The organism is Dyadobacter tibetensis Y620-1, from assembly GCF_000566685.1.
GTDB classification, from domain to species: Bacteria; Bacteroidota; Bacteroidia; order Cytophagales; family Spirosomataceae; genus Dyadobacter; species Dyadobacter tibetensis.
This window is the reverse complement of sequence record NZ_AZQN01000005.1, coordinates 115,343-230,685: the sequence shown is the minus strand read 5'-3', so window position 1 is coordinate 230,685 and position 115,343 is coordinate 115,343. Positions and strand designations below refer to the sequence as shown.

The 115,343-nt window shown below is 43.2% G+C and carries 77 protein-coding genes and 1 CRISPR repeat array (2 of these 78 running past the window's edge); of the genes, 41 read left to right on the top strand and 36 right to left on the bottom strand.

Translation table 11 applies throughout. From position 1 onward, the window contains the following. Positions 1-1,920 carry the 5' portion of a DUF6923 family protein gene (locus tag X939_RS0115320; protein ID WP_025764166.1) on the bottom strand. The gene continues 1,065 nt to the left of window position 1, outside the view, so only the first 1,920 of its 2,985 coding nucleotides appear in the window; its start codon is at positions 1,918-1,920; its stop codon lies beyond the left edge, outside the window. A gap of 1,106 nt (positions 1,921-3,026) precedes the next feature. Then, positions 3,027-3,725 (bottom strand): LuxR C-terminal-related transcriptional regulator, encoded by a 699-nt coding sequence (locus X939_RS0115310; protein ID WP_025764164.1) that lies wholly within the window; start codon positions 3,723-3,725, stop codon positions 3,027-3,029. A gap of 148 nt (positions 3,726-3,873) precedes the next feature. Between X939_RS0115310 and X939_RS24030 the strand changes: the two genes are divergently transcribed. Further along, positions 3,874-3,996, top strand: coding sequence for a hypothetical protein (locus tag X939_RS24030; protein ID WP_262485436.1), 123 nt, complete (start codon positions 3,874-3,876; stop codon positions 3,994-3,996). 277 nt (positions 3,997-4,273) lie between these two features. After that, positions 4,274-4,879 (top strand): hypothetical protein, encoded by a 606-nt coding sequence (locus X939_RS0115300; protein ID WP_025764163.1) that lies wholly within the window; start codon positions 4,274-4,276, stop codon positions 4,877-4,879. Positions 4,880-4,994: 115 nt separating this feature from the next. On the opposite strand, the gene X939_RS22500 is transcribed toward X939_RS0115300, so the two are convergent. From X939_RS22500 to X939_RS23650, 3 genes are read right to left on the bottom strand one after another with little or no spacing between them, the layout of a single operon-like run. After that, positions 4,995-5,723 (bottom strand): thioesterase II family protein, encoded by a 729-nt coding sequence (locus X939_RS22500; RefSeq protein WP_044199639.1) that lies wholly within the window; start codon positions 5,721-5,723, stop codon positions 4,995-4,997. Between the two features lie 21 nt (positions 5,724-5,744). Next, positions 5,745-7,979 carry an ACP S-malonyltransferase gene (gene fabD, locus X939_RS22495; protein ID WP_044199636.1) on the bottom strand — a complete coding sequence of 745 codons (2,235 nt, stop codon included), beginning with the start codon at positions 7,977-7,979 and terminating at the stop codon, positions 5,745-5,747. Between the two features lie 37 nt (positions 7,980-8,016). Continuing rightward, positions 8,017-20,529, bottom strand: a complete 12,513-nt coding sequence (locus X939_RS23650) for an SDR family NAD(P)-dependent oxidoreductase (RefSeq protein ID WP_025764162.1) — start codon at positions 20,527-20,529, stop codon at positions 8,017-8,019. Between the two features lie 247 nt (positions 20,530-20,776). Between X939_RS23650 and X939_RS0115285 the strand changes: the two genes are divergently transcribed. Further along, complete coding sequence (locus tag X939_RS0115285) at positions 20,777-21,490, top strand: 4'-phosphopantetheinyl transferase family protein (RefSeq protein WP_025764161.1); 714 nt, start codon at positions 20,777-20,779, stop codon at positions 21,488-21,490. A gap of 297 nt (positions 21,491-21,787) precedes the next feature. Here the strand turns inward: X939_RS0115285 and X939_RS24025 are convergent, their stop codons facing one another. After that, positions 21,788-21,919, bottom strand: coding sequence for a hypothetical protein (locus X939_RS24025; protein WP_262485435.1), 132 nt, complete (start codon positions 21,917-21,919; stop codon positions 21,788-21,790). A gap of 188 nt (positions 21,920-22,107) precedes the next feature. Between X939_RS24025 and X939_RS0115280 the strand changes: the two genes are divergently transcribed. Beyond that, positions 22,108-23,109, top strand: a complete 1,002-nt coding sequence (locus X939_RS0115280) for a polysaccharide deacetylase family protein (protein ID WP_025764160.1) — start codon at positions 22,108-22,110, stop codon at positions 23,107-23,109. A 58-nt stretch (positions 23,110-23,167) separates the two neighbouring features. On the opposite strand, the gene lpdA is transcribed toward X939_RS0115280, so the two are convergent. Further along, a complete protein-coding gene (gene lpdA / locus X939_RS0115275) occupies positions 23,168-24,565 on the bottom strand; it encodes a dihydrolipoyl dehydrogenase (protein WP_025764159.1) in 1,398 nt (465 codons plus the stop codon). Positions 24,566-24,856: 291 nt separating this feature from the next. On the opposite strand from lpdA, the gene prfB reads away from it, so the two are divergent. Both prfB and X939_RS0115265 read left to right on the top strand, forming a co-directional pair. After that, a protein-coding gene (gene prfB, locus X939_RS0115270; RefSeq protein ID WP_131694759.1) for a peptide chain release factor 2 occupies positions 24,857-25,931 on the top strand; the annotation gives its coding sequence in 2 pieces (ribosomal slippage) (positions 24,857-24,916 and positions 24,918-25,931; 1,074 coding nt in all). A 69-nt stretch (positions 25,932-26,000) separates the two neighbouring features. Beyond that, positions 26,001-26,813, top strand: coding sequence for an alpha/beta fold hydrolase (locus X939_RS0115265; RefSeq protein ID WP_025764157.1), 813 nt, complete (start codon positions 26,001-26,003; stop codon positions 26,811-26,813). Between the two features lie 121 nt (positions 26,814-26,934). On the opposite strand, the gene X939_RS0115260 is transcribed toward X939_RS0115265, so the two are convergent. Beyond that, on the bottom strand, positions 26,935-28,869 hold the full coding sequence (locus tag X939_RS0115260; protein WP_025764156.1) for a hypothetical protein: 1,935 nt from the start codon (positions 28,867-28,869) through the stop codon (positions 26,935-26,937). Positions 28,870-29,148: 279 nt separating this feature from the next. Beyond that, on the bottom strand, positions 29,149-30,339 hold the full coding sequence (locus X939_RS0115255) for a hypothetical protein (protein ID WP_025764155.1): 1,191 nt from the start codon (positions 30,337-30,339) through the stop codon (positions 29,149-29,151). 360 nt (positions 30,340-30,699) lie between these two features. On the opposite strand from X939_RS0115255, the gene X939_RS0115250 reads away from it, so the two are divergent. Genes X939_RS0115250 through X939_RS0115240 form a run of 3 tightly spaced genes read left to right on the top strand, consistent with a single transcriptional unit; the run spans position 30,700 to position 34,404 of the window. Further along, a complete protein-coding gene (locus X939_RS0115250; protein WP_025764154.1) occupies positions 30,700-31,776 on the top strand; it encodes an NAD-dependent epimerase/dehydratase family protein in 1,077 nt (358 codons plus the stop codon). Positions 31,777-31,785: 9 nt separating this feature from the next. Next, on the top strand, positions 31,786-32,775 hold the full coding sequence (locus tag X939_RS0115245; protein ID WP_310588061.1) for a glycosyltransferase: 990 nt from the start codon (positions 31,786-31,788) through the stop codon (positions 32,773-32,775). A 3-nt stretch (positions 32,776-32,778) separates the two neighbouring features. After that, a complete protein-coding gene (locus X939_RS0115240; RefSeq protein WP_025764152.1) occupies positions 32,779-34,404 on the top strand; it encodes a hypothetical protein in 1,626 nt (541 codons plus the stop codon). On the opposite strand, the gene X939_RS0115235 is transcribed toward X939_RS0115240, so the two are convergent. Beyond that, positions 34,396-34,857, bottom strand: a complete 462-nt coding sequence (locus X939_RS0115235) for an RrF2 family transcriptional regulator (protein ID WP_025764151.1) — start codon at positions 34,855-34,857, stop codon at positions 34,396-34,398. The two genes, X939_RS0115240 and X939_RS0115235, sit on opposite strands and share 9 nt — an antisense overlap. Before the next feature lie 336 nt (positions 34,858-35,193). Here X939_RS0115235 and X939_RS0115230 point away from each other — a divergent pair, with 336 nt between their 5' ends. Then, positions 35,194-35,871, top strand: coding sequence for a M10 family metallopeptidase domain-containing protein (locus X939_RS0115230; protein ID WP_025764150.1), 678 nt, complete (start codon positions 35,194-35,196; stop codon positions 35,869-35,871). A 58-nt stretch (positions 35,872-35,929) separates the two neighbouring features. On the opposite strand, the gene X939_RS0115225 is transcribed toward X939_RS0115230, so the two are convergent. The 3 genes from X939_RS0115225 to X939_RS0115215 all read right to left on the bottom strand — a co-directional run bounded on the left by X939_RS0115225 (position 35,930) and on the right by X939_RS0115215 (position 40,252). Next, on the bottom strand, positions 35,930-38,335 hold the full coding sequence (locus X939_RS0115225; RefSeq protein ID WP_025764149.1) for a 3-hydroxyacyl-CoA dehydrogenase/enoyl-CoA hydratase family protein: 2,406 nt from the start codon (positions 38,333-38,335) through the stop codon (positions 35,930-35,932). A gap of 64 nt (positions 38,336-38,399) precedes the next feature. After that, positions 38,400-38,873 carry a MarR family winged helix-turn-helix transcriptional regulator gene (locus tag X939_RS0115220; RefSeq protein ID WP_025764148.1) on the bottom strand — a complete coding sequence of 158 codons (474 nt, stop codon included), beginning with the start codon at positions 38,871-38,873 and terminating at the stop codon, positions 38,400-38,402. Between the two features lie 131 nt (positions 38,874-39,004). Beyond that, a complete protein-coding gene (locus X939_RS0115215; RefSeq protein WP_025764147.1) occupies positions 39,005-40,252 on the bottom strand; it encodes a peroxiredoxin family protein in 1,248 nt (415 codons plus the stop codon). A gap of 139 nt (positions 40,253-40,391) precedes the next feature. Between X939_RS0115215 and rsmH the strand changes: the two genes are divergently transcribed. The 5 genes from rsmH to mraY all read left to right on the top strand — a co-directional run bounded on the left by rsmH (position 40,392) and on the right by mraY (position 46,848). Then, positions 40,392-41,315 carry a 16S rRNA (cytosine(1402)-N(4))-methyltransferase RsmH gene (gene rsmH, locus X939_RS0115210; RefSeq protein WP_052353475.1) on the top strand — a complete coding sequence of 308 codons (924 nt, stop codon included), beginning with the start codon at positions 40,392-40,394 and terminating at the stop codon, positions 41,313-41,315. A 110-nt stretch (positions 41,316-41,425) separates the two neighbouring features. Beyond that, on the top strand, positions 41,426-41,842 hold the full coding sequence (locus tag X939_RS0115205) for an FtsL-like putative cell division protein (protein WP_025764145.1): 417 nt from the start codon (positions 41,426-41,428) through the stop codon (positions 41,840-41,842). Positions 41,843-41,896: 54 nt separating this feature from the next. Next, positions 41,897-44,047: a PASTA domain-containing penicillin-binding protein gene (locus tag X939_RS0115200; RefSeq protein WP_044199634.1), complete on the top strand. Its 2,151-nt coding sequence runs from the start codon at positions 41,897-41,899 to the stop codon at positions 44,045-44,047. A 9-nt stretch (positions 44,048-44,056) separates the two neighbouring features. Next, entirely contained in the window at positions 44,057-45,535 is a 1,479-nt protein-coding gene (locus tag X939_RS0115195) for a UDP-N-acetylmuramoyl-L-alanyl-D-glutamate--2,6-diaminopimelate ligase (protein ID WP_025764143.1), read from the top strand. Between the two features lie 98 nt (positions 45,536-45,633). Further along, positions 45,634-46,848 carry a phospho-N-acetylmuramoyl-pentapeptide-transferase gene (mraY, locus tag X939_RS0115190; protein ID WP_025764142.1) on the top strand — a complete coding sequence of 405 codons (1,215 nt, stop codon included), beginning with the start codon at positions 45,634-45,636 and terminating at the stop codon, positions 46,846-46,848. An 85-nt stretch (positions 46,849-46,933) separates the two neighbouring features. On the opposite strand, the gene X939_RS0115185 is transcribed toward mraY, so the two are convergent. Together X939_RS0115185 and aroB are read right to left on the bottom strand one after the other, a co-directional pair. Beyond that, positions 46,934-47,500 (bottom strand): DUF4136 domain-containing protein, encoded by a 567-nt coding sequence (locus X939_RS0115185; protein WP_025764141.1) that lies wholly within the window; start codon positions 47,498-47,500, stop codon positions 46,934-46,936. A 76-nt stretch (positions 47,501-47,576) separates the two neighbouring features. Further along, entirely contained in the window at positions 47,577-48,611 is a 1,035-nt protein-coding gene (gene aroB / locus X939_RS0115180; RefSeq protein ID WP_025764140.1) for a 3-dehydroquinate synthase, read from the bottom strand. Between the two features lie 280 nt (positions 48,612-48,891). Here aroB and X939_RS0115175 point away from each other — a divergent pair, with 280 nt between their 5' ends. Further along, positions 48,892-49,950 (top strand): VOC family protein, encoded by a 1,059-nt coding sequence (locus X939_RS0115175; RefSeq protein ID WP_025764139.1) that lies wholly within the window; start codon positions 48,892-48,894, stop codon positions 49,948-49,950. Between the two features lie 111 nt (positions 49,951-50,061). On the opposite strand, the gene X939_RS0115170 is transcribed toward X939_RS0115175, so the two are convergent. From X939_RS0115170 to X939_RS0115125, 9 genes are all read right to left on the bottom strand, one after another. Further along, complete coding sequence (locus X939_RS0115170; protein ID WP_025764138.1) at positions 50,062-52,707, bottom strand: peptidase associated/transthyretin-like domain-containing protein; 2,646 nt, start codon at positions 52,705-52,707, stop codon at positions 50,062-50,064. A 107-nt stretch (positions 52,708-52,814) separates the two neighbouring features. After that, on the bottom strand, positions 52,815-53,627 hold the full coding sequence (locus X939_RS0115165; RefSeq protein WP_025764137.1) for a GLPGLI family protein: 813 nt from the start codon (positions 53,625-53,627) through the stop codon (positions 52,815-52,817). A 70-nt stretch (positions 53,628-53,697) separates the two neighbouring features. Beyond that, positions 53,698-54,513 carry a GLPGLI family protein gene (locus tag X939_RS23140; RefSeq protein WP_025764136.1) on the bottom strand — a complete coding sequence of 272 codons (816 nt, stop codon included), beginning with the start codon at positions 54,511-54,513 and terminating at the stop codon, positions 53,698-53,700. 96 nt (positions 54,514-54,609) lie between these two features. Further along, positions 54,610-55,422: a GLPGLI family protein gene (locus X939_RS23135; RefSeq protein ID WP_025764135.1), complete on the bottom strand. Its 813-nt coding sequence runs from the start codon at positions 55,420-55,422 to the stop codon at positions 54,610-54,612. 61 nt (positions 55,423-55,483) lie between these two features. Beyond that, positions 55,484-55,717 carry a hypothetical protein gene (locus X939_RS0115150; protein ID WP_025764134.1) on the bottom strand — a complete coding sequence of 78 codons (234 nt, stop codon included), beginning with the start codon at positions 55,715-55,717 and terminating at the stop codon, positions 55,484-55,486. A gap of 186 nt (positions 55,718-55,903) precedes the next feature. After that, a complete protein-coding gene (locus X939_RS23800; protein WP_025764133.1) occupies positions 55,904-56,161 on the bottom strand; it encodes a hypothetical protein in 258 nt (85 codons plus the stop codon). Positions 56,162-56,842: 681 nt separating this feature from the next. Continuing rightward, a complete protein-coding gene (locus X939_RS22480) occupies positions 56,843-57,055 on the bottom strand; it encodes a HigA family addiction module antitoxin (protein ID WP_198034426.1) in 213 nt (70 codons plus the stop codon). Between the two features lie 35 nt (positions 57,056-57,090). After that, a complete protein-coding gene (locus X939_RS0115130; protein ID WP_044199632.1) occupies positions 57,091-57,471 on the bottom strand; it encodes a helix-turn-helix domain-containing protein in 381 nt (126 codons plus the stop codon). Between the two features lie 26 nt (positions 57,472-57,497). Then, the gene (locus tag X939_RS0115125; RefSeq protein ID WP_025764131.1) at positions 57,498-57,791 is read right to left on the bottom strand and encodes a type II toxin-antitoxin system HigB family toxin; all 294 of its coding nucleotides are present in this window, start codon (positions 57,789-57,791) and stop codon (positions 57,498-57,500) included. A 597-nt stretch (positions 57,792-58,388) separates the two neighbouring features. On the opposite strand from X939_RS0115125, the gene X939_RS0115115 reads away from it, so the two are divergent. Further along, positions 58,389-60,704, top strand: a complete 2,316-nt coding sequence (locus tag X939_RS0115115; RefSeq protein WP_025764130.1) for a PA14 domain-containing protein — start codon at positions 58,389-58,391, stop codon at positions 60,702-60,704. A gap of 518 nt (positions 60,705-61,222) precedes the next feature. Here X939_RS0115115 and X939_RS0115110 read toward each other — a convergent pair. The 4 genes from X939_RS0115110 to X939_RS0115085 form a co-directional block, all read right to left on the bottom strand. Beyond that, positions 61,223-62,128 (bottom strand): hypothetical protein, encoded by a 906-nt coding sequence (locus X939_RS0115110; RefSeq protein WP_198034425.1) that lies wholly within the window; start codon positions 62,126-62,128, stop codon positions 61,223-61,225. Positions 62,129-62,205: 77 nt separating this feature from the next. Next, a complete protein-coding gene (locus X939_RS0115105; RefSeq protein ID WP_025764128.1) occupies positions 62,206-62,424 on the bottom strand; it encodes a helix-turn-helix domain-containing protein in 219 nt (72 codons plus the stop codon). Positions 62,425-62,427: 3 nt separating this feature from the next. Beyond that, on the bottom strand, positions 62,428-62,907 hold the full coding sequence (locus tag X939_RS0115100; protein WP_025764127.1) for a DUF2975 domain-containing protein: 480 nt from the start codon (positions 62,905-62,907) through the stop codon (positions 62,428-62,430). Between the two features lie 1,154 nt (positions 62,908-64,061). Then, complete coding sequence (locus X939_RS0115085; RefSeq protein WP_131694763.1) at positions 64,062-64,634, bottom strand: hypothetical protein; 573 nt, start codon at positions 64,632-64,634, stop codon at positions 64,062-64,064. A gap of 502 nt (positions 64,635-65,136) precedes the next feature. Here X939_RS0115085 and X939_RS0115080 point away from each other — a divergent pair. The 9 genes from X939_RS0115080 (at position 65,137) to cas4 (ending at position 74,628) form a co-directional block, all read left to right on the top strand. Then, positions 65,137-66,030 carry a helix-turn-helix transcriptional regulator gene (locus tag X939_RS0115080; protein WP_025764124.1) on the top strand — a complete coding sequence of 298 codons (894 nt, stop codon included), beginning with the start codon at positions 65,137-65,139 and terminating at the stop codon, positions 66,028-66,030. 74 nt (positions 66,031-66,104) lie between these two features. Next, entirely contained in the window at positions 66,105-67,967 is a 1,863-nt protein-coding gene (locus X939_RS0115075; protein WP_198034424.1) for a TM1802 family CRISPR-associated protein, read from the top strand. Positions 67,968-67,998: 31 nt separating this feature from the next. Continuing rightward, positions 67,999-68,862 carry a type I-B CRISPR-associated protein Cas7/Csh2 gene (gene cas7b, locus X939_RS0115070; RefSeq protein WP_044199628.1) on the top strand — a complete coding sequence of 288 codons (864 nt, stop codon included), beginning with the start codon at positions 67,999-68,001 and terminating at the stop codon, positions 68,860-68,862. Positions 68,863-68,873: 11 nt separating this feature from the next. Beyond that, positions 68,874-69,587 carry a type I-B CRISPR-associated protein Cas5b gene (gene cas5b / locus X939_RS0115065; RefSeq protein ID WP_025764121.1) on the top strand — a complete coding sequence of 238 codons (714 nt, stop codon included), beginning with the start codon at positions 68,874-68,876 and terminating at the stop codon, positions 69,585-69,587. Beyond that, positions 69,562-72,018 (top strand): CRISPR-associated helicase/endonuclease Cas3, encoded by a 2,457-nt coding sequence (locus X939_RS0115060; protein ID WP_025764120.1) that lies wholly within the window; start codon positions 69,562-69,564, stop codon positions 72,016-72,018. The genes cas5b and X939_RS0115060 overlap by 26 nt, the downstream gene beginning before the upstream one ends. Next, positions 72,015-72,716: a CRISPR-associated endonuclease Cas6 gene (locus X939_RS0115055; RefSeq protein ID WP_025764119.1), complete on the top strand. Its 702-nt coding sequence runs from the start codon at positions 72,015-72,017 to the stop codon at positions 72,714-72,716. Before X939_RS0115060 ends, X939_RS0115055 begins: the two co-directional genes overlap by 4 nt. A gap of 11 nt (positions 72,717-72,727) precedes the next feature. Continuing rightward, positions 72,728-73,732, top strand: a complete 1,005-nt coding sequence (gene cas1, locus X939_RS0115050; RefSeq protein WP_025764118.1) for a CRISPR-associated endonuclease Cas1 — start codon at positions 72,728-72,730, stop codon at positions 73,730-73,732. Between the two features lie 27 nt (positions 73,733-73,759). After that, positions 73,760-74,050 (top strand): CRISPR-associated endonuclease Cas2, encoded by a 291-nt coding sequence (gene cas2, locus X939_RS0115045; protein WP_025764117.1) that lies wholly within the window; start codon positions 73,760-73,762, stop codon positions 74,048-74,050. A gap of 2 nt (positions 74,051-74,052) precedes the next feature. Beyond that, positions 74,053-74,628, top strand: coding sequence for a CRISPR-associated protein Cas4 (gene cas4 / locus X939_RS0115040; protein WP_025764116.1), 576 nt, complete (start codon positions 74,053-74,055; stop codon positions 74,626-74,628). A 195-nt stretch (positions 74,629-74,823) separates the two neighbouring features. Next, positions 74,824-79,483: a CRISPR direct-repeat array (repeat unit 37 nt; unit sequence CTTCGAATACCAATTTCCAGATTAGATGGATTGAAAC). 63 nt (positions 79,484-79,546) lie between these two features. On the opposite strand, the gene X939_RS0115035 is transcribed toward cas4, so the two are convergent. Next, entirely contained in the window at positions 79,547-80,530 is a 984-nt protein-coding gene (locus X939_RS0115035) for a 1-acyl-sn-glycerol-3-phosphate acyltransferase (protein WP_025764115.1), read from the bottom strand. Between the two features lie 257 nt (positions 80,531-80,787). Between X939_RS0115035 and X939_RS0115030 the strand changes: the two genes are divergently transcribed. Beyond that, positions 80,788-81,828, top strand: coding sequence for a hypothetical protein (locus X939_RS0115030; protein ID WP_025764114.1), 1,041 nt, complete (start codon positions 80,788-80,790; stop codon positions 81,826-81,828). Between the two features lie 33 nt (positions 81,829-81,861). Continuing rightward, positions 81,862-82,716, top strand: a complete 855-nt coding sequence (locus tag X939_RS0115025) for a TIGR01459 family HAD-type hydrolase (protein ID WP_025764113.1) — start codon at positions 81,862-81,864, stop codon at positions 82,714-82,716. On the opposite strand, the gene X939_RS0115020 is transcribed toward X939_RS0115025, so the two are convergent. Then, entirely contained in the window at positions 82,713-83,396 is a 684-nt protein-coding gene (locus X939_RS0115020; RefSeq protein ID WP_025764112.1) for an N-acetylmuramoyl-L-alanine amidase, read from the bottom strand. The genes X939_RS0115025 and X939_RS0115020 overlap by 4 nt on opposite strands. 267 nt (positions 83,397-83,663) lie before the next feature. Here X939_RS0115020 and X939_RS0115010 point away from each other — a divergent pair, with 267 nt between their 5' ends. The 5 genes from X939_RS0115010 to X939_RS0114985 all read left to right on the top strand — a co-directional run bounded on the left by X939_RS0115010 (position 83,664) and on the right by X939_RS0114985 (position 92,688). Next, on the top strand, positions 83,664-84,275 hold the full coding sequence (locus X939_RS0115010) for an RNA polymerase sigma factor (RefSeq protein WP_131694764.1): 612 nt from the start codon (positions 83,664-83,666) through the stop codon (positions 84,273-84,275). Between the two features lie 95 nt (positions 84,276-84,370). Further along, on the top strand, positions 84,371-85,474 hold the full coding sequence (locus tag X939_RS0115005; protein ID WP_025764110.1) for a FecR family protein: 1,104 nt from the start codon (positions 84,371-84,373) through the stop codon (positions 85,472-85,474). A 144-nt stretch (positions 85,475-85,618) separates the two neighbouring features. Beyond that, a complete protein-coding gene (locus X939_RS0114995; protein WP_025764109.1) occupies positions 85,619-89,032 on the top strand; it encodes a TonB-dependent receptor in 3,414 nt (1,137 codons plus the stop codon). 21 nt (positions 89,033-89,053) lie between these two features. Further along, positions 89,054-90,898 (top strand): RagB/SusD family nutrient uptake outer membrane protein, encoded by a 1,845-nt coding sequence (locus X939_RS0114990; RefSeq protein ID WP_025764108.1) that lies wholly within the window; start codon positions 89,054-89,056, stop codon positions 90,896-90,898. A 248-nt stretch (positions 90,899-91,146) separates the two neighbouring features. Beyond that, positions 91,147-92,688 (top strand): YifB family Mg chelatase-like AAA ATPase, encoded by a 1,542-nt coding sequence (locus X939_RS0114985; RefSeq protein ID WP_025764107.1) that lies wholly within the window; start codon positions 91,147-91,149, stop codon positions 92,686-92,688. 68 nt (positions 92,689-92,756) lie between these two features. Here X939_RS0114985 and X939_RS0114980 read toward each other — a convergent pair whose 3' ends face one another. Together X939_RS0114980 and X939_RS0114975 are read right to left on the bottom strand one after the other, a co-directional pair. Continuing rightward, on the bottom strand, positions 92,757-95,036 hold the full coding sequence (locus tag X939_RS0114980; protein WP_025764106.1) for a multicopper oxidase domain-containing protein: 2,280 nt from the start codon (positions 95,034-95,036) through the stop codon (positions 92,757-92,759). A gap of 82 nt (positions 95,037-95,118) precedes the next feature. Then, a complete protein-coding gene (locus X939_RS0114975) occupies positions 95,119-95,973 on the bottom strand; it encodes a DUF3347 domain-containing protein (protein ID WP_229236069.1) in 855 nt (284 codons plus the stop codon). 518 nt (positions 95,974-96,491) lie between these two features. On the opposite strand from X939_RS0114975, the gene X939_RS0114970 reads away from it, so the two are divergent. Next, positions 96,492-98,054 (top strand): sulfatase family protein, encoded by a 1,563-nt coding sequence (locus X939_RS0114970; protein ID WP_025764104.1) that lies wholly within the window; start codon positions 96,492-96,494, stop codon positions 98,052-98,054. A gap of 78 nt (positions 98,055-98,132) precedes the next feature. On the opposite strand, the gene X939_RS0114965 is transcribed toward X939_RS0114970, so the two are convergent. From X939_RS0114965 to X939_RS0114955, 3 genes are all read right to left on the bottom strand, one after another. Then, entirely contained in the window at positions 98,133-98,909 is a 777-nt protein-coding gene (locus tag X939_RS0114965; RefSeq protein ID WP_025764103.1) for a hypothetical protein, read from the bottom strand. Positions 98,910-99,090: 181 nt separating this feature from the next. Then, positions 99,091-99,912, bottom strand: coding sequence for an enoyl-ACP reductase FabI (locus tag X939_RS0114960; RefSeq protein ID WP_025764102.1), 822 nt, complete (start codon positions 99,910-99,912; stop codon positions 99,091-99,093). 114 nt (positions 99,913-100,026) lie between these two features. Next, the gene (locus X939_RS0114955; RefSeq protein WP_025764101.1) at positions 100,027-101,046 is read right to left on the bottom strand and encodes an alpha/beta hydrolase; all 1,020 of its coding nucleotides are present in this window, start codon (positions 101,044-101,046) and stop codon (positions 100,027-100,029) included. A gap of 161 nt (positions 101,047-101,207) precedes the next feature. Between X939_RS0114955 and X939_RS0114950 the strand changes: the two genes are divergently transcribed. The 4 genes from X939_RS0114950 to X939_RS0114935 all read left to right on the top strand — a co-directional run bounded on the left by X939_RS0114950 (position 101,208) and on the right by X939_RS0114935 (position 105,354). Continuing rightward, positions 101,208-101,894, top strand: coding sequence for a response regulator transcription factor (locus X939_RS0114950; protein ID WP_025764100.1), 687 nt, complete (start codon positions 101,208-101,210; stop codon positions 101,892-101,894). A 129-nt stretch (positions 101,895-102,023) separates the two neighbouring features. Further along, positions 102,024-103,010: a porphobilinogen synthase gene (gene hemB / locus X939_RS0114945; protein WP_198034423.1), complete on the top strand. Its 987-nt coding sequence runs from the start codon at positions 102,024-102,026 to the stop codon at positions 103,008-103,010. Positions 103,011-103,150: 140 nt separating this feature from the next. Beyond that, the gene (locus X939_RS0114940; protein WP_025764098.1) at positions 103,151-104,689 is read left to right on the top strand and encodes a M28 family peptidase; all 1,539 of its coding nucleotides are present in this window, start codon (positions 103,151-103,153) and stop codon (positions 104,687-104,689) included. Positions 104,690-104,973: 284 nt separating this feature from the next. Then, positions 104,974-105,354, top strand: coding sequence for a hypothetical protein (locus tag X939_RS0114935; protein WP_025764097.1), 381 nt, complete (start codon positions 104,974-104,976; stop codon positions 105,352-105,354). 181 nt (positions 105,355-105,535) lie between these two features. Here X939_RS0114935 and X939_RS0114930 read toward each other — a convergent pair whose 3' ends face one another. Further along, positions 105,536-107,719, bottom strand: coding sequence for a S9 family peptidase (locus tag X939_RS0114930; protein ID WP_025764096.1), 2,184 nt, complete (start codon positions 107,717-107,719; stop codon positions 105,536-105,538). 1,383 nt (positions 107,720-109,102) lie between these two features. Between X939_RS0114930 and X939_RS23130 the strand changes: the two genes are divergently transcribed. From X939_RS23130 to X939_RS0114915, 3 genes are all read left to right on the top strand, one after another. Next, a complete protein-coding gene (locus X939_RS23130) occupies positions 109,103-110,686 on the top strand; it encodes a phage tail-like protein (RefSeq protein ID WP_025764095.1) in 1,584 nt (527 codons plus the stop codon). Positions 110,687-110,720: 34 nt separating this feature from the next. Further along, a complete protein-coding gene (locus X939_RS23125) occupies positions 110,721-112,331 on the top strand; it encodes a T9SS type A sorting domain-containing protein (RefSeq protein ID WP_025764094.1) in 1,611 nt (536 codons plus the stop codon). A gap of 436 nt (positions 112,332-112,767) precedes the next feature. Beyond that, on the top strand, positions 112,768-115,343 hold the 5' portion of the coding sequence (locus tag X939_RS0114915; protein WP_025764093.1) for a zinc-dependent metalloprotease. The gene runs 844 nt beyond the window's last position; the window shows 2,576 of its 3,420 coding nt (coding positions 1-2,576); its start codon is at positions 112,768-112,770; its stop codon lies off the right edge, out of view.

Here is a 115,343-nt window from a genome sequence, read left to right as displayed (position 1 = left end):
GACTCCATTTCTATTAAAATCTATCCACCCACTTAATGTTGCCGCAGCACCAGTATTATTAGTGACATCCACCTTAAGATTATAAGAGGTATAAGCGGTGCCCAAGGCGGGAATAACTGGCAATCCGTCTTCATCGTCGGGCACATCGGTATTGTCATCACCATCTGCATCTACTGAAGGTTTTCCTTCGTCCTCGGGATCAATATTCTGTCCCAATAAGAGATTTGCATTTATGGTGTGTGAGGGTCCACCACTATTATATAAAGTCTGATATGTATCCGGGGCATCTCCTAAATCAATACGAAATGACTCCGCAGTAGGGCAAGATGCTCCGTCATTATAACTGCTGGAAATACCTGTAGAAAGTAATGTTGCTTCATTGGTAACCAAGTCGATCCTGTAATATTTGCCTTGCTGGTTGTTAAAAATAAAGAAGTTGCCATCCTTGTCGAAAAAAGTAGCACCTGCTCCCCAGCCTTCACCCTGAATACCTCCTCCGCGCACCGAATTCGTAGCTACCGTGGACGACATATCAACAGGGCTATATTTAATCATTTTATAAGGATTAGTCCCTGTACCTGTTCTGATCGTATAAAAATAATTATCCGTAGGATTATAGGCTATATCGGAACTACCATGGTTATTAAAAGTCGTACCATATGGACTGGTATCCAGTGCATAGCCTATTGTAGGATCTACTAACTTCAAAAAATTAGGACTAGTCTCATTTAAATCAATTACATAAAATTTGGATTCACTTGACTGAAATATATAATAGTATCCATCGGTGGTCACATCCGCATTATTATAAGTTGAAGTAGGCAAATTTGGAACAGTATAAAACGTTTCATTTCCTTGGGCATCGATACGAACAAGTCTGTTTTGATGGTCGTCGGTACCCCATATTAAATTGTCTTTAACATTATACCCAATGGCATTATACCTGGAGGACAGGGTTTTAATTGCCACTCTCGATCCCGAGAATGGATTATAACGGTATAGTGTACTATTATTTGCCGCTGTTGCAGCAAGTACCTGATAGACATAAGAGTCACAGGTAAATTCTATAGGCTCTGTCAAGGGCATTGTGATGGTCCCGATATCAGAACTAGACGCGCCAGCCCTATCGATTACGGAATAATTAAACGCTACACTTGAAACCCCATCATTCGGATCCAGTTTTAATAGATTTTGATTAAAATTTCCAATTACCTGCCCCAGTGTTACCAAACTTCCATTATAATAGAGCACCCCATTGGTAGGCAGCGTTTCAATCTTTACGGTTCCTGTTCCGGTGGACCATATATTGCCATCTTCAGCGTCGAGCGCATTTGGTGAAACAACTCCCATTTGATAATTACCACCAGGATTCTGTTGGGCAGAGGCGGTAACAGACAAGGCTGTAGGCCGTTGTTCAATTCCAAAAAAAATGTTTGACAAATTACCGCTGGCAGGCATATTAATATCTAATTTCCCCGACCGATTGCTGGCATCTCCTGTTCCTGTTGCATTGGCTGTAAGATTAACCCCGGTGTTTACCCAATTGGTAGGAAGGGATGATTCTAATAATACATCACCCAGGGCAGGTTGGGAGCTGGTTAAAACCAGCCTATATGCAGCATTATTAATAGCCCCAGTGATTGTAGCAACTCCGGTGTTACCAACCGCCTTTTGAGAAATTACCTGGTTGGTGGCAAAATCTAATAAATTTACCCACACTGTCGTGGTACTCCCATCGATTACATTTTCTTGGGTCGCTTTTCTAGCGTTTCCATCTCCATCTGCCCAAAGAGTGACGGTAACATTCGCCGCATTACTATCTGCAGCATAAAATGAAATAAATAATAAGAGTATAAACTTATTGAATAGAAACCTTTTTCGTAAAAATAGTATGTTAGTATGTATAGTGTTAATGTCCATGTCGTATGTATAGTTTATTTGAAGAGTGTGTTGAATTAGGTGCTGTGTTATGCTCTATTTTACATGTTACTTCTGCTAAATTTAATTTTCCAAAATATTTATAAGTAATAAGGCCTATAATTTTAGGCACCTGTTCATTTATTTTTCAATGACCAGGTTATTAAATCTCCTGTTTAAATTTGATTCCGGCATCAGAATATATCAGGCCTTGTAAGGTTCGGCAACGTTATATCACACATAATGAAAAGTTATTTGACTACTTCGATTTTTATGGATAAAAGTTCTATCTAAACCATTAACTAAACTTTTATTTGTACTTACGTCTATTATGAGATCGCTTTAGAAAATATTGTCTCGAATAATTTCTTGTGAAAAACTTAGTCTAATTTCTGATCTGATGCTTATTGAAAATCTTTTGAAAGGTTTTTTATTGAAAAGGAGGGGACCGAAAACGTTATTAAATGAGTAAATCTGTACAATTATTCTCTTAAAATATACTTCAGTTTAATATGGGACTACATCAATAGAAACCCTGCAAATATTAGTAGAATTCGATAAAACTTTATCCCTTGAGGATCAAATACATAAATTTATGCTATGTCTCAATTATAAATTAGCAAATTTATGCTATATAATTTTCTAGAATATTCTATGGATAATTCGTGTTTTACCGATTTACTCAATGGAAAGCTTGCCATTTTATATATTGCCGTTTCAGCTTCTCTCCATTGCATATAAAAGGAGTGCCTCCTAGGGAGAATGCCCCTCCTATATCGAGCCATGAAAAAGTTAGCTTCCATTAATTTAAACGCGAATAAAAGGGAGCAGATTAGCACATAAACTTCAAACGCCGCGAAGTTTGAGCATCGGAACGAAAAAATTGAGAGGAAGCTAAAAAAGAAGTCTTCTCCAATCGACCCTTCGTTATTGTTTCTATGCGTAATAGCCTCTCTTACTAATTCGCAGTCTAAGAGGTATTTCACAATTTCTATTATGGCCAGTAAAATAAAAGATGGGAGTACGATACCAAGCCGCAGAAAAGAAAAGCAACGAAACATTGCTTTTATGGAAACAAAAAAATGGGAGGGGGTAAGGAGATATAAATCCTATCCTTTTGATGACAACCCTGATACGGTGGAAACAGATGATGTGCCCCGCTTCGTTTCCAATAGGTTTTTTTCTTGTAAGACCCTATTCAGTTCTATTATACTCTGCACATTCAATTTGGAAAAAATCGTGTACTTCACTGTGCTGATGGTTGAGGCTTTTAGTCCCAACCTTTCTGCAATCTTTGAGGTTCCCATGCCCTGTGCCAATAAAAAGGCAATTTCTCTCTGCCGCATGGTCAAAGACAGCTTCCTCATGCTCGAATTGGGTTTCGTAGATACCGAACCATGATCAATAAGTTCCGTAAGCATGCTGTTAAAATCCGATGGGTCTATATAATATTTCCCTTCAAGGACCATACCTACGCAACGCTCCAGCATGGACGCATCGCTTTCCTGAGAGAGGTATCCATGAGCTCCAAACTTGAGATATTGAATGGCCGATTCGGAAGAGCCACTTGGATCAAAAATAATGATTTTGCTCTCTCTAAAATGACTCTTTACTTCTGCTATTCGATTCCCTCCTTGCCGGTCTATTGCCATAATGACCAGTTCCGGGCTGAAACCTTGAGATTTGTTTTTAATGTTTTGAATGTTGTCAACTTCAATTAAACGGATATTATCAAATTTTTCATTTAACAAACATTTAATTCCTTCGCGAATGACTGGTCTACTTTCGATGATGAGTGTGTGTAACATAGTAAAAATTATAATTTCATTCCGATCAAATAATCAATAAAATTTGACCATACTTTTCTATTCCAAACTTATGCAAATATGATTTTTTTTGACCTATTATTTACCTCCATCTCCCGGTTATTGACTATTTCATGCTATAGAACAAACTATGATTAGCAATAAATTGCTAATCACCATGCGTGGAAATGAAGTCGACTGGCCCTCCTCTACCTCCGAAAAACAGGCTTTTCTGGCTAGTAATGACGGCGATTTTAAGATAGGAACGAAGTAATTTGAAGGAAAGTAATTCCGTAAATGAATTACTGATTCTTGCCTATCTGATATCTAGAACTTTCTTTGCATTTTTCCTCAATGCATAGACATACATATCAAATATTAGATTTAAATTAGTGGATATTATTAGATTATCTGAATGGTTACATAATACTAATTATAACCGTTGGACACCCTAATTTTATTGAGGCTCTCAAGCTTTTAACTAGCCATTTGAAGAGGTGGTTTTACCTCCTTAAACTACCGGATAAATACTTACTTTTAAATACTTCATTATGACCTTAATAGTAGACACGCTACCTTCATTATATTCACAACTTTCAGCCTTTAGAGCCCATGATCAATATCTACCTGATATTGATCGGGATCAACTCATTGCAGAACTTTTCCCAAGCTCTGCTTCTGAATTGGTACAGCGCCTTTCTGATATATCAGCGGCTATGTTTGGAGTTGTTCTAAAACATGCCGGCGCATACTGTGGTTTCGAACATATCGACCCCATTGCTAATGATACAATGTATAATTTAGGGAAAATTAATGCTGCTCGCAGTTTAGATAAAGAAGGCATTAATAGGGATATAGAAGGATTTTTTAAGATTATTTTGATCACCATTTTCACCGCCAATCCCGAGTATAGTTTTACGATTAACCGACTAGATGAGCAAGAACTTAAAATGACTATTAGAGGCGTAGACCGGTACCATAAAATTGCCTTTACTACTGGGATTGTCGATCATTTAACTTGGCCCGTGATCTCCCCTTACCTTCATGGAATTAATGAGGAGCTTGGAATAAATGCTAAAATCGGAATTCAACTGTTGATATTAAATGAACAAAGTCAATGTCATTATGAATTAAAGATTACAGGGGGCTTCAAATAATAGTCCATTAGATTAGTACAAAACCAGTTTTCCACATCTAATACCTAAGGGAGCGGAAAACTGGCTTTATATTATTTAAATAGAATATTTCCCATATCAAGTAAAGATAGAAACTCTATGTGGCGAGAAGATCAACTTGTTTCTTCGAGCTATCTATATCTTGAATAATATTTGCGATTTTTTCGGGGTGCTGATAAATAAAAAAATGTCCCCCTTCCATGCATTTATATTCGAAATCAGCAATGGTGAAGCTCTGCCACTGTTCAATTCGATGTGCACTTTTTTCCTGGTGTCCCATCATTGCAAATATAGACGTTCTGATCAGCCCAGGCATAAGACCGCCTACAGAATCTACAAGTTTTAAGTCTGCTCGTAATATAGGTTCGTAAAATTTGTATAAGTCTTTATTTTGGAAAAGCTCTTCCGGAATTCCACCCATTTTCCTAAGGGCACTGGCAAACTCTGCCTCAGGGAGCTGATGTAAGGATTGCAAAAAATCTGACTTGCCCACTGCTGGGCTGGCATTGCCACTAACAATTAGGCACCCAGGCTTTTTATTGATTTTCTCCAAACGTTCTGTAACCCAGAAACCTAATATTGCACCTAGGCTATGTCCAAAAATAAGATCTACATCGGGCTCAATTTCCTTTTCTATCTGACTTGTTATGTCGTCAAGTGCATCCGTAAACCTTTCCAATAACTTTTCCTGATGTCGTTTTCCCCGACCTGGGAGTTCCAGAGGTCTTAAATCAAAAGTCTCTAAATACGGACTAAGGAATTGGTAAGAATATCTACTTCCACCTGCAAAATGCAGCAAGAATATTTTTCTCTTTGAATTGCTCATTTGATATATTATTTTTAGGCCTCATTTTTTAGATAAGATGTCCGCGGCATGTTCCATGAGCATCACGCCAATTTTATCCACATAACGATTGCGCCAACTTTCTAAAGAGGTACTACATACGAATTGATTGAAAGCACCCAATGCTGGGCTTGATCTTAATTGAAAATTCATTTTATTGCTGTCCTCTTCTTGGAAGGGCAATAAACGCGACCGCTCCAAGTATAATCGAAAAAGCTGTCCCAGCATCAACTTTGGCTGTTGCTTAACTCTATCTAGTTCATCATATTTATTCTGTTTAAGAAGTTCGTTTTGAACATGTTGAAGCATTTGTGCTATGGGTGCCTTGAAAAAATCTCTTTCTAGTTGAAACTTAATTTTCTCCGGAATTTCCTCCAACGAATTATACTGACAATATAGGGTGTAAAGCTTTCTAGCCCTTAAAGGAAAGAGCGTCCCTTTTTTCACAACTTGCTCTTGAACTCCCATTTCAAAGAAATCGCTCGAGGGAGCAAGGATAGTATCATGAATATCAATTTCTTGGAGAAGATCTTTACTAATCGCATTAATTCCTGCTTCCACAGTACATTGATTTATGGAGCCCGTAAGTACGAAGTCGGCACCCAAAACATAGGCACAAGCTATCGCTTGGGGAGTCCCAATTCCCCCCGACAATCCGATCCGAACCTTAATGGCCTCCGGAAATTTTTTTATAATCTGCTTCTGTAATAAGATTATACTTGGCAATAGCACCAGCGCCCCAACAGTCTCGGACTCTACACAGATATCATCGGCAATTGAAACCTTAGAGACATCCTGTGCCTGTTGGTCAGTAATTAATCCATGTTCTACAAGTTTTACTAAATCGCCTTGCGAAGGAGGCTGAAAAAAAGTCTCGGCCACTTCAGGCCTTGATACCTTGGCCATTATGCGATGCTCATTCATAGGATTGCCTTTCACATCTCGACGCATACCTTTTGCCTTAAAACGAATGAGGGCTGGAGTAAGCTGCAAGTATGCTGAAACTTCAATATTTTTGACTCCCAGCTGAAGACATAAGTCTATTAACTGCATATCATAATTTGTATCATTAGGGTTATACCTTACAGCGACACCAAATGGATGCTTTCCTTTCAATGCCTCCTGAATTTGATTGACATTTTGCTGAACCACATCTAAGGGTAATTCGTTGCTTCCGAAGAAGCTAAGAATCCCGGAACGAGCCAATTTAATGACCATTTCCGCCGATGAAATGCCTCTGTACATAGATCCCACAACATACGAATATTTCACCCTATAGGAAGCTTTGAAATCCTTGCTACCTAAGCTGGTTGCATCTACTTGGTTTTCAACATCTTTCCCAGTCCTCCCGGAAGCAGTAATGATATGATTTATTTTGTCATCCACTTTATCATCCAAGATCGGACTACATTCTCGACGTATCTCATTGGTCATTTTAGTCAGTAAAGTCCCATTAACTTCATCGAAAGTATCCACTCCATACCCCACAAGTAAGCGGATAGAATCAACCCATTGCACTGGGCCAGCGATTTGGGCACTCAATACCGATGCAATCTGTTCATTACTATATGGCAGAGCCATGACGTTGGCAATTACCGGAATTTTCAGAGGATGGAAAATAATACCCTTTAGAAATATTTTAAACTCGTCTGCTGCCGCTTTCATATAGCGAGAATGAAAAGGGGCACTTACATTTAAGGGAATAATATTTATTTTCCGTTCAAGAAACTGTTTTATTACTTGCGACATCGTCGTTTTAGGCCCTGACAACACAGTCTGTGTGGGGGTGTTCAGATTAGCAATATCAACATCCATAAACCCCTCCGCCGCGAGCAGTTGAATAAGATGTTCCCTTGATACTCCTAAAACTGCCGCCATCCCTCCACCAGAAGCGGCGGCCATAAGTTCTCCTCTTTTTTTTACCAACTTTAAGCCCGTCATAAAATCGAATACACCACTCGCCAGTAGGGCATTATACTCCCCTAAACTATGACCTATCAAATAAGATGGCACCTGGGTAGGACGGTCGAAATAAGCGAAGGAATTGACGGTATAGATAGCCGGCTGGGTATACTGAGTTTGACTTAATAATTTCTGAGGATCCCGCAAACAAAGTTCTTCCAGATCATATCCTAGTAGTTCAGAAGCACCAATAGTTTCTGTTTTGTATCCCTTAAATAGGTCCTTGCCCATTCCTTTAAATTGTGACCCCTGGCCGGGGAACATAACTGCTTTCATATCAATATTTTTAAAGTTCGACAATGGCTAATAGCCATTATTTATGAATGGAATTCGTAAGGACTTGGGGCCCATAAGAAATCCCTGTCGATAGCTGGGCATATATATAGTCCGAAAGTGTGGAAATAGTTGGATTGCTAAATAGGTCGGCAAAGTCTAGTGTAATTGGAAGTACAGCATTTATATTGCGGATAAGCTCCACACCCGACAAGGAATCGAAACCATTTTCAAAAAAATCCTTCTCGATATCAATATCACTTTTCATTTTTTTAACAGTCTCAGCCGCTATAATAGCCAACCGATCTTTTAACAGATCTAAGAAGTCAGGTTCACCTATACGACTTAAGGGTAGACCCATTCCATAAGTTTCAGAGTTTTCTTCTCGAATTGCAACCGGGATTGCGACTATCTGGCTATGGCTTTTTTTCTCCGGAGAAGGGAGGATCCAATGGCGCTCCCGAGCAAAGGGATAGGTGGGTAGACTTATTTTCCCCGGACTGCCCAAGGGGTATAGTCTTTTCCAATCTACTACTCCCCCCAAACACCATAATTCTAAGAGCTGCTCGTACTGGCCCAGGTCTAGAAGTCGATTCCCTTTATCGCTATCTAATAATTTAACCGGCCCATTTCCCTCATCTGTATGGCCCTCACAAAAAACAGCATCATCCTTTAGAAAATTTTTCAGTTTTTCCTGTAATTCGATGACAGAAACGGTTACAAAGCCCATTCTCTGTGATAAATGATCTCGACCTACTTGGAGCGTATAGGCTACCTGATGGATAGAAACTTCTGGATTGAGTACTAAATAGGCATGTAAATCTTCCACACGTTTCCTTAGCCTATCTTTGTTTTTGGCTGAAAGCAGAATTATTACCTGTTCTTGCTGAGATAAATCAGCTGGAACGGATGGAATGTATTCTTCCAAAACGATATGCGCATTAGTTCCCCCAAATCCGAAACTACTGACCCCTGCCCTCCGAGGAGTATTTTCAGGAGAAATCCAGGGTGTAGTTTTCTTTTGAAGGGTAAAGGAGCTTCCGTTCAGTCGAAGAAACTCATTTGCATTTTCTAATTGAGGGTTTCCCGGAAGGATGCGATGTTTCATAGATAATAACACCTTAATTACACCCGCTACCCCTGCCGCAGACTCTAGGTGACCAATATTGGTTTTGACACTCCCTATACTGCATACAGGATGAGAAGGAGTACTTAACCCCCATTCATTAAAGAGGGTTTCAAATGCCATTTTCAATCCTTCCGCCTCAATGGGATCTCCTAGAGCTGTCCCGGTGCCATGAGCCTCAATATAGCTTATCGTACGAGGATCTACACCCGCGCGACGATAAGCATTCAATATTACTTCCTTCTGGGCAATCGGGTTGGGAGAAGTTAGAGTATTAGCTCTTCCACCATGATTTTCGGCGGTTCCCCGAATAAGGGCATAAATGTGATCACCATCTTTTTGGGCCTGGCTGAGTGATTTTAAAACCAATATTCCTACACCCTCCGCTCGAACATATCCATTGGCACGCTGATCGAACGTCCGGCATCTGCCATCTTCACTCAGCATACCAGCATTACTTACAGCCAAGGTAGTATCTACAGAGAGCAAAGAGTTCACTCCTCCAGCAATAGCCATTGCGCAACGGCCAGACTGAATACTATCCACTGCACGGTTTAAGGCTATCAATGAACTGGAGCAAGCCGTATCGATTGGTTCACTCGGGCCATGAATATCCAATAGATACGAGATACGATTAGCCAGCATTGAATGGGTATTACCTGTAGCATAATGAGCATGCACACGAAGCTCCCGCTGCTCGCTTAACAAATCGGCATAGTCGTTATTTAGCACTCCAATAAATACACTCACACTAGTTCCCTTCAACTTACTGGTTGGAATACCCGCATCCTCTAAAGCAGAAAACACAGCCTCTAAGGTTATCCTATGCTGGGGATCCATCAATTCCGCTTCTCGGGCTGAAATTTCAAAAAAAGAGGCGTCAAATTTATCTATATCAGAAATAAAACCTCCCCATTTTGCTTTCGTTTTTAGCGCATCACGACGGGAATCTCCATAGTATGATTTCCAGTCCCATCGGTCAGGTGGAATTTCACGGATAAGGTCCTTGTTACCTGTTAGCTGCTCCCAAAATTCCACCAAATTTTCAGACCCAGGAAAACGACCTGACATCCCCACAATGGCTACCGGATCCTTTTCATCATCATCTTTTGTTGAAGGATTAGATTTTGAATTAGGATACCTCCCAGTAGGTCCGTTTGGCAAAATTCTAGACTCTTCCGCTACTTCAGAAGTGAGATTACTAATCAGATGACTATATTTAGGTCCTATCTCGTCTAGATAATGATCGATCATAAAACCAGCCAGCTCCCGTATAGTTGAATAAGTAAAAAATTCAGCTGGAGACAAGTCAAGCTCGTAATAGTCGTTGAATTGATTGGTAAACTTGGTTAAAATTATCGAATCGAAACCATAACTACTTAGTTCGACATCAGGCATCAGATCCTCTACATCATAAGTTAGAACCTGAGCGATGAGCTTTAAAATATCTTTTTCCAAAATCGTCTGAAACAAGGTTCTGTCAGCTGCTTGAAGCTGAATCTTGGATCCACGATTAATTTTGTTCAGAGGCTCATCAATTAACTTTTCTTTTTGACCATACATGACGACTCCTTGACTCAGAGACGAACCCAATAGTTTTTCAAAGGCTTTTATTCCTTCTTGACTTGGCATTGGCATCATCCCCCATTTCTTCTCCAGATAATGTGCGCTGCCCTCATTGACGGACATTCCTCCTTCGGCCCATAGAGGCCAGTTAATACTTAAAGTCCTACCTTTGCTCACTCCATTTGCTACGCGCTTATTGCGCTCATGGGCAAATTGATCCAGATAAGCATTGGCCGCCGCATAGTCAGCCTGTCCAATATTGCCTTTGACGGCTGCCAAAGAGGAGAATAAAATGAAGAAATCCAAAGGGGTATCTCCTATTGCTTGATCCAGATTTTGTACCCCTTTTACCTTTGGAGCGAAAACTTCCCTAACTTCTTTGGAGGTTTTATTCATAATAAAACTATCTCGCGTTACCCCAGCACTATGCAGGATACCATTGAGCTTCCCAAATCGTACGGTTATTTCCTGTATTAATGCCCTAACCGCATCTGCATCACTTACGTCACATTGCAGATAATTAATATTTTCGAAGTTCTTTACCTCCGAGGCAGGTCTTCTACCAGTTATAACTACCTGAACGTCCTTCGTCTTAGTCAAGTAATGTGCAAACAAATATCCCAACGCCCCCACACCTCCTGTAATCAGATAAACCCCCTGTTCCTGAGCCATAGCAGCTACCGAGGATTGTTCAGTCGAAAAAATTTGTAGTCTCTTGCTTTGTCTTCTTCCCTCTACATACCGAATTTCCATTTCAGTTTTAGTAAAAGGAATTTCCAGTTCGCTTTTAATCAGCGCCGCCATAGCGAGCGGACTTTCCATTCTTAACATTTCTACGCCTATCATCCGAGGAGTGAGACGTTCATTTTCAAGCTGTAAAGTTCTTAAAAGTCCCGACAAAAAACCATAACGAAGTACCTGGGCTGAATTATAGAATAGTAAGATCGGTCCAGAACGTTGCTTCGTTATATTCTCCTTTAATATGTCCAGCAATCCATTAAATAAGTCTGCGACTTCTGAATCAGAAAGGCTCTTTACAGGTAAATTCAGAATATCACCTAAAGCTGATGCAAGTTCAGAATTTTTCTCTTCCAGAAGAATAATCTGAGCAGGTATCAACCCTGATTGATATCCCAAAGTTACATCTAAGGTCTCCTGCCAGGAATAATCAAACAGATGCAAGCTTTCCGCATGGGCCAAACCCGATTTTTTTGGTTGTAAAACAGGTTCTCCACTCAGGCTTAGCACCGATAAATCCTTAAATTGCAAATGCACTTGGCCCGAATCATCTGTGATCTCAATATCAAAACTGATGATCTCATTTTGTCCCACCACCTTGGATTTTTTGATAGCATAAGCCCATATCCTGTCGGTTGGTGCCTGGTATAAATTGACTTGCCTCACGGCAAAAGGAACCAATGCGCTTGGTAAACCAGTAGACGTCATTATTGTTCCCAAACAAGTTTGTAAAGCGCTATCTATAAGTCCAGGATTTAGTGAATATCTTGCGTCGACAGGCAATTCTATAAAGGCTAGAGATTCGCTGTCCCCCATAAATAACGTGCTTATTCCTTGAAAGCTACTTCCATACTCAAGGCCAGCTTCCCGAAATATTGTATAGCAATCATCCCCTGCTGTCACGTCACTCAACCGACTTTTTATGGCCTCCAAATCGATGGCTGCTACTTCTACAAGAGGAAAGGTGCTGAATGATCCAGAACATAACGATAGGTTCGATTCCTGACCAAAAGTCGAAACATTAAAACCAAAATCTTGTCTCGATTGCTCTATTTTTATCTCTATTTCTTGGGTATCTCCCGTTAGATGAAAGGCATTATGCCAACTTACATTGTTTAACTGCGTAACCCTTTTCTGAGTACTCATGGATCCCGCTTGGCTGATCATCTCTATGTAAGCTACTCCAGGCATTAAGCACTTTCCACCCACTTTATGATCCTTTATAAAGGATTCTTTTCCGCTAAATAAACTGGAATATTTATGTGATTTAAGAGTTGAACTATTTCGATGTACTAACGGATGTATGGTCAGGTTTCCAGAAGGATTTATAACCTGTTTGGACTGCGGGATCCAATATCTTTTCCTTGCAAAAGGGTAAGTCGGTAAAGCTATTTTTACTGGTTTTATATCACCATAAAGCTTAGACCAGGCTATATCGGCACCTTTCACCCATAATGAGGCCAAAGAATGGTAGTCCTTGCCAGAAAGGGCCTTTTGCGCCTGTGATCTCAACTGCTCCTCTTCCAGATCTGAAAGAAGCTCATTTGATACTATACTCCCTCGATACATACCATCTGATTTTCCCCCTAAGAAGTCGCTTAGATACCCCTGCAGTTCGGGAATGTTTTTGGCAATAATACTCAGTCGTTCTCGCATCGGATCTCTACCGACCTGCAAGGTATAGGCCATATCATTGAGATCGGTCAAAGGGTTTACCTGAATATGGGTCAATAAGTCTTTTACCTTAGCTTTTAATCTCTCCGTATTTTTTGCTGATAACAGAAGAACCGACGGTTCAGTACTTTCAAATCGTTTTTTACTTCCCCCAAGGTACTCTTCGATAATAATGTGTGCATTAGCGCCGCCAAATCCGAAACCACTTACCCCGGCAATTCTTGGCATACCCATTGGACTAAACCATGGAGTAGTATCCTTCTGCAAATAGAAAGGACTACCTGAAAGTCTCAAAAATTCATTTGGAGTATTCAATTGCGGGTTACCGGGAATCATTTGATACTTCAGAGATAATAAAACCTTGATGATACCTGCCATTCCGGCGGCAGACTCCAAATGACCGATATTTGTTTTTACACTGCCTATCCCACAAATAGGCTCTGAGGGTATGGACAAACCCTTCTCTTTGTATAGAGTGGCGAAAGCCATCTTTAAACCCTCAGTTTCAATAGGGTCACCCATAGAGGTTCCCGTACCATGAGCTTCTATATAGCTTACTCTACTGGGATCTACATTGGCAGAGCGATAAGCGCTTAGGAGAAGCTCCTTTTGCGCCTGGGGATTAGGAGAGGTAAGCGTATTGGCCTTTCCCCCATGATTCTCTGCCGTACCTCTGATTATACCATAAATCCGGTCTCCATCGCGTTCAGCCTCTGATAAAGACTTCAGAATTACAATGCCTACTCCTTCGGCACGGACATATCCATTGGCACTTTGGTCGAAAGTCTTACACCTACCATCTTCGCTAAGCATCCCTGCGTTACTGATGGATATGGTAGTCTCTGGAGAGAGTATAGCATTTACCCCCCCTGCTATAGCTACCTTACAACGCCCTGAGCGAATATTTTCCACTGCTCGATGCACAGCCACTAAAGAACTAGAGCAAGCAGTATCAATCGGTTCACTAGGACCATGTAAGTCCAATAGATAAGAAACCCGGTTCGCCAAGATGGTTCGCAGATTACCACTAGAAATTTGGGCTTGAATGATCAGGTCCTTTTGCTGGCCTAGTAACATGGTGTAATCATTATTGAGAACGCCAATGAAAACCCCTGTATTAGAGCCTCTGAGCTTAGCTGCAGGAATGGAAGCATCCTCTAAGGCGCTGTAAACGGCCTCCAAGGTAATGCGCTGCTGAGGATCCATGAGCTCGGCCTCGACAGGCGAAATTTCGAAAAACAAGGGATCAAACTTATCCATATCTGATATAAAACCTCCCCATTTGGCTTTGGTCTTATAGAGGTCTTTTCGAGGATCACCATAATACTCCCGCCAGTCCCAGCGTTCCTCAGGGATCTCCGTAACCAAATCCTTTTTATCTCTTATTTGCTCCCAAAAAGTGGCTAAATCTTCACTTCCTGGAAATCGGCCGGAAATACCTACTATCGCTACAGGTTCGTTACTAGCTTGGTAAGGAGTGAAATCTTCGTAAGAATGATGAGACTTCATCGAGGGAAAATTGGGCAGCTCCTCCCCCTTATTACCAATAACGGAGGATTCTGATACTGAAGTCAACCCCTCTTGCTGGGATTCCTCCCGATATTTCTGATGCAACTCTTGACTATAGTTCTCAGTGAGATGACTGACCAGTTCGTTAATAGTGGAATAATTATAAAAAGCCGTAGGCGCCAAATCTATCCCATAATAATCGTTAAGATCATTGGCAAAACGTGCCAACATATTTGAGTCGAATCCATAACCCATAAGATCCTTGTCAACCCGTATGGTCTTCTGGTCAAATTTTAAAATCTCCGATGCTATTTGTTGAATTTGTATTCTTACAAGCTCTGGTATTAGATCTGAATTTACTGCCCCGGATTCAGATGCACCTCCGTTATGTATGGCCTGCTTCACTTTTGTTTTGGCCAAAAGCATAATCACTTGCCTTTCTGAAAAGGATTTAAAAATTTTATCACCCTCTCCATAGCCAACTACCACCTGACCATTGGCGGATCGCAGAATCTGCTCAAACGCAGCTAAGCCAACCGCTTCGGACATGGGCTTAAGCCCAAAAACATTCTTTAAATACCGCTGATGCTCCAGATCCATCTGCATCCCCCCGGCCTTCCAATACGGCCAATTTATACTCAGGGTCTTACCTTTTCTCCTGCCATCCTCTACAAGCTCATTTCGGAACTGAGCATAATGATCTAGGTAAGCATTGGCAGCTGCATATGCTGCTTGGCCCGAGTTCCCTATGACTCCCGCTACGGATGAGAAGTACACCATGAAGTCCAAATCAAACTCCTGGCTCGCTAGATCAAGATTTTTCACACCTTGAATCTTTGGTTCAAGTACTTCTTGAATATCTGACCAGGGAGTGTCCTTATGCAATAAATTATCCCGAAGTACTCCAGCACTGTGAATAATTCCATCTATGCGGCCATACTTAGCAATAATTTCGTTTAAAAGTCGATCTACATCAGCTCTAGACGATAAATCACAGGATCTATATTCCCTTTCCGATCCATTATTCATCAAATTCAATGGTAGTACAGCCCCGTCCCGTCGCCCAGTAAGAATGACACGGGTTCCGGTCACCTTATGAATGTGTCTTTCAAAAATTTGTCCCAGTCCTCCCATACCTCCGGCAATCAAATAAACCCCTCCTTCCTTAATCGCAACCGAAAGCGGGACTGATGAAATGCTAATCATCGGGTCGAGTGATTTTACCTGCCTCTTCCCATTAATGTACCTTACCTCTGATTCTATCTTATCCTTTTCAAAAGTTAGTATTGACGCCAACCATTTTTGCTCGTTCGAAATGAGTCTTTCGACCCCTACTACTCTCCCACTAATTGAGGCGTTTTCTTGATTAGCCGTTTTTAACAACCCAGTGATATATCCATATTCAGCAAATTCATGATTTTGGACCAATACTATAAAATGAAGTGGAACCCTTTGTTCCATTCCAGATTTTATTTTTTGCAGTACCGTAAAAAATAAATCCTCGGCGGTCTGGCATGAAATTGATTCTACGGGCATCTTCGTTTCTTGGCTAAGTGCATCAGCCAACCGAGCTGAGCCGCCAGCTAGTAAAATTGTAGGAGTTGTTAAGTCGCTATTTACAATCCCTCTCCCCGGTTCCCTTTCATTCCAATGGTTACCAAACAAATGCAAAGCAGGATGTGAGAATTCGATGGCTTCTGGACGTTTGGCTTCCGGATTCATTGGAGAGAAAGAGAAAGCTTTTAATTGAACCAATACCCTCCCCTGCATATCGAACAGATCGATATCATAAGTCAGCAGGCTATTTTTGACTCCATCCATATTAGTTCCGGATTTTCGGGCATAACTCCATATACGATTTGGCAAATCAGCATAAATATTAACCTCTTTGACCCGGAAGGGAACCACCGTACGATTTTTATCTTCACGGAGCATCACTGATAAGCACGTTTGGACAGCACTATCCATGATTGAAGGATCAAGCATAAAGCCCGGATTTGGAACCAGCTCAATTGAAGCCAATGCTACATTCAACCCATTATATAGCGTATGTATCCCTTGAAAACCAGGACCATAGGTAAGACCCATCGCCTTAAATTGCTCATAACTCTCCAGTCGATTAGAGCCATAAGAAAAGCTCCTTTGAAGCGCATTGATATCGATAGAATCAATTTGTGGTAGTGTTTCATAATTTGCCTCTCCCCTACAGTACAAATTTGAGTCTCCATTCCAGTTTGTTACCTCAAAAATGATACCCTTTCTACCCAACTCCGTCTTGATTGCCAGTTCTTTTATGCCTTGATCGAAATGGAGAGGATTAACCCAACTAACGTTTCGGAGCTGTTTTATCTCCTGTCCTGAAGATATACTGGTCGCATGCCGTGCCATTTCTAAATAAGCTACGCCAGGAAAAACAGTCTGACCAAATAACTTATGATCTTTTACGAAAACTTCCTCGCCAGTAAGGACTGTCCTATAGCTTTGTTTTGCGAATGTGGAGATATTCTCTTGTACCAAGGGGTGCAACATCTTCTGTTCTGATCTTCCCATCTGATTATCTTGGGCAATCCAGTACCTGTCTCGCAAAAAAGGGTAAGTGGGCAGACTAATCTTCTCCGGTCTTTTCTCAGAATACAAGTCTACCCAATCTATGGTCATACCCTTTGCCCAAAGTTGAGCAAGTGTTTCGGAATCCTTGGCTTGAATAGCAGCCTCAACAGTTGACGTGCCTGGAGCTCCTTGTAGAAAAAATTGTTCTTTCTGTACTAAACCATCACCTTCATAATACCGACCGGACTCTGCATTGCAATACGCCTGTAAATTCTCCTGCAAATCGACCATATGTTTAGCCGTGAAGGACAGGCGTTGTTCCATGGGTTCCCTTCCTACCTGCAGCGTATAAGCCATTGCATAGAGATCTATTCCTTCATACTGTTTTGTATAAAAAAGTAGATTCTTAACTTGTGTTTTAAGACAATCCTTGTCCCTGGCTGACAATACAAAAATTGCCGGTTCCGTACTGGTGTACTTCTCTCTATTTTTTGAAATATATTCTTCCAGAACAACATGGGCATTCGTTCCGCTAAACCCAAAACTGCTCACGGTAGCACGTCGAGGGAAATTTCCAGAAGGGAGCCAGGTTTCCGATTTTTGCTGAATCTTAAATGGACTATCCGGAACACTGATCAATGGATTTTGTTGCACATAATTCAGACTAGGTACCAGTAACCTGTGTTTGAAACAAAGCAAAACTTTGATAATTCCCGCTACCCCAGAAGCCATCACCGTGTGACCAATATTTGTTTTTACACTCCCTAGGCTACAAAAACCTTTATCACCGGTAAACTTTTGAAAACTAGCCGAAAGGGCTTCAAATTCGATGGGGTCTCCAAGACTTGTACCCGTACCATGCGCTTCTACGCAACCAATGGTATGAGGGTCGATATTAAATTTGGTATAAACTTCGGTTTCTAATGCCTGTTGAGCCAGCGAGCTTGGTGCCGTAATCCCGTTTGTGGCTCCATCTTGATTAGTAAGGCTCCCCTTAATAATACCATAAATACGATCCCCGTCGCGCTCAGCGTCCGATAATCGCTTAAGTATTACCACCCCTACTCCTTCCCCAGGTACAAATCCATTGGCACGACTATCGAATGTATAACATTGCCCATCAGGAGAGAGCATCCCAGCTTTACTTGTTTGCTTGTAAAAATCAGGACGAGTGGCTAACCATACCCCTCCGGTAAGAATTAGATCAGTCTCATTGGTAAGAAGACTCTTGCACCCTAAATCTAGGGCAACTAACGAACTGGAACAAGCAGTATCTAAGGAAACAGCAGGACCTTTAAGGTCTAAGAAATATGATATCCGTGAAGCAAGGATAGAACTAGCGTTCCCCCAAAAAGAAGCCGCCTCCTTGCTATCTTCCCCATCAAGATAGTCGCTAGGTCCGGCACCAACAAACACTCCAGTCTTGCTTGATTTGAGTTTTTGAGGATTTATCCCCGCATCTTCCAAGGCTTTCCAGCACTCCTCCATAAATAAACGTTGCTGGGGATCCATTACTTCGGCTTCCCTCCCTGAGATTTTGAAAAATAATGGATCAAATTTATCTGTATCCCTTAAAAATGAACCCCACTTACTATTCGTTTTTCCAGGTTCGTTTTTACTCGCACTATAATGCACGTTCTTATCCCAACGATTGGCCGGTACTTCCTCAATTAAGCTCCTTCCCTCTCTGATTGTCTCCCAAAAAACTTCAAGGCTTTCAGCAGCTCCAAATTTTCCACTCATTCCAATAATCGCCACTTGCTCACCTCTATGGTCAATACTTTCTCCCAATACTTTAGCTGGCTCAATTTTAGAATTTTCCGGACTTGAGATTGTTCTATTACTATTTCCACCTAGATTCTCGGTTACTTCACCCGTAAGGATGGTTGAGCCTCTTGACTCTGATTTTGGGGATGCAACGGGAATTTGTATAGTTTCTGCAAACTGAACCTTGATATATTCCGCCATGGAGGTAATATCAGGATAGTTAAAAATATCGATGGTTTTAAGATTGATTCCCAGATCATCATTCATATTTTTGATCAGAGTTGTGCCCAAAATAGAATCAAAACCATAATCAGAGAATCTTTCGTCTATGTTGAATTCTTCTTTTGGAAGTTTGATGGTCTCCGCAGCGATAGTTAATAGTTTGTCTTTTAACCAATCCAAATCAATGCTTTTTATAGATAAATCGACTTCAGTCGAACTATGCTCAAGGTGCGGAAGTATCGAGGGAGGTAATTGAACTTTGCCTCCTTTACCATCACTCACAGCCGCAATTATCTGTTGTGGTAACTGAAGCCCCCTCGGGTAAAAACTTGCCGAAGTAAACCCTGTTTGATCCAATACAATCTTCCAGCTTTCACTACTCAACCCAGGGCAGCCTTTGAGACGAAGGTGCTCGTCCTCATAAAGCCACCAGCCATCGAGTAAACCGAAGGTAACTGTATAAAAAAATTCTGTCTGAGCAATCTCATTTAAAATCATCAGACCTCCCTTCTTCATTACCGACTTTAAATTCTGGAGCGTTTTGTTAATATTACGCGTCGCATGAACCACATTGGCCCCTACTATAATGTCAAAGAAACCAGCAGGTATTTTCTGGTTGGAAGCCGGTTCTTCAATATTGAATAATGCGGTTTTAATGTAGGGGGCTACCTCCATATATCGATCCGCATAGAATAGAAAACTCCTTGAAACATCTGAGAAGGTATACTCCAGATTTGCACTAAATGGAGCTAGTCTTTTGAAAAGCCCTTCACTTGTACCTCCAGTGCCGCCACCGATTTCCAATATGCGTATTTTATCTCCAGGGTTTAACGACCCTACGGAATTGGCCACACTTCCAGCTACTAGTTCCCCGAGAATATCGTTAAAATAATTTGCCCGATAATTATTTTTATAAATCCCGCTAACATTTTCAAGGTCTCCATTTGGAAAAATCACGTCCGTGGCCGGAATTATACCTTTTAACAAATCAACATAACAACTTAGGCATAATCTCAACTGCTTCACATATGGTATGTAGCTAGCATTGGACCGAATCAACAATTCACTATCTCTTTCAAAATCGAAGTTTCGAAGTAACTCCATAACATGAAAAGGTATGTGCAACCTGTCAGCATTAACCTCTAATATTCCATCTGCCAACAGCTCCGAAAATAATTCCGCCCAAAACCTATCCAGTTTTTCAGCAATACCTAAAGATGATCTTATTCCTTCTAAGGGCTTATTTTCTATGCCCATCTTGACTAAGACATTTAATAAACCATATTGACACAGCTGTTTTAGATCTCGCTCGGCTCGCGTATCTTCTAAGAATGGCCTGGTCTCAACTGTAGCTAGGCGTAGTAGGGTCTCCTGGATTGAATCGGTACTTTGCATCTTCATATACGTTGAAATGTTTAGATTTATTTTTCCTGAAAAAGAATGGGAGAAACGCAGTAAATTCTGCGGTGCTAAATGATCGATCGATCCAAAACTACGAAAACATTCTAGTCTTGCAAATCAAAGTATTTCGACTAAAAAATCGTATTTATTAAAGGTTATACCCTTTAGAAGTTCCGTATATTCAGGGTTTCATTATCCTTTGCTCTCCACAAATATTTAGGAACATTACTTAAAACAAGGAATCCAGATGAACTGCATTATAAACCCACTAGGGCTAAGAGGAAAAGATGTCACCAGAGATGCAACCATGGTTTCATGCAAGGCACATTTTTCTGAATTACAATTAGTTAAGGAGGAGTTTTTAGGTACAAACGAATTAGAATATTATAATTCTATCCCATCAATAAACCGCCAATATAGCTATCTTCATGGGCGATATGTAGCCAAAACAGCTTTAAAGACTTATTTGAAAGTTCCCATTCCAGCAGCAGTCCAGATATCCTCAGGAATTTTCAATCAACCAATTATTGAGCATCCTGATGTCAACCATAGCCAGATCAGCATCTCTCATAGCGGAGAATGGGCAACTTGTATTGTTTTCCCCGAGGCCATTCCTTTAGGATTGGACATTGAGCGAGTTGATTTCACCAAAGATTGGACACGACTTGTGCCCCTATCCGAAACCGAGAGAGCCAATCTGCTATCCGGATCTCTATTAACGAGTCCACAGCCCTATACACTTATTTGGACCATTAAAGAAGCACTTTCAAAGGCTATAAAAACAGGTCTTACCGTAAATCCAAAGATCTTTGAAATAGCATCTATTGATAGACAAAATGACCATTGGGAGGCATCCTTCCAATATTTTACCTCATTTAAAGCTTATTGCTGGCAATACGAAGAATATATCTGGACTATTGTTCATCCAGCAAAAATAGCCCTAGTTGGTGGAGTAATATAAAACATGAAACCCTAATGCCTTGAATAATTAAAGGTCAACGAAGCTCGGTTGCCTTAAAACCCTATACGCATCAATTAAATTTACACCTAACTCTCCATTAACCTGCCTTTATCCCAGTCGATCGCACCATCCTAAAAATGTTGTATGGACACGGTCGAGGCTAGCCCGCTCCGCGGCTGTCCATATCGCTTTCGACTTACCCCTACTAATTTCTAAGGGAAGACCACTTCTGCTCAAAAAATATTTTACACTTACTGGATACTTTTGAGATATGACCGGTTCCATCTGAGCGATTTCTTACTGGAGCCATATTCCATCGGCTTTCTTGGCAGGATCGTTGGCATGTCGGCATAACCAGCTATGGACTTCAGGATAAAAATTTGCCGATATGGACGACATGCCTGTAGCTCCCCATTGTAAGGATTTCAAACCAGAGGTAGTATGCGCATTATACTATTCTAACTGAGTGCCCTTAGTTTACAATCAGGCCGTATCCCGTCAAGGGGCAGATAATTTCAAAACCCATGTGTGGAGGGATAAGTAATATAGTACGATTGGCGTGGAGTAGCGTATAATAATATACCTTTATAAATTCGTATCAATCAACACCTCAGTTCATGAAACGCTTTACTCTAGCCGCCCTACTAATGAGCATGACCAGCCTAACGCAGGCCCAAACGACCGATAAGACCTTTGCCGAGAAATTAGGATATCCTAAAGGAAAAAAGATCATTATTATGCATATCGACGATGTAGGCATGTCCTATGAGTCCAACCAGGGTGCCATCAGGGCTATGGAAGAGGGAGTAGCCAACTCATTGAGTGTGATGATGCCCTGTCCTTGGGTACCCGGATTTGTTCATTATATGAAGGAAAATCCAAATGTAGACGCTGGACTGCATCTTACACTGACCTCAGAATTTAAGGATTATCGATGGGGACCATTGGCAGGAAAACCAGCCGTAAAAGGCCTGGTCGACTCGGAAGGTGCGCTGTGGAAAGGTGTGGGTGATGTCGTGAAAAATGCCAGTCCCGACGAAGTAGAAATGGAGATACGCGCTCAGCTGGCCAGGGCACGGGAGATGGGCTTTGAGCCTACTCACCTGGACTCACATATGGGAACGCTCTTCGCTACCCCCGAATTTATGCAGCGCTATCTGAAGGTAGGAATGGAGGAGAAAATTCCAGTGATGTTTCCCGGCGGACATAATACCGTGGCTCAGTCCCAGGAGAAACTGGTAGCCGATCAGCTCCAAATGACCCGAAAGGTAGGGCAGCAGCTCTGGGCGGCCGGACTACCCGTGCTCGACGACCTGGAAAACAGCAGTTATGGATGGAAGGGCCCCGAATCGGGAGACAAGAGTCCCGAGGCCCTGCAGGCCTATAAAACCGAAAGATACATTAAGGCTCTTGACAACATTAAGCCGGGACTTACGATGGTCATCATGCACTGCACCACACATTCGGAAATCTTTCCGCATATCTCCGACTCCTGGCCTACCCGTCAGGGCGACTTCCTGGCAATGATCGACCCTAAACTCCGGGCCTATATCGAAAAAGAAGGTATTGTCCTCACCACCTGGCGTGAGGCCATGGAAAGAAGGAAAAAGGCAAAGTAAAAGAGAGAGGGGCCATTCTTGCGAACAGCCCCTCTCTCTTTAACGTATAACAACTTAATTACAGGTCGATGGCTTCGCCATAAGCTGCTTCTGTAGCACCTTTCACCGCTTCCGACATGGTAGGGTGAGGATGTACCGAACGAAGGATTTCGTGGGCGGTGGTCTCCAACTTACGGGCCACAACAACCTCAGCAATCATTTCGGTTACGTTCATACCAATCATGTGTGCTCCTAGGAACTCACCATATTTGGCATCAAAAATAACCTTTACGAAACCTTCCTTCGCTCCGGCGGCTGATGCCTTTCCAGAAGCCATGAAGGGGAATTTTCCCACTTTGATATCGTATCCAGCCTCCCGTGCCTTTTTCTCGGTAAGGCCGACAGAAGCGATCTCGGGCTGGCAATAGGTACATCCGGGGATGTTGCCATAGTCTAAAGCCTCCGTCTTATGACCAGCCAGTTTCTCGGCACAGATAATTCCTTCGGCAGTAGCCACGTGTGCCAGAGCAGGCCCAGGGGTACAGTCTCCAATGGCATAGAATCCAGGAACGCTGGTTTCGTACCATTCGTTAACAGAAATCTTACCTTTATCTGTTTTGATACCCGTTTCTTCCAGACCGATGTTCTCGATATTAGAAACGATTCCAGCCGCAGAAAGTACAACGTCCACTTCGAAAGTTTGTTCCCCTTTCGGAGTTTTTACCGTTACTACACATCCTGCTCCGCTGGTGTCAACTTTCTCAACAGAAGAATTTACGTAGGTATCGACACCCAATTTCTTGTATTGCTTGGCAATCTCCTTAGAGATATCTTCGTCCTCAACTGGTACCAGATTAGGAAGAAATTCTACCACGGTCACCTTAGTACCCATGGCTGCATATACGTAGGCAAACTCCATACCGATAGCACCCGAACCTACTACTAGTAGTGACTTAGGCTGCTTTTCCAAGCTCATCGCCTTCCGGTATTCGATTACTTTCTGACCATCAATTTTGATATTTGGCAACTCACGGGCGCGAGCTCCAGTGGCGATAATCACCCCTTTGTTGGCCGTATAGTCCGTCTTTTTGCCATCTTTGTCGGTCACCTCAACGGTTTTGTTTCCTTTTACCTTACCGGCACCCATGATGACATCGATCTTATTCTTTTTCATCAAGAAGGAAACTCCTTTACTCATACCATCAGCTACCCCGCGGCTTCTTTTGATAACTGCACCAAAATCTGCAGAAGGATCGCTAACATTGATACCGTAATCTTTGGCATGCTTGATATATTCGAAAACCTGAGCACTTTTCAGAAGGGCTTTAGTAGGGATACATCCCCAGTTCAGGCAGATACCACCTAAGCTTTCCTTTTCAATAATTGCTACTTTCAATCCCAATTGGGAGGCGCGTATTGCAGCGGGATACCCACCAGGACCGCTTCCAATTACGATCACGTCATAAGTTTGAGCCATTTTCTATTGTTTTTATGGTAAAGAAATGGGTTGTCATAAATTTGTTACAAATGTAAGACGATTTACGAGAATCCCCGCACCGACAAAGCCCCCTATTTATTAGGTTCCTACCTTATTCGGAAAAGTTGTAGCTTTGCCATTCAATGGATTGAAACATTCACCCTAATAGAATAATGCAATCCATGGTACTTAAGGCCATCAGCTTTTGTCGCGGGCCTGGGGTTCAGGCCAGGCAAGTAATAAACTGCCGAGCCACTTAAAACGATTTTTTCACTAAAATTCAAACTTCAAATGACCTTAGAGCAATTGAAAGACTTGAAAGCCCGTGTAGAGGCTTTGGGGAGGTATCTTTGACTACGATAACCGAAAAAGACAACTAGAAGATTTAGAACAACAGACTGTTCAACCCGAATTTTGGAACGACTCCACCCGGGCAGAAAAGACGATGCGGGAAATCCGTGGACTCAAATTCTGGACCAATGGCTACGAAGAACTGTCCAGCCTACGCGACGACCTGGACACCATCTGGGAGTTCTACGAAGCCGATGAGGCCACCGAAGAAGAAGTGGACGAAGAAGGGAAAAAACTTTCGGACAAGCTCGATGAAGTCGAGTTCCGCAAGATGATGGGGGAAGAAGGCGACGACCTACCCGCCGTTATCGAGATCAACTCAGGAGCTGGAGGTACTGAGTCCCAGGACTGGGCCTCAATGCTCATGCGGATGTACATTATGTGGGCAGAGAAAAATGGCTATAAAGTGCGTGAGGTGGATATTCAGGATGGCGATGTGGCCGGTATTAAATCGGTGACCTTGGAAATCGATGGAGAATATGCCTACGGGAATCTGAAATCCGAAAATGGGGTACACCGTTTGGTGCGCATCTCCCCTTTCGACTCCAATGCACGACGACATACCTCTTTCACCTCGGTATATGTGTATCCTTTGGCCAACGACGACATCGAAATCGACGTCAACCCGGCCGATATTACCTGGGATACTTATCGATCGGGTGGAGCCGGTGGGCAGAACGTCAATAAAGTAGAGACGGCTGTTCGTTTGCATCACAAACCCTCGGGAATTATTATCGCCTGTCAGCAGGAACGTTCTCAGTTGATGAACAAAGAGGTCGCTATTCGCCTATTAAAATCGCGTTTATATCAGATTGAACTCGAAAAGCGGAATGCTGCTCGCGCCGAAGTCGAGGCCTCCAAGCGTAAGATCGAATGGGGATCCCAGATCAGAAGTTATGTCCTGGACGACCGTAGGGTAAAAGACCACCGTACCGACCACCAGACCTCTAATACAGATGCCGTTCTAAACGGAGAGATCAACGATTTCATTAAGGCCTACCTCATGGAGTCCTAAGATTTGCGGAGACAAAATCACGTACCCTCCGGCTAACTTTGCCGGAGGGTATATCCTCATCAACAGACCATGCCACAGCCACAACTTCACCTGACGGTCTTACCTGCCCAGCCTCAACCGGGCACCAGAGTCCTATTGGCCTTTCATGGCATCGGTCAGACAGGCCCTGAATGCTATTCAGCGCTGGCACAAAAATGGAAAGACCGCTATACGGTCTACGCTTTCGATTTGTATTTCCATGGAGAGCAGTCTTCTGACCTACCCATAGAAGCCGTCAATTTCATCCGTAAAACGGAGTTGATTTTTCAGATCGAACAGGTACTCCAACAGCAGGGCATTGAACGATTCGACGTCATCGGCTTCAGTATGGGTGGCCGCTTCGCCATGGCTATCCTGGAAGCCTTTGCCTACCGCATCGACAAGGCATTTCTAATTGCCCCTGATGGTATTTCGGAGCACCCGGTATATCACCTGGCCACCCGCAATGCAGGTGGACGGTACATACTTAGAAGGCAAATGGAAAGACCCCGCTTATTTTTTGCTACTGTCAAGGGTCTACAAAAGATAGGAATCGTTAACAAGAGCCTTGTACGCTTTGCTGAGCAAATCATGAATACCCGCCAAAAACGCCTGACGCTTTATAATGCGTGGGTGGGGTTTCGGCATATGCGTTTTAATATCCCCAAATGGTATGAGCAAGTTGCCCAACATGCTACCAAGGTATACCTGATCGTAGGAGAATATGATAAATTGCTTAAACCTTCTGCTGTCAAAACTTTAGCCAATCTCCTCCCCCCAGATCAATTCATTATAGTTTCAGGCGGACATACCACCGTAGTCGACAAAGCAGCGGCCTATCTGGGCAAAAATGGGATAGTCTGATCTCAGTTGGGCAGGAATTATGCGTAAGCTATTATCCTCCAAAGCATAAAACACAACGACTAATGGTTAAAATAAGCCAACAAAAATATTTATTATAGTTAACCTTTCTTGAACGACATTACTAATAAGTTCTAATGCTGTTTTCAAAATCATGAAAGAGGGTCTCTCCATTGAACCTGAAACTGAACGTTTTTGCTTTCCTTTCCGCCTTAATATAGGGTGAGTCAAATCTCTTATAATGGGTGTTCATCTGCTCTCCTTCAACCTTAAAGTGGCCATTGTATTCCAGATCATACAAATGTCCGTTGCTATAATAAGCTAAACGGAGTGCCCGCTCGTTGTATTCAATTTTATTCTTTCGAATACGATTGACAAATTCTTCAAACGAACCATCCTCCAACTTTGAACCTGCCTCCGTTATCCAGAAGACTTTTTTGCCAGGCTGGATCATATCCTCAAAGCTATCGGCTCTGAATTTAAATTCGTTGGCGCCGATCATGGCGCAATATGTATCTCCCTTCTTCCCGAAAGCATAACGTTCAACCACAATCGTCGTATCAAATTTTTCTTTTGGAAAATAGGCATGCGTATAATTTAAAAGATCTTTTTCAAGCTTTCCCTTTTTCGATGGAATCCTGTAGATGGATAGGTTAACGTTCTTATATTGTACCGAATGAGGGAAATGCCCATACCCCACCCAATAATTAGGGGATTGGAATTTTATATCCTTTTCTAAATAAGGGTGGCAATGAAAAACGGCAAACTCATCCTTAATATTCATACCAAAAATATGGTGTTGATCGGCATAACTGCCGATATCATAATTCTGTACCGTATATAAGGAATAGTCGTTCGTCCTATACGTATAGGTATCACCTCTTTGGATTGCGGTGCCTATTTGTTGGGGCTTAAGCAACTTCACCGCTAAGGGCTCGAGGCGCATGAGGCGTAAGAGAGGGTGATCTAACTTGGCAAAATCTGAAGTAAAGGCATTAGAGAACATCCTATACGAACGTATATAAGCCAATGAATTCCGTACTACTTTCGGATTCACGAAGGCTTCCATTCCCCACTGCATCATGAGACTTCGGGTATCCCTACCACCGAAACCTTCCGATTTTAACTCAGAAATATTCAGTCCATTACTTTGTTTTATGACCTGATTGGAACTGTCTCTGGCGATTTCTTTAAATAAGGGAGGTAATTCATATTTTTTCGAAACCATCAATCCATACATCATTCCCGCGTCAAGTTTTCTGCCATCTCCCCAGAAATACTGAGTAACATTACTCAAATTAGCATCTTTACCTCCCTTTCTATTTCTTTCATAGGCTCGTCCACTTGCAGAGATAAACATTGTTTTCTGACTTTGTGCTGCAATATCATAGAAGAGAAGATCTAATATGATCTGACTTTTCTTTACGATCTCCTCATCTTCTGCATAGTCTATCAAATTGATCAACGCTCCTATATCTTCCTTGTAATAGACATTCGAATAGAATTCTGTAAACCCATAATTCCAGCGCAGCGACAACCAGTTCAAAATGCGCTCTTTGGCCATCAGCATATGATCGCGCCCCGCTAACCCACTATTAGGGAAAAGGCTGGTGGGATATTTCTGACCTATTAGATACTCCGCCGAAGCAAACAGTATCTGGTGATTTTCGCTCCAATAGCACATCGAATTTTCTCCAGGCTGATCTAACCAATATCGAAAATTAAAGAGTACCTCTTTAATATTTCCTTGATATTCCATCGGAATTTTATCTTCGAATTCATAAAGAATTCTAATGAGATTGACCATTCTGAAATCAGAGCAATCATATTCCATTTTAATATATTCCAGTGTACCATTTAACCGCCTCCAGTCTGCATTATTTTTCCCATTTACCAAGTCCCAGTATAGCTGGTCTTCTTCCAATTTTAGCTCGGCTTTAGGCCGGATGGGATATATTGTAATCCGCTTCGTTTGGGTTTTAAAACATCCTGATAGGAGGAGTGAAGCACAGATCAAGATTGACAAGGCCCTGTAATTATTTTTGGCAAGAATATGCATAAATCGAATTTTCTATTCAATATGTTTAAAAACTTAACGAAGTTATTTTGAAAAGGAATAGTCTATTGGCAAAAAGTCCTTTTCTTCCAGACTCTCTTAGGAGTTCCAAACCCTTAAAGAAGAATAGAAAACCACACCAATGACTTAAGCCGCAAAATCCTTAAGGGGTTATCTGTTGATAAAACAAATTTCAGCTAGGCAAACCAAACCGAGTGGGGGGTGAAGAATGAGCAGGATTATACATCAATGACAGAAAGCATGCCCTAAGATATGGCATTATTAATAACCATTTACAGATAAAAGGATAACCTTTGCAATCTGTTTCAACTCAGGAATAGATTGTATGGTCAGGGGAATATCCCTGACGAAAAATATCAAAAATTTGGTGGGAACAAAAAGGGTACATGCAGCCATTATCCACAGGGCTATCTTTACCTCTTTCCCCCCATATCGTACGACTAATGCATACATGATTATAAAAAGCGGAAAGGCATAGCTCAGACTTCGGGTGATGTCGTAAACGCTATAACTGACCAGGATTTGCAATATCAAAGTTGATATGATAGAGACCAAGATTAGCATGCTCGCTTTTTCCAGTGCTATCCGTTTCGCATAATAAAACGTCAGGGGCCAGAGCAGCCACAGGCCTTCGAAAGCCAGCAGAATACCGACAGACCTATGTTGAAGTTGATATGGAATCATGCCCCAGTCGACACCCGCCTCGGGCCCGGTGGGAGTCGACAAATTGAAATAGGCGCCTATAGCCAAACGGACAAGAGCATAGCCCCCACCTGCCAGCAGCACTCCTGAGGAGCCAGCTTGCCATTGTTTTGAGTTTATCCCCCAAGATACTTTCCCCAGATCGAAATCATGCTCCTGCAGCAAATGAAACAGAAATATTCCTGGAAGAGCGATTACTGCTCGCTCGTCGGTCCAGCAAGCTAGACTTAGAAAAATACCAACTCCCATCCTAGAGCGGGTCCATAACCCCATTATCATAAAGAAAAAAGCATAGCCATCGAACCAAAAATCATAATCCCAGAAGAAGGCTTTGACAAAATATACTCCAGCACAGGCAAATGTAAAGATACTAGCCAACAGGGCATTCGAATGTCTTTTGGCAATGGACCAAAGCGCCCAGATAAAGGGCAATAACAGCAGAGATTGAAAGATATAAAGCAAGACAATTCCTCTGCCCTGATTCATAGAAACGACCCCAGTTACCTTGGCAAGCAAAGGCACCAACATTCTGAAAGTAATTTTGGAACCATGCGTTTCTTTACCAACTGCCACTGTAGGTTCTAGTGGGGTATTAATTTTATCGAAAAAATACTTATGGGTAATGTCCGGATGCGGATCTAACAAAATCTCCAGGTATTTGGGGTAAGTTGATAGGGCAACGAAGATAAATACCAGCACTAAAACCAGGCAATGATTAGATCTCTTCGTAAGGGAAACACTAAAATTCATAACTATCTTTGCCGTGCACCCCTAAATAATGGAAAGCATTTGTACTATATTAGCATATTTTTTTTACAAATATATAATCAAAACCATAGACATATTACTATAATCCTTACAGAATTAAAAAAATCAGGTTTTTAGAAGCCATAATTGCATAGAAATAAGGTCATATCAATCAACTTGTCATTATCAAATACGTCTTAACCCCCCACTTTTAAGAATTCTCTTAATATTTCATAACTTTACCAGGATTTTCAGGTCCATTCACGAAGATGAAATGGTGAAACTCGTCATTTTTAAGTTACTTTACGGCATTGTAGTATTCGTTATGCGACCAATGTTATTGACCAACACAAATTACACTATATGAACATCGCCATAGTTACTGGCTCGGCCGGACTGATCGGAAGTGAATCTGTTGCATTTCTATCTGAAAAATTCGACCTCGTAGTCGGAATTGACAATAATCTAAGAGAATACTTTTTTGGTGCCGACGGCAATACCGACTGGAACAAAAGCCGTATCCAGGACGCCTATTCCAACTACAAGCATTATGCCGCTGACATCCGCGAGGTAAGCCAGCTGGAGCCTATCTTTAAAGAGTATGGCACCGACATTAAGCTTATCATCCACGCAGCAGCTCAACCCAGCCATGACTGGGCCGCAAAGGAACCTTTCACCGATTTTGGCGTGAACGCAGTTGGGACGCTTAATATGCTGGAAATGACTCGACTAAATGCTCCGGAGGCTGTATTTATCTTTACTTCGACGAACAAGGTATATGGCGACAATCCCAACTACTTACCTCTTGTAGAGCTTGAGACACGCTGGGAGATCGACGAGAACCATGCTTATTTCAAAAACGGGATCGACGAACAGCATAGCATCGACCATACTAAACATTCTGTCTTCGGCGCTTCCAAAGTAGCTGCCGATATCATGGTCCAGGAGTATGGAAAATATTTCGGTATGAAAACCGGGGTATTCCGTGGGGGATGCCTTACTGGCCCCAACCACTCCGGAGCCCAGCTACATGGCTTCCTGGCCTACCTGATGAAATGTGCCATTACAGGAAATCATTACACCATTTTCGGTTACAAAGGGAAGCAGGTTCGCGACAATATACATAGCCATGACTTGGTAAATATGTTCTGGCATTTTTATCAAAACCCACGTGCAGGAGAAGTATATAATGCCGGCGGCGGACGCTTTGCAAACTGCTCCATGTTGGAGGCTATTGCTCTTTGTGAAGAGATTACCGGAAACAAGCTTTCTTACTCCTATTCAGAGACTAACCGAATAGGCGATCATATCTGGTATGTAAGCGACTTATCTAAGTTTAAGGAACATTACCCAGGCTGGAACTGGGAATACGGTCTTACCGAGACCCTGTCCCAGATCCATGACGGAATTACTTCCCGCCTGCGTCTTCAAAATAGTTAAAACACACTCATGGCCATTCCGCTGGGCGGAATGGCCTCCTTTACCTCCCCTATGTCCGAAAATTTCGTAATTGTTATTCCCCAATTCAACGACTGGGAGGCGCTGAATCTGTTGATCCAAAAGATCAATCAAGATCTGGCTCCACCGATCCTGAGCAATACCACTTTGCTAATCGTAGACGATTGTTCTTCTAAGGATCAGCAGAGCCCTTTTCCAAAATTTCAGGGAAAAGAAATTAAACTTCTACGTTTATTTCGTAATCTGGGACATCAAAAATCTATTGCAATAGGACTTTCCTATGTAGCAGAAAATATTCCTTGCGACAAAGTTGTAGTAATGGATGCCGATGGAGAAGACAACCCCGCCGACATCAATCTGCTTGCGGCCAAATCGATGGAAGAGCCCGGGAAAATAATTTTTGCCGAAAGAAAAAAGCGGAACGAAAATTTCGTATTCAGGTTCTTTTATATCATTTATAAATATGCCTTTAAATTACTGACCGGTAAGGCCATTACTTTTGGAAATTTCAGCTTGGTTCCGCAACGCAGATTAAAAAATCTGGTCCGCGTATCTGAGATATGGAATAACTACCCAGGTGGTATTATTCGCTCCCGAATTCCCTACGACTCCGTCCCGACTGATAGGGCTAAGAGACTGGCCGGTAATAGCCAGATGAATTTCGTCTCGTTAATTCTTCATGGCCTGAGTGCCATATCGGTCATGGTAGACACCACTGCGGTTCGCATCTTGATTTTTTCGATTATGATGTCAGGCTTGGCCGTAGCTTTCATTTTTATTATTCTGTTCCTGAAAGTAATCGGCAATGCTACCCCAGGCTGGGCCTCTACTCTAGGCAGTACCCTGGTAATATTGATGCTACAGTCATTTATGATCTCTTTGTTTCTGGTATTTATGGTGTTACAGTACCGTTCCCAGCAGCATTTTATCCCCGCTATCCACTACCGCGACTTTGTTGACACGGTTGATACCATACATTAAGCCATGATCACCTTCGACTCCGCTCCTACCATATACTGGCTGCTTGGCTATATCCTGGCGGGGATGGTCGTTATGTCTGCTTATACCAAAAAGATTCCCACTAGTCTTTTTATCCTCTTAGGTCTGACCTTATTTGTAGCCATGCGCTTGCCCGTAGTGGTTTTTAATAGGGAACTCAATCCGGATGAAAGCCAGATGATTAGTCATGCCATCACCTTATTACAGGACCCAGTATACTGGCGCTCGGTAGATGGAACCACAATAGGGCCTTTAGATAATTATTTCCTCACGTTACCCGGACTGTTGGGGTTTTCTATAGACTTTACTGCCGCCCGTCTTATGGGCATGCTGGCCAATATTTTTAGCTTGTTCTTCTTATTTTTGGCACTCAAAAAATGGTTTTCTATCAGGCTTGCTAAAATTGTATGGACCTTGCCCCTGTTCTTTCTGGCATTCACCCAAGAGCTCGACTGGGTACATTATTCCAGTGAGCAGGTTCCTGTCATGCTGCTGTCCGTATGCCTTTGGCTTTTCGCCAAACAACATACCCAACAGAAGTCAGGCAGTGCCAGCTTTTATGCGCTTGGTTTCGTAGCAGGAATGATTCCCTTTGCCAAGTTACAAGCCGTACCGCCAGCGCTGGTTTTAGGCGCTGGTGCCATATGGCTCTGTGTAGGAATCTTCCGACATCAACACAACCTTAAGCCACTCATTGCACTCATAGGGGGCGCCCTTACCTTCCCAATAATGGTAGCAGCATGGGCCTTTCATTTCCAGGTCATGCCCGACCTGATTGACTTTTACCTTTTGGGAAACGTAATTTATGCCGGAGGGAACGAGCGCAATATATTCGCTCAGATCACCAATATAGTAAGTCTAAGTCCTGATTTCCAAGCCTATCTGCTATTATTAGCCATTCCTGTAGCGCTATTTTTTTTCGGTGTTACACGACCAAATAGCTATCGCCGCAATGCCCATACTGCTGTGCGAGACAGTACTTTACTCATCACATTGATCCTTTTACTTCTGGTGAGTATTTATGCGATCACCAAGTCGGGTAACGACTTTGTGCATTACCTTAATTTCCTACTTTTTCCTCTTTTGCTGCTGGCAGCCTGGGGACTATCCCCTTTCGAAAAATATGCATACATATTCCCTCTGGGACTATTGGCATGGTTTCTATTGATGGATGCTCAGGACTACAGAAGTATGCATCGCCTCAACCATTATGATTCCGTCGGTCGCAGGACTCTAGGTCAGAGCCCTGTGGTGCAAGCCCTTAAGAAATATACGAAGAAAGACGACTATATGGCCGTTTGGGGTTGGCAGTGTCTTTACTATGTAGAGGCCCAATTGGCCCAGGGCACAGCAGAAAACCATAGCGAACGCTCCATCTTCCTGCACGATATGCGGGATGCTTATAGAGCCCGCTATATGAAGGATCTTGCCCGCACCCAGCCAGCAATTATCTTAGATGCTGTAGGCAAAAACAGCGCCTGGGTACAGGATGTTGACACTCAGGGGATTCATAGCTTTCGGCAACTGGGTGAGTATGTGAATGCCCATTATACCGATCTAGGGCTCTTCGATGGCACAAGACTCTATGTACGCAACGACCGGTTAAAGTAAGGAAAGGGGATCTCCGGCATTCTTCCCCTTACTTTCTGCGTCCACTTTCAATAAATCACTCAAGTTTGTTTTGTCTAAGACAGCCAGATTGGCATCCCGCCATTTTTCCAGTACCACCCTTAGGCTGCAGGTCTCTTCATCTTTGCAATCGTCGCATTTCCCATAAAATAATAAGGACACACAGAGCGCTGGGGCAATGGGGCCATCGATGATGCGCAGCACCTTGGAAAAACTTACTTCTTCGGGTGGTATTCGTAACAAATAACCCCCTCCTTTCCCTTTCTGACTCTGCAGAACCCCGTTATTGCGCAGATCCAGTAAAATGGCCTCCAGAAACTTCTTGGGAATGCGTTCTCTCTCTGCGATATATGAAATCAAAACAGGACCCTGGCCATATTGTTCGGCAAGGACTTTCAGTGCTTTCAAGGCGTATTTGGCTTTTTTAGAAATCATTAGGCTTGGTATTCATGTCGATGAAATGTTAATTATCCACCCCTCAGTTACTTCTATAATGAACTTGGTTACAAAGGAAAGGAATATATATAATTTCCTATCCAATCCCATAATAAAGATACAATTTAAAAGGAATTGTTTTAAAACAGAGAATGCTTTACTTCGTTTATATGAGCTAGCTACTAGCCTATAGCAGCTCTGGTATTGTCCGTCTTTCCAACACCTAGCCCTGTTAGCTTCCCCACAGGTAATTTATAATTACTAAAATTCGACCAAAACCTCACCTAACCATTTTTATTCTATAAATTATGATGTAAACCAAACCTATCAGCAGCTATGGCAGCAAGTATACATTATGAAGAACATAAAAGCCTGATAGAAATCCGGGCTCATCTGGTTCTCTATGGCCATGAAGCTACACCTGAGTTGGCTGGAGCGATTGAATCCGAAATTAATCATATTTACAACGAACCTCATGTTCAATTGATGCTCAGGAACCAACCAACGAGCGTACGCTTCCGGGTAGGTGTGGAACTGGTGTCTCTGGCTCAAGCCCAACTTATGGCCCGATATAATACCGATTTCCAATATAACTTTATCCGCATAGAAGCCGAAAATTTCCTCACCCGTTCATTTATGGGTTTCGGTCTCGGCGATAATTCCGGCCATTGGATCACTTCCGACCAGCTAGGAATCTCCACCACGGCGGCGCATGAGTTTGGTCACGGTCTAGGACTTGACCATCCCCAGCATCCCGATTTCCGGGGTAGCGGAGGGCCGCCTCCCCTGATGGCTGCCAGAGGGAGCCTGGTAGACAGCCAATACCAATGGGATCCATCCGCTGCGGCGGGAGCTTATGGGGGCACCATGAAGCCTCATTATCGACGGCTACAGCGGCAAGAAATAATTCAAATATTAGAAGGATTGACCTTTGAGGATACGGACACCTATCTTATTGGCTACATTTCCAACAAAATATTCGACCGATTGGGAAGGGTACTAGAACTGACCTAAAGCAGTAAAGAGCCTGATCACTTTACAAGGCGACCAGGCTCTCTATCATTTTTTTAGGTTAGTTACGTGGGGGTTTGCCTCCATTAAGCAGGCCTTGCATACGCTCCAAGGTCTTCTTTTCGCCACATAGGGACAAAAATGCTTCACGTTCCAGGTCCAGAAGATACTGTTCCGACACCGGTTGCGCATAGCTCAGGTCGCCTCCGTTGATTACATAAGCCAGCTTATTGGCGATTTTGGCATCGTGATCGCTAATGTAATTGGCCAGGCGCATTTGTGCGATCCCTGCCATAAACAAGGCCATTCCTGCTCTGCCTTGCACCTTGATGTCGGTGCGTTGTTTGGGCTGGGTATAGCCATTATCGGCCAGGTCCATAGCCGCCTGTTTGGCTTCAGCAATGAGCCTGCTCCTATTAAGCACGATCTGATCCTTTTCCTGCAGATAATTCATTTCCCGAGCTTCCTGGGCCGAAGTAGAAACCTTGGCCTGAGCGATATTCATAAAAGCAGTCTGAAGAATATTCAACTCCGTGTCACCTGGTTGGTACAGATCCGAACATCTCAGAGCCATTTCCTTGGTTCCTCCCCCGGCGGGAATGATACCTACCCCAAACTCTACAAGCCCCATATAAGTTTCGGCATGTGCCACTACTTTGTCGGCGTGCAGATTTAGCTCGCAACCCCCACCCAAAGCTAAAGTATGAGGGGCTGTCACCACGGGAATGGAGGAATATCGCGCCCGCATCATCGTTTGTTGAAACTGAGCAATGACCATGTTAATCTCGTCAAATTCCTGCTCGATGGCAAACATAAACAACATAGCCAGGTTGGCCCCGGCCGAAAAGGCTTCTGCCGATTCATTCCCTATTACCAAGCCACGAAAATCTTTTTCGGCCATACTAATAGACTTCTGGATGCCTTCGATCACCTCCGACCCCATGGTATTCATCTTGGACTTGAACTCCAGGTTCAAAATTCCATCGCCCAGGTCGTAGACATTAGCCCCGGCATTCTTCCAGACTATTTTTTCGGTCAGATTGCTCAGAATAATAAAGCTATCCTGCCCCGGGATTTTCAAATACGACTTGGAAGCCAGGTCGTAATACATTTTCTTTCCATTTTCTATTTTGTAAAAGGAGTTATGACCCGCCTCCAGCATGTCATACACCCAGGTAGCGGGCTTCATCCCCTCAGCTTCCATGATTCCCATCATGGTTTTAACACCTATGGCGTCCCAGGTTTCAAAGGGACCCAATTGCCAGCCAAAGCCAGCAGTAATAGCCTGATCGATCCGATAGGTTTCGTCTGAGATCTCAGGAATCCGAAAGCTGGCGTAGCGCAGGATATCAGAAAAAGTCCTGCGATAGAAGCCTCCCGCCTTATCTTTCCCGGCCAAAAGCACGGCAAAGCGTTTAGACACTTCAGAAATCGACTTCGTACCCTCCAATGTGGCAAATTTCGCCTTCTCAGAAGGTTTGTATTCCATGCTGGCAAAGTCTAAAGCGAGTATTACAGACTTCCCCTTCTCATCTTTTATCTTTTTGTAAAAACCTTGACCCGACTTATCGCCTAACCATTTATTATCGTAGAGCTGCTGCATTACCTCAGGAAGTACAAATCCTTCCCTGGATTCGTCTTTTCCTTCTCCTGAAGCATACAAATTATTGGCTACGTGCACCGTAGTGTCCAGCCCCACAACATCTGACAGTCGAAATGTTCCCGACTTAGGCCGCCCCACCACCGGGCCTGTAAGCTTATCTACCTCTTCTACCGAAAGGCCCATTTCGGCCGCTACACGTATGGTTTGAATAAGCGCATAAATCCCTAATCTATTGGCAATGAAGCCGGGAGTATCTTTACAAAGCACTGAAGTTTTCCCTAAGAACAAGTCTCCATAATGCATTAGAAAATCCAATACTGCCGGATCGGTATCTGCCGTAGGAATTATTTCCAGTAACCTTAGGTATCGGGGGGGATTAAAAAAGTGTGTTCCACAAAAATGCTTGCGAAAATCCTCGCTTCGGCCTTCGGCCATCAGGTGAATGGGTATCCCGGAGGTGTTAGAAGTCACCAGAGTACCAGGCTTTCGGAGGTTGTCAACTTTTTCGTAAAGCCCCTTCTTGATGTCGAGTCGCTCTACAATCACTTCGACAATCCAGTCGTAATGCTTGATATCGGTCAGGTTATCATCGAAATTACCTAGCTTGATACGGCTAGCAAAGGCAGGACTATACAGCGCCGCCGGGTTTGCTTTCAAAGTCTGTTGAAAAGACTGATTGACCAGACGATTGCGCACAGCCGGATGCTCTAGGGTAAGCCCCTTAGCTTTTTCGACCTCTGTCAATTCACGAGGCACCATGTCCAGGAGCAACACCTCTACCCCTATATTGGCAAAATGGCAAGCAATGCGCGAGCCCATGATCCCTGACCCAAGTACGGCTACTTTACGAATGGAACGATTCATTTTACAAGATTTTGGTTATAGGAACTATTATTTAAAATTTTCTGAAGGCCATAAGCCTGATCAGCTAAACGTCATTTAAGTCATCTGCCTGATCACCAGCCTTGATACGGCCATTTTCCTCATCTACGATACGGTTAATATCGTTGATGACTTCAAAAAATGTGGCTAACTTTTCCAAGGGAATTTGTTCCCTGATCATATTATTAAAATCGATGACTCCCTGTTTTGAAAGCTCCCGCTTGGCCCGACCCTGTTCGGTAAGCACAATTCGGACAAAACGACGATCCGACTCATCTATTTCTCGGGTAATAAGTCCTTTCTCCTCAAGATTTCGGAGCATCCGTACCAGGCTGCGGGGCTCCATGCCCAGCATGGGCGCAATCTTGGTGGCGGGGGTACCGTGCTCCACGTCAATATTGAGCAACACATAGCCTACTGCCATCGTAATGTCGAAGCGCGAAGCATAGGTGTTATACATCCTGGAAATGGAATGCCATGCCCATTTTATCTGAAAATCAACTGTTTTTTCCTTTCGCATCTTACATCTTTTTATGGAGTAACAGTCCCACTGCCCTTTTACAAATGTAACAAATCAAAAGAATATTATGCAAGCATACCAATTTTAGTTCATAAAAAAAGCGCAGAAGAGAAGGCCTCCTGCGCTTTTTTCTATTTTTCCTCGATCAGCTTTTCTGTCAAATCGGTAAATTCCTTTTTAAACTCTTCGTAAAACTGCCCTGTTCCGGGGCCAGAGAAGCCTGAGTGTATTTCCCTTACCTTTCCTTGCCGATCAATAAAGATGGTCGTAGGAAAATAAAGAACTTTATTAAGCATGGGAAGTGCCGACTCTTTATCCTTATCGGAGGTGGTTCCGGCCAACAGAACGGGATAGTCGATGTTCAATCTGTTTTTCATCCGGGTAATCTTTGCGAAAGCCTGTTCGGGCTTTGATGAAGTTTCAAAGGACAAACCAATAATTTCCACACCCCGACCCTTATTCTTATTATACCAGGGCACTAAGAAGTTAGTTTCGTCCATGCAGGTAGGACACCAGCTCCCCATAATCTGAAGGATAACCATCTTACCTTTAAAGCGTTCATCTTTTAAGGAAATCGTATTGCCATTGGCATCGGGAAATGAAAAATCCACCCGATCGTAGCCCGGTTTAAGATAGGTAATTTTAGAATCGTCGGCGAGTTTGGCCTGCTCATCGCGATGAGCTTCCCAAGTTCTGTACCCCTTAACGCCCGTCCATAACGCTCCGACTAGCCTTCCATCGGCCTGAAGGGCCGCTTTGAAGAGCATAGCATTGGATCCATCGAAGTTGGATAGAAATAAACTATCCCCATGCAGGGAGCCAGTGAGAAAGCGGTAATCCCCCGAGGGGGTCAGAAACGACCCCCGCACTTCAGTTCCGGACTGAGTAAAATTGCCCACCGCCGCGATTTCCTTATCCGAGTCAGGATATCGGATGGTGGTAGCCCACTTTCCTTGCACCGATTTACTCGTATTTGCCGTATTTTTTTCGAAAAATTTATAGTCCAGACCATGTTGAGCAGAAAAAGGTAAGTATGCGATAATTTCACCATTTTCAAGGCGGTTGTAACGCCCTTTCAGCTCGCCATTCTCAAGGCTAGCCACAATTTCTGAATCGAATAGCCGCATGGGTATATGGATGGAATCGTTGGCATAGTAGGCAGTGTCGAGCGCCAGGCGCTCTTCCCCATTAATCACTTCCACGGCATAGGTAGAGCCATCGGTATGAGGTTTTACTTCGAAAAGAAAAGGTAACTCCTGTCCATCACGCATCAGAGCCGCTCTCCATACCCCTTCCTGGAGCTCCTCCTTAGGCTTATCTTGAGAGCAAGATATAAATGCCATGAAAATCAGCAACGAAGCAAAACTTAAAAATCTCATAAACAATATTTTAATGACTAAATGATACAAATAGGAAAAAATTAAATCGGCTCCGATAGCCAAATCCTACCATTGAAAATTGCTAAGTTTGTAACTGCCATAAGGCGGATAATAGTTCCTATAATGCTGCGAATACTGAATGGATTTACAATATAGTTATCACGAACCGGTTATGCTTTCAGAGTGTCTGGAAGGCCTAAATATACGTCCAGATGGAATTTATGTTGATGTCACCTTTGGTGGCGGTGGACATTCCCGAGCTATCCTGGAGAAGTTAACAACGGGGAAATTAATAGCCTTTGATCAGGACCCCGATGCAGCCAAGAATGCCGAAGCGCTCAACGCCGATGGCAAGTTGGTGTTTGTCGCAGCTAATTTCCGACATTTAAAGAGGTATCTAAAACTGCATAAATTTGAGCAGGTGGACGGAATTCTTGCCGATTTAGGTGTTTCTTCACACCAGATCAATACGCCTGAACGTGGTTTTTCTACGCGTTTCGATGCCGATTTGGACATGCGTATGAACCCAAATATCGAAAAAACCGCTGCAGAAATTCTAAACACTTATTCCGCTGCCAAATTACAGAAGATATTGGGGCTATACGGAGAGGTAAAGAATGCCCGTACCTTAGCAGAAGCCTTATTTTCGTCCCGGCATAACGCGCCTATTGAGACCATTAACGACCTGAAGCAAATACTTCAAAAGTATGCTCCCCGGCACCGGGAGAACAAGTATTATGCTCAAGTTTTCCAGGCCTTGCGCATCGAAGTCAATGATGAACTTAGCGTATTAGAAGAATTCCTTACCCAAGTCCCTGAGGTGCTTGCCCCACAAGGCAAACTGGTGGTGATGTCTTACCATTCTCTAGAGGACCGTCTCGTGAAAAACTTCATCCAAAAAGGAAAATTCAGTGGAGAAGTCGAAAAGGATTTCTATGGAAATGAAATTAAACCTTTAATTTCCATTACCCGCAAACCCGTGGAAGCGACCGAAGAAGAGGTAAAAAGAAATCCCCGGGCCCGGAGTGCCAAATTGCGTATTGCCGAAAAAAAACAGGGTTAAGGACAGGTTAATCGACAAGGTTTCGTTAAACTGAGTAAAGATCTTTATTATTTTGTGTTTTAATAAACAGCTATATTACAGATCGGGCGTCAACAGAATTGGAACGAGCTATGTCATTGAATAGGAGAAGACCAAAAGTAGAAGTAAAAGCGCCGAAGCCACCCAAGAAAAAACGTCAATACGACGTTTTTAACTGGCTAAACAAGTTTTTACCACTAGATAAAATATTTGGAGAAAAGGTGCCTGGCCAGGAGGAGCGGGTGCCGGTGAAGTACTTTTACTATGTAGCCTGGGTGGTTGCTTTGCTAGTTTCATATGAATGGCTGGGATACAAATCAGAACAGTATGTACGCAACAGCATTAAGCTACAAAAAGAGGTAGATAATCTCAGGGCGGAGTACACCTCTATCCATGCCGACTATATGAAAAGTGGAAAGCAGTCGGTGGTGATAGAGAAAGTAAAGGATATCGGACTCGAGGAAAATCTTACTCCACCCAAGAAAATCATTATTAAGACAGACGATTAACTTTTAAGCATTATTAAGTCTTAGGCATTTTTTTATCGCCGAGACTGCTACCGTATGGCTTTATCAAGAAAAATGGAAAGTGGACAAAACAATAAAAAGGCCCTGATTTTTAGGGCCAGGCTCGTAGGTTTGCTCCTGTTCCTGTTTGCGATTGCAGTTTTTGTAAAATTGATCAGGGTACAATATTACGATACCTTCAAGGGAAAAACCTGGGTAGAATATTCCGTTAAAAACGACCTGAAACTAGATACTATCCCCGCTATGCGGGGGAATATTTATTCCAGCGACAATAGTTTGCTAGCCACGTCGCTTCCATTCTATTATGTAGGCCTGGACACCAAAGTTGCGGACTCTAGTTATTTCTATGACAATGTGGAAGTACTTGCCAATTTTCTGGCAAAAAATTATGGAGAGAATTCTGTAGAGGGTTACAAAAATAAGATTATCCGATATCGGGAAAGCAAGACCAAGCGCTATCTCAGGTTGAAAGCCAGAGAGATCAGCCATTTGGAACGTGAGAAGATTATGGATTGGCCCTTTTTTAAACGGGATAAAAAGGGCGGAGGAGGCAAATTTGAAACCATTTACAAACGCTACAAACCCTTTAGCCCTATGGCCGACCGCACCATTGGCGGGATAGATCCCAAGTCGGGTCGCGGCTATATTGGCATTGAAGCAAGTTTCGATCAGAAGCTTGAGGGAAAACCCGGAATAGGCTGGGTGGAAAGGGTGGAAGGAGGCCTTAAAATCCCGGTGGGTGATGCCCTGAATGTGCAGCCTTCGGCGGGTAAGGATGTGTATACAACCCTGGACATGAACTATCAGGACATGGCCGAGCATGCCCTACGCAAGCAATTAGAGGCAACCGATGCTAATTATGGATGCGTTATCGTGATGGAGGTGGCCACGGGAGCCATTAAGGCGATGACCAATCTCACACGCCGCGGAGTAGGTAATTACGAAGAAGTGTTCAATTATGCACTGGCAGGTAGCAACGACCCCGGCTCTACCTTTAAACTCCCTACGATGATGGCAATATTAGAAGAAACAAAAATGAACCCCGATCAGGTTTTTGTCAATACCGGCACAGGGAGCTATCGTTACCGAGGAACCACCGTAAGCGACTCTAAAAGAGGTGGATATGGAAATATTTCAGCCACAGAAGTATTCGAAAAGTCTTCTAATATTGGCATTCTTTTACTCATGCAGCGGTATTTTTTCTCCAAACCCGATAAGTACCTGCAATATCTCAAACAATTTCACCTGACCCAGCCTACAGGCATACATATGAAGGGTGAAAAACCTCCTTTTATTAAAGATCGAAGTCATAAGCAATGGAGTGGATATTCCCTATTCTGGATGTCTCATGGTTATGAAATGGGTATGACTCCCCTTCAGACCCTGGCATTTTATAATGCTGTGGCTAACGATGGGTACTGGGTCCGGCCTATGCTGGTACGGGAGATTCGAAGTGCGGAGACATTGGAAGATAAGGTGGAACCTTACGTAGAAGATAAACCGCTTTGCTCTCCCGAAACCATACAAAAACTGAAAGCCATGCTTCAGGGGGTGGTAGATCATGGTACGGCAACCAATATCAAATCGGATTTATACAAAATTGCTGGCAAAACCGGAACGGCTCAGAAGCTCCTTAATGGAGCATATACCCGGGGGAAGTATTACACCTCCTTTGCAGGGTATTTCCCCGCCGACAAGCCCAAATACAGTGCCATCGTAATTATTGATACCCCACGGGGGAAAGTAGCCGAGTATCAGCTTTTTGCAGGCACAGTAGCGGCTCCCGTATTTAAGGAAGTCGCCGATCGTATTTACGCTTATGACGTAAGTATTCAAAAACCAGTGAAAGACAGTATCCCGGCCCAAACGCGCAAAGTACAGCTAGCAGGGCGCACGAGCGATCTGAAGATTATTACGGATAAATTAAAAATTTCACCTGTTCCTTCAGAAAATGACTATCTGAGTGGTACCATCCAGAAAAAAAATATGGCCAGCTGGAAGGGACGTAATATTGATGCCAAAGAAATTCCCAATCTGGAAGGTCTTAGCATGCGAGATGCTCTGGCGTTAATGGAGAACAGGGGTTATCATGTCAATTTTAAGGGCTCAGGCAAAGTCATCGAACAGTCTATACCCCCAGGACCCAATAAATCGGGAGCCAAAACCATCTTTCTAACCTTACAGTAATATTCCTTTATGGAAAACACCCAAGGAAAATCGATTAAAACATTGATTCATGCCCTTAAAGGGATCGACATCATCGGGTCCGAAGAGGTCATCATCGACTCCATACAGCTCGACTCCAGAAAAGTGGTCAAGGGCAGCTTATTCGTGGCTTTACGCGGTACGCAAACCGACGGCCATCAGTTTATCGACAAGGCTACACAACTTGGAGCGGCCGGGATCCTTTGCGAAACCCTTCCAGAAATTATAAATCCGAATGTCAGCTACCTACTCGTGAAGGATTCGGCCGAGTATATGGGCTATTTGGCTGCAGAATTTTATGGACATCCGTCTAAAAAATTTAAATTGGTAGGAGTAACGGGTACCAATGGCAAGACCTCAGTAGCTACCTTTCTTTTTCAGCTTTTCAGGGCCTTGGGATATCGCTGCGGATTGATCTCGACAGTACAAAACCAGATAGAGGATCAGGTGATACCCGCTACCCACACCACCCCCGATGCCGTGGCTTTAAATGCCCTGTTGGCACAGATGCAGCAGCAAGGTTGTAGCCATGTGTTTATGGAGGTAAGCTCCCATGCCGTAGCCCAGCACCGGATTACCGGCCTTCATTTTGCCGGAGGCTTATTTACCAATATCACACACGACCATCTAGATTTCCACAAGACTTTCGATAATTATATCAAAGCGAAAAAGGGGTTTTTCGATGCCCTGCCAAAAACTGCCTTTGCCTTAGTCAATATAGACGACCGTCGGGGTGCTGTAATGGTACAAAATACCAGAGCCCGAAAGGCTACCTACTCTCTTCAGACTCTGGCCGATTATAAAGGAAAGATAATTTCCGATACCCTTACCGGTATGCAGATGGAGATCAACGATCAGGAGGTATGGTTTCGGGTAATTGGGCGATTTAACGCGTATAATCTACTATCTGTCTATGGGGCCGCCGTTCTATTAGGCGAAAAACCCGACATCGTACTTACCGAATTATCGAATCTGAAAAGTCCTCCCGGCCGCTTCGAACAGCATATATCTGCTAATAATATAGTTGGCATTGTCGACTATGCTCATACACCCGACGCCTTGGAAAATGTGCTGGAGACCATTACCCACCTAAGGCATGGCAATGAAAAGGTGATTACCGTAGTCGGCTGTGGCGGAAACCGGGATCACGAAAAGCGCCCAAAAATGGCTGCCATCGCTTGTCGATACAGCAACCGGGTCATCCTTACTTCCGACAACCCCCGCAACGAGGACCCCTTGGAAATTCTGGCTCAAATGCAAAAAGGTGTCCCCCCTTTAGACTATAAAAAAACGCTGGTAATCGCCGATCGTCGCGAGGCCATACTACGTGCCTGGAAAGAGGCCTCTCCCGAAGATATTATTCTGATAGCAGGTAAAGGCCACGAAAACTACCAGGAAATAGAGGGGGTAAAGCACCATTTCGACGATAAAGAAGTGCTGCTGGAGGCCTTTACCTCTCAGGCAGAGTAATGACGTTTCCGCCCCAGGCTCAGCAAAATAAATAGAAGACATTTGTACTGTCTTTAAAAAAAGGCAACTTTGCATCTGTTACCCCAATTCCATACTTCATGCTCTACTATTTATTTGATTATCTCGACAAACATTTTAACATCCCTGGAACAGGCGTGTTCCAATATATCTCATTTAGAGCTCTGGGTGCCACTGTGCTATCCCTTTTTATAGCAGCGACTTATGGAAAAACCATAATAAACTTCCTGAGAAAAAAACAAATGGGGGAAACCATCCGCGATCTTGGCCTTACCGGACAACTGGAAAAGGCTGGAACGCCCACTATGGGGGGCTTTATTATTTTGGCCTCCTTGCTCATTCCCGTATTTCTTTTCGCCAAGCTTACCAATGTTTATATAGTCCTGCTCATTATCACCGCACTGTGGACGGGCATGATCGGATTTGTGGACGACTATCTGAAGAAGTTTAAGAATAATAAAGAAGGCCTACAAGGTAGATTTAAAATCGTGGGCCAAGTAGGCCTAGGACTTATCGTGGGCCTGACACTCTCCTTCAATGATCATGTCAGAATTAGGGTCTACGAAAAACCTGTGATCGACTCCAACCTTGGTGAGGTTCAGAAATATACTGACTATGCCCACCCTACTGTTACGACCATTCCCTTCTTTAAAAATAATGAATTTGACTACCGCACACTGCTCTTCGGCTGGTTACCCGAGGAGTATACCTGGGTGATCTATACCATTGTGGCTATCATCATTATCACGGCTGTTAGCAATGGGGCCAACATTACCGATGGAATCGATGGACTGGCAGCCGGGGTATCTGGGATCATCGCCCTCACCCTGGGAATACTGGCCTATCTGTCGGGAAACACAAAATTTTCGCAATACCTGAATATCATGTATATTCCTAATTCGGGGGAGCTGGTAATCTTTTGCGCTGCCTTCCTGGGAGCCTGTATCGGGTTTCTCTGGTATAATGCCTACCCGGCACAGGTATTTATGGGTGATACAGGAAGCTTAATGCTAGGGGGTGTAATAGCCGTCATCGCTTTGGCCATCAGAAAGGAATGGCTAATACCCGTGATGTGTGGGATTTTCCTTGCCGAAAACCTCTCAGTAATCCTCCAGGTCAGCTATTTTAAATACACCCGAAAACGGTATGGCGAAGGCAGGCGTATTTTCCTGATGTCGCCCCTACACCATCATTATCAAAAGAAGGGCATTCACGAATCTAAAATTGTAACCCGTTTCTGGATCGTTGGCATCATTCTGGCCATCATTACCCTCGTAACCTTGAAATTAAGATAATCAAGGAACACTCGTTTCATACAAAAAGAGCGCATGCCTCAGCCTGAACAAGGTGCTGGACTGCGCTCTTTGTTTATATGCATCTTTATCGACCTACCTGTTCGGTATACCGGCGAGGATCATAACCTTTAGCGAAGAGTGGGTATTGATCGAAAATCTTACGCACGACACTCCGATAGTGATTATTGCTTTCTTCTCCTTTGAATATGCCTGAAGCATACCCTCTCCAGACCACCTGATCACTCTTGGCATCGATAAGAGAAACGATTAATGTACCTTTTTCTAAAGCATATTTAATAGGCTCATAGCGAAATCCGTCATTCTCTGTGTCAACCCAATTACGAATTACGGGTTGCATATATCCCTGATATCTTAAATTATCGTAAAAGATACCATAATTGACCAGTAATGTAGGTTTTTCGGCGGTAAGCTTATAACCCCGCACCTGCATCTGCCGGCGGATAGCTTCATAAATTTCAGTACAAAGATTATTCGTGTCCCGCTCGCATTCCAGAAAGGTGTAAGAAGAATAATCTTTAAAGTTGGTTTCGTAACTGTAATCGTGCTCTACGAACACTTTCCGACCGCTGGAACATCCTGCTACAATTAAAACACCTAGCAGCACGGCAAAAGGTAAAACGACTTTATGCATAATAAACTAGATTATGAGGTGAATAAAATGGTTGTTTCTCTTCTAAACGCGCAATAGTATTACCTCATGACCTCTATTATGCCATATAATAATCTATCGCTTTGCGCATTTGACTGGTACTGATCACTACGTCATAGGCGCAACTTCCGGCTCCATTTAATAAGGAGAACCGGATTTCCTTTCCTTTATTTTTCTTATCCTGTCTGGTAAGAGCCAAAATAGGCTCCACATCTTCTGAGCGGATATCTACCTTGCCATAAGTGGAAAATATAAATTCTTCCACCTGTGTCAACAGGGCCTGATCGATCATCTTCAGGCTAAAAGCTAAATAACTCTCCATGATCATCCCCACAGCGATGGCCTCTCCATGAAAAAGTTTTTCTGTAGGCGATTTGCCCAGAAAATGTGTCTCCACCGCATGCCCTAAAGTATGCCCGAAGTTCAATATTTTCCTCAGTCCCTTCTCAGTAGGATCCTGCTCCACCACCTTCTTTTTTATTCCTACTGAGTGAGCAATCAGATCGGGCCATTTTTGCCTTTCGAAATCCACCGTTCTGATCTGGGACCACTTAACTGCATCAGCGATAAGACAGTGTTTCACCACCTCAGCAAAGCCTGAACGAAGTTCTCTTTCAGGCAATGTTTTCAAAAAAACCGGATCAATCAAAACCCGATTAGGTATATTAAAAACACCTATATGATTTTTAAACCCCTGAAAATCAATCCCTAACTTCCCACCTACACTGGCATCTACCTGGGAGAGCAGTGTGGTTGGAACCTGGATAAAATCGATGCCCCGCTTGTATACCGCAGCACAAAACCCACCCATATCTCCTATCACCCCACCTCCAAGATTGATTACCAATGCATGCCGGTCGAGTTCCGACTCGGTCATCGCCTCCCAAATCTTCTCGCAGGACGATAAATTTTTATTTTCTTCTCCTGCCACTACTACCACCAGCTGATGCTTGGGTAAGGCAGGTTTTACCATAGGATAACAATGTTTTTTAGTATGTTGATCAGCAATTACCAATACCTTAGAATATGCTGTTTCTTGTAAAAATTCCTTTAAGCTCTCGCCTATCGGCGCTATGACTACTGACTGATTCATTAATTATTTAAAAAAGGAGACGGGCTCCAATGATATACGGTACAAAGCGCAATATGGATGCGCAGGCATAAAATAAAATAATATTTGGAAATTCAACCTTAAAGATACGAATAATTATGTTTCTTATTTATAAATGCCCATTTCCTATTTTAGAAAAAATTCAATCCAATTGTAAAACATAGAATTCTCCTAGCTGATTCACATTTTCTTCCTTAATTTCGTAAACGGGCCTACACGAACCCTGCCCTATTCGAATACAATTTGTAATATACACTTTTTTATGAATAATAATCCCTTAATCGCTGGTATCCAGCAAATTGGAATCGGCGTTCAAAATGTGCCGGAAGCTTGGTCCTGGTACCGCAAAGTACTGGGCTTTGATGTACCCGTATTCGACGAAAAAGCAAATGCTCCTTTAATGACTCCCTATACCGGAGGCGTGGTCCAAAGCAGACAAGCTGCCTTGGTCCTTAATATGGCCGGCGGCGGCGGCTTGGAAATCTGGTCATTTACTAGCAGGGTCTCTCAGCCTGCATCTTTCAAAATGGAACTGGGTGACCTGGGAATCAATGCCATTCGCTTTAAGGCTCCCGATATCCAAAAAGCTTATGCACATATAAAATCAACTTCCAAAGAACCAGTGGGCCCACTACAAAAACTTCCGGAAGGGGAAGGATTTTGGGGACACGATCCTTATGGCAATATTTATCAGATTACACAGGATGACTCCTGGTTCCAGCCCAAAGGCAAAGCCATTGGAGGGGTGGCAGGGGCCGTTGTGGGAGTCTCGGATATGGACAAATCCATCGCATTTTATGAAGACTTGCTAGGCTCACTGGAAACAGTTTATGATCATACCGGTGTTTTCGACGACCTCCCCACCACCATTGCAGGGCAAAGGTACCGTCGGGTTTTGCTCAGAAAGAAACATACTCCCTATGGAGCCTTCTCCCGTCTGCTGGGACACACACATATCGAGCTCTTGCAGGCGCTGGATCGAAGCCCGAAAAAACTCTTCGAAAACCGATTCTGGGGCGACTGTGGTTATATCCATCTCTGCTTCGACGCCCTAGATATGGATAGCTTGAAAATCCAAATGCAAGGAAAAGGTTTCCCCTTCACGGTGGATAGTGAATCTTCGTTCGGCATGGAGGCAGCTGCGGGGCGCTTTGCCTATCTGGAAGATCCGGATGGTACGCTTATCGAACTCGTAGAAACGCATAAAGTACCAATCCTGAAAAAAGTGGGTTGGTTTATGGATATTCAAAAAAGAAAGCACCAAAAACCCCTTCCCGACTGGATGATCAAAACCATGGGCTTTAGCCGTGTAAAAGACTGACCATTCTATCCAAATATCAAGAGGCCCTATCTCCCTTAGGAAGGTTGGGCCTCTTGGTTTTCATTGTCCCTTCCTCCCTATTCTGGCACATGCTCCCCCCCTAATCCGTCTCTACCACCCAAACTTAACACTCGCCAGCACCTGGGTGGGCCGTAAAAAGTATTCGGACCGGAGATAAGAGAACGAATTGGTCGACATGGTGGACAGCAAAGTCGTATTCCAGACATTATTCCAGTTCAACTGCAGTTCAAGGCGTGAATTGGCGATTTTATACCGCAGAGCTACATCCGTAAATATTTGATTCCGTTGGGTGGAACCGCCAAAGTTATTTCTGTAATAATCGTTCTGGATGATGATATAGGCTCCAGTAAAAGGGTATATGGAAATTTTCAGATTATCTATCTGTTGTACGGTCGCCTTATATTTGTTGCCGGCTACGCTGTTGCCAAAGGCGTTCAGCTTATAGGAATAGTCAAAATCTATCAGCTTGTTGAAATTGGTATTGATGCGGACAAATGGACTGGTGCTCCTGTTCACCACTTGGGTCAGCGCTCCATTGATTAGTTGTTGGCTGGTATTCCAGTTCAGACTCGCGCCAGCAGCGATATTGGTCTTGATGTCGGCGAAGTACTTGCCCAAATTAGAAGTGAGCAGTCCTCCATAGGTCGTATTCTCTAGGGCCTGTGCCGTATATGCTATCGAACCTTCGTCGGACACGGTGCTGCCGTACATCAAATTGCGGCTTCCATAGTTACCCAATACCGACACGTTGCCAAAAATGGCGCTCAGGGGATTTCTGTACTGTACTCCGGTCGAGCCACTCCATACTCTACTTTGCTGAAGGGGTACGTCTCTAAGCTGTATGTTTCGGTAATTTTTCAGGAGATATCCATAATGAATGTCTTCCATTTCTCCGAACTGATTCTTAAAACCCATGGCGGCATGCACGGCCAAAAACGAATTCAGTTCATAGCGTAGGGTAAAACGTGGTTCGAAGACCAGCTTGTTCAGGTTTTCATTTCTTCCAAGCGCTTTATCCTCTATTTTAAAAATATTATAACTGATTGGGCTGTCCAATGCCAGGCGCCAGCTCTCTTTTTTCCATTGTATTTTCAACTCTCCATAGGGCTTCATTTTCAACCAATTCAAATCGTTTTCCAATTTTTGCCCGAGCACCACCTCCTCCTCGCCATGGGGTAATTCAAAATTTGAATTCATTTTCTGATGCTCCATCTGCAACCCTATTTTGGGTATAAAGGTAAAAAAGCCAACCCCTCTGGTAAAACTTAGGGCATTATTGGTATAAAATGCACGCTGATTGACATGCTGTTTGATAGACTCCAGGCTTTCGGTATGGGCGATCAAATTGGAAAAGGGGCCTGGCGTCACCGCCAGCGACTGGGGAAGTCTATTCAAGGAGGTGTAACTTTCGAAAGTCAACAGCTGTTTTCCGACCTTAAATATATTGCTGAGGGTATTGGAAATCGTAAAATATGGATTGCGGAGCATTTGTTCTAAGGGCACCTGGTTCCGGCTCAGCATGCCGGTTTGTTTGTCCCAATACCCCTTTCCGGCCAGCACATTTTTCAAATATTTATTTTTGGTATTCCTTTCCAGGTTTACGGTCACCTCCAGAGATTCGTTATAAAGCCGATTGTACTTCTCTTCGAACAAAGCCACCGTGTCCGCTCCGGTATAATAGACCGTCTCCGTATTACCCCGTTGTTTTTGAACATCGTTCAGATATGAGCTGTTGATTCTGATCTGATAATCGCGACCCATCTTTTTAAGGTAATTGAGGCTCCCCAAATGGGCATGATTGTTGAGCCAGCGCGTATTGGAAAAGGAGGGGGTAGCGATGGGAACCAGCTGCACGCGGTCGGTTTTACTATCGTCGTTTTCCCGGCCCATCGTGCTCATGGACGACAGCATTTTTATTTGGCCAGCCACGTCTGCTCCTATATTATTGGACTGATAGGACCCTATAAACTGGTTGTCCTTGGTGAAAAGCATGGGCGTCACGTTGGCGTTCCATAGCATGGGGGCCACCCCTGCTCCCACTTGAGCGGAGCCGCTTGTGGTCACTTTTCTTTTGAGCCGGATGTTGATGGCCGCCTTATCCGAAAACACCAGGCTATCCAACATCTGGATGGGCTGGTGGTTTTCCAGTACTTCTACCGATGTAACGGCATCTACGGCCAGATTGTCGTTGGCCAATTTATATTTCCCCCCTAGCAGATCCAGCCCGTCAATATAATATTTATTAATGGGGTTCCCTTGGTATAGGATTTGTCCGTCTCCACGTACCTCCACGCCCGGGAGCTTCCCCACGATGTCACTAATCACCCGGTCCCCTTTGCTTTTGAAAGCATCCACGGAGTAGGAGAGGGTGTCGCCATGGCGTGTGATGGGGTCGGGCCGCACGGCTACCTCTCTCAACGCTATACTCTCCTCCGACAGCCGAAAAATAGTAACCTGAGAAATATTTGCTACCCTTTTTTCCTGAAGGGTATAGCCCAGGGTGCGCACCCTAATCAAAACGGAGTCTACCCGCTCGTTGCAGGGAATGCTATAGGCGCCCGATTTTTCGGAAATCCCAAAAGCAACAATTTTTGAGCTCTGCAAGTCATGAATGGTAATACTCGCGCCGGGAATGGCTTCTCCGTCCACTTGCTGCACCTGCCCACTAAAAATTACTTGGGCCCATGATGGTGCTGGAGCCCAAACAAGAAAAATAAATAATAGACCTAATCGCACAGGCTTGCCTCATTAAAAGTTACGAAACGCATCATGCTACTATATTTTGGATGATAAGACTGTGTCGAGTTGGAAGAAGCATGCCGCATCCTAACGCTGCCATCTGCCTACTCTATAAGCTTCAATTCCAACGGATTATTATTCCAAGCCTTAGAATTCTTGATGGATGGATCCGATGTAGGGACTCCATTAAAAGTGCTTGGGCCAAGACGGCGTTCAATGACTCCAAAAGGATCTTTTCTTACCTCTTCCCGATATTCATAAATTTTTTGGGCACTAGCCTCCTTTACCTTACGGCGACTCGCATACTCGGGCCACTCTTTGACGACTCCCGTGTAGGCGCCAAATTGTTCTAGGGTAAATACATACTGGTTTCGGGTATCTCCGATCTTGACAATCAACCCCGGCAAGCCCCAAAACAGATAGGGTCCATCCGGAATTGGAAGTTCAGGGGCAAACCAAGCGACATAATCCCGGCCGGCAAAGGAGGTGGTAGCCTTCACACAAGCATACCCGACAATGGTATCCTCCTCCATGCCCATTTCCCATTTCAAATGGTTAGGTACTGAAAATTCGAATTGATCGAAGGATATTTTTTCAAAGATTCGACTTTCCTTCGTTTCAAGCGACTTAGCAATAAACTTATCAAAATCCGTTCGGAATCTATATTTGGGGTCTCCCATAAATTCAGCAGCCGACAAAAGTCCCGTTCGTCTCAATCCCTGTATGGAATCGGCCTTCCAAAACCCTTCCGAACAAAAATAAGACTGTTTGTTTTCCTTAATCGTAAGAAGGAAAGCTTCCTCTTTGATATTGTTGAGGTTAGTAGAATCGGGCTGATAAACTAGCCTATAACGGGCCTGGAAATTGTGCGTGCTGTTGAAGGCAAAGAATAGGAATATAGCAAAGAGAAGGTGCATGGTATAGCTCAGATCATGTTATTAAACTGCGGTACTTTTTTTCCTGATTTTTCTGAAAAATAATGGCAAATCATTCCAGTTCCAGTGGATTATTATCCCAGGCTTTTTTACGCCGCATAGTCTCCTTATCGGTCTTTTCTCCATTGAAAGTCATATGCTCCATAGACCGGCCTGTTGCCCTGGTAAGGGCTTCCAATGGATCCCTTCTGTTCGCCTCGCGAATGCTAAATACCTTATCTCTATGCGTCGGGATGACGGCCCCTTTACGACTAGGCACCCATGCGTCCTTTATTTGAGACACATTTTTTGAGAAGCCTGTAAGTGTAAATACATAATTTTCCTTGGTGTCGCTCACTTTTACGACCAGCCCCGGCAAACCCCAAAAGACATAAGGGCCGTCCGGAATGGGAATTTCCTCGGTAAACCAGGCGATATAATTTCGGCCCGCATATTGCGTAGTAGCTCTAGTACAATTAAAACCCGCTATGATATCCTGCTCCCCTCCAATGGTCCATTTCAGTGTATTTTCTAAGGGATATACATATTGATGCAGCACCAGCTTTTCGTATACCTGGATGGAACGATCATCATATTTTTTGGTGGTAAACAGATCAAACATCGTTTTGTAACGATATTTAGGATCCGCCATATATTCTTGAGGCGATAGCAGAGCAGAATTAAGGAGTGCTTTGATGGAGTCTGACTTTCCAAAATTCTCAGAATAGAAATAGGATTCCTTCATTTCTTTGATATCCAAATAGAAATTTTCCTCCATTTTTCGATTGATATTGGTGGAGTCAGGACTAAATACAAGATGGTATTGCACCCTGAAATTGGGGGTTTCGGGGATTAAGAAGCATAGGATTACGGCTAGTAATAGGTTCATAAACTAATCACAACTAAAATTATATTTTTTCATAATACCCCTATGGTTAGCTTAGTCTTTCTATCAATTGCACGCTTAAATTCAAAAATAAAGACCCTATTCCCCTATTACCTTCAATTCCAACGGATTATTATCCCAGGCTCTAGAATTCCTTATCGACGGGTCCGATGTAGGCACTCCATCAAGGGTCCCTGGACCAAGACGGCGTTCTATTTCTCCAAAAGGATCCTTTCTATCCTTTTCCCGATAGTCAAAAACTTTATAGGCACTGGCCACCATAACCTTACGGCGACTCGCATACTCGGGCCACTCTTTGACGACTCCCGTGTAGGCGCCAAATTGTTCTAGGGTAAATACATACTGGTTTCGGGTATCTCCGATCTTGACAATCAACCCCGGCAAGCCCCAAAACAGATAGGGTCCATCCGGAATTGGAAGTTCAGGGGCAAACCAAGCGACATAATCCCGGCCGGCAAAGGAGGTGGTAGCCTTCACACAAGCATACCCGACAATGGTATCCTCCTCCATGCCCATTTCCCATTTCAAATGGTTAGGTACTGAAAATTCGAATTGATCGAAGGATATTTTTTCAAAAATTCGACTTTCCTTCGTTTCAAGCGACTTCGTAATAAACTTTCTAAAAGCCGTTCGGAATCTATATTTGGGGTCTCCCATAAATTCAGCAGCCGACAAAAGTCCCGTTCGTCTCAATCCCTGTATGGAATCGGCCTTCCAAAACCCTTCCGAACAAAAATAAGACTGTTTGTTTTCCTTAATCGTAAGAAGGAAAGCTTCCTCTTTGATATTGTTGAGGTTAGTAGAATCGGGCTGATAAACTAGCCTATAACGGGCTTGGAAATTAGGCGTGCTAAAGCCTAATCCTAGAATAAATATAAGGTATAAATTCATACTTTTGGAAGTCTTCTCAAATGAGCTGGTCTATATAATGATAGACCAGCTCATTTAATGTTTAATTACAGTATTTTTCCTCTAGCTCTACAAAGACACATTCGATATCGCATTCTGATTCGGTTGTAACTGGGCCTTCTTGACAATAGGTTTGACAAGTTAAAGCGTAGCACTCCGGCATGAACACCGCCACGCTAGGCGAAACCGCCAGCACCGGTGTAGCAACCTCTTTAATAACAACTTTTTCTTCTTTCACTTCCTCCGCGTGAGCAATAGAAAAAGCAAACAGCATCATGGATAAAACTAGTAACTTTTTAAAAGTATATGCTATTAAATAAACGAAACATTAGCAAATAGCTCCCTATAAATTTCAGGATACCTACAATATTACTTCTTTAATGCTATCACTTTATTTTATAGATTGCATAAAAATACTAAAATTATGCAATACTTTGTGCAAAAGTAACATTGGTTAACTTAGCTATAACACAGGATGAGTTTTGGGAATAAAATACGCCTTATAAGGGAAGATAGGAGAATCAATTCCAAAGCAATGTCCGATCATTTGGATATCGATCTGGCCACTTTGAACAGAATTGAGAATGACAAAATCAAGACCATTAAACCGCAACTTTAGGTTAAAATAAGCAAATACCTTGAAGTAGGTATTGGCGAACTTTTTGAGACAGGAATTACGCTCGCCCCCCCACCCCCCGTAAGCATTCACGATGGGGAGCATACCATTGCCATCATGGATGTACTACGGCTCTATGAGCAACTATTAAAATCCAAAGATCTGATCATCGAAGTACTCCAAAGAGAAAATGAATATCTGAGAAAAAAGGTAAGTTAGTTTTCTTTACCTGCATCAAGGCAAATTGCTGTGATGCCACTTAGATAAATCATATAGAGCTCATTGGAAAAGCCACTCCTACAACCAAATCCTAATCAATCCTAATCCTAAGCAAGTTTGTAAATCACTCTTTTTATGTAGATTCAGGCCTATTGGTCGAGGAGCAAGGTGGATAAGGTTCAATGGGCCAGGATATCATTATTTCATCCTAGATGTTGCATTTTTAATACCGTAGGGTTCCTGGTTTTGATAGGCTGTCGGCATTCGGCGAAGGGATTATGGGTTAAAAATACAATCTTATAAAAATCTCATGCTCTCCACAACATTTTTTGACTTGACCCCTTTACCTTCCGAATTTTTCGCTCAAAGTTGGTGCAGGCCTAAGGTTGGTTAGAGGTCTTGAAAAAGGATAATCCAGCATGATCATTATTTATTCTTGAGGGGGGGAGGCAATTCTAGCAGTAGGAAATGGAGACTTACCAGTGAGGGCTCTATAAGAAGAAATATTGATGGTCGATCTGCACGCTCACTGTTCTGCTTTACGAAGGTCCTATCCACGTTGCATTCTTAGCCAAAATCAGCTTTTCCACCGAAGGCTTTTGATATTCTTTTGGCTATATTAGGAGTAATAGCACCTCTTTCATTAACAATTTTAGATAGGGTCAATCCGGAAACTTGTAACAAATCAGCAGCCTCCCCGATACTCAGGTTTGCAGGAGATAGAATATCTTGTTTCAAGATGCTTCCCGGATGTACATTGATGTTGCTGTGTCTTTTCATAAGCATCAGACATTTTATAGTGTTTCCTCCGGTCTTTACCTCAATTCATATTCTGCAATCAGTGCGTCTGCCGGTATATGGAGCAACTTACTGAATTTGCGAACCATTGTTAGCGAAAGAGCCTGCTTGTAGTTCAATACTTTACTTATGGTACCCTTATCTCCGTATTCGTTGGAAAGGTCAACGGATTTGTAACCAAAATCTTCCATTCTGATTTTGATCAGCTCTATCGGATCCACTTGGGGCAGATCGCTCGTTTTTTCTTCGTATTCAGCAATCAGAAGGGCCAGTAAAAGCTTTTCTCTGTGCTCGTTTGTGTTTGGTAGGGCGTACTTGACCTGTTGATAGCGGGCAAGTGCATTTTCATATTCCTGCTCGCTGCCAATTAGAAACCAGTCCGATTTTATTTTTTTCATACAAGTTTAAATGAATAGAAAAGTGCTCATATAGTCGAAGCATCAACCATATCGTACTCACTATGTGTTCCTATAAATCTTATTTCTACAATACTGTCCTGGTAGCCTATCTCTACAATCAGACGGTACTTATTGCCAACGATCTTGAATCTGGCCCGACTGCCGGGGATGATGGATGCTTTGGGAAAGTCTTCCAAAACATCCATTGATTTTCTCCAGTTTGCTTTATTGACAACCGTTTTCCAGGTCTGTAAACTTTTACCAGCGTCTGAATGCTTCTTTGCAAAAAGATCCAGCTTGCGTACTTGGATGATGATCATTTCGGAAATGATTGCGGTTTGATTGTTCCGGGCTTCCTGCCATGTCTGTCGTGTTTCAAATGTTGTTCCTATTGTTCACTCGTATAAGTGTACAATAAAAGTAGCCAATAGTTGGCAAACTACCAACTATTGGCACTTTAGAATTTTCCTATATGAATAAAGTTTGCTCTATTTGTAGTCAAAGGTCTTTCTTTGCTTTCAGTTACGATATCATCATCCTAAAGCACCGAATCGAAAGCCCTATCACCCCATTCCATGCCAATTGTACTTCAAAATGGACACTCCCTTTCCTGCTGCACTCGATATTGAAGCGATCATCCATTTCGGTGGGCTGATTAAAAATCTACTAGATTTTGTGGTATTATTTGTAAATATTATAGTATTTGTTTGATTGTCTGTAATTATTTGAATAATATATACAATGCAAATATTTGTTGTTCAATTAGTCATTTATTTAGAATATTAATAATTTTTTGTGTATTTTTATCTTCATAAAAGGCTGCTGGAGTGATTTTTTAAAAGTCGTCTATCCGTAAGCATAGTTATGAAATATATTCGTTTTGATGTAGTTAGGGGCATTTGTTAAATCCAGCTCTTATGAAAACGGCCATTATTTTGATTCTTATTGCTATTGGCCACCAGTGCGCTTTTGCACAGGTTTATTTTACCTACGATGCCGCAGGCAATCGCATTCAGCGACAAGGGGATGGCTGTCTACCACGCACGGCCGACAATCCCTCTGGGTTAAGTCCGGGATTGTCGTACCAATATTTCGAAACGGCGGCCCATAATAACTGGGGAGCTACGAGTTCCTTGTCCGGACAAGCAGTGGTCAAATCGGGAATTACTACCAATTTTAATCTTAATGAGCGCAACCGTAATGAAAATTTTGGCTTTGAATTCAATGGGTATATCGACATAGTTACCGAGGGGGAGTACCGCTTTTTCCTGCGATCTGACGATGCTGGGGCCTTCTATATCGGAAACCAACTGGTCGTTAGCTTTGAAGGACTACACGGTATGGATCCAGAACAAAGTGGAAAGATATGTCTGAAGTCGGGCAAGCATGCCATACGAGCTCTTTTGCTTCAGGCTGGGGGCGGTTATGGACTAGAACTTCGGTATGAAGGTCCAGGGCTAGGCAAACAGTTGATACCCGACCAAAAGCTATTTAATGAAGGTCGAACTGTTCCAGGAAATGGCACTGGACTCACGGCCCAGTATTTTAATAATACATCCTTGTCGGGAAGCCCAACATTTAGCAGGGTGGATCAAGCGGTTAATTTCAGCTGGAATGGAGCCAGTCCCGGCGCTGGCCTTGGAGGCGAGTATTTTTCGGTGCGTTGGACGGGAAAGGTGCTGGCTCCAGTCTCTGGTTTCTTTACCTTTTTGAGCAATAATGACGATGGCACTAGGCTATGGATCAACGGACAGTCTTTAATAAATGATTGGACAGGCCATGCTCCCGAATTGCGGAGTGGAAGCATCAGCCTTGCTGCCGGGCAGAAATACGACCTGACCATGGAGTATTATCAGGGATGGGGTGGGGCACAGGCCCAGCTATTGTGGACGTACCCCGGTCAAGGCCAACAGGTCATTCCACAACAATGGCTTTTCCCTGCCTCGGGCTGTACGCCTCCAGAGGCGCCGCTAATCGTCAAGTCCGCCGGGACTACGGTTTGTGCGTCCGCTAACCAGAACGCTACCTTGACGGCTTCAAATTGTAGTGGGAGCACCCTATGGTATAAAGATGGGGTGCAGGTGGGTAGTGGGGGTACTTTTGTAGCTAATAGCCCAGGTAACTATACCGCGACTTGCGCTGTCGGTGGTTGTGTAAGTACGGTATCAGCTGGAATAGCATTGGCCCCAACACCCGGCTGCGGGCAAAACAATAGCTCTTGTTCTGGATATACCTTCACGGAAGGACAGATCATCGGCTATAGCAACTCCAATGCAGTGGTACGATTCTCGGGCAATTGTCCGGTTTTGTATTGGGAAGGCAATGGAGGTAGTGGCAGGGTACATCCCGACTGGCTCGGGGGCCTCAATGGTAAAACCATTCCCGATAATATCTTAAGAAGTTGCCTGAAATGGTCGACTGATGCATTAGACTGCGATCAGCCCTGTAGTGCTCCGACGGCTCCGACAATCGCCAAGGTGTCGGGCACCACCGTATGTGCGGCTACTAGTCAGACGGCTACATTGACCGCCTCCAATTGTGGTGGGAATATCACCTGGTTTAAGGATGGGGCTCAGGTAGGAAATGGTAGCAGCTATGTTAGCAGTAGCCCCGGGACATATACGGCTAAATGTACAATCAATGGCTGTCTTAGCGCAGCTTCTGCGGGCCTGATATTGGTGCAAACCAATGGGTGTGGCCAAAATAATAGTACTTGTTCAGGCTATACATTTACCGAAGGGCAAATAGTAGGCACCACCAACTCCAGTGCAGTCATAAGGTTCTCTGGGAATTGTCCGGTCGTCTATTGGGAAGGAAACGGAGGCAGCGGCCGGGTGCATCCTGATTGGATCGGGGGGCTCAATGGTAAAACCATTCCCGATAATATCTTGAGAAGTTGCCTAATATGGTCTACCGACGCCATTAGTTGTGGTGCTCGTATGGGCACAACGGGCGACGTAGCAGAGGAGGACAAAGAAGAAGACCGAAGCATTAGCATCGTCCCGAATCCCAATGAGGGGGTGTTTCAGGTGATGTTTTATCTGAGCCTCGGCCAATCGGCCGATTTGATGGTCTACGATGTTCAAGGAAAAGAACTGATACAAAAACCGATTCAAGGCCAGGGCATGCACAGGGAGCTACTGAGCCTACCCGAGCACTTGACTGGGAGTTTTTTAGTGGTCCTTAGCCATAGCAATGGGTTCGAAATAAAAAAGATGGTTGTGCTGCGTTAATATGGAAATACCTTGTACAATATGTCCTAGCTCATGATCGTGACAGAACCTTATGCCGGCTAGCAACATAAGAAAATATGGTGGTTCATAATGTTTGACAGTGTTTTCCACGGTACACCTCAAGAATCTCTTCAATTGGCATTGTTTTTTCGTCGATCAATTCCAATAGCCTCATAAGTTCCTGGCTACCGGTTAATGGGGCTAAGACTAGGCCTACAGCCAAATCCTAATCCAACCTATTCCTAAGCAAGTTTGTAAATCAATCGTTTTATGTAGATTCAGGTCTACTGGTCGAGGAGCAAGGTGGATGAGGTATAATGGGCCGGGATATCATTATTTCATCCTCGTTGATGCATATAGAATCCTATAGGGATTATATGTTTATAGATATTTTATTTCGTTGCATACCGATGCGACGCCGATTGGGGCCGTATAAGATCCGAGGGACTTTTTCTCTGGATTTTTATTCGCAGTCCGGTAACGGCTCCTAAATTTCCCTTCCCCGGCCTTTCGTTTACTTAGGGAACAACTTTGTTCACTACAAAACTAAAATCTTCATTCCCTATTAACAGATTGTAATTCCGGTCAAGAAAAAACAGTACATTCTCGTCACCCATTAATAGCAAAATTGGTTCAGATAAATTTTCTGTTTGGATTTTAATAATTATTGCTTCCGGATGGGTCCCTTTATCAATGGTCCAACTTCCTTTAATCTCTCGAAGGCCATTATTCACAATAGTACGAAGGGTACATGTTGTTGGAAGATAAGTTGCAGGATCTCTGTTAAGAACGAGCTTCCATTTCAGTTTAAAACAAGTGGGACCCACCTTCATGGCAGGATGCTCCCTAGCGAATTCTTGGCAGGGTGTTCTCCCCGCATATACAAGTTGTAAGGATCTGCCGTCAGGCTCTTTTGAAGAAATTAAGATTTCACCGGGTTCTATTGGAGCCTTTCTATTTAGCGTATAGCTCCAACCTCCGTTCCCAATCATCAGGTTACTTTGGCCGGTCAGAATATGAAAGAGCCTTTCATTTATTTTGACAATAGAAATTATTTCAGCTAAATCATCGCTTTTTAACTGATAAATCTCTTTAAATTGATTTTCCCCCTGATTTTTTGCAATCAAATAGGTTCCTTTTATGCTTTGTTTATCCTCCCTTTTAAAATCCAAGGTATTCGGTTTCGATTCCCCATAGGCTATTTCCAATTCGAAAGCACTTTTATCGTACAATCTTAAATTCCATCGAATAAAATCCACCTTGACTTCCGTTGGAATGGAAAACATTTTCCTGATCGATTTGTCTCCTGGTGTGCTGCCTGTTAAAGTAATTTCAGTCATCCGATTTTTCGCAAAACCTGATTCTACAAATAACATAAACATCAATAGTAGTATATTCCGAATAAAAAATATCACCATTCTCATATCTATGTCATTTGGATCTATTTTGAAATTTTCAGCGGATTAGTACTTCTCTTTTTTTTTTTTAAACGGCTATTGGTCTAGGGATGATTTTCGTCATATCGATATTCCAAAAGGTCTGCCGGTTGGCAGTCTAATGCCTTACAAATGGCCTCCAATGTGCTAAAACGTATTGCTTTCGCCTTACCTGTCTTTAAGATAGACAGGTTTGATAATGTCAAATCAACTCTTTCAGAAAGTTCATTCAGGGAAATTTTTCGCTTGGCCATCATCACGTCCAAGTTTACTATAATTGGCATAGCTTAAACTGTTAAATCATTTTCGGATTTCATATCAACGGCATTCTGTAATAATTTTTCAAAGATTGCGGCAGAAGTAGCAACTACTACAGAAGCAAGAATCGTTACAAGGCAAAGGGCAAGAAAACCCGCCGGGTCGTCATCCTTATCAAAAAATATTCTTATGTACAGCCCAGCGGCCACGATTAAAATACTAAATACGATCGCACAATACTTTATACTCCTTAAAGTCCTAACAGATTTGGATGAGAATACTTTATTTTGGCCAATATAGCCAAGTAATCTGAACGCCTTGTACAAGGCAACAAAGAAAGCAATGGATGTTGCGTATCCATACAAAATTAACGGGTCCGTATAAATACTCAACAAGTCTAAGTTTGTAGCTCTTCCCTCCGTTAAGGGAACCCGAATCAAAATGGCAAGGATTACCATGCCTAAAAGCACGATCACTGCTTGAAGAAATACGATTGAAACTTTTTTCATAGAGAATGCACGGATTTATTTACCTACGAAAGTACAATAAATAATTATTGAATATCAATAAATAAACATTGTTTTTAGAAAATATATTTTTCTTAGGTTGTGCATAAATCCATGTATTCGAATCTAAAGGTTTATTTCCGACAGCCACAACCTGATCTTTTGAAATCTTCATTAGTGCCTCCCCAACATTTATTTTGCTAATTTGACCCTTGGCCCCATCAGTACCCTAGCCGATACAGGAAGTTTTCCTTCTATTTTACAGATTACGGCCGGAAATAGCAATGATGCCGGCAGAGCCCCTTTCATCACATTTTAGTCTTACCCCATAAAAACGACTCTTAAATCCATCCTTCCGGCCCGAGGCGTCTTTTGTAGATCATCTATCTTAACAAAGACGTAGGGTACACTTTTCAATTCCGTGGTTTGTCTCTCCACAGACCTTCTTCTGCGACATTTGTCTAGTCCTATATCAACGAACTTTTTCGTATCCGGTCTGTAAACACGGACAAGAATTAATGTACTGTTGTGGTATTCCCTCAATGACAACAGCTCACAGTTGAGGCGATGCAATATATATAACCAAATAGATAAATCCGGTATATAAGTATCATCTCAATAAATCAAAGAACGTCTTTCTTCTTAAAATCTAACCGGAATTCAATTCATTGCCAATGGGTCTGTGAAGACACAGACCACGGTTGAGTGGATTATTCTTCGCATAGGTATACCTGCCTATGCGGCCCTATTATAATCATGGCTATATCCTCCATCGCCCACATAGTTCTCAGGACTCAGCATCCACCCCAAAACAGGGTCATAAAGCCTTCCGCCAACCGCGTTGCGTTCTTGTTAATCAACCGGGGCCGCCCAGGCCAGTCGGGAATAGTTCCTTTTAAGCTTTCCGTTGGTGCCAGTAGAACCCAAGAATCATAGGCCCTCCATCTCCTCCAAGAGACAAACGGTTGCTGGGCTCCCATGCTATCAGTTACCATGACCTTTTCAATAAATCAAAGAATTTTTACTTTTAGCTTATTTAAATGGATGAACCAATCATAAACCAGAGGAAGTACCATCCAGCGGGTCATTTTAAAATATAATTATTTTGTGCTCGGATTAGGAAACGCTTGAAAACAGCATGTTGTCTACAGTTCTGATTAAAGATCCACTTCTAGGGAATCGATTTTAAATTCACCATAGTCAAAACTATAACCCTCTACACGGTTTCCTATGATCTCCTGCAATAAAGGAACGCCCCTTTTTACTATTGAATCACCCCTTACACGTAAAGAAGTACGGTCAATTGATTTCTTTGTTTCAAACCCTATCATATACCGGCCCTTTACTTCTGGTTTGAACATAAAAAGCAACTGTTTCTCCGCATGTGCTTTTAAAAAAATAAACATAGGGCAATCATCACTATTATAAATGTAATCATAAAGAGTAAGTGGTGGGTTTCCTAAATAATGTTTAGAATCAACATTTCTGATTTGAATATGTAACAAAGAATCATGGGTAAAATCAGGGACTTGCTTTATATACTTATATGGTACTATTAGCATTTTCCCAATTTCTATAAGACCATTTTCCTTATTACTATAGGTGTTGCGATCCTCACCATCCAACCGCCGAAATGTAAAAAGTGTCGGTATAACGAAGTTGCTATCCGTAGCGTTTCTGAAATTCCATTTTAAGAATAATGTATCTTCATAAGAATAATGTATCTTCAATGGTATAAACGGATGGGCTAATTAACACATCTTTGAGTTTCTCTTTGCTTCTGCAGCACAAACAAAGGCATCCCATGCCAATAATAAATATAAAAGCTTTCATGGTAGTTTGATTCTTCGGATTAAAAAAAATGGATCGCCCCCGTCCATACATTGGCACCAAGCTTATTGGCTTCAATTCCACCCGTTACCCCACCAGCAACTCCTCCCAATGCTGCGCCCCAGGCGACGCCTTTCCAGATATTTGCCCCATTTAATGCTGCACCGCCCCCTCCAATGACCGCGCCAGAGGCTGCCCCATAGGTCGGATCAACTGCCCACTATCCTTAATTTAATTCTCCAAAAGAGCATCACAGAAAAAATAGAATTGCCCTCGTACCCTACTGCCGTATAATAAGAATAATAATTTTGATCAACATAATACAAATAAAATTCATATAATGCATTTTGTAACCACACGAAACCCCTTTAGAATTCGAATCCCGCTGATAAAAGTAAACTTATGAGTGACATACCCAAGACCGAAAGGATCCTAAGACTGATCCGGATACTGCATCAAAACAAACGAACCATAGAACACCTGGCATTACTCCTGTCGACCACGCCACGAACCATCTACAGGGATATTTTGGTATTACAAAATGTGGGCTATGTCCTAGAAAAAGACGAGCAAAACCGTTACTATCTAGGGGAACAGCTCCAACAAAAGAGCGGAATGTTCACCTTAGAAGAGACCCGCCTGGTACGTATGCACCTGTCCGGTTTTCCAGCCAACCATCCCTTGAAGGCAAGCATCGAACGCAAGCTCTATCTTTCCAGCGAGCTTATTCCACTAGCCGATGACCTAGCAGACAAACAGCGGGCTGGGCTAATCAGTAAGCTGGAAGAGGCTATTCAGGCCCGTCGAAGGGTGACGCTGCTGCGCTATCATTCCAATCATTCGGCCACCGTGACCGATAGGCTGGTAGAACCCCTAGGACTTACCGACGACTTTGGAACCCTCAATGCCTACGAAGTATGTTCTGGCATTCAAAAAACTTTTAAGGTGCACCGCATGGAGGACGTAGAAATAAGCGCCGCCCCCATCGCCCACCAGGAAGAGCCCCCAGAGCTCGATCTTTTCGGATTTACGGGTCCCGAGCCCATCCTAGTGCAAATCAGACTGTCCTTTTTGGCTCATAACCTACTCTACGAAGAGTTTCCAGGAGCTAGGGGCTTTATCAGCAAGACGGTAGCTAACGACCAGGACATCCCCTTGCGCTTCCCCTATACCTTCCGCTACGAAGTGCGCGACTTTCGCGGCATTGGAAGGTTCCTTTTAGGCCTACCCGGCGAGGTACAGATCCATCAACCCGAGGAGCTTAAACAGTTTCTTAAAAAAAAACGGAATTATTAACTAAATCCTTATCTCATTGACAGCCCCTGTCAAAAAGGATGGCGAGATTGCCGATGTTTAAAAAGAGATATGCTATGATCAAAACAATTTATCAATTCGGAGAACAACTTCAAAAGATAGGACCCATGAAGCGATACTTTCAAGCTTATGGTTCTGCATATTCAGATCGGTCTGAAAATGAACAGGTAATTGTAGTGGATATCAAAAAAGGAGAGTTAGAAAACATTTCCTTACAAACATATCGTAAAACATGGAATGATAAATATCTTTTTAGAGAACTAGCTTCAGCCCGTTCCACGAGTATATTACCCACCCTTCATTTCTACAACCTACCCATCGGCAATAATCCTAAAACATCTGCCAAGAATAGAAAGGATTTAGACAACAGTATTGATAAATTTCTTGATAAATTAAATAGATGCCTACAATCAGATCCAAAAGTCTACAATACTTTCTTCAACACTTCACTACTTATTGAACAACTACGTCCAAGATTTGAAGACTTTGTAATTGAAAAATGTAGTGAAAAGAAGAATTACTTATTCACCCTAAAAATTGACGACTGTTGGCTTGGCGAGATAGAGGAGATGAGAAGGATTCTTGATGTTGCGGCCTACGACAAATACTTCAGGAGCAAAGGTCAAGATTATAAAGCAGCTAATAAGATATGTGCTGTTACCTATAAGCCTGTATCTGAGGTATGGGGGCGTGTCGATACGCTTGGCTTTACTGTAAACGATCTTCCTTTTTCTCGAAATGGATTTGAGCCTAAAAATTCCTATAAAATGTTCCCCGTTTCACCAGAGGCTGTAAAGATTCTGGAAGGCACACAAAGAGCACTTGAAGATGGGCTCTCATTTGGATTTCAAAACTTGAAGTTTTTCGTATTACCCAGGTTTATTGCGGTAGAGGATCTGCATTTAAGAGAGGAGATAGTAGAAGTATTTGTCCAAAACAAGAAGAATAACCGAATTGGGACCACAGGACAAATTAATTCAATATTCTACTCGGAAGGTATTTTTAACAGAATAATTGAGGAAGAAAAATTAAGTCAAAATAGTATTTATTATGACATATTTTTCTATGAACAGAAGCAAGCACAATTTTCTATAAAAATTCATATATCCGATGTATTGCCTTCTAGGTTTAATCTAATCCTCAATCAGAAAAAAATCATCGAAACCTATTATGAGCCTATTACTAAGGTAACAACTAAAAAAGGGGAAGTTTATCAATTTAGCCTTACCCTATATGAAATAAAAAAATTTCTGCCAGAGACATTCTTCTTCCAAATAATGGAGGCCATTTTTTACAAAAATCCAGTAAAAGCAAACCAAGTTTTATCCGCGTTTATGCAGATAATAGTTAGCGCTTTTAAGAATCAGCAAGAAGAAGCTAACAAATTCCCCCAAACCGTTAAAAGGACATTTGCTATATATCAATATTTTCAATCTCTTGAACTATTCGGAAAAATGGATGAAACAGAAAAAAAACCTTTAAATCTCGTTGCTGAGGACTTTGTGGAGCAACACTCAAATTTCTTTCAAAACAAACCTTTAAGTGAAGCAGCTTTCTTTTTAGGCAGTGCAACTGAAATCCTTTTAAATGCCCAAGAGGGACATTTAAAAAGTAGACCGTTCACACATAAGCTGAACAACTTGAGTATAGGGTATCGAGAAATGATGGAAATTATGCCAAAACTATTGGCCAAGACAGATGAGTATCATAAGGCTGATAAACTCTACGGCGAATATGAACGTTTCATCCAGCTAGCAGCGAAATTTGACAAGGCTTTTGCAAAAGGATCAGAAAAGTCCTGTAATAAGGTAGAAACCTCTTATGCTTTCTCCTTAGGACTTATCATCCAACGAGAGTTTTTTTTAGAGAGAAAAAAGGAGCGCAGCGCACTAAAAAAACTAAGAGAATCCAATCAATAAATCCAATTTCAAATAATAAAACACAAAAGACATGAGTACTATTCAAAATCGTAGCGAACTTCTCTTTTTATATGACGTAAAACGCTGTAACCCAAACGGTGATCCGCTAGACTCTAATCGACCTCGGTTAGATGAAGAAACCAATCGTTGCTTGGTAACCGATGTGCGACTAAAACGAACTATAAGGGACTATTTATTCGACAAGGGGTTTGATGGACAAGATGCAGGAAGAGGTGATATTTTTATTCGGACCGAAGCAGTCACTGGCGAGCAACGATCTGGGGCATATGCCAACGAAGAGGAATTCAAGAAAAAATTCATTGATGTTCGTTTGTTTGGTGGTGTTTCAGCTGTAAAGGGCAAAAATTACCAATTTACTGGCCCAGTGCAATTCTCTATGGGATATACTATTAATCATATAACTAAAGATAATTTCATCAAAGGGACTGGAGCATTCGCTACAAAAGAAGGAGCCGAGCAAAAGACATTCAGAGAAGAATATAACATCACTTACGGACTTGTTGCCTTTCATGGCGTAATAAATGAAAATGCAGCCAAACGATTAGGCACTTCTGATGAAGATATTGAGGAGTTAACTGAGGCAATGTGGAACGGCACGAAGAATCTACTAACACGTTCGAAGAAAGGGCATATGCCTAGATTACTAGTTAAAGTGGATTACCGGGATGGCTTTTTCATTGGGGACCTTTGTCAACGACTGCATATTATTCTCAATGAGGATAAGACAATGGAAGGCCTCGAAGATGTGGCCGATTATATTCTTGACACTTCAGAGCTTAATGCAGCCCTAGAAAAATATAACGACAAAATCATCAAAATCACGACCATAATCGACGATCGTATCATTTTAAGTAGCCCAATTCGCTCAAAATAAAAACTAAAGTTATGAAAATTTTAGCTTTCGACATTTGGGGAGAATATGCTCATTTCAAGAAGATTTATGCCACTACCTCGGCTTTAACTTATGCAATTCCTCCTAAAACCAGTCTCTATGGATTTCTTGGAGCTATTTTGGGTTTAGAAAAACAAGATAACAAATATCTAGAGGCGTTTGCAAATAAATCTTGTTTGGTGGGAATCAGTTTGAATAGACCATTAATCTTTCAACGATTGGGAATCAATTTGAAAGCAGAGTTGGGCCGTAAAAAAGAGGGGTCCCCTCCCAAACCAACGTTAACAGAGTTTATTCATCAGCCACATTATCGGATATATGTCAGTCATACGGATCTAGAATTATACTCGAGACTCAAGAACTCACTTCAACAACACAAAACAGTGTACACACCGACTCTTGGATTGGCAAGCTTAATATCCAATTTTGCTTTTATTGGTGAGTATGAAACTGACATAAGACAAATATCTGATTTTGTGCCTATTGAATCAGTAATTCCACGAAGGGACTTAATAGCACTTGACACGAATTCCTTTAAACATGAGGGTTGTTTTATAATGGAGCAAAGCTTGTATTCATTAGAAATGGATCTGGCACGTAATGTTACGGATCGGGATGATATTATTTTAGAACGAAAAGGAAGCCCCATTTCAGCAAAAGTCAACAAATTTTACACCATCGATGGACGAAATATCTGCCTCTTTTGAATTAATTTCACATCCAGACCGAACTCTTAAAACGCACCTAGATAGCTGTAATAATCTATCGAAGAATGCATTGGCATTAAAGTACATTAATGCCAATGCATTCTTCCCTCGGGATCTCATTGAGCGTATGAGACACTTACTAGTCTATTACCATGACTTCGGTAAAGCTAGCTTTTTTCAATATAAAATAATTCAAGCGACACTGTCTGCCAAGAACAACACTGATTTTAAATCTCTACCACATATTCAGTCCTACATTCAGCATTTCAATGCAAATAAAAGTGCCAATTATGAAAAGCTATTGGATGAAAACGATCGACTAGGAAACCATGCCAAATTAGGTGCGTATTTAGTATTGTCAAATTTCGAATATCAGGACCCGATTCTGGAACTTATTTTATTGAAAATAATACGGAGGCATCACGGAAATCTTACAAATTTTTTCAAAGACGTAAATAATAATCCACAAATTCTACTCCAAGAATCGGATATTACTTTCCTTGAAAAGCAGTTAGAATATCATGATTTGGAGTCGTATCAAAAAATAATAATACCCCAAGGACTTTCTATAGAGAAACAAGCCTGGCCGATCATTCGAGAAAAACTATCGAATAGTAGAAAGCTCAGTCGACTTCAGGCCACGTTTGAAAACCAAGAAGACGTTAAATATTTCTTCTTGCAACACTTTTTGTTTTCACTATTGCTTGCAGCAGATAAAGGCGATATGATGATAGCAGATGGTCACCAATCTAAAATCATTTTAGAGAACACCTTATTGCCAATTGATTTAATTAACAACTACAAAACATGGCGACATAAGGGAGACACACCCAAGGATATAGATCATATTCGAGAAGAAGCTTATCGAACTGTTGAAGCAAACGCAATTTCCTTTTCAGACCAAGGTTTCTTTTCCATAACATTACCCACTGGTTTGGGTAAAACCTATGCGGCCTTCAATACTGCTGTAATATTACAAAACAGGTATTACGATCAATTTGCTGTAAAACCTCGCATCATCTATGTACTCCCATTCACCTCTATTATCGATCAGAATGAGAATATATTTAAGGAGATTCTTAAGAACAGTCAAATCCCTAATCTAGCTACTCGACTCTCCAAAAACCATTATTTATCTAATGCTAACGACCGGTTTGATAGCCAAGAACTTAATAAAGATGAGCCAGAATACTTAACAGATGGCTGGGAGCATGATTTTATCGTCACTACATTTGTACAATTCTTAGAAAGTATTTTTACGGATAAAAACAGACTGCTGAGAAAATTCCATAATATGACGAATGCCATTTTCGTCCTAGACGAGGTTCAAAGCATTCCTCCTGAATACTTTGAAATCATAGAACTGGTATTCACGAAAATGAATGAATATTTTGGCACCAAATTTGTTTTTGTCACTGCAACTCAACCATATCTTTTTGAAAATAAAACCAGTATCCAAGAACTGGGTAATCCCCATCAATTTTTTCAGAGTCTAAATCGAATCACCCTAGACCTTTCCCTACTTAGAAGTCATGATAAATTGGAAGTGACTGAATTTATCCAAATTTTATTAGAAGATATAACTGAACATCCAGACAAATCTTTCCTAATTATCTGCAACACAATCAAATCCTCTCAAGAAATCCATGAAGTACTAGCTCGTTCATTCGACAATGTGTTATATCTATCGAGTTCCATACTGCCCTCTAAAAGATTAGAAGTTATTAATAAGATAAAGCAAGCTCTGGCAAGACAAATTGTCATTTCAACACAGGTTGTTGAAGCCGGCGTAGACATAGATTTGGATATCGTTTATCGAGATTTTGCTCCCTTGGATAGTATTAATCAATCTGCTGGGAGATGTAACCGAAATGGTTTGAAAGGCAATGGATTGGTTAAATTATTTAATTTAGATAAAGGAAAGTACATCTATGACCAAATTCTGCTGTCAACAACATTTGATACTTTAGAGCCATATCCAAACTTAATTCAAGAATCCGAATTGTTTAATTTGAATGTGGAATATGCCCAATCCATTAGAAGGGTAAAAGCCACTGCCAATGATCACTCGGATTATTTAAAAAAAGCCTTGCAAGAGTTAAGAACTGAAGATATTTCAGCCAAATTCAAACTAATTGAACAAGATTACAGGAATTACAATGTATTTATTCCCATTGATGATACTGCCCGGCATATTTGGGCTCAATATCAAGAAATTATAAGAACAACAGTTGAGTCGTTTGAGCTTAAACATAAAATAAAAAAGATTAGGCCCGCACTTTTACAATATGTTACACGATTCCCTAAGGATAAATTTGTCCCTCCTACTAACCAAAAGGATAAATCTATAATGATAATTGAAAACTGGGAGGAATACTACAGTTTAGAAACTGGTTTCAAATTAATAGAAGACCAAACCATCATACTATGACCACCACCAAAATCCCAATTACGACCATCACCTTTCCGGAGATCGCCTTACGGGTGCGAGATGCCCATAAGTTGCGGGGTTATTTTGGACGTTTGTTCCAAGAGCACTCACCATTATTGCACAATCATTTCGACGACACTGCCACCGACGGTCAGCGGTATCGATATGCCTATCCGCTGGTGCAATATAAGGTATTGAAAAAGACGCCTACGTTGGTGGGTTTGGGAGAAGGAGCAGAACTGTTGGTTCAGTTGTTTTTGCGAATCAAAGAAATAAAGCTGGATGGTATCTTATACCCAGTACAGAGCAAACATATCAGACATGAACAAGTATCGATAGGCCTATCCGACGACCTGAACACCTATCGATATGACACCCTGTGGTTAGGGCTTAACCAAAAAAACCACCGGGCCTACCAGCAGGCCAACGAATTGGAACAGGCTACCATCCTTAAAAACACGGCTGTGGCCAATATTCTTACTTTTGTGGAAGCTTTTGGTCTGAAATTTGACAAAGCGATTCCAGAGCACAGGATTATGCTTAAGCTACGCACTACGGTTCCCGCTATTACCAAATTCAAAAATGTTGAATTCATGGGTTTTGGTGGTCAATTTACGACCAATGTACGCTTGCCCAATGACATAGGGCTGGGCAAACAAGCGGCACGAGGATTTGGCACGATTAGCCTTATGGATTAAGCCCCTTATTTATGCAACTACACATCAACACCTATGGTACCTACGTGCATGTTAAAGACGATATGTTTGAAATACGCAATAGGGACAAAAACAAAGAGGTTCAAAAGAAACATTTTTCGGCTCAAAAAGTTACTGCCCTTTGGCTATGTACCGGCACAGCGCTCAGTACCGATGCCATTAAGCTTGCCATGACCCATAACGTCGACATCGTATTCCTCGAACAAAATGGGGATCCATTTGGCCGGGTATGGCATAGCAAACTGGGTAGCACCACCAAAATACGTAAAGCACAGTTGGAGGCGAGCCTTAATGCCACTGGCTTGCAGTGGATAAAAAACTGGCTCAGTCATAAGGTAGACAACCAGATCAACTTTGTAAAAGACCTCAAAAAACACCGGCCCCAGCATGGAGAATACCTAACCGATAAAACTGCACGTTTAGAAGCATTGAACATCTCGATTCTCTCTCAGGAAGCAGCAACGGTAAGTCTTGTTGCCGATACCCTCCGAGGCTTGGAAGGAACCGCAGGGAGGCTATATTTTGAAACCATCAACTATGTATTACCCGAGGGCTACAAATTTTCGGGACGCAGTGCCCGGCCCGCCCAAGATCCTTTCAATGCCTTCCTCAATTATGCCTATGGCGTATTGTATAGCAAAATAGAGAAGGCATTGATCATCGCTGGGATCGATCCATATGTGGGATTTATGCATCGTGACGATTACAACCAACTGAGCATGGTATTCGATTTTATTGAACCCTATCGCATCTATGCCGACGAGGTGGTATTTCGACTATTTTCCGGCAAAAAAGTCAATAAGTCGCATATTGACGAGCTCGCCGCCGGGGTGAGCCTGAATAAGGAAGGGAAGGCATTGCTCATCATGGCATTTAATGAATTTCTGGACAATCAGCCCATTCGGCACGGGGGAAGGAATATGTCCAGAAGTACCATCATTCAATACGATGCCCACAGTTTTGGAAATAAACTAATTGGCAAAAAAATAAAAAATTAGCGCTTTACACTTTAAACTTTCAATACTATGTTGGTTTGGGTTTTATATGATATAGAAAATGACAGAAGCAGATCCAAGACGGCCAAGGCTTGCCTGCAAGCGGGATTGTACAGAGTGCAGTATTCCTGCTTTCTAGGCACACTGACTCCGGCCAGTAAATCATCTTTGTCCCTACAGATCGAAGAGCTCATTGATACGGATAAAGATAAGGTTTATATATTTCCGATGAGCCAAGATGAACTACGCAACACGGTACTTTTGGGCCAAGCTTTCGATAGGAAACTCGTCAAAGATGAAGTCACCGCCTTATTTCTATAAATATGCCCAGTCTTACTCCTTCTCATATTATTGAATTCCTCTATTGTCCACGGTTTACCTATTTCGAGTATGTATTAAACATCCCCCAACACGAAGAGGCAAACTATATGGTACAGCGTGGCCGGAATATACATGACGAAAAGCTAGAGAAGAACAAAGATTATTTGCGTAAGCGATTGGGGGTAGTAGACAAGAAACTGGATCAGTATCTGACAAACGATCTTATCCGAGGTCGTGTAGATGAGGTATTGGTTCTGAAAGATGGAAATATGGCCCCACTGGATTACAAATTCGCTGAATACAAAAATAAGGTCTACGACACCTATAAGACTCAGCTATACTGTTATGCTTGGTTAATTGAGCAAAATTTTGGAAAACCGGTGCACAAAGGATTTTTGGTATATACTAGGAGTAGGCATAAAGTAATAGAGGTACCCATCACTGAAGCGGATAAGGATGGGGTAAAAAAGGCGGCAGCGGACATTTTTGCCATTATAGAACAAAATCATTATCCACGTGCTACCAAATATAAGGCGAGATGTTTATCTTGCACCTACAAAAATATATGCATCAAATGACGTTTTCCGGCCACCAATTTATTTTAGAACAGGCAAAAAAGGAACATAAAAACCTGACTAACAAAGCTTTAAGCTTACGGAATACGAGCATTTTAGATACAAAAAACCGTTCATTGACCTATTGTAAATTTAAAAAAGCGGAACAGAAAAACTACCCTTACCTATTGGTATTCAGAAAGATACATGAAAATACGACTTCGAATACCAATTTCCAGATTAGATGGATTGAAACTTCCCTAGCTAACTGGATTAATTCACATTGAATTTCTTCGAATACCAATTTCCAGATTAGATGGATTGAAACGAAACCAGAAAAGTAATGAACTCCACATCCAAAGAGCTTCGAATACCAATTTCCAGATTAGATGGATTGAAACAAATACGCTTTGATTCCATATTTTTCGAGTAGTTCCACTTCGAATACCAATTTCCAGATTAGATAGATTGAAACCTTGGTTTTCTATCGTTCGGATAGACTTGGAAATTAGCCTTCGAATACCAATTTCCAGATTAGATAGATTGAAACCTTGGTTTTCTATCGTTCGGATAGACTTGGAAATTAGCCTTCGAATACCAATTTCCAGATTAGATGGATTGAAACAAATACGCTTTGATTCCATATTTTTCGAGTAGTTCCACTTCGAATACCAATTTCCAGATTAGATGGATTGAAACAAATACGCTTTGATTCCATATTTTTCGAGTAGTTCCACTTCGAATACCAATTTCCAGATTAGATGGATTGAAACAAATACGCTTTGATTCCATATTTTTCGAGTAGTTCCACTTCGAATACCAATTTCCAGATTAGATGGATTGAAACGCTATCGTTGATCCACCTTATGGGATTGGGATAGGACTTCGAATACCAATTTCCAGATTAGATGGATTGAAACGCTATCGTTGATCCACCTTATGGGATTGGGATAGGACTTCGAATACCAATTTCCAGATTAGATGGATTGAAACTGACCTTTCACGCCATTGTCCGCATAACGTGGGTAGCTTCGAATACCAATTTCCAGATTAGATGGATTGAAACAATTTGATTTACATTGTGAAATATCTCAATAGAATTCTTCGAATACCAATTTCCAGATTAGATGGATTGAAACAGGAGGAGTCTATTGGTCAGATAGTAGACCTATTAGGCTTCGAATACCAATTTCCAGATTAGATGGATTGAAACAGCATGAAGGGCCAGAGGTGGCGTTCATCCTCTTTTCCGAGTCTTCGAATACCAATTTCCAGATTAGATGGATTGAAACTAATACATATTGGAATCTATTTCAAGTAGAAGTAGGACTTCGAATACCAATTTCCAGATTAGATGGATTGAAACTGGTTATGAACGCTCGTTAGTAGCTCCGTTTGATGAACTTCGAATACCAATTTCCAGATTAGATGGATTGAAACGTAAGATCGGCCCCTGTAAGATCGGCCTCCGTAATACTTCGAATACCAATTTCCAGATTAGATGGATTGAAACTGGCGTTCTGTGAATTGTTGTTATTAGCGTGCAATAACTTCGAATACCAATTTCCAGATTAGATGGATTGAAACCCGCTATATCCCAATTCTCCCCAACGACTATAGCGAACTTCGAATACCAATTTCCAGATTAGATGGATTGAAACCCGCTATATCCCAATTCTCCCCAACGACTATAGCGAACTTCGAATACCAATTTCCAGATTAGATGGATTGAAACCCGCTATATCCCAATTCTCCCCAACGACTATAGCGAACTTCGAATACCAATTTCCAGATTAGATGGATTGAAACCCGCTATATCCCAATTCTCCCCAACGACTATAGCGAACTTCGAATACCAATTTCCAGATTAGATGGATTGAAACCCGCTATATCCCAATTCTCCCCAACGACTATAGCGAACTTCGAATACCAATTTCCAGATTAGATGGATTGAAACCCGCTATATCCCAATTCTCCCCAACGACTATAGCGAACTTCGAATACCAATTTCCAGATTAGATGGATTGAAACCCGCTATATCCCAATTCTCCCCAACGACTATAGCGAACTTCGAATACCAATTTCCAGATTAGATGGATTGAAACCCGCTATATCCCAATTCTCCCCAACGACTATAGCGAACTTCGAATACCAATTTCCAGATTAGATGGATTGAAACTCTACCGTGGGTGTGCTGGCCAGGTACAGTTTAGCCCTTCGAATACCAATTTCCAGATTAGATGGATTGAAACTGACCTTTCACGCCATTGTCCGCATAACGTGAAGGGCTTCGAATACCAATTTCCAGATTAGATGGATTGAAACACCAACCAGGAATAATGAGCAGAACCGAAAGTAAGGGCTTCGAATACCAATTTCCAGATTAGATGGATTGAAACACCAACCAGGAATAATGAGCAGAACCGAAAGTAAGGGCTTCGAATACCAATTTCCAGATTAGATGGATTGAAACACCAACCAGGAATAATGAGCAGAACCGAAAGTAAGGGCTTCGAATACCAATTTCCAGATTAGATGGATTGAAACAAGTCCTCTATTTCGAAGGCCAAGTAATCCTGTGCCTTCTTCGAATACCAATTTCCAGATTAGATGGATTGAAACGGATTGATGGAGATAGCGACGCTGATAGTCACAATCTTCGAATACCAATTTCCAGATTAGATGGATTGAAACTTGACGCTTCTATGGATGAGCATGATGGAGAAGATGACTTCGAATACCAATTTCCAGATTAGATGGATTGAAACAAGTCCTCTATTTCGAAGGCCAAGTAATCCTGTGCCTTCTTCGAATACCAATTTCCAGATTAGATGGATTGAAACTGGAAAAATACAAAATAGTGCCCGCACATTCGGGCACTTCGAATACCAATTTCCAGATTAGATGGATTGAAACCAGCAATCTGGCGTTTTTCGGAAGGTCTAGCTATGGGCTTCGAATACCAATTTCCAGATTAGATGGATTGAAACTTCCCTAGCTAACTGGATTAATTCACATTGAATTTCTTCGAATACCAATTTCCAGATTAGATGGATTGAAACCCTACCTGTACTACCCTTTTATTTATATGCCGAGATCTTCGAATACCAATTTCCAGATTAGATGGATTGAAACTTCACTAGCGCTCCACGCTTCTCCTGCAGACTCAACTCTTCGAATACCAATTTCCAGATTAGATGGATTGAAACGATTACAGGCCTTTAAGTTGTCGTCGCTGAGGTATACTTCGAATACCAACTTCCAGATTAGATGGATTGAAACTTAGTATTGTTACCGATTTATTGACTGTGCGGCCAGCTTCGAATACCAATTTCCAGATTAGATGGATTGAAACCAGCAATCTGGCGTTTTTCGGAAGGTCTAGCTATGATCTTCGAATACCAATTTCCAGATTAGATGGATTGAAACCAGCAATCTGGCGTTTTTCGGAAGGTCTAGCTATGATCTTCGAATACCAATTTCCAGATTAGATGGATTGAAACAAGTCCTCTATTTCGAAGGCCAAGTAATCCTGTGCCTTCTTCGAATACCAATTTCCAGATTAGATGGATTGAAACAAGTCCTCTATTTCGAAGGCCAAGTAATCCTGTGCCTTCTTCGAATACCAATTTCCAGATTAGATGGATTGAAACCAGCAATCTGGCGTTTTTCGGAAGGTCTAGCTATGATCTTCGAATACCAATTTCCAGATTAGATGGATTGAAACCAAATCGGTTTTTCCGTAATTTTGCGGAATGGATAGATGGATTGAAACTTATATGCGAATTCCAGCATATACAGGCAATCGTCTCCTTCGAATACCAATTTCCAGATTAGATGGATTGAAACCATTAAAAATTCACGATCATGAAAGCGACATTCACACTTCGAATACCAATTTCCAGATTAGATGGATTGAAACACTACTATTTCGAGTATGGCCAGGCAAGAAGATGGTCTTCGAATACCAATTTCCAGATTAGATGGATTGAAACTTATATGCGAATTCCAGCATATACAGGCAATCGTCTCCTTCGAATACCAATTTCCAGATTAGATGGATTGAAACGGGGAATGGGGCGTAATTAAGCCCGGAAACCCGTATTCTTCGAATACCAATTTCCAGATTAGATGGATTGAAACCGTAAAAAAATACATTAAAAAAAATAAGTCTATCTACTTCGAATACCAATTTCCAGATTAGTTGGATTGAAACGAGTCGAAAAGATAAATCTGGTCGACATTGGTTAGAACTTCGAATACCAATTTCCAGATTAGATGGATTGAAACATTCCTTTCATTCTTTTCATCAAGCAATAGCACTAGACTTCAAATACCAATTTCCAGATTAGATGGATTGAAACCCATTCTAGAAAATAAGGTTAGGAGGAGCGTAACACCTTCGAATACCAATTTCCAGATTAGATGGATTGAAACCCATTCTAGAAAATAAGGTTAGGAGGAGCGTAACACCTTCGAATACCAATTTCCAGATTAGATGGATTGAAACCCTGGTACCGGATTCTCACCTGATGATTAATCGTATTCTTCGAATACCAATTTCCAGATTAGATGGATTGAAACGGGGAATGGGGCGTAATTAAGCCCGGAAACCCGTATTCTTCGAATACCAATTTCCAGATTAGATGGATTGAAACGGGGAATGGGGCGTAATTAAGCCCGGAAACCCGTATTCTTCGAATACCAATTTCCAGATTAGATGGATTGAAACGGGGAATGGGGCGTAATTAAGCCCGGAAACCCGTATTCTTCGAATACCAATTTCCAGATTAGATGGATTGAAACCGTAAAAAAATACATTAAAAAAAATAAGTCTATCTACTTCGAATACCAATTTCCAGATTAGATGGATTGAAATATTAGAGAGTTAATAGTTAAAGAATTAGAAATTGTTCTTCAGATTCTGAGCAAGAATGTTTATCTACCGGTACTGTGCCCCCAGCCAAGCCAAAGTCGGCAGGGCTATAAAGGTGGCTAGGGCTGCGGGCCATCCGGCTAGGGCTCCAATCAGGATGGATAGTACCACCACCAGCAAGGGGTATAAATAGACGAGGAAGCCAAAGAGTACCGAATCGTAAAAGACCGAACGGGCGGTAAGCTTGGCCGCTTTTGCCTTAAAGACCCTGTAAAGAGGTGCATGTATGGCCCTGCCCAGGCCCCCCAAAGCCTTTAGAAAACCATTATTACGAGCAGGAGCCGGGCATACTTTATCTAAATACTGGCGTACAGCCGCCTTCTGATCGGCTATGGGTAGGACATTCGGAACGGAGAATATCCCTTCATTCATACGCTCGGTAAGGATTTCATTAAACTCACGAAGCCATTTTTCATATTCTTCTGGACTGGTTTTGATATCGGAGGGAGCGATCTCTGATCCAAAATTCAGCTCTACCCTTTTGCCAGGCCCCCTGAAATGCTCATAATTGAGCCCCGTAGGCACCACTTTCATATCGGGAATTGTATCGGTACCATACCAAACCTCATAAGCCATACGGGCCGTCCCCTTGCCTAGGGGGCGTAAGTTCCACTCGTTCTTACAAATCCCTTCGGAGAACACGACCACAGCTCCTCCCTGCTTGAGGCCTTCGATACTCTCCTGGGTAGTAACGTCATGTTTTTTTACATATTCCCGTCCTTCCGATCCGCGGAAAACGGGAATCAAATTGATTTGTCGCAACCAAAATGCTACAGACGGCTTCCGGAAAACATCGCCTCTGGCGAGGGTATGAATGGGCTGCTGCATGACGGCCCCAATCACCAGGGCGTCGTAAAAAGAGTCGGGGTGGTTAGAAGCGAGCAGATAAGGCTTTCGGGCATCTAGTTTTTTGTGACCGTTGACGGTTAATTTCTTTAAAAATATGGGCAGAGCCAGACGAATCAGGAAACGGGAAATATAATATACCAAAACGAAATCGTTAAATTTTGGAACAAAAATAATTTAAATCTTTCGAAAAGTGATAAATCTTGCTGTCTCCATCTGGTTGGCAGAGGATCAGGCCTAATTTTTTTTAGAATTAATATTAAGGACTTGTCAGCGAACTTGGTAGAGCAAATACTGCTCTAAACTTTTTGTAGACCTACAAAGCCTTACCTTTGTGAGGGACCCTCTAGAGCCGCACAGGTCCTCCAAATACGATTCGTACCAGTAATGTTGATTTTATAATGCGTCTAAAAGATTATCCAGAAATTATCCGTAAAGCCTGGGCCGGTTTCGACTCCTCCATTGATGTCAAACTTGTTGAGGATATCAGTGCCAAGGTATCTACCAATCATGTATTTCGGGTCACCCTAGAAAATGACGATCAGGTGGTAGCGAAACTATCCTATTTCGGTAAGTACGAACATTTCAAAGAAGACCACCGGATTATTCATGCCATGTCCAGCAACCTGCTGTACCCCTTCGAGAATGTCATGGCCAAATCTTTGGTGAAAAACAATCAGGTGTATACCTACCGTTACCAGGAGGATTTTATTGACACCTGGGTAGTGTTTTACAATCCGATTAGGGCCATGAACCGCCTTCCAAAACGCCTTAATGAGAGCCAGATTAGGAGTTTGGGTCAGGAAATGGCCAGGTTCCATAAAGCCTGCTTTCGGGTTAGCAAATCCCTACCCAAATCCTCGAAAAATTTACGTACCGACATCAACCATTTACTGGATATTCTAGAGACGGATACCGGCCAATATGAGCACCGGGGTAATATTCACATCCTGAAGCGGCAGTGTGAAATGTTCTTGAAAAACATTCAAAGGTTGCAGGTAACTTCCTTTGATCTTATGCCTGTTTTTGTGGACTGGAATATTGGTAATTTTTCCGTTACCGACGATCAAAAACTGTTTTCTCGTTGGGATTACGACTGGTTCCGAGTATCTTCGAGGGTAATGGACTTCTACTTTTTCAGTAGGGTGGTGTCCAATGTCGGTGACCGGACGGTGTTTAGCTACCTCATGGGGCCGCTTACCGAAGATCGGTTTATCATTTTCCTTCAGGAGTACCATAAAATATATCCCCTGACAGTCAACGAGGTACTCTTTATGAAGGAAGCGTATCGATTCTTTATATTAAACTATGTTATCAAATACGGAAAATATTTTTTCCACCGGGCTTATTGTACCAAGTTGCAGAAAGAAGCCTATGAGCTGTACTTCCCAGCTATAGATGGTTTCGACGCTGACAAGATTTTAAAAGCCTTAAATTTATAATTCAAACACCAATAACACTCCTTAACGCCGCTTATGCAAATAGACAATTTTAAATCCGTATTAGATAAATATGAAGTTATTTTTTTCGATGCATTTGGTGTATTAAAGAACTATAACGGGCTCATTCCCGGCATTGAAGCTACACTGGATTATCTGAGTGAAACCGGCAAAGATTTTTATGTAGTAACCAACGACGCCTCCCGGGGACCCGAGCAGCTGGCCGAATCCTATTACCGCCTAGGGGTCGACATTATTACGCCGGATAAAATTATCTCTTCGGGGATGCTGGCGCGTGATTTTCTTGAAAATAAAGTGCGAAAGGGCACGGTGGCCTATGTGGGCACCGAAGCCTCGGCAAAATATGTAGAAACGGCCGATCTGCATACCATGTCCATCAGCGATGTAGATCTGGACGACGTCAACCACGTAAATGCCCTGGTATTTCTGGACGATGAAGGGTTCGACTGGAACACGGATCTGACCAAGACATTAAACCTGCTCCGAAAAAGAAATATTCCGGTAATTGTCGCCAATACCGACAAAACTTATCCGGCTTCTCAAAACCGGCTTTCCATTGCTGTTGGGGCCCTGGCCAAGATGATAGAGGATACCATAGGCCGTCAGTTCATCCGTTTTGGCAAGCCCGATCCGCAGATGTTTATCTTTGCTTTTCAGCATATCAAGGATTATCCTAATGTCGACAAGCGCAACATCCTGATGGTGGGCGACACGCTTCACACCGACATATTAGGAGGCAATAAGTTTGGCTTGGATACCGCACTGGTACTCTCTGGCAATACCCAGGGCCAGGATGCAGAGGTGCGCATCCGAAGTACGGGAATCATCCCCACGTATATTTGTACCTCAGCCGCCATTGACGGCGACTAGGCGCCAGGGATTTTTTTTAGCCCCAGATCTTTGGTCTTTTTCCTGAAACGTTTCATAAAACCGACTCCCGGGTCGGTTTTTATCGTTCGGTAGTTATCGTCCACTTCCCGCCAAAGCTCCGTTCCTACGAAAGAAGTATATTCATAATGCCCAATCACATAGTCAATTTCCGGATATTTCTGTTTCAGGTAGCGCACCAGGGCTATGTTTGCCTTGAGCTGCTTACTGGTTAGCGGATTCTTTCCAGAACCAATATTTTCCACCCCTATGGCACAGTAATTCAGGCCGATCACATGTCGGGCGAAGGCCGTATCGGGCATCTGTCGAAAAATGGTACCATCCCGATCGATCAGGAATTGCGAAGAAACATTGAGGGTACTGGCGGAGGAGATACTAGCCCTGGCCCCAGGCAGATGTACCGGATTGAAAGCATCGAAGGACTGCTCTAGGGTAGGAATGGCCGTCCAATGAAGCACAATCATCCGGGGCTTGATATAAGCTGAGTCCTGAATGATGGAATGCCGGTCGCGCATATAGTCCAAGGAGAGCTGCTTCCGCTCTGCATCGAATCGAATGGGCTTCTCCCAAATCCTGAAAATGGGCTGTGCACTGCAAGTGGTATATCCTATCACCAGGGCAATTATAAAATATAAGGAACGTCTGTGAAGGTATAGGGGCATATGTATTTAATATTATTGATTTGGTTATTCATATCAATTCCCTCCAAAGCGGGTATTTTCGGTAGGGAAGGAAAAGAAACTCTACTCAAAATTACTATGAATATTCGGATCAACACCTATAAATATACGTTTGATATTAGTGCCGTTGAGATCGATATTATAAGGATTTAATAGAAAAAAGTAAATATTCTAATCTCCGAACATAGAAGGGATAACTTTGTAATTCTGAACAGTTATACTAGCTTTACCTGAGTTAAAAAAGTGATAGTGAAAGGATCGATAATGATGGGAGATGATTTGACTACATTATGGAAAAATTTTCGAGAAGGCGATCGACAAGCATTCGAACGTCTACTTCAAATTTTCTATGGTCCGCTTTATGAATATGGCTGTCACTTCCAGCCTGACCCCGAGCAACTGCAGGATGCTTTACACAACCTGATGGTTAACCTCTGGGAAAGACGTATGCATTTGAATGCCACATCCAATCTGAAACTTTACCTATTCAAATCGCTGCGTCACCAAATTTTTCGCGAAAAACATGCTGCCTCAATATGGGTGAGCGCCGATAGCGAAGACCAGGAACACCCAATCACGGCCCCGGAAGAGACGGAAAACATAGAAAAGCAAATTATCAGAAATGAATATGACCAGGAGCTGAGTAGCAAAATAAAGTCCACCTTGGTGCATCTCAGCAACCGGCAACAGGAAATACTTCACCTGAAATTTTATGAAGGTCTATCCAATGAAGAAATCTCAGCCCTACTGGGCATCAGCCGACCGGCCGTCGCCAATCTACTATACAATGCCTTAAAAATCTTTCGGCAAAATTGGCAAGCCGATATTTTTATCTTTTTGTCAATTTATTTCTCCATATAACCATCTGATAATCCAGCACTTAAATCTTTTTTCAAAAATATTATCATTTTTTCGATTATTCCAAGGCCCTTTTTCTACTATAATTAAGAAGAAGCATGAAATTGGGCATATCTATGAAGGAATATAAAAATTATACGCTAGAGGACTTCCTAAGCGACTTGGAATTTCAAGAGTGGGTACTCGCCACGGGTTCGCAGCGGTCCAATCTTTGGAATGATATATGCCAACAAGCACCATGGCAAGAGCCTGTTATGTCTGAGGCTCAAAGACTGATTTTAGCCTGGAGGCACACCCCTTCTACACTTTCTGAAGAGACAAAAAACCAAAAAATCCAGGAAATACTTGATGCTACCCGCCTTGGCGGCCGGCAACGATCATGGATGCATCTAGGAAAATGGACTGCCGCAGCCTCCATCATTATCATGATAAGTCTTGGTTATTGGTGGCATCAGCGACCAAAGCTGGAGCCCGCTTCTGCGGCAATCGCACGAATAAATAGGGATCCCCAAGTTCAAAAAATGGTAAATCAAAGCAAGAATAATCAAAAAGTGATATTGCCAGATAGCAGTCGGGTAGAATTGATGCCAGGGGCGCAACTTTCCTATCACCGTGACTTTGAAAACGGAACCCGGAGAGATTTAGAGCTTAAAGGCGAAGCGATCTTCGATGTGACACATGACAGCGCACACCCATTCACGGTATTTACCGGAGCGATCGTCACCCGGGTGCTCGGTACAAGTTTCCGTATCAACTCGGCCTCAGAAGAAATATCAGTAGTGGTGAGCTCGGGGAAAGTAAAGGTGTTCAGAGCGGATGCGGCTACAGAAAACGATGGGGAAATCCTGCTTCCTAATCAAAAGGTGAGCTTTTCTCCCAAGAAAAATGAATTGAGCCGGTCCTTATCCGACGATCCAGGCATACTGACGGACCTTCAAAAGCATCCTAATTTTAATTTTGAAAATACCCCCTTATCCGAAGTGCTGGCCAGGATGGAGAAAGCCTATGGCATCCGTATAGACTATCCTACCGAGGTATTTAGAAATTGTTTTCTAACGGTCCCTCTGAATGGACAATCATTTTATAGCAAACTAGACGTGATCTGCGCGACCATCAAGGCCACTTATACCGTAGATGGCAACGGAGTAAGTATTTCCGGTAAAGGCTGTAATCCTATTGATAACCAAAACCTATCCTTATGACCTAGATTGATACACAAAAAAATCGGCGATGTTCGAGCATCACCGATCCTTATTTTTCTCCCTGAATCTTGGCGGATTTTTTCCTTATTTTCATAAGGACAGGGAAGGCTTTACTCTTTTGAATCTTAAAACCTTAGTAAATTTATGAAAAAAACACTTCCCTGGAACTATTGGATCCAACTAATTATGAAAATTAACGTTTCGCTGATCATGGTCTTTCTCGTCTGCCAGCTTGCGTTCGCAGAGACAGGGTATAGTCAAGAAATGCTCCAGCGTAAAATCACTATCGAGCTAAAAAATGCTGAATTAAAAACCGTTTTAAGTCAACTCTCTCAAAAAGCCAGCGTGCGCTTTTCTTATGTCTCCTCTCTCCTGCCCGACCAGAAAATTTCCATTAAAGCCAAAAATGAGTCGGTAGAAAGCATACTTAACCAGATATTGTCGGGCACACGTATAAGCTACACAGTTGCGGGAGACTTTATTGTTCTGAGGACAGAAAAGGCTATCAAAGGTGCTTCTGAGCCACAATCAAGCCTGCCGACAGATGAGCTTAGCGAACAACCTGGAGCAGCGCCTGCATTCGACAAAATCATAAGTGGACGGATTACCAGCGAGGCTGGAGAAGGTCTGCCGGGAGTTACGGTAAGTGTACGGGGAACCCCCATAGCTACCGCTTCCAATACCGAAGGGTACTATCGTATTATTCTGCCCAATGATATTTCTATATTAACCTTCTCTATGGTAGGATTTGTGGAGCAGGAGATAGAAGTTGGGAAAACCAGTCAGTACAATATAGTGATGAAAGACCGGGTCGACGACCTGAAGGAAGTGGTGGTAGTTGGCTTCGGAACCCAGCGCCGTGCGAGTGTGGTAGGGGCCATTACCACCATAGAGCCTGAAAAGCTTCAGTTAGGCACTTCCCGATCGGTCAGCAATAATCTAGCCGGGCAACTGGCCGGGGTCATTGGGGTACAGCGCTCGGGAGAGCCCGGCTACGATAATGCTAATTTCTGGATCAGGGGTATAAGCACTTTTGGTGGCAATCGTAATCCACTGGTATTGGTAGATGGAATAGAACGATCTTTAAATAACATAGACCCCGAAGAAATCGAGTCCTTTTCTATTCTTAAAGACGCCGCAGCCAGTGCTGTTTATGGAGTACGGGGAGCCAATGGTGTGATATTGGTTAATACGAAGAGGGGGAAAATAGGCAAACCAAAAGTTTCCCTACGACACGAACAAGCCATAACCAAACCAGTAAAACTTCCTTCCTTCGTAGGGGCTGCCAAGTATCTGGAGGTGATGAATAGCATAAGGGAGGAGCGCGGCGAAGCAGGCCTGTTTAGTCAGGAGCGAATCGACCACATACGCAGTCAAAGCGATCCCGACCTCTACCCCGACGTCAACTGGCTGGATGCGATTTCCAAGGATCAGGCTAGTAATATGCGTACCAACCTTACCGTAAGCGGAGGATCCAATATCCTTCGTTATGCCTTTGTAGCCAGCTATTATGGCGAAAAAGGGATTATAGAACGTGACGACTCCCAAAGCTGGAATTCTTCTATGAGCCTGAAGCGATATAATATTCGCTCCAATGTGGACATCGACCTGTCGCCTACCACGCTGATGCGCTTTAATATTGGCGGTTATTTACAAGACCGTAACCGCCCCCCTGTTTCTATTGACTACCTTTTTCAACAAGCCTTTATCACCCCGCCCTATGTGCATCCAATGCGCTATGCCTCTGGAGAAATCCCCAGAACTCCGCAGCGACAAAACCCTTGGGCCCTGGCCACACAAACGGGTTATGAAAGGCATAGTGAAAGTAAAATCGAATCACTATTGTCCCTCGAGCAGGACCTCGCATTTATTACTCCCGGCCTGAAAGCGAGAGGAACATTTTCTTTCGACCGCTTTTCAAATACCTCTGTCACGCGAAGTAAAAGCCCTGACTATTACAATCCAGCCATCGGGCGAGATGAAGAGGGCAATCTTATCCTGTCAATCGAATCGTATGGCCAGGAATTCCTTGGCTATTCCACGGGTTCCGACTGGGGCAATAAGAGTATTTATGCTGAGGGGAATATCTTCTATACCAGGGATTTTGGTAAAAGTACAGTAGAATCCATGCTGCTTTACAACCTACGCCATTATGATGATGGCTCCTCCCTTCCCTTTAGAAACCAAGGGTCGGCAGGAAGGTTTTCCTATTCCTATGACCAGCGTTATGTAGCCGAATTTAATTTTGGATATAATGGTTCTGAAAACTTCGCCAAGGGAAAAAGATATGGTTTTTTTCCTTCTGTAGCTTTAGGTTGGCTCATTTCCGAAGAACCTTTTATGAAACCCTACTCCCATATTTTCACCAAACTAAAAATAAGAGCTTCCTACGGGCTGGTGGGGAACGACCAGCTGGACGGTCGACGCTTTGCCTATATCACTACCATTGGAAACACCGGTGGCTATAGCTGGGGCGTCAATAACGATTACTACCGTGCGGGCCGCCGGGAAGGCGATCAGGGCAATCCAGACCTGACCTGGGAAACGGTGCGGAAAACCAATTTGGGCTTCGAGCTCGGAATCAGCGGAGCCCTGGACTTGCAGGTAGACCTGTTCAAGGAAAACCGAAGCAATATATTTATGCAGCGAAAAAGCATACCCGGATCTAGCGGCTTTATTAATCAGCCCTGGGCAAATTTTGGCAAAGTCCAGAACCAGGGTGTGGACCTTTCGGTGGATTATAGAAAACGCTTTAACCCCGATCTGATGATCGCCCTTAGAGGAACATTTACCTATGCGGTCAATAAAATTATCGAGCAGGATGAAGCCAATGCGATCAAAGGAACGAACCGCTCCAGCACTGGCAAACCCATAGGCCAGATTTTTGGACTCCAGGCCGAAGGGTTATTTACCAATTCCGACTTTATAGATGTGGAAAAGGGTACGCTGGTTGATGGGCTGCCCATACATACCTTTGGCACGGTAAGGCCGGGAGATATTAAGTACCGTGACCTTAACGAAGATGGACGGATCGATGCGCTGGACAATACAGCCATAGGCGGGACCTACGACCCACAGATGGTGTATGGCTTCGGATTCAATGCACGATATAAGGCCTTTGACTTTGGATTCTTCGCCCAGGGTAACGCCCTCACCTACCGCACGATTGGAGGCTCCAATTTCATTCCAGGAAGTGCCAACGGATCCATGGGCAATATGCTTACCAATGTGGACGACCGTTGGACCGTGGCCAACCCCAGACAAGATGTATTTTACCCTCGCTTATCTGATTATCAGAGTGCCAATAATAATCAGACCTCCACTTGGTGGCTTCGGGACATGCGGATGCTCCGGTTAAAAAATATTGAGCTGGGCTATCATGTCGGTAAAAACTGGCTGACAGCCATCAAAATTGAGGGGATAAGAGCATTTGTTAGGGCTAATAACTTGCTTACTGCCTCCCCATTTAAGTTATGGGATCCAGAGGTAGATGCTATCAACGGACTTCGGTATCCTATAATGAAGTCTTTTTCAGTCGGACTTGAGATCAATTTGTAACATCCTAACACCTTGAAAACCATGCAGAATTTCAACTATAAAACCTGCCTTGCCGGCATCCTTATTTTCGCTATGAGTGCCTGCTCCAGTTTTCTGGACAAGATGCCAGAAGACCAGCTCACCCTGGAAATGATATTTCGGGACAAAACACGTACCGAAGACTGGCTGGCGGGGATATATACCAATATCCCCGACCCCTACTGGGGCCACCTGCGCTCTATAGGCTATGACGCCCTGTCGGATGATATGGCTCCCTCCACAGGCTGGGAGCAATTTGGATGGAATATTGTGGCCCGCCAAACGGGAAACTGGAGCCCTTCCAGCAGCTGGGATGCCAATTATTGGGAAGAGCTTCCCCGACGGATTCGGTCGGCCTATATTTTTATTGAGAACGTAAAGCCCAACCAGGCGCAGCTCGTCAGCGAAGAAGAAGTTCAGCTCATGAAATATGAAGCCCGTTTTTTAATAGCCTATTATAATATCCTGCTCATGGAAGCTTATGGTGCCATTCCTTTTCAACAAAAAATTCTGGAGCCAGGAGCGAGTGAAGAAGAATTGATGATTGGTCAAACTCCCTTCGACGAAGTCGTGGCCTGGGCCGATCAGGAATTAAAGACCTTATCAGAAGTCCTGCCAGCCGCGTATACCGACTCCAGAAAATTTGGCCGGGCCACCTCTATCATGTGTTTGGCTGTAAGAGCCCGCCTCTTGCTCTTTGCGGCGAGTCCACTGACCAATGGGAATCCCGACTATGCAGGCTTTGTCAATAATAAAGGCCAAAACCTGTTCAGTACGACCTACGACGCCAGCAAATGGACTCGTGCCATGGAGGCCTGCAGAGAACTGGTGCAAAAAGCAGAGAGCAATGGACATAAGCTCTATCAGGAATATAATCCAGATGGAACCATAGACCCTTTTCTATCTTATCAGAATATGCTCTTTAAACGCGTTACCGATGGGAATACGGAAATTCTTTTTGCGCGTCCAGGAAGCGATTTTACGAGTTACGACCGCCATGCCAACCCCAGGGGAGCTGCTGGCAATGGTGGATTAGGGGTTACACAATCGCTGGTCGACGCATTTTTTATGAAAAATGGACTCCCCATCGATGACCCAAATTCAGGCTACAGTGAAAAAGGGTTTTCCGAAAAAGCTGATATTCGAAATACTCAGTGGGGAGAGGTGCAAGGCAATGGGCAAGTAGCCCTGCCCGGGACCTATAATATGTATGTGAACCGCGAACCAAGGTTTTACATATCAGTGCTTTATAACGGTTCCTGGATCAGAAGGGAAAGCCGCTTAACGAAATTCTATTTCGGTGAGATTGATGGGGGACCCACCCATGACGCACCACAGAATGGCTACCTGGTACGCAAAAAAGTACATCCCGATCATGATCCGAGAAATGGTATCAACCCATACCGTCCTGGCATACTCTACCGGTTAGGGGAAGCATATCTTAATTATGCAGAAGCGCTTAATGAGGTAGACCCCGGCCACCCAGATATATTAAAATACATCAACCTCATCAGAAAACGAGCAGGAATACCCGACTTGAAAGCGGGCATGGCACAGGAGGAAATGCGCAAAGCGATCCGTCGTGAACGACGTGTAGAGTTGAACTGTGAAGGGATCCGATATACCGATATCCGCCGTTGGAAGATAGGTGAGCAGGTGTTGGATGGAGACTTCTGGGGAATGAATTTTTCTGGTACAGAGAAGGATGACCAACTGAGCAACCCCAAAGCGTACTTTAAAAGATCGGTATACCAAAAACGCCTTTTTTCTAAGAAAAACTATTGGTTTCCGGTTCCCCAACGGGAGATTGATAAAAACCCCAATCTGGTCCAGAATCCCTTCTGGTAATGAAGTGCACTATGGTCGGGAAATTCCGGCCATAGTGCGCTTCATTATGTTTTGGCCTGAGCCTCTGCTATATTTTTTAGACAGGTTTTTCACAATCCTTCTTTTCACTGATAGCTGAGCAACCAGGAAAATTCGGGACTTATAGCAATCATTAATTACCATAGTATTTCAGGCAAAAATACCATATGTCTTATTTTTTTAATAGATTAGAATAAAGAAACAGGTAAAACGCCCTAGGGTTCATCAACATGCTCGCAAAAACCTTTGGCAGTGCCGTTTATGGGGTAGATGCAACTATGATCACGATAGAGGTAACGGTAGGCCAGGGCCTGGGTTTCTTTATGGTGGGCCTGGCCGATAGTGCCGTTAAAGAGAGCCAGCAGCGTGTAGAGGCCTCTCTGAAGTATTTCGGCTATAAAATGCCTCGACAAAAGGTAGTAGTAAACCTGGCCCCGGCCGATATCCGTAAAGAAGGATCGGCCTACGACCTTCCTATAGCGCTTTGTATTCTGGAATCCTCAGAACAGTTACAGGCTGTCAATAAGTTAGAAGACTATGTGATTATGGGAGAGCTCTCTCTGGATGGAATATTACGACCTATTAAAGGAGTATTACCCATTGCCATAGAGGTTAGAAAGCAGGGTTTTAAAGGCTTTATTCTCCCGGCCGAGAACGCCCATGAAGCCGCTATTGTCAATAATATCGATGTCATACCGGTCGAAACGCTCCAGGAAGCCATATCCTTTATGAAAGGAACCAGCAGCATTATGCCGCTAACGGTAGACACCCGCGACTTATTTTTTACCACTCAGAACGACTACCCTTCCGATTTTTCACATGTACAAGGCCAGGAAAACATCAAGCGGGCCTTGGAAATCGCCGCTGCCGGAGGGCATAATGTCATTATGATTGGTCCGCCGGGGTCGGGGAAAACGATGCTCGCCAAGCGGATACCTGGCATCCTGCCACCCCTTAGCCTGCCGGAAGCCCTCGAGACCACAAAAATACATTCTGTTGCAGGAAAGCTGGGAAGCCGGGCTACCCTGGTATCGCGCCGCCCATTTCGCTCTCCCCATCATTCTATCAGCGATGCTGCTCTGGTAGGCGGAGGAAGTTACCCCCAACCTGGAGAAATTTCCCTGGCTCATAATGGGGTACTTTTTTTGGATGAACTCCCAGAGTTTAAGCGAACCGTACTGGAAGTGATGCGCCAACCCCTGGAGGAGCGCCGTGTCAGTATCTCCAGGGCTAAAATGGCCGTAGAATTTCCGTCTAATTTCATGCTGATTGCCAGCATGAATCCCTGCCCCTGCGGCTATTACAACCATCCTGAAAAAGAATGTGTTTGTGGGCCAGGTGTAGTCCAGAAATATTTGAATCGAATCAGCGGGCCTCTGCTGGATCGGATAGACTTGCATGTAGAAGTAACCCCGGTTTCCTTTGACCAGATCGCCTCGACACGTAAATCAGAAAGTAGCTCCGAGATCAGGGAAAGGGTTATCAAAGCCAGGGAGCGTCAGACCGAGCGCTTCAAAGAACATAGCGACATTTATTCCAATGCCATGATGCCCCCCGAACTGGTAAAAGAAATTTGTCAGATCAGTGAGGAAGGAATGGCCCTACTTCGGATTGCTATGGAAAGACTGGGGCTCTCGGCCAGAGCATACGACCGCATCTTGAAGGTTTCTCGGACTATTGCCGACTTGGCCGAAAGCGAAGACATCAAAGTAGAACACCTTTCGGAAGCTATACAGTACCGGAGTCTGGACCGGGAAAACTGGGCTGGCTAGTAGCGAACTAGAAGACTCTGCCCAATCCACAGCCTTTTGCCGCTGACAGGAAAATAGGTTCTTCTATGTTAATAATTAAGCGTTAATCCCATACCAAACCCCATATCGCTGTCATAATGAGCAGTCACGCCGGCATTTTTAGTAAAAATATATTTAAGTGCCGCCATATATTCCTTATCGGTATTCACCATTAGGTTCATTCGCAGGCGAGGAGACACCGGAATATCCATTCTTTCCAGTTGAAAACGGAAAATACCATCGGTAAATACTTCCGCCTGGGCCTGTACCAGCATGGGCAACATATAGTTTACCCCTACGCTCAAAACAGATCGTTTGTCCTTGGTGCTCCTCTGGCCAAACATATTCGTCTCTTGAACATCCGGATTTATTTTTCGATAGCGCCAGTCGAAGCCAATAAAGGGCATTAACCACTGCATCTTACCTATATAGCGCCCGATATGAGTTTCTACCTCGTAACCATGATGGTCGTGATAACCCAGCCTCCATTCCGTTCCCAGGCTCCATCGGGTATTCTGAATCATGGCCTCTCCATCATTCCCATTGGTGGCAAAATCATTTTCGGCCATGAAATGGAATGCCCGGTCGTCAGCGAATAACCGTCGCTGAGCCAGCTTTGGGTTAGATATCTCTGGATTGGGAGGCGAATTTTCGTAGGAAAATATTCTTCCCATCCCGCTCATCATATGATAAAGAATATGGCAATGAAAAAACCAGTCCCCACTCTCGGTAGCTGCGAACTCTAATGTGTCGGTTTCCATTGGCATGATATCTACAACATTTTTAAGAGGGGAATATTTCCCTTGGCCATTTATCACCCGGAAGTCATGACCATGGAGGTGCATGGGGTGACGCATCATAGAATTATTATATAGGATCATCCTCACCTTCTCTCCCTTTTTTATAAGAATTTTATCTGTTTCTGAAATCACTTTATTGTCCATGCTCCATACATATCGGTTCATATTACCCGTTAGTACGAACCGAAGCTCTTTAACTGGGAGGTCTGCCGGTAGCGACGTTTCCACCGTCGATTTTAGCATAGCATAGTTCAGCGTTGTAATCGAAGACATGGCATTGCTATTGTACCGATTATGACTGGAATGATCCATTTTCATAGAGTCCTCATCTTCCTTTTTTATTCCCGTCCTGGCTTTGCCTCCTTTTTCTTTTGCAGTACCGGTGATCTCTGGATACATCACTACATTCATATCCATCTGATTCAGGCTCATATTCATGCCCATGTCATCTAGATTCCCGTTCAATTTCATCATACCATTCATCATTTTCATCCCCTCGAAATACTTTAGTCTCGGCATGGGTGAAGCCAACTGTCGTATACCTTCTCCGAGATATAAGGAGGCAGATTTAGTTCGATCCTCAGAGGTTACAAGAAACTCGTAAGCGACCGAAGGAGCTCCTGGCTCGACCTCGGGTATGCTCAGCACAACATCGTAAGTTTCCGAGACTGCTATCAAAAGCCTATCTACTTCAACGGGGGCCACCTCGTTGCCATCGCTGGCTGTCACGGTCATTTTCCCCCCAGCATATTTGAGCCAAAAGTAGGTAGAAGCCCCTCCATTCGATATCCTTAAGCGAACCTTGTCTCCAGGCTTAAACTGCGCCAGTTGGCTCTCGTTTTTTCCATTGATCAGAAATTGGTCGTAATAGACATCACTTACATCCATCGCTGTCATTCGTTTAAACTCATTAGCTACTTTCGTCTTAAAATAGCCTTGCTTAATCGCTTCTGAATAGCTTTGCGTGCTTCCTTTTTCAATGGCGAACCAGTCGCTGGCATTATGCAGCATCCGATGCACATTCTTAGGGTTCATATCCGTCCACTCACTCAAGATAACCGGTACAGTGGGAATATCAGGCTCTTGCTTTTTATTCAAAATCATAGATCCATACATCCCTATTTGCTCTTGTAAACCGCTATGACTATGATACCAATGAGTGCCATTCTGAACGATTGCAAATCGATACAAATGGGTTGTATGGGGTTTGATAGGCATCTGAGTAAGATAGGGCACCCCGTCATATTGGTTAGGCAAAAACAATCCATGCCAATGCAGGGCGGTTTCTTCATTAAGCTCATTATGCACGTAGATCTCTGCCGTATCACCCTCGGTAAAAGTAAGTGTGGGCATGGGAATTTGGCCATTTACCGCAATAGCCCGTTTAGGCTTTCCAGTAAAATTGACCGTTGTGTCTTTCACATACAGATCGTAGCGAACGACTTTTTGGGCGTAGCCTGTTATAGAAACAAAAAACATTATAAAGACACTATAAACAGTGACGGTGAAACGGGTATATCCAAATCTCATAGAATCATGGCATTAAAATATTAGGATAAATATGCTGTTCCTTATTTCAAAACTGGAACATCTCCGACTTACATAAGCCCTGCTATTGAATAGTTTCGGTGGTCTTACCACAGCTTAGCATTTGAGCCCCGTAGTAGGGATTTTTAATCGTAGCGAATGGGCTGAGCCAGTTGGCACCCTTGCCTCCTTTGGCCATGGGGCAATGCTGGTAATAAATTGCCTCCTTAGGTTTGCCCACTTTTAGAACCTTGTACATATTCTCTGACAATGCAGAAAAATAGTTACGCTGTTTTTCGATATCCTTCGTTTCAGAAATACGTAGCGCCTCCATATTAATATCATTCATTACTTCCATCCAAATCATATGCTGCTCATGGGGTAGCTGTCCCATTTTCACAGCTTTAATTTCACCTAAAAGGTTTTTAGCTTGTTCGGCAGCGGTCTGTCCATCCGTTTCAACGAGAGCATCCTTCACTGCATAATAGGCCATGAGCAGGTCTTTCAATGGCTCTTCTTGAGACCCCGCCATACTCGGTTCATTATCCATAGTAAGATGATGGTGATCGGCCCCGGCACTACTATTAACCTTTGTCTTCACCATACGCTCGTACTGGCAGCAATCGGCAAGCTGAGCATAAGCCTGATCGGGCGCAAGAAAGCGCTCATTATCATACCCTGCCAGAGCAATCTTCTTCAGGATCGCATCTAGGTTAGTCTGCTTATTATCGTAAGTAATTAGGGCTATTTTCGAGTCCTTGTCCCAACTAACCCGGGATATGTTTTTTTCATATCCAGCTTTCTCAATTCCCTGCTGACAGAGGGCGCAATCACCTAAAATCTTTGCCTTACCCTCTGATACATTTTTTATCTCGGCATATAGCGCAGGAGATAATAGCAACAATAGCCATACCATCCATATTCTTTGAATATTCATCATTTTGTTAATTTAAATGGTTGATTATTATCTAGTTAATAAAAAAATAACGCCTAAAAGAGTACCTTAACCTAAAGGTAAAACACTTTTAGAGTTGTCAGGAATATCAATAACAAAAACCCTTAAAACACCATGCCCCCCTGACTTTCAATTATGTCGCACCTCAACTTATATCAGTTTTGGAACTCCGGCTGAGCGAATACGAATCCATGAAATATCATCAGGATGGCGGCTTTATCATTGATTCAGTGAAAGACAACCCTACAAAGATCGGCTTATCTCGTCCCTTTCTACTATATAATTACTGCAATCACTTACATGATTTTGTTATTCTTACTTCTCAAAAAGGGAAATAATTATGCGACATTTTCCGGTCAGACCTCGAGCGGGTTATGGTAACATCCATCCCTACCGGCCAGGCCCTTGGTCCCAGCAAAGTTGCTGATAATAATTTATCGATCAGGACGGTAAATTATAGTTGCAAATGCCTTCTGGCTATTTCTTAACAAAAAAATGCGTGCATGAAAAAATTAGTGAGTTGTTTTTGTCTGGCAGTGCTAGGACTGCTGGGCTGCAATCAAAGCAAGTCCTCGACAACAGAAGAGGGAAAAAAACCAAATGTCGTGGTCATTTATTTGGACGACCTAGGTTATGGTGATGTAAGTGCTTATGGTCAAAAGACCCTTCCTACCCCCAACATTGATATGCTTGCCGATGGAGGAGTAAGGTTTACCAATGGCTATGCATCCTCAGCAACCTGCACTCCTAGTCGTTATGCCTTCCTAACGGGTATTTATCCCTGGAGAAATGAAAATGCGAGGATCCTCCCTGGCGATGCCCCCTTGCTTATAGACACCAGTTTGGTAACCTTGCCCAAAATGCTGCGGAAGGCTGGCTATGCTACGGCCGTAGTAGGCAAGTGGCACCTTGGTATTGGGGACGGGCAAGTCGACTGGAACCAAGAGTTACACAAAAACCCTAATGATGTAGGCTTCGACTATTCCTATATCATGGCGGCTACTACTGACCGGGTACCTACTGTATATATCGAAAATCGCAAAGTAGTAGGCCTGAGTGCCGACGACCCGATTTATGTGAATTACAAAGAGAATTTTGAAGGTGAGCCTACTGCTATCAGCAATCCTGAACTGATGACCAAGCAAAAGTGGCACCACGGACATAATAACTCCGTTCATAATGGAATTCCCCGCATAGGGTTTCAAAAGGGCGGCAAATCTGCCTTATGGCACGACGAAGACATGGCCGACCTATTCCTGGAGAAAGCCAAGGCATATATTAGTGAAAATAACCCCACTAAAACAGGCAAGCCGTTTTTTATGTACTATGCCCTGCAACAACCGCATGTACCCCGCGTGCCGCATGAGCGTTTTGTAGGAAAGTCGGGTATGGGTCCCCGTGGAGACGCTATTATTGAAGCGGACTGGTGCGTTGGCGAGATCATGAAACAGTTGAAGGCAGAGGGTCTGGACGAAAATACCTTAATTATTTTCTCAAGCGACAACGGTCCGGTGCTCAACGATGGCTACTACGACGATGCCGTTGAAAAACTTGGGTCTCACAAACCTGCCGGAGCGCTCAGGGGCGGAAAATACAGCCTGTTCGAGGCGGGTACCAAAGTTCCCTTTATCACCTATTGGAAAGGTAAAATAAAGCCTCAGGTTTCCGATGCGCTCATAAGTCAGATAGACATAATGGCGTCATTGGCCAAAATGGTGGGCCAGGAAAATCCATCACGCGATTCCGAAGACTTCTTGGATGTACTCTTAGGAAAATCTAAAAAGGGCCGGGACGAACTGGTACTGGAGGCTACTGGTAGACTCGCCTATAGAAAAGGTAATTTTGCCCTAATTCCACCTTACAAGGGTGCTCCATTACTGAAATCAGTAAATATAGAAATCGGTGTCGATCCTGCTTATCAGTTGTATGACCTATCTAAAGACCCTGGTCAACGCAAAAATCTGGCGGGAGAAATGAAGGAAAAGACAGAGGAATTAAAGGCAGGTATGAAGTCCATCGTAGGAGATGCCTACAATTTCGGAACTTCTGAAGTGCAATTGAAATAATACGAAGCGAAAGGCTAGTGTTCCGAAATGTATAGGCCCCATCTATTCCAGAAGGTTTGAGATGGGGCTTATTGATTTCTACAGCTCCTCTACCTGTGACGCTCCTAGTTCTTGAAACAGATTTTGCCAGTATAATGCTACCTGCGGATTATGTTCACGTGAGGAGGCGGTAGGCTCAAAAGGCGAAATGATGGTAATCTCCGGAGATCCGATCATAAACTTCTGCCAGGTTTTGGCATCGGTTTTCGCCCAGGCTTCTGCCTCTTGGTCGGAGGTCGGTGGAGTCTTGTGAAAATCGCGTCGCCCCGCTGCTTGTACACTTTCAATCATATCACTAAAGAAATACACCTTCATCTCTGCACCTACTTCGTTGGCCTTGGCTATCAATGGGACAGTGGCAAGGATGTCAGTCGACTGATTGGATGCTCCCGAATTCTCCTGGTTAAGCTTTAGTAGCAATTGGCGCAAATAAAGACCTTTTTCCTTCTGAAGTGCGAGTTGAAAGCTCGTTTCTATGGCTTCCCGATCGGTGGGACTTACGCCTTCTGTATCCTCTTTTTCGCTACGGACTTCCAGGGACAACGCCTTGGCTTTGGCCGTATTTTCATGAATAAAATATACCTCGAGCCGGTCCCCCCTTTTCCTCATATTCTGTTCTAAAAGTTCTGTAAGCGCAAGTCTGTACTTATTAGCAACATATTCCTTATTGACATTAACACTCTGCGTTTTATCCAGAAATACAAGGGTGTATCGAGGCAACTCCGTCTCTGTTGGGTTGCCATTCTTTTCACTACCACAGCCCGAAGCCCAGAAAACACATAGTAACAGGAGGGGAATATTTAAAAACCGATTCATAGTCAAAACGAAAAAGTAGGGTTAATAGAAAGGTCGTCTTTGGGAAAAGAGATAACTTAAAATAATGGATATAAGCCATTGTTTTCGCAGGTGGAACGTGGAAGCATGGCGAATATTTTTGCTACACATAAAAAATCCCCTAAATCCGAAGATCCAGGGGACGTGAATGTCTCTTGAGAAACTATTGGTTCTGCTGTTGGATCATTTGAACAAGCTCTTCAGAAATACCAGTTGCCGAGTACCCTCCATCGTGGTATAGGTTCTGCATGGTAACGAAACGTGTTAGATCCGAGAACATCGAGATAGCGTAGTTGGCACAATCTTTAGCCGTAGCATTGCCCAATGGGCTCATTTTGTCAGCAAATTCATAGAAAGCGTCGAATCCTTCTATTCCTGAGCCAGCTTTGGTAACGGTCGGTGACTGAGAAATGGTGTTTACACGTACATTTTTCGCTTTTCCATATCTATAGCCATAGCTACGCGCTATACTTTCCAGCATGGCTTTGGCTTCTGCCATATCGCCATAGAATGAGTAGGTACGCTGTGCGGCGATATAAGAAAGTGCCACCACAGAAGCCCATTCGCTGAGTGCGTCCTGCTTTTCGGCTACTTGTAGAAATTTGTGCAGGGAAATAGCCGAGATGTCCAGCCCTTTCTGCATCCATTCATAATTCAAGTCTCCATATTCCTTACTCTTACGAACATTTAATGACATGCCAATAGAGTGCAAAACAAAATCTATTTTACCACCTAGAATTTCAGTTGATTTCGAGAACAGGTTTTCTATATCTTCTACAGAAGTAGCATCGGCAGGAATGATTTGTGCATCGCATTGCTCAGCGAGATTATTGATTGCACCCATGCGCATGGCAATTGGAGCGTTAGTAAGTGTAAAAATGGCTCCCTCTTCCTTCGCCTTCAGGGCCACTTGCCATGCAATGGAATTCTCGTCCAAAGCACCCGATATGATTCCTCTTTTTCCTTTAAGTAAACCGTAAGCCATGGTTCTTGTATATTATAAATTAAAAGTTCTGTCTTTTTTCAGCCGGCAAAGTAACACAATTTTAAGAGCTTAATCTATATAAAAAAATTTGCGTGTACCGGACCAGCTATTTTTTCAAGGCTGAGCAGTTGGTTTTTCTACTGGTTTAAGGCCCAATATTTCTTGGAAAAAGCGGTCTGTCTCCTCAAAAACACCCTTTACATCCTTAGAACGGATATAAGAGGCTATTACGTGGTCGGCACTGTTGGGGAAGGCAACCTCTCGCTTTTTCGCCTGTGGCGTTCCCAGTAGTGGAAACATCTCTTGCATTGCGGCAACAGAAACGACCGGATCCTGCTCTTTTTCATTTTTATAGTAATACCCTAAGAAAACGGGTACCTGGATTCTTTTATATACTTCTGGCCGTGCCACCAGGTCAATGGTTTGCTGCAAGGCCAGGAGCCCATTGGTATGATAGCCCTGTAGCCAGTATTGAGCTCTTAACGGATCGGTATCACTTCCTGGGGTACGCTCCCCTATGATGCCCTGGAGAATCTGCTTGCCCCAGGGGCCGGTGGTCAGCTGAAGGGCCGGATTAGCTACTGCCATACAGGGGGAGTAGAGCACGACCCCTTTTAGTTCGGGGTGCTCCGAGGCTAGCAAAACGGTCAATAATCCTCCTGCCGAAGTCCCGATCACAATTACACTATCCCCCAATTGTTTACCGATAGCCAAGGCTCTGTTAGCCCCTGCTACGAAATTGCCAGGGGTAAGGTCATCGAAAGCATTGCTATCGGCTATGCCGGCATCGTGCAGGCGAGCCAGATAGAGATTGGCACCGTAACGAGCGGCCAGGTTTCGATGTACCGGCTCTCCTTCGGCCCAACTCGCCCCAAAGCCATGGATATACACCACACTATAGGCAGTCTTTACTTTTTTGCTGGAATCGGCCCAGATAATCCTGGCCTCGTTGTCGGGCTTCAACCCTTCAATTTTAGCCTCAGACTGCGCGATATCTGCTTCTAACTGCTCCGGCTCACTGGTTACCGAGGGCAAGGCCATAGATATTTCTGGAGTCGTTGGCCTGGGACCTGCAAAATATACCAACACCATCAGGGCCAGCAGACCCAGGACCCACAAAATAAATTTTAACATATTTTAAGCGTGTAAAAGGTTTCTATACTATTAAAGTTCGCTAGTTTTAAGCGTTTCCTGGCTAAAAATCCAATCTATTTATCGTTTTAACAAAAAAAGAAAGGCTTATCTTGGGAATCCTTTTTTGATAATATCCGCAATTTACATCTTTCAAAAATACTATGGCGCAAATCTTACTCGTGGAAGACGACGCAAACTTGGGAATATTACTTCAGGAATACCTGACTGATAAGGGTTACCCCACCCACCTGGCCACCGATGGCAATGAAGGATGGCAAGCCTTTGTGGATCAGGAATATGACCTCTGTATTTTCGATGTAATGATGCCTAAAAAAGATGGCTTCTCCCTGGCCAAAGAGGTGCGTATGAGCGGAAGGGATACGCCCATAATTTTCCTTACGGCCCGCGCCATGAAAGAAGATACCTTGCAGGGCTTCAGGGTAGGAGCCGATGATTATATCACCAAACCATTTGACCGTCAAGAACTCCTGCTGAGGATAGAGGCCATACTCCGGCGTTATAAGAAGGAGAGTTCTCCCTTGCCGGAGACACAAATATATCCGATCGGATCCCTCAGTTTCGACTACGCTCACCAGCAATTAAAAAGCCCCGAAAAAACAACCAAACTGACATCCAAAGAATCAGAACTTCTGCTGCTTTTTTGTCAGAATATAAACCAGCCAATCAGCAGAAGCTTTACTCTCAAAACAATCTGGGGCGACGACTCCTACTTCAACGCTCGTAGCATGGATGTTTACATCACCAAACTTCGAAAATATCTCCGCGAAGACCCCTCTATTCAGATTATGAATTTACATGGGGAAGGTTTTAAATTGATGGTAGGATAAAATTTGCAGGGGCAAACTAAGGTAAAAGCAGGTAAATTCATAGAACTTGAATACCTTGCCATTTGTTGTTAAAAAAATATTATTAAACAGCTCAGGCACAATTTCAGCCTCAGCTTTAGCCTATATAAAATGAGCGATTTGAACCGGCGTCGTCCCCGCCGAAACAGAAAGTCAGGTGCTATACGCGACTTGGTACAGGAAACCAACCTTCAGGTTTCTGATTTCATTTTTCCCATGTTTGTTCAAGAAGGAAGCCAGCAAAGGGTGGAGGTAAAATCAATGCCAGGCATATACCGCTTTTCTTTGGATACCCTGCTGGAAGAATTAAAAGAGGTAACCGATCTAGGAATCCGCGCCATTGATCTTTTTCCTAATTATCCCGAAAGCAAGAAAGATCGGCATGCTTCGGAGAGTTACAAGGAGGATACCTTCTACCTGAAGGCCATCACAGCCATCAAAGAGCAGTTTCCGGACCTTACCATTATGACTGATATTGCTATGGACCCCTATAGTTCCGATGGCCATGACGGTTTGGTAGAAAATGGAGTAATCCTGAATGACGCCACCCTGGAAATATTGGGAAAAATGGCCTTGGCTCAGGCTAAAGCAGGAGCTGACATACTAGGGCCTAGTGACATGATGGATGGACGGGTAGGATATATAAGAGACTTACTCGATGAAGCTGGCCAGACCGATGTGAGCATCATGTCCTATTCTGCGAAATATGCTAGCGCATTTTATGGCCCTTTCCGGGACGCCCTGGAATCGGCGCCGAAGTTTGGGGATAAAAAGACCTACCAAATGAATCCTGCCAATATTCAAGAGGCACTTTTGGAGGCTCAGCTCGATTTCGAAGAAGGAGCCGACATGCTGATGGTAAAACCTGCCTTGGCATATCTGGATATTATCAAACTGCTCGACCAGAATTTCAATATCCCTATCGCTGCCTATAACGTTTCCGGCGAATATGCTATGGTCATGGCTGCCGCTCAAAATGGCTGGCTCGACCGGGATCGCACCATGATGGAAGTTTTAATGAGTATCCGGAGAGCTGGAGCAAAATGTATCCTTACCTATTTTGCCAAAGACGCGGCAAAGATTTTGAATGAGAAATAACCCTGGTAATCTCATTACCCTTTAAATGGTTTGATAATCTTGGCAACTGGGGATAATTCATGCAGGTAACACGGTATGTACGAGCGATCCTGAAGCGAAAATGCCCCCCCTTTTAATTACTTTGATTGACACTGGAATTTATGAAAATATACCCTCTCCTGATGACGGCCATGTCGGCCCTGCTCATAGCCCAACCTGGTTTTACCCAAAAACGAAAAAAAACAGAACTTGCTGAAAAATCAATATCTGCCTTAGAAACTGCCTCCCATATGCGCTTCTTGGCCGCCGACGAACTACAAGGACGCCGGACCGGTGATATGGGCAATAAAGTGGCCGCGCGCTATATTGCAGAGCAGTATCGGCGATTAGGCATTTCCCCAGTACCTACAGCGGATCCTACTTCTACCGATGCCTATTTTCAGCAGGTGTCTTTCGAGAAGTTAGGACGTAATGGAAGCGGCGAAATTACCGCACAAGCCGACCGCTTCATAAGCGGTAAAGATTGGATACTGATGAGCGGTGAAGCCGCTGACTTGGAAGCGGAACTGGTTTATGCCGGTTTTGGACTGCTGAATCCGGAAAAAAACTGGGACGACTACAAAGGATTGGACGTAAAAGGAAAAATAGTGCTCGTCCAAAGCGGTACTCCAGATGTTCAGACCCCCTCTGAGATCATTGCAACCTCGACCACAAAACGTCAGCTGGCCATGGAAAAAGGGGCCTTGGGCCTAATAGAACTCTTCGATGCCCCCATGCCATGGAATATTGTTCTCAATTATTTTAGCGGAGAGAAAATTGGACTGGCATCGTCGAACCAAACGGATCAAAAAGCGATACCTCATGCATGGATTAATGGAAAGGAGGCAAATATCGTACGTACGCTCAGGGGTGTTGAACGAGTAAATTTTAAAACCAGTGGGAGACAAAGGCAAATCGTAAACAGCCCGAATGTGGTCGGATATATACCGGGTGCTGATCCGGCACTAAAGGATCAATACGTACTACTATCTGCACATTATGACCATGTGGGGGTGGGTAAGCAGGGAGGCCAGGCCTATAGTGCGCAAGATAGTATATTCAATGGGGCACGGGACAATGCCTTTGGTTCGGTTGCCCTGCTGACAGCAGCCCGGGCCTTAGCCGAACAGCCCCCAAAACGATCGGTGTTACTGGTGGCGCTTACGGGTGAGGAAATTGGACTTTTAGGCAGTCAATATTATGTAGAAAACCCCCTTCTCCCCCTGGATAAATGCATTTTCAATTTAAATTCAGACGGCGCCGGCTATAGCGATACGACCATTGTTGCCGTTATGGGATTGGATCGGACAGGAGCCAAAAATGAAATCATGAAGGCCGCCAAAACTTTTGGACTGGGCGTTTTTGCCGACCCTTCACCAGAACAAGGGCTATTCGACCGTTCAGATAATGTGTCTTTTGCCAGGAAGGGGATTCCGGCACCGACATTTTCTCCAGGATTCACTTCTTTTAGTGGCGACATAATGAAGTATTACCACCAGGCCATTGATAACCCCGAAAGTATTAATTTCGATTATCTACACCGCTTTTCGCAGGCATTCTCTCTCGCCGCCAGGTTAGTCGCCGATCGGGAGGTAGCCCCTTCCTGGACTAAAGGTGATAAATATGAAAAAGCCGCCCAAGCGCTTTACAGCAAGCCTTAAGGTTAAGCACGGATCGAAGTCTTTTTTGAAAAAACCATTAACCCAGCTATTACCGAGCATGCAGGGCCCGAGAGCGCGTGTCGAAATGCCGTAGCTGTACTGGACACCTCGGTCATCGGCAAAGCAACAAAACCTTGCCTCCTAAAAACTATATGTCGATTCTAAAGGACAATTGGTCGAGAGAACTGGCTAAGTGATAGATTAGAAATCGTTCGGTTTAAACTTGGATCCGTTTATGAGTTCTAATCAACATAGACGAACCAATCATTTAAATTTTTTGAGCCATGAAAAAGACCATTTTCGCCATCGCCGCTATGACCTTCTTAAGTGTAGGAACCAGTTTTGCTCAGCGCACCTCCAAGGTAGTAATCCAGAAACATACCATCCAAGTCGCTCAACCAGCTGTACATTACCCTGACCTATACAGTGCCGAACGCCTGGACCGAATCGTCAATCTAAGCCGTAAGCAGGAAATACAGATACGGAGTATTGAAAAAAAATATGATAACCTTCAAAGTAAAGGCCGTAATGTCGGCGGTAAGTTTGAAAGATTAGAAAATCAAAAACAAAAGGAAATGATCGCCGTATTGAGTCCGAAACAATATGATCGATTACAGGCGTTTGAAAGAAATCAACGTAACAGCAGAGTAGCGTATCACCGATAAAAATGTTTTGAAGTAGAGATAGCTTTTCTAATGGGCAACCCTGGCTAACGCTATGACATTATGCTCAGCAAAATCCTGAAATCTTTCCGAACGAAAGGACTGGAGAATAACCGAAAGAACCCCCTGGCATTCAGTAGCCAGAGGGTTCTTTTTTATATTCACTACAGTTTGGCCACACCATTTAACGGCCTCCAGGAGGGCAATTTCTTTTGAGATATTCCGTACAGAGGGTACGCAAATGCTTGCTGGTACCCGCCCCTTCCGAAATGCTGTGAGAGCGATTGGGGTAAGCCATAAATTGAAAAACTTTATCATGTTTAATGAGCTCATTAAGCAACATTTCGGCATTTTGATAATGTACGTTATCATCGCCCGTACCATGAATATATAGCAAATTACCTACCAGATTACTGGCGTGGGTCACTGGAGAACCCTTTACAAAGTCCTCCCTGTTTTCCTGGGGTATCCCCATATAACGTTCCTGATAGATGTTATCATAAGTAAGCTGATTCCCAACAGCTGCCACCGAAATACCCGTCTTAAATATTTTAGGATATTGGAAAAGTAAGTTAAGTGTCGAAGATCCACCTCCGCTCCATCCATGAACGGCTACACGGCTGCTATCGATAAAAGGAAACTTTTCAAACATGGCCGTAGCAGTTCCAGCCATATCACGAATATTGATTCGCCCTATGTTACGGTAAATAGCCTTCCTCCATGCCCTTCCTTTAGGAGAGGGGGTTCCGCGATTGTCCATGGAAGCATAGATATAGCCATCGTCGGCCATGCTTCCCTCATAAAGGCGATTTCGCCCCGTTCCATACGTATCTTTTACAGTACTACTGGCGGGTTCGCCATATACCATATATACGATGGGATATTTCTTGTTGGGATCGAAATTACTGGGTTTAACCATCCAGGCATCTACCTCTACTCCTTCGGCGGTAGTCACCCTAAAAAACTCAATATTGGTCTTTGCGGCATTTACCTTATCCATATTGCTGGCAATAGAGCTGTTTGCATCCACTGCCTTATGGTTAGGCAATGAAATCCACTCCATCATCGGCAACGTTTTTGCGTTAGAAAAGTGATGAATAGCATACTTCCCTGCCGGGGAGATATCATAGCGATGGGTTCCACTCAACTCGGCCGGAGTGACACGCACTGGCTGGCCCTTTCCGTCCAGAGAGGTCTTATATAAATAACTCTGAGTTGCATTTTCGGGAGATGCCATAAAATAATAAATATTATTTTTTTCGTCGATGCGAACAGGCTCAATCATATCGAAATTACCTTTGGTGATAAGGGTCTCCTTTTTACCATCACGACTCACCCTATAGGTATGCCTCCAGCCGTCTTTTTCGCTTACCCACAGAAATTCCTTGCCACCGGCGATCCAATCCCAACCTACCGGATCGTTGTCCCAGCGACTTTTAATATCGATCCAGGCTTCATCTGTTTCACTATAAAAAGTTTTGGCCTTCCCGGTTTTCGTATTTACATACATCAGATCGCTTCGATTCTGTTTTCTGTTTAGCTGTTGAACCACCAGTTCGTCAGGCTTCCCCGACCATTCCATTCGAGGCAAATAAGTATTTTGGGGATCTCCCGGAATGTCCATCCAACTAGTATTGCCTCCCTCTGCAGAGACGACTCCGATGCGGTAAGGTGATGGGGTCTCTCCTACCTTCGGGTATTCCACCGGAATGTTAAATGAATAGATCGAATCCGTATTATTGATCATCAGAAAATTACGAATTTTCCGTGCATCGAGTTGCCAATAGGCGATCTCTTTGCTGTCGTCGCTCCATCGGAAACCATCGCGACAGTCAAACTCCTCTTCATATACCCAATCGAAAGTACCATTGATAATCCGATCGGTACCATCCTTGGTAAGTTGTGTAATCTTGCCCGTAGCGAGGTCTTCCGCATAGACATTATGCTTGCTTACATAGGCAACCTTTTTACCATCAGGCGAGAATTTGGCAAACATAAGCGAGGACTCAGGTAGCCCTTTGCCCAGTTGCTTTAGCGTTTTGCCCTGCAAATCGGCCACCCAGTAATCGCCCCGGGTGTCGTAGCGCCATACCCGCCGAGTGTTGGTATAAATCAGCGCCTTGTCGCCAGAGGCTGTCATGGTATAACTCCGGATAGGGAGCGACGCTCCGGTGACACCAGGGGTAAGTAACAATTTACCGACCAGAATCTTCTGCTCTCCAGAAGGCATGCTTACCTGAACAATTTCTCCATCCTGAACATCTCTGTATCCCGAGCCATCTGGAAGCCATTGAAAGTTGGCAGGAACCTGGGCCAGAACCTGGCAGGAGAAAAAGAGTAAAAGAATGAGTTTAGGTACTATTTTCATAAATAAAAGCTTAGTGAATAGTTGGACCACATATTAAAGTACAATGTTAATACATTGGTCGTCAATTTCCGAAATCGATTGACAATGAAAGGTATTAAATGAATTACACTATACGTCCATTATTTTCCCTTCTTTCCCGAGCATAAAGTTGCTCACTCAAAGCAAAATATAGGTTAAATGGATAATTAAAAGTAAACTAAAATTAAGGTAACCTTTCCCCCTGCTACCTTTAAATGTCCTATTTTAATTTGCGATAGAAATTCACTGTTTGACTTTTAACCATCTTCTTTCAAAGGGTGGTCATCACTCCCTATCTCATGTTTCACCAGGTGGACAGTAATTTCATATTAAAGACATTACCGCGATTTTGAAGGCCGACCACAAAGATCTTAAATCCGCCAATCTAACCATTCCGGACCCATAGGTCAGATGTCGGTTTTTTGCCATTCGTTAAAATTATATTTAACCGTCTAATTCGGGAGTAGAATCTATCGGATTGACAGCTGGGGCCGGAACAGAAATAGTATAGACGGCCTCCATACACTACTTCCAGCACAGTGGATGAAACTTCACAGTACACACCTGATGAGCACCTAAAGCACATTTATATATGAGACCACTCAGCATTTCGCAGGAAAAATTCAGTGCTAATAAAATGGCCCTTTAACGGATTCTGTCCGCTTTATTCTGATTAAAAATGTTCCTTATGCATTTGCTATAGCAGTAATTGGCCATAAATATTTTAAACAATAGCAGCCATAGAACGTAAATATCACTTTCATAGTAATTTTTCTATAGTTGGTCTAAATTCAAAAAAATAAATGTGCATTTTAAAATATGCTTTTCATCCAGCATCATACAAACTTAATCAATCCATTATGTGATGCCCTATCTCCCTTATAAAACTTTGATTATCATCTATTTACATATAAGTAGTTCTCACAGAAATCTTAAAGCTAATAATTTCAACTGATATACAAACCAATTCAAGTAATAGTAGAATAAAATCAGACGACATCACAGTAAATTCATTGTCAGTAAATTTTATATTCAACCCTAAAGTATTTAGTAGAATTTTTACAGTACTATGATTGATCTAAAAAAATATAAACTATAGTAATCAAATAAAAGGTTATTCTACTACAAAATATAGTTTATTGATCTAGCAAATAAATTCAAGTTTTTTGGGATAAAAATTCGATACTTTCAAACAAAGTCTACGTCAGTACCCTAGTCGTATAGGTATACTTTAAAGAAGGCCTAATAAATGATACCATAGGACACGAATTAATAAACATCGAAAAAATCGGAGCTAGGGAAGCACTATCATTACTGTATGTCACATCATTAAACTTAAACAAGGCCACACTAAATCAATTTAAAATGAAAAAATTTATTCCCTTATTTATTGGAGCGGCACTATTTGGCCCTTTAGCATTAGCACAGGACAAGATTAAAGACGGAACTGTAACCGGAACGTCCAGTGTACCTAAAAGTGGTGCTCTACTAGACCTAGAGAGCAATAATCGGGCATTACTCCTCACACGCATTTCGCTAGCAGCTACCACGACCTGGGGGCTCAATGGAGCCGCTCCTACTAGCGGAGGATATACAGTTTATAACATCAACCCCTCCATTACCGGAACCACGAACTATCCTATTATCCCAGGCGGTATTGGACTATATTATTGGGATGGAACGGGCTGGGTAGCCACCAAGTCCTCTTCGAGCTACGTAGAGCCTTGGAATGTACAAGGCGGAACTGCCTCGGCAACGCTGAACAACCAGAATATTTACCAAATGGGCACAGTGGCAATAGGCCGCAATAATGTTTACGGTGCAGCGACTTTGCACGTACAAGGCGCTATACGGGGAGGAAATAACCCTCTAGGCGTCGTAGGTGATAACTCTGCATCATTTGGAACTTCCAATATATCGTCAGGGTCTAATTCTATTTCCAGTGGTTTTGAAAATATAGCTAGCGGAAACAACAGTATAGCGATGGGTTATAGCACAGTAGCCTCAGGTGACAGATCCACGGCACTCGGCTTTAACAGTAGAGCGACTAATGCCAATTCCACCGCTCTAGGACTTAATTCTCTGGCCTCCGGCATAAGGGCTACCGCTATGGGCAATGAAACAGTAGCTAGTGGAGAATCTTCATTCGCTTTTGGTTATCTATCTCGGGCCACCGAAATGAGAAGCACAGCCTTTGGGTATGATACCCGTGCCAATGGCGTTTCTTCAACAGCATTTGGGGCTGAAACAATAGCCAATGGGCAAACCGCGACAGCTTTCGGATCAGAAACAATTGCTAATGGACTTTTCTCTACCGCGTTTGGCTATCAAACCCGGGCCAACGGGATCACTTCCACAGCATTTGGAAGTGGATCTGTAGCCGCTGGAATCAGATCGGTGGCAATAGGCAACGGTGCCAGTACCGGAGTAGACGCCAATGATGCCATTTCTATAGGGAATTCTACCAGCGTGACCCATGCTAACTCATTGGTGTTAGGGAATAATGTATCCAGCAATGCCGATTATCAGTTGACAGCCCGGTTTCAAGGAGGCTTCCGCTTTATGACCCAGGCTCAAAGCGTCAGCAATATCGGTGCAAAGCTCGATGCCGGGGCTAACGCTTGGTCCGTGATGTCAAGCAAAAGCCTAAAAGAAAATTTCCTACCGGTTGATGGTAAAGCTGTCCTTGCTAAAATTTCGGACCTGGAACTGACCACTTGGAATTATAAGGGCCAGGACAAAACCAAACTCCGCCATTATGGCCCTATGGCCGAAGACTTCTATGCCGCATTTGGCAAGGATGATATCGGTAATATCGGTGTCGACGACAGCATTAACCAAGCAGATTTCGACGGAATAAACATGATTGCCATTCAGGCATTGGTAAAGGAAAATCAGGAACTAAAAGCTAGAATCGAAAGATTGGAAAAGCTCCTTGAGAAAAAATAATGTCTATTCAGCATGTCAAAATCTATTCATCATCATGAAGCAAAGGAAATTACACATACTCCTTTCCTGTATTGCCTTGCTAGCAGGATCATCGGCTTTTGCCCAAATGCCCGGAAGTAGTAACACCGAAAACTCATCGCGATACATAGGAGGCACCCGAACATCTTTGGCCGAAACTCTCTATATAGGCCCCGATGCCAATATTACCGTAGATGGTGTCTGGAATGTATATAGTAAATACGTTTGGATCAGTCCACAGGCGATTATCAACGGAACGGGAAACATTGTCTTCCATAACCCCACTGACGTAGGAGGAAGCGCAGGGGCGACTAATATCGATGGAAACAATAATATTTTTATCGATGTGAACATCGTTCATGATAATAATCAAGGGATGGAAATTAAAAATGTCGCTCTAGATCCAAGCCTGGCCGCAGCTGGCTGGAGCAATGATCTGACCGCTAGTACCCTTAAAATCGGAAAGGACTTTAATCTTAATACCGACGGAGCAGATGTATGGCTGGACTCGACTTCGGGCGTAACCGGAGATTTTGTCTTCGATGAAAATGCCTCTATCAGCAATTACCGTCCCAACAGAATGGTGATTACCAACAATAGTATACAGAGCCATATGGTAAAAATGGACGCATCTGCAGGGTTTGTCTTCCCCATAGGAATTTCCGATGGGAACTATACCCCGGCTCAGCTGACGGGCAGCGGCAACTATCATGTCAGTGTTCAGGATTATACTGCTAGCACTTCCAACGAGGCATTACTGGCTGGAGGCCCACAACGCACCTGGCATGTCTATGCTGACGCCCCAGCCAGCACTACCGTGGCTTTGCAGCACTTGGTGGCCAATGATACCCCACCCTTCGATTCGGCAGATCCCCATTTTGTCACACAGTATGACGGCTCAGCCTGGTCTACCACCACTGAAGAAAGCGCACTGCCAGCTACACTTACAACCGGCGTAACTCCAGTGCCGGGCTCATCACTTCAGGATCTTGCGGCGGTCAGCATTCCCGCTTCGGCTAACAGCCCCGCTTCTTACCTTACCAAGGCCAATGTTAGCACCGCCTTGCCAGTAACCCTGGTAAGATTTACTGCTGCCCTTGAAAGTCAAAATGTGGTACAGCTATCCTGGACAACCTCTGAGGAAATTAATGCCGATCGTTTTGAAATTCAGAGGAGCCCCAACGCCAAAGATTGGTCTCCTATCGCCACGGTTGCGGCCACAGGCACTACAAATGTGTCTACAAGCTACACCTATACTGATACAAAACCAGGGGCAGGGAAGCAATATTACCGGCTTAAAATGATTGATAGGGACTTTACTTACACCTATAGTCGGCTTGCTTATGTAGGCTTAAGCGAAAATAGCCTTCAACTGGCCTTTTTCCCCAATCCGACCAGCGACCGTCTATCAATTATGGATTCTAAGGCAGAACCTATTGATCCCGCTCAGCTTAAGGGAATAATGATCTATAATGTTAAAGGAACCGTCGTTTTTCAATCCTCTAAAAGCCAGGAAATCCTTGAAAACGGAATTGACGTAAGGGCATTTCCTACAGGAACCTATATCATAAAAACCATATATGCCAATGGTACTTACAGCAACTTCAAGGTCCTAAAAGTAAATTAGTAAATCTGGAATATAATAGTAAATCTGCCCCCGGAGAGGCCTGCTCACACATGCCTCCCCGGGGGCATTTATCTGTTCAGGTGAATCCTTCTGCCTCCCTTAATTCTCAACAAATTTTACATTATAGAATTTCTTACAGTGTGAACAGAGCCGGATAAGGGCAGCACAGCTCTCCTTTCCATTAGTACTCCTATACAATGTGAGCTACAGCTCCTTACCTAGCCTTACGGATCTATATTAGGCAGGTAAAGCAGAAAGCACTGCCCTCTGTTCTACAAATAATTTGTACTTAAAATATACGTTTATACGTAACCATCTAGATGATTACCTGTAAATATCATATTAACTTGACCGATAGCTCAATTCTCTCAATTTTAATTAACTAATTTCGTAACTTATATCTGAAATGTAAATCCTACCTCAACGACCCTTTAAAATGAATGCTGCTAACACCATCCGGGTATGCGTCAGCTTAATCCTATTCCTTATTGTGGGATCTGAATGGGCATGCGCCCAACTTCCTCTTCCCCACTGTGGAACCGACGACGCTTTAACTGCAGCAACCTTAAGAACTTATACCGTCAAGAACGACTTAAGCTCGGCTCGGGTGGCCAGTCAGGAACTTCTTGAATATCGCCTGGCACTCGATATCAATTATCAGACCTATCTATTATATAGTGGAGATACCACGAAGATCAAACTTGTAGCTAACGAATTCATAGAGAAGGCTTCCCAGATATTCCAGAGAGATGTACGCATTAAATTAACGGTAAGTTCCATTCTAATTTGGAAGAAACCGGAGCCTTACATGCTGGCTTCGGACATGGATTTTTATACCAACGTGCTTACTTACTGGAACATGAACAGAAAAGAGGTACGAGATGCTGTAATAAGTCTATCAGTACGGAGTGGATGGTTTTATGGAGGAACCCGAATGGCAACTTCCAATTTTCCAGGCCCCGGTAGCCCAGACTTGTCAGTGGATATTCTGGCTCATGAGCTAGGCCATACCCTAGGTTCTCCCCATACACATAGTTGCAGCTGGCCAGGAGGCCCTATCGACTATTGCGAACTCGTGGAAGGGGACGATAATGCCTGCCAGAGCAATTTCAAAGAATATACCAATGGAACCATCATGTCGTATTGCCGTTCTATCATGCAGTTTCATCCCTTATGCCAAAATATTATGCGCGCCCAAGCTGAGGGTAAGATTTATCCTGATTTTAAGCTTAAACCGCTTATTGGAATACTTCAGACAGGTGACCTAACCATTATAAACAATCAGGAAAAAAGTTCTAACCGACCCATTATGCATTGGAAGCCAGCGGATGGAGCCCGGGAATATCAATTACAGATTGCTCGCAATTCTGAATTTACCTCGTTAGCCACCGACACCCTCCTGGGTCAGTCCATATATCAGTCTACAGGGCTGGGATCAGGCACTTATTATGCCCGGTATCGTATTATTAATGTAAGTGGTACAAGTCTCTGGTCAAAAAACTTCAGCTTCTCTGTCCTACCATTCTCGCCGAACACGGTGCCGCCAGTGCTGAACAATATAAATCTGACTAATAAAGGCCTTGTTACGGGGTGGTTTGCTCCCTATATAGAAGCTGATCGTTACCAGCTAATGATTCTCAACCTTAACAACCCTAAACAATATTTTACATATGACCGTCAGATAGAGGGGGATGGGAAGCAAACTTTTATTCTGCCACTAAGTATGCCACTCTACGGCTGGTATTCCATTAAGATACGGCTTGGAAATGATGCTAATTGGAGTCAATGGAGCGAGGGTACTACGCTAAATAATCCATGGAATGGGAGCTTCTGGGAGGGCAACATGCTCTCAGAAAATACCAGCACTCCCCTTATTGCTACCACTTTGTTCCAACCAGCACTCCAGAGAGGCCACCAACAGAGCATGGAAATTGCAACGGATAATAGCTTCAAAAATATCGTGTTTTCCGATTCCATAGACATTAATAAAGTGCATGACTATCATACCAATAAAGTATTGTTTAAACCTATTCTTTCGGAGCATACCCGTTATTATGCCAGAACCAGGATGCGCTATGCAGCTGGAACCTACACCGGGTGGGACAGTACAAGCTTCCTTACGGGCTGGAAAGATCAACGATTTCAATATCTTGGTTCGGTTGCTTCCAGCCCGCTACCCACAAGCTCCTATGGGCCCGATTTTTCTCCCTGCTATTTTTTCAAAACCCAAGACCAGCTTTACGTCTTTACCAATAATCGGGGATATTACTCCAGTACAGATGCCTTGAACTGGAAACCTACTACAGTCAGGAGTACCAAAGGGAAGTCTCCAGACTATCTTCGTCGATTCGTTGCAACGAATAAAGGAGAAACTTATACCATCGACCATAACTATACGGTTACCTGGAAAAATGGTGATCATTTTAAAACTTACCCTCCTCCAAAGGACCTATACAGCCACGGTCTTTCCTCAGCCGTAGTTATAGAAAATGAGCATCTGTTTTTCGGCACGTCTACCCGAGGGGTGGCTCATTTTCAGAATGGGGTATGGCAATTCTATGGAAAGCATATTCTGAAATCCGACCAGGTGTTGGTGCTTGCCCAAGGAGGCAATACCATTTGGGTCGTTATGGAAGAAGGAGGAGTATGGCAATATGATCAGGGAAAATGGCATCAAAAACCAATATTAAATCAATGGCGTGGTCTGAAAGGACTGACAATAGATCTTTCAGGCCATGCCTACGCCTATGGAGACTGGGGTGTTAGTAAGTTGAGAAGTGGAGGTGCAGCATGGGAGGAGGTACCCGGACTATCCTCCTATCCCATCCAAAAGCTCATATTGGATAGTTTGGGAAATATATGGATGGCCAGTTATCGCTTCGAAGGTAGTAAGGTTGTAGAGTATGCGCTGCTGAAAGCCAGCCCTAACCAGATTATTGCCTATCGGGATGGCCTAGCCTTTTTCAGGGAACCTTTCGATCTTACTTTCTTTCAAAATAAGCTACTTATCCT

Bases quoted from the DNA above. Each gene is read 5' to 3' on its own strand.
- X939_RS0115310 (WP_025764164.1), bottom strand. From the start codon at position 3,725: ATGTTACACACACTCATCATCGAAAGTAGACCAGTCATTCGCGAAGGA.
- X939_RS24030 (WP_262485436.1), top strand. From the start codon at position 3,874: ATGATTAGCAATAAATTGCTAATCACCATGCGTGGAAATGAAGTCGAC.
- X939_RS0115300 (WP_025764163.1), top strand. From the start codon at position 4,274: ATGACCTTAATAGTAGACACGCTACCTTCATTATATTCACAACTTTCA.
- X939_RS22500 (WP_044199639.1), bottom strand. From the start codon at position 5,723: ATGAGCAATTCAAAGAGAAAAATATTCTTGCTGCATTTTGCAGGTGGA.
- fabD (WP_044199636.1), bottom strand. From the start codon at position 7,979: ATGAAAGCAGTTATGTTCCCCGGCCAGGGGTCACAATTTAAAGGAATG.
- X939_RS23650 (WP_025764162.1), bottom strand. From the start codon at position 20,529: ATGAAGATGCAAAGTACCGATTCAATCCAGGAGACCCTACTACGCCTA.
- X939_RS0115285 (WP_025764161.1), top strand. From the start codon at position 20,777: ATGAACTGCATTATAAACCCACTAGGGCTAAGAGGAAAAGATGTCACC.
- X939_RS0115280 (WP_025764160.1), top strand. From the start codon at position 22,108: ATGAAACGCTTTACTCTAGCCGCCCTACTAATGAGCATGACCAGCCTA.
- lpdA (WP_025764159.1), bottom strand. From the start codon at position 24,565: ATGGCTCAAACTTATGACGTGATCGTAATTGGAAGCGGTCCTGGTGGG.
- X939_RS0115265 (WP_025764157.1), top strand. From the start codon at position 26,001: ATGCCACAGCCACAACTTCACCTGACGGTCTTACCTGCCCAGCCTCAA.
- X939_RS0115260 (WP_025764156.1), bottom strand. From the start codon at position 28,869: ATGCATATTCTTGCCAAAAATAATTACAGGGCCTTGTCAATCTTGATC.
- X939_RS0115255 (WP_025764155.1), bottom strand. From the start codon at position 30,339: ATGAATTTTAGTGTTTCCCTTACGAAGAGATCTAATCATTGCCTGGTT.
- X939_RS0115250 (WP_025764154.1), top strand. From the start codon at position 30,700: ATGAACATCGCCATAGTTACTGGCTCGGCCGGACTGATCGGAAGTGAA.
- X939_RS0115245 (WP_310588061.1), top strand. From the start codon at position 31,786: ATGGCCATTCCGCTGGGCGGAATGGCCTCCTTTACCTCCCCTATGTCC.
- X939_RS0115240 (WP_025764152.1), top strand. From the start codon at position 32,779: ATGATCACCTTCGACTCCGCTCCTACCATATACTGGCTGCTTGGCTAT.
- X939_RS0115235 (WP_025764151.1), bottom strand. From the start codon at position 34,857: ATGATTTCTAAAAAAGCCAAATACGCCTTGAAAGCACTGAAAGTCCTT.
- X939_RS0115230 (WP_025764150.1), top strand. From the start codon at position 35,194: ATGGCAGCAAGTATACATTATGAAGAACATAAAAGCCTGATAGAAATC.
- X939_RS0115225 (WP_025764149.1), bottom strand. From the start codon at position 38,335: ATGAATCGTTCCATTCGTAAAGTAGCCGTACTTGGGTCAGGGATCATG.
- X939_RS0115220 (WP_025764148.1), bottom strand. From the start codon at position 38,873: ATGCGAAAGGAAAAAACAGTTGATTTTCAGATAAAATGGGCATGGCAT.
- X939_RS0115215 (WP_025764147.1), bottom strand. From the start codon at position 40,252: ATGAGATTTTTAAGTTTTGCTTCGTTGCTGATTTTCATGGCATTTATA.
- rsmH (WP_052353475.1), top strand. From the start codon at position 40,392: ATGGATTTACAATATAGTTATCACGAACCGGTTATGCTTTCAGAGTGT.
- X939_RS0115205 (WP_025764145.1), top strand. From the start codon at position 41,426: ATGTCATTGAATAGGAGAAGACCAAAAGTAGAAGTAAAAGCGCCGAAG.
- X939_RS0115200 (WP_044199634.1), top strand. From the start codon at position 41,897: ATGGCTTTATCAAGAAAAATGGAAAGTGGACAAAACAATAAAAAGGCC.
- X939_RS0115195 (WP_025764143.1), top strand. From the start codon at position 44,057: ATGGAAAACACCCAAGGAAAATCGATTAAAACATTGATTCATGCCCTT.
- mraY (WP_025764142.1), top strand. From the start codon at position 45,634: ATGCTCTACTATTTATTTGATTATCTCGACAAACATTTTAACATCCCT.
- X939_RS0115185 (WP_025764141.1), bottom strand. From the start codon at position 47,500: ATGCATAAAGTCGTTTTACCTTTTGCCGTGCTGCTAGGTGTTTTAATT.
- aroB (WP_025764140.1), bottom strand. From the start codon at position 48,611: ATGAATCAGTCAGTAGTCATAGCGCCGATAGGCGAGAGCTTAAAGGAA.
- X939_RS0115175 (WP_025764139.1), top strand. From the start codon at position 48,892: ATGAATAATAATCCCTTAATCGCTGGTATCCAGCAAATTGGAATCGGC.
- X939_RS0115165 (WP_025764137.1), bottom strand. From the start codon at position 53,627: ATGCACCTTCTCTTTGCTATATTCCTATTCTTTGCCTTCAACAGCACG.
- X939_RS23140 (WP_025764136.1), bottom strand. From the start codon at position 54,513: ATGAACCTATTACTAGCCGTAATCCTATGCTTCTTAATCCCCGAAACC.
- X939_RS23135 (WP_025764135.1), bottom strand. From the start codon at position 55,422: ATGAATTTATACCTTATATTTATTCTAGGATTAGGCTTTAGCACGCCT.
- X939_RS0115150 (WP_025764134.1), bottom strand. From the start codon at position 55,717: ATGATGCTGTTTGCTTTTTCTATTGCTCACGCGGAGGAAGTGAAAGAA.
- X939_RS23800 (WP_025764133.1), bottom strand. From the start codon at position 56,161: ATGCTCCCCATCGTGAATGCTTACGGGGGGTGGGGGGGCGAGCGTAAT.
- X939_RS22480 (WP_198034426.1), bottom strand. From the start codon at position 57,055: ATGAAAAGACACAGCAACATCAATGTACATCCGGGAAGCATCTTGAAA.
- X939_RS0115130 (WP_044199632.1), bottom strand. From the start codon at position 57,471: ATGAAAAAAATAAAATCGGACTGGTTTCTAATTGGCAGCGAGCAGGAA.
- X939_RS0115125 (WP_025764131.1), bottom strand. From the start codon at position 57,791: ATGATCATCATCCAAGTACGCAAGCTGGATCTTTTTGCAAAGAAGCAT.
- X939_RS0115115 (WP_025764130.1), top strand. From the start codon at position 58,389: ATGAAAACGGCCATTATTTTGATTCTTATTGCTATTGGCCACCAGTGC.
- X939_RS0115110 (WP_198034425.1), bottom strand. From the start codon at position 62,128: ATGAGAATGGTGATATTTTTTATTCGGAATATACTACTATTGATGTTT.
- X939_RS0115105 (WP_025764128.1), bottom strand. From the start codon at position 62,424: ATGCCAATTATAGTAAACTTGGACGTGATGATGGCCAAGCGAAAAATT.
- X939_RS0115100 (WP_025764127.1), bottom strand. From the start codon at position 62,907: ATGAAAAAAGTTTCAATCGTATTTCTTCAAGCAGTGATCGTGCTTTTA.
- X939_RS0115080 (WP_025764124.1), top strand. From the start codon at position 65,137: ATGAGTGACATACCCAAGACCGAAAGGATCCTAAGACTGATCCGGATA.
- X939_RS0115075 (WP_198034424.1), top strand. From the start codon at position 66,105: ATGATCAAAACAATTTATCAATTCGGAGAACAACTTCAAAAGATAGGA.
- cas7b (WP_044199628.1), top strand. From the start codon at position 67,999: ATGAGTACTATTCAAAATCGTAGCGAACTTCTCTTTTTATATGACGTA.
- cas5b (WP_025764121.1), top strand. From the start codon at position 68,874: ATGAAAATTTTAGCTTTCGACATTTGGGGAGAATATGCTCATTTCAAG.
- X939_RS0115060 (WP_025764120.1), top strand. From the start codon at position 69,562: ATGGACGAAATATCTGCCTCTTTTGAATTAATTTCACATCCAGACCGA.
- X939_RS0115055 (WP_025764119.1), top strand. From the start codon at position 72,015: ATGACCACCACCAAAATCCCAATTACGACCATCACCTTTCCGGAGATC.
- cas1 (WP_025764118.1), top strand. From the start codon at position 72,728: ATGCAACTACACATCAACACCTATGGTACCTACGTGCATGTTAAAGAC.
- cas2 (WP_025764117.1), top strand. From the start codon at position 73,760: ATGTTGGTTTGGGTTTTATATGATATAGAAAATGACAGAAGCAGATCC.
- cas4 (WP_025764116.1), top strand. From the start codon at position 74,053: ATGCCCAGTCTTACTCCTTCTCATATTATTGAATTCCTCTATTGTCCA.
- X939_RS0115030 (WP_025764114.1), top strand. From the start codon at position 80,788: ATGCGTCTAAAAGATTATCCAGAAATTATCCGTAAAGCCTGGGCCGGT.
- X939_RS0115025 (WP_025764113.1), top strand. From the start codon at position 81,862: ATGCAAATAGACAATTTTAAATCCGTATTAGATAAATATGAAGTTATT.
- X939_RS0115020 (WP_025764112.1), bottom strand. From the start codon at position 83,396: ATGCCCCTATACCTTCACAGACGTTCCTTATATTTTATAATTGCCCTG.
- X939_RS0115005 (WP_025764110.1), top strand. From the start codon at position 84,371: ATGAAATTGGGCATATCTATGAAGGAATATAAAAATTATACGCTAGAG.
- X939_RS0114995 (WP_025764109.1), top strand. From the start codon at position 85,619: ATGAAAAAAACACTTCCCTGGAACTATTGGATCCAACTAATTATGAAA.
- X939_RS0114990 (WP_025764108.1), top strand. From the start codon at position 89,054: ATGCAGAATTTCAACTATAAAACCTGCCTTGCCGGCATCCTTATTTTC.
- X939_RS0114985 (WP_025764107.1), top strand. From the start codon at position 91,147: ATGCTCGCAAAAACCTTTGGCAGTGCCGTTTATGGGGTAGATGCAACT.
- X939_RS0114980 (WP_025764106.1), bottom strand. From the start codon at position 95,036: ATGAGATTTGGATATACCCGTTTCACCGTCACTGTTTATAGTGTCTTT.
- X939_RS0114975 (WP_229236069.1), bottom strand. From the start codon at position 95,973: ATGATGAATATTCAAAGAATATGGATGGTATGGCTATTGTTGCTATTA.
- X939_RS0114970 (WP_025764104.1), top strand. From the start codon at position 96,492: ATGAAAAAATTAGTGAGTTGTTTTTGTCTGGCAGTGCTAGGACTGCTG.
- X939_RS0114965 (WP_025764103.1), bottom strand. From the start codon at position 98,909: ATGAATCGGTTTTTAAATATTCCCCTCCTGTTACTATGTGTTTTCTGG.
- X939_RS0114960 (WP_025764102.1), bottom strand. From the start codon at position 99,912: ATGGCTTACGGTTTACTTAAAGGAAAAAGAGGAATCATATCGGGTGCT.
- X939_RS0114955 (WP_025764101.1), bottom strand. From the start codon at position 101,046: ATGTTAAAATTTATTTTGTGGGTCCTGGGTCTGCTGGCCCTGATGGTG.
- X939_RS0114950 (WP_025764100.1), top strand. From the start codon at position 101,208: ATGGCGCAAATCTTACTCGTGGAAGACGACGCAAACTTGGGAATATTA.
- hemB (WP_198034423.1), top strand. From the start codon at position 102,024: ATGAGCGATTTGAACCGGCGTCGTCCCCGCCGAAACAGAAAGTCAGGT.
- X939_RS0114940 (WP_025764098.1), top strand. From the start codon at position 103,151: ATGAAAATATACCCTCTCCTGATGACGGCCATGTCGGCCCTGCTCATA.
- X939_RS0114935 (WP_025764097.1), top strand. From the start codon at position 104,974: ATGAAAAAGACCATTTTCGCCATCGCCGCTATGACCTTCTTAAGTGTA.
- X939_RS0114930 (WP_025764096.1), bottom strand. From the start codon at position 107,719: ATGAAAATAGTACCTAAACTCATTCTTTTACTCTTTTTCTCCTGCCAG.
- X939_RS23130 (WP_025764095.1), top strand. From the start codon at position 109,103: ATGAAAAAATTTATTCCCTTATTTATTGGAGCGGCACTATTTGGCCCT.
- X939_RS23125 (WP_025764094.1), top strand. From the start codon at position 110,721: ATGAAGCAAAGGAAATTACACATACTCCTTTCCTGTATTGCCTTGCTA.